Below are 112,158 nucleotides of genomic sequence, written 5' to 3' on the forward strand. Positions count from 1 at the left end.
CACGTGCGCAGCAAGGACGACATCATCGAGCAGCTGTTCGCGCATTACGAAGCGCGCATGGATGCGGCGCTGGTCGTGCCCGAGGCACGCCTGCCGGAACTCGAGGATCTGTGGCTGCAGCTGCATGCGGTCTTCGAATGCGTCTGGGACTACCGCTTCCTCTACCGCGACCTGCTGGAAATCCTCAGCCGCAACCGAAGGTTGCGCGTGCGGTTCTCTCGGATCCTGGGACGCGCCCACCTGCGTGCGCGTGCGTTCGTCACCGGCCTGGCGCGCGCCGGCATCCTGCGCGCGTCGGCCACCGAGATCGACGCCGCGGCCACGAACCTCATCGTCGTCGCCACGTTTTGGCTCAACTACAGCGCGACGCGCGGCGAACGCGACGAGCAGGCCGCGATCCGCGCCGGCATCGTGCAGGTGATGATGCTGCTGTCCCCCGCCCTGCGCGACGCCGAGCGCGTCCATCTGAATTCGCTGGTGCAGGCCTACACCGACTGAGCCGGCGGATCGCGATGCGCGTGTCCGCGTGCCGGACATCGCCCGACGCACGCGTCACCGCACGCCGTTTCAGACGTCCAGCGGATCGCCGGGCGTGCCATCCGCGCGCTTGAGCTCGGGCAAGGCGCCACCGCGCCAGCGCCGCAGCGCACGCTGGAAGAACAGGCTGTTGGGAATCTGCAGCACGGTGCCTGCACCGTCGCCGTCGTCGGTCTCGCGCAACGTGGTGTAGACCAGATTGATGTCGACCACCTTGCCGCGCAGACCCGGCTTCTCGCCGTTCTCCAACAGCTCGACATGGTCGTAGAGCCGGAACGGACGCGTGGTCAGGATCAGCATCGTGCAGAAGATGTTCGACAGCACGCTCCAGGCGGCGAAGAACGCCACCGCTGCGACAGCCGCAAAGCCCGTGAACGCCGTCCACAACACCGTGCCGGACACGCCCAGACGCTCGAGCACCAGCAGGAACGCCGCGGCGTAGATCAGGAACGAGGCGACCCGGCGCGCGCCGACCACCGCCTCGGGCGGCAGCGTGTAGCGGTGCCCGACGCGTTCCACCAGCCGTCGCACCAGCGTGCGCAGCAGCCAGGCGACGAGCAGGATCAGCAGGATCTGGCCGATCGGCACGACGATGTCGAGCCAGTCGTGCAGCCACACGGGCAAGCGGTCGCGATGGAACACGCGGACTCCGGAAAGCAGGGATGGCGCGCATTCTAGACCGGCGTGGTCTGCATCGGCGGGCGACAGGCCGTCCCGACGGGCATCGCGTCATACGACTGCGGTCGCGGCGGATCGAGCAGGTCCGCGCAGGTCGAACGCGCGCGCCTTCAAGACGCACAACGAAAAAGACCACCCGGGCGGGTGGTCGATTCGTTCCGATCCGATGGTGGGCGGTACAGGGATTGAACCTGTGACCCTTGCCGTGTGAAGGCAATGCTCTACCGCTGAGCTAACCGCCCGTTGATGCATCGTCCGGCAGTGCCGGCCCGATCGGGACGCGCATTCTACGAGCGATCGCGCGCGCCGGCAAGCGCGGCGCATGCATCGGGACCGGGCGGGCAACGCAGACGCCGTCCGCCCGCTGCTTCCATGTATCGGTCAGCCCTGCGGGCGTTGCAGATACCGCACCTGTCAGGCCGCCGCGGCCACCACGACGATCTCGATGCGCCAGCCCGGATCGGCCAGCTTCGCCTCGACGGTAGCGCGTGCGGGCGCCTGCCCCGGCGTGACCCAGCGATCCCACTCGACGTTCATGCCATCGAAGTCGGCGATGTCGGCGAGATAGATCTGCGCCGACAGGATGCGCGTGCGATCGGAACCGGCGTCGGCGAGCAGCGCGTCGATCGCGGCCAGCACTTCACGCGTCTGCGTGCCGATGTCGGCGCCGAGGCTTTCGGGCACCTGGCCGGCGCAATAGACCAGTCCGCCGTAGCGGGTGGCCTCGGACATGCGGGGGCCGGCGTCGAAGCGTTCGATCATGGACATGCTCTGCAAGGAGGGGTGGCCACCGTAGGCGGCGCGGCCATCGCGTGCAAACCTGCGGTCGACCTGCGCTCAGCGCAGCTGGCTGTCCTTGCTGCCGCGGCGGTTGAAGCCCGCGCCGGCGACATCCTCGTCGTGCTGCGCCTGGCAGTCCACGCACAGGCGGACGCCCGGCACCGCCTGGCGACGGGCTTCGGGAATCGGGGTGTCGCATTCCTCGCAGTGCGTGAGCCCGGGGCCGCTGCGCAGCTGGCTGCGCGCACGCTTGATCGCGTCCTTGACGGTCGCGTCGATCTGCTCCTGTACGGCGCCTTCGCCTGCCCAGCCGGTGGCCATGACGGACTCCTGCGATGCTCGCGTGGTGAGGAGCGGCGACCCTAGCAAGGCGGGCGTTGGCGCCGGATGAGTGGGCGGCGCCCGGCATAATGGCGCGATGTCATCTGTGCCCCACTCCGCATCGCCCACGTCCTCCCTGTCGCAGCGGCTCGCCATCGTCGGGGGCGGCCCGGCCGGCCTGTTCGCCGCCGAAACCGCCCGCGCTGCGGGGATCGAGGTCGATGTCTTCGATGCCAAGGGCTCGGTGGGCCGCAAATTCCTGATCGCCGGCAAGGGCGGGCTCAACCTCACCCATTCCGAACCGCGGCCTGCGTTCGATGCCCGGTTCCGCACGCGGCAGGGCGAGATCGCCCGCTGGCTCGACATGTTCGACGCGCAGGCGCTGCGCAACTGGGCCGCGGCGCGCGGCGTCGAGACGTTCGTCGGCAGTTCGGGCCGGGTGTTTCCGAACGACCTCAAGGCTGCGCCACTGCTGCGCGGCTGGGTGCGCGGCCTGCGCGATGCCGGCGTGCGTTTCCACATGCAGCACCGCTGGACCGGGTGGAGCGACGACGGACAGCTGCAGTTCGAGACACCCGACGGCCCGCGCCTGCATGCGACCGATGCGACGGTGCTGGCGCTGGGCGGCGCCAGCTGGCCGGAACTCGGCTCCGATGGCGCCTGGGTGCCCCGGCTCGAAGCACGGGCCGTCGACATCGCACCGCTGGTGCCGGCCAATTGCGGGTTCGACGTCGGCTGGAGCGCACACCTGTCCGAACGCCACGCCGGCGCGCCGTTGAAGCCGGTCGTGCTGCACTGGCGCGACGCGCAGGGCGTGCCCCGGGCGCTGCAGGGCGAATGCGTGCTGACCGCCACCGGAATCGAGGGCAGCGCGATCTATGCGATCTCGGCCGACCTGCGCGACACGATCGCCCGCGAGGGCACCGCCCTGCTGGAGCTGGATCTCGCACCGGGACGCGATGCGGCGCGGCTGCAGCACGATCTGGAACGCCCCCGCGGCCGGCGCAGCATCGGCGAACACCTGCGCCGCGCAACCGGCCTCGATGCGGCCAAGACCGCACTGCTGTTCGAAACCCTCGACCGCGACGCGCTTGCGGATGCCGCGCGCGTGGCGGCGGCGATCAAGCGACTGCCGCTCCGGCTGCAGGCGCCACGTCCGATCGCCGAAGCGATCAGCAGCGCCGGCGGTGTGCGTTTCGAAGCGCTGGACAAGGGCTTGATGCTGCGCGCCCTGCCCGGCACCTTCGTCGCCGGCGAAATGCTGGACTGGGAAGCCCCGACCGGCGGCTACCTGCTGACGGCGTGCTTCGCCAGCGGCCGGGTGGCGGCAGACGGTGCACTGGCCTGGCTGCGCGGGCGCGCCGCGTAAGCAGGCATCGACCGGCTCAGCCGGACAGCGCCAGCGTCGACGCGAAGTGGCGCGCTCTACCATCCAGCGGGTCGTCGAACGCCAGCGAACGCGCCAGCAGCTGCAGCGGCGATCCGGGCGGCACGTCCGCGATGTCGGGATACCAGGGGTCGTGCAGGATCGGCGCACCGAGCGCCGCCATGTGGACCCGCAGCTGGTGCTTGCGGCCGGTCACCGGCGTCAGCCCATAGCGCCATGCCGCCGCGCCGCGTTCGATGACCTCGATGCCGGTCTCGCTGTTCGCCGCGCCTTCGGTCTCGTGCATGCGGAAGAATGGCGTGCCGCGCTCGATGCGGCTGCAGCGCCGGTGCGGAAATGCCAGGTCCGGCAAGGGCGGCGCCAGCGCTTCGTAACGCTTGTCGATCCTGCGGTCGCGGAACAGTGCCTGATAGGCGTCGCGCGTACCGGGATCGACCGAGAACAACGCCAGACCGGCCGTCGCCCGGTCGAGCCGGTGCAGCGGCACCAGATGCGGGTTGTCGAACTGGCGGACCAGACGGGTCAGCAGGGTCTGCTCGACGAATCCGCCCGCGGGCATCACCGGCAGGCCGTGCGGCTTGTCGGCCACCAGCAGGTGCGCATCGACATGGACCACGCGCGCCTCGGCGGCGATCACCGGCTCGTCGACCACCTCGCGGTAATAGCCGATCTCCAGACCTACCCGGTAGGGCGCGTCGAGCGGCAGGGCATGGCCTGCCGCATCGAGTATGCGCCCGCGTGCGAAGCGGTCGATCCAGACCGCACGCGGAATACGAGGGAAATGCGCGCACAGCGCATCGAGCACGGTCGTCCAGTCGCCCGGCGGCAGCTGCAGACGACTGGCGGGCACCCCGTCGCGCGGCGGAAGCGCCGTGCGCGTCATCGCAGCGGCACGCGCGGGCTCATCGCGCGGGCACGCCCATTTCCTCCAGCAGCGCCGGCGCCGGATAGACCTTCGCCATCAGCCAGCGCATGTAGCGCATGTCGACGTGGATCGCGCGTTTGGTGCGCGGGTCGAACCACCAGCTGGCGCTGACCGACTCCCAGTTGCTGTCGAAGTTCAGGCCCACCAGCTGCCCGCGCGCATCCAGCACCGGCGAGCCGGAATTGCCGCCGGTGGTGTCGAGATTGGTCAGGAAGTTGACCGGCTGGGTGCCGAGCGCGGGATCCGCGGTGCCGTTGAAATCGCCTGCGGCGATCGCATCGAGCAGCGGCGCGGGCGCGTCGAACGGCACCTGCCCGGTGTGCTTCTCGACGATGCCCGCGACCGTGGTCACCGGCGCGAAGGCGACCGCGTCGCGCGGCGCCAGCGCTTCGACCTGGCCGTAGCTGATGCGCAGCGTGCCGTTGGCATCCGGATAGACGGCGCGCCCCTGCGACGCGCGCCAGGCGAACAGGGCGCGCATGTAGGCCGGCCGCAGGCGCAGCTGCTCGCCGTCCCGCGTCTTGCGCGCGTCTTCCAGCGCCAGTTGCGCCTCGACCAGCGGCCCGGCCAGCGTGAGCAGCGGATCGTCCGCCAGCGCCTGGCCGGTGCGCGCCGCGGCGAAACGCGACAGGCGGGCGTCTTCGTCGCCCAGCGTCGTCGCGGCGTACAGCGTGTCGAGTGCGGTTGCCAGCGCCTCGGGCGTGCGGCCGAAGGCGGCGTCGAAGGCAGGCACACGCTGCGCGTCCGGCAGCTGCTGGTAGCGACCCAGCAGCACGCCCAGCACCGCCTTCTCGGCGGCGGGCGCGTAGCGGCGCTGGACCTGTTTCAGCACGCCTTCGATGAGCGCGTGATCGCGCTGCTGGTAGCCGGTTTCGCGCGTGGCATCCGGCTTGCCGGACTCGATGCGCAGGCGTTCGAGCAGCAACGCCGAGCGCATCAGCTGGGTCTGCGTGGCGATCAGGCCGAGCAGCAGGTCGCGCTCGCCCTGCGCACCCGCGTCCGCCAGGATCGCCTGCAGCTCGGCGATGGCCGCGGCATCGTCGCCGGTGGTCGCGGCCAGCATCGCGGCCTCGTCCTCGCTGCGCTGCTGCACCGCGCGGCTGCGCTGCAGGCCTTCCAGTTCACCGGCGGCACGCTTGCGGTTGTTCTTCAGCGACTGCAGCTGCGAGGCGTAGCGCGTGCGTACGTCGGCATCGGCCGCGCCGGCGGTCTCGACGGCCTGGATCAGCGCATCGAACACCGACACCCGCTGCGGCAGGGTCGCATTGACCTGGGCATCGAACTCGGCCGCGGTGCGATGGCGGAAGGTCGTGCCCGGATAGCCGGCCAGCATGGCGAAATCGCCCGCCTTCAGACCGTCGCGCGCCACCTGCAGGTGCGCCGGCGGCTGGTACGGCACGTTGTCGGCGCTGTAGGCGGCCGGTGTGCCGTCGGGCGCGACATAGGCGCGCAGCAGGGTGAAGTCGCCGGTGTGGCGCGGCCACATGAAATTGTCGATCTCGTCGCCGTAGTTGCCGATCGCGCGCGGCGGCGCGTAGACCAGGCGCACGTCGCGCAGCTCCAGCTGGGTGATCCGGTAGAAATCGGTGCCGTAGTACATGTTGGCCACGCTGCAGCGCACCTGGCCCGCCTGTTCGCACTCGGCGACGATGCGCTTGCTGGCGGCGTCGACGGCATCGAAGTAGGCGCGTCCGGTGGTGCCACGCGCATCGGCCAGCACCGTATCGGTGACCTTGTCGAAGCCGACGGTCACCAGCACGCGGAAATCGGGATTCGATGGACGCTCGTCGCCGCGCCCGTCGGCGATGAAACCGCCGTCGATGATGTCGCGTTCGGCGCTGCTGTTGTACTGGATGACGCCATAGGCGACATGGTGGTTGGTCAGCAGCAGGCCGTCGCCGGAGACGAAGGCGCCGGTGCCGCCGCCGACCTTGACCACCGCGCTGAGCGGCGGCCGGGTCACGTCGGCAAGTGCACGCGGGTCGCCGCGGAAACCCGCCTGGCGCATCGGGGTGGCCAGATCGGTGAGCTGGCCCGGCATCCACATGCCTTCATCGGCGTGGACGGCGGACGTGGACAGGGCAGCGACGAGCGCGGCGACCGGAATGCGGCGAAGGGCCATGGGCGAGGACGAGGGAGCGGGACCGCGACCTTATCCAGCCGCCTGCGCCGCAGCAATGGCCGCGTGCGGTGATGGCGTTAAGACACCGTCAACCAGGCGCCCGTTTGCGGTCACGTCCACATCATTGCGGCGTTGCCAGCATATCCCGCATGCCTGATATGCCCGATCCACGCCGCCCCCACACCGAAACCTTCCTCACCGCCGACACCCCGCCCGCCCTTCGCCTGCGCGAAGACGCCTGGGATCTGACCGTGTCCGACGGCCCGGTGATCACGACCGCGATCCACGACGGCCACACCCTGCGGCCGGCCCTGCGCGAGCGCATCGCGTTGTCCGACGACGCACGCCAGCGCGAGGAAGATCCCCTCACCAGCCTGCTGACCCAGGTCGGCGATGCGCGTCTGCGCGTGCGCAGGTCGCGTTTCGAAGTCGATCTGAATCGCCCGCGCGACACCGCGATCTACACCGATCCCGCCGCCTGCTGGGGGCTGGAGGTCTGGCACCAGCCGCTCGAAGCGGCCGAGCGCGAAGCCTCTCTCGCGCTGTACGACCGGTTCTACGCCACGATGGGCGAGCTCATCGACCGCACCGTCGAACGCTGGGGCTGCGCCCTGCTGATCGACATCCACAGCTACAACCATCGCCGCGACGGACCCGATGCCGCGCCCGCGGCGCAGGCCGACAACCCGGATATCGAGCTGGGCGTGACCACGCTCGACCCTGAGCGCTGGGGCCACACCGCGAAGCGGTTCGCCAATGTCCTGCGCCGGCATCCGGTGCGCGGCGCCCTGCCCGACGTGCGCTGCAACGTGCGCTTCCCCACCGGCGGTCATTTCCCGGAATGGATCTACGCCCACTGGGGCGAGCGCGTGTGCACGATCTCGCCCGAGTACAAGAAGATCTTCATGGACGAGTGGAGCGGCCAGGCCGACATCCCGGCGCTGTACGCGCTGCGCGACGGTCTGCAGCACGCGGTCGACGCAGTGCGTCCGGAGTTCCTGTCGTGAGCGTGGAGGTCACCACGCTCACCGCCCGTCCGACCGTCCGCCCGCTTCCTGCCAACGCCGCCCTGGTCGACGATGCCCTCGCGCGCCTCGATGCGCGGCTCGACTGGCTGCTCGCCCTGTCGCCGCTCGACGGCGATGCGCTGTGGCAGGCCTTCGAAAACGATGGCCGACGCAGCGAACCGCCGCTGCGCTATCTCGATCTGGAACTCGACCTCGCCGAGATCCGCGCCGAACTCGACGCCCTGCCCGTGGCCGCGATCGAATCGCCGGCGCTGCAGTCGCTGCTGGCGGAAAAGCAGCGCGAGCTGGTGCGCATGGTCGATCTGGTCGAACAGCGCGATCTGCCCGGTTTCGTCGATGCCAGCGTGGCCCTGTTCGGCGCCGTCGAGCCCGAGCTGCTGGCGCTGGCCGAGCGCATCCTCGAACGCGTGCCCAACGGCGATCCGCTGGTCGCCGATGCCGGCATCGACGAGATGCGCGCCGCCGTCGAGGCCGAGATCGACTGGTACCGCGCGCAGGCGCCCGATTTCCACATCGACGTGGTGGTCGACACCGACATCAATTCGATGCTGATGGTGTCCCACGGCACCTTCTACATCGACGGCAACATCCGTCTGCCACGCGCGCGCATCGATCCCCTGATCCAGCACGAGATCGGCACCCATGTGGTCACGCGCCACAACGGACGCCGGCAGGCGCTGCGCCAGCTCGAAGTGGGCCTGGCCCAGTACGACCCGATGCAGGAAGGCCTGGGCGTGCTGTCCGAATATCTGGCCGGCTATCTGCCCGGCGAGCGCCTGCGGGTGCTGGCCGCGCGCGTGGTCGCCGCCTCGATGGCGGCATCGGGCGAACGCCTGCCCGAGATCTTCGCCTGCCTGCACGACACCCATGACCTGCCCACCGACGACGCCTTCGACGTCGCGGTGCGCGCGCGGCGCGGCGGCGGCCTGACCAAGGACGCCGTCTACCTGCGTGGCCTGCGCGATCTGCTGGCCTACCTCGAAGCGGGCGGCGATTTCGACGCCCTGTTCCTGGGCAAGTTCGCCCTGCCCCAGTTCGCGGCACTCGATGCACTGCTCGACGAGGGCTGGATCGTGCCGCCCGAACTGCTGCCCCGTTACGCCGCCGCCGAGGATTTCGCCTCGCGGCTCGACGCCTGCCGGCATACGCCGGTCGACCACCTTTTCCAGACGCACCGCCCCCCGGAGCACATTGCATGACCGAGACGCGTACCCCCATGCGCATCGGCTTCGTCGTCAACGACGTCGCCACCGAGCAGGACAACTACACCACCATCCGTCTTGCACGCCGTGCGCTTGCGCGCGGCCACGAGATCGCGCTGATCGGTCTGGCCGATTTCACCTACGACGCCGACGGCACCGTGCGCGCCTGCGCGCACATGCCCTGCGGCAAGGATTACGCCGACGATGCGGCCCTGCTGGTCGACCTGCAGTCCGACGACTGCCCGACCGATCGCATCTCGGTCGACGATCTCGACGTGCTGATGCTGCGCAGCGATCCTGCCGACGAAATGGTCGAACGCCCCTGGGCGCCGGGCAGCGGCCTGCTGTTCGCCCAGCTCAGCGCATTGAAGCGCGCGCTGGTGGTCAACGATCCGACCCACCTGACCGACGCCTCGAACAAGACCTACTTCCAGCATTTCCCCGAGGAAGTGCGGCCGGTCACCTGCATCAGCCGCGACATCGAGGAGATCAAGGCCTTCATCGAAGCGCGCGAAGGCTATGGCGTCATCAAGCCGCTGCAGGGCTCGGGCGGCCAGGGTGTGTTCGTGGTCACGCCGGAAAGCGGCGGCAACCTCAACCAGATGATCGACGCGGTGCTGCGCGACGGCTACGCGATCGCGCAGGAATACCTGCCCAAGGCGAAGGACGGCGACCTGCGCCTGCTGATGCTCAACGGCCGCCCGCTCGAAGTCGACGGCACCTACGCCTGCATTCGTCGCTACAACGACAGCGGCGATGCGCGCAGCAACATCAGCGCCGGCGGCAAGTACGAGATGGCCAAGCCGGATGCCGATGCCCTGCGTCTGGCCGAGCTGGTCGCCCCGAAGCTGATCCGCGACGGCATGTACTTCGTCGGCCTCGACATCGTCGGCGACAAGCTGATGGAAGTGAACGTCGACACGCCCGGCGGCATCAACATGCTCGAGGAACTTACCGGTCTCGATTTCTCCGGCCGCATCCTCGAAGACCTCGAGCGCAAGCTGCGCCTGCGTACGCACTACGGCAAGACGCTCAGCAACGTCGAACTGGCGATGCTGTAAGCGGCGCCCCGCGTCAGAGCCGGTTGGCGATCTCGATGAGGTTGCCGTCCGGATCGCGGACATAGACGGACAGAATCGGGCCGGTCGCCCCCGTACGGGGCACCGGCCCGTCTTCAATGTGGATACCCGCAGCGCGCAGTTCGGTCTGCACCTGGTCCAGCGGCGTCGTCGTCAGCAGGCACAGGTCCGCCGATCCGGGCGTCGGTCGCGTCGCTTTCGGTTCGAACTCCTGACCGGCCTGGTGCAGATTGATCTTCTGCACGCCGAACGCGAGCGCGCGACGGCCTGCGCCGAAGGTCACGACCTGCATGCCGAACGCGCGGCCGTAGAACGCGCAGGTCGCGTCGATGTCGGCGACGGTCAGCACCAGATGGTCGAGGGCGTCGATGTGCATGGCGTCAGTCTCCGGTCGAAGCGATGGACGGATGTCGCGGTGACGGCGTATCCGGCGCGTGGCGCTGTAGATGCCTTGCGGCAACAAACGCGAGCGCCAGCAGCACGAGCGCACCGCCGGCCAGGACCGGCCAGCCGCCGTGCGCCCACAGCCAGCCGCTGGTCGCGCCGATCAGGCTCGAGCCCATGTAGTACGACAGCAGATACAGCGAGGCCGCATGGCTGCGATGCGTGCGTCCGAGCCGGCCGACCCAAGCGCTCGCCGCGGCATGCGCGATGAAGAATCCGATCGTCAGCAGCACCAGGCCCGGCACGATCAACCACAGCGTCGGCGCGAGCGTCAGCAGTACGCCAGCCGCGGCAAGAAGTACACCGGCGACGACGACCGGGCCACGGCCGAATCGATCCGACAGGCCGCCAGCCACCGTCGAACTGACGATGCCGAACACGTAGGCGCTGAAAATCCAACCGATCTCGGCCTGCCCCAGATTGAACGGCGCGGCGCCGAGCCGGAAGCCGAGATAGTTGTAGACGCTGACGAACACGCCCATCACCAGGAACGGGATCGCGAACAGCCACGGCAGCAGCGGATCGCGCAGATGCCCGCCCCAGGCGCGCAGATGGAAACGTAGATTGATCCCGCGCTGGCGCACGAAATGCCGCGATTTCGGCAGCAACCAGACGAAGGCGATCGCGACCAGCAGATCGAATCCACCGAGCAGCGCGAGCGCAGTGTGCCAGTCAAACCAGTCGGTCAGGAAACTCACCGACAGCCGCCCCATCATTCCGCCGAAGGCATTGCCGGCGACATACAGCCCGACCGCTGCGCCCAGCCGGTGCGCGGGCACTTCCTCGGCCAGATAGACCATCGCGACCGCCGGCACACCGCCCAGCGCGATGCCGGCCAATGCACGCACGATCACCAGACTGGGCCAGTGCGGCAGCGCGGCGGCGATCACGGTCAGCACCGCAGCGACCGCCATCGACACGAACATCAGGCCGCGTCGCCCGAGGTTTTCCGACACCGCGCCGGCGCAGAAGATCGACAGCGCCAGCCCCAGCGTGGCCAGCGAAAGCGGCAGCGAACTGCTGGCCGGGCCGACGCCGAACTCGCGCGCGAACTCGGGCAACAACGGCTGCACGCCGTACAGCAGCGAGAACGTGGCGAAGCCGGCGAGGAACAGCGCCAGCCGGATCCGACCCATGGCAGGACGCGCCGCCGGCGGCAGCGCGGTCGATTCAGTCAAGACGAAGGGAGCCGCAACATGGGGGCGCACAGTGTCGCCCCCGCTCCGCGCCTTGCACACCCCGCGCGTGCAACGGGGCGATCCAACGCGGTGCCTCCGGACTCAGTGCGGCGCAGGACCGGCGGGCACGGGCGCGTCGGTGCGGCGCGAGATCCGCACCGGGATCGACTTCGCCGCCGGCACGTGGCTGTCGACCGCGTGGTGCGCCACCGGAATCAGTGGATTGCATTCCGGGTAATAGCTCGCGATGCAGCCACGCGGGATCAGATACGGCACCACCCGCAGCCCGCCGACCATGCGCTCCTCGCCGTCTTCAGCATCGGTGACCAGTGCGATCTCGTCGCCATCCGCCAGGCCGCATTCGGCGATGTCGTCCTCGTGCATCAGGACCACGCGACGCGTGCCCTCGATGCCGCGGAAGCGGTCGCGGTAGCCGTAGATCGTGGTGTTGAACTGGTCGTTGCTGCGGATCGTCAGCAGACGGAAGCGGCCCTCGGCCTCGTCGAAGCCGGTCGCCGACAGACGCTCGGGCGTATGGAATTCGGCCTTGCCGCTGGGTGTCTCCCAGCGCCGCTCGCGCGCGCCGACCGGGCGCGGAAAGCCACCGGGCGTGTGCATGCGCGCATTGAAATCGCGGAACTGCTCGGGATACGTCTGCTCGATCGCATCGCGGATCGTCGTGTAATCGTCCATCCACGCCTGCCACGGCACGCGGGTGTTGCCGGGCACCAGGGCCATGCCGAGCCGGGCGACGATCGCCGGCTCGGACAGCAGATGCGGACCGGCCGGCTCGCTGGTGCCGAAGGACGCGTGGATGCAGGTCGTGCTGTCTTCCACCGTGACGCACTGCTCGCCGCTGCGCTGGACGTCCTTCTCGATCCGCCCCAGGCACGGCAGCAGCAATGCGGTACGGCCGCAGACGAGATGGCTGCGGTTGAGCTTGGTGGCGATCTGCACGGTCAGCGCCAGGCGGCGCCAATGCGCTTCCAGACGCGCGGTCTCGGGCGCGGCGCGCACGAAATTCCCGCCGAGGCCGATGAAGGCACGTACGGAACCATCGAGAACGCCGTCCACCGTCTCGACGGTGTCCAGGCCTTTCTTCCGCGGCGCGCTGAAGTCGTACTGCGCTTCGAGCTTGTCCAGTGGCACGAGTTCGGGCTTCTCGGAAATGCCGACCGTGCGCTGACCCTGCACGTTGGAATGTCCGCGCACCGGGCAAATGCCCGCACCCGGCCGGCCGACGTTGCCGCGCATCAGCGCGAGGTTGCAGATCATGCGGACGTTGTCGACGCCGTAGCGGTGCTGGGTCAGTCCCATGCCGTAGATCAGGATGGTCGACTTCGCCGCCGCATACACCGCCGCCACGCCTTCGATGTCGGCGCGCGACAGGCCCGACTCGAGTTCGATCGCCGGCCATTCGACCGCGCGTACGGCCTGTTCGAAGGCCTCGAAGCCGTTCGTGTGGTGTTCGATGAACCCCACGTCCAGCACACGTTCGCGCGACGGATCCGCCTGCGCGGCATCATCCAGCGCGAACAGCGCCTTGGCGATACCGTGCATCACCGCCAGATCGCTGCCCGCTCTGACCGGGAAGTAGGCATTGCTGATCCGCGTCGAGGCGCCGGTCGCCATCGCCAGCGGTTCCTGCGGATTGGTGAAGCGCTCCCAACCGCGCTCGTACAGCGGATTGAAGGTGATGATCTCGGCGCCGCGGCGGGCGGCGTCCTGCAACGGATGCAGCATGCGCGGACTGTTGACGCCCACGTTCTGGCCGAACGACAGAATGCAGTCGCAGTGTTCGAAGTCCTCCAGCAGCACCGTGCCCACCGGCACGCCGATGCTGCGCGGCAATCCGACCGAGGTGCTCTCGTGACACATGTTGGAGCTGTCGGGCAGGTTGTTGTTGCCGTACAGACGGGCCAGCAGGCCGTACATGTACGAGGTTTCCAGCGACGCACGCCCGGACGCGTAGAAGACGACGCTTTCCGGATCGAGGGGACCGAGTTCCTGCGCGATGGTGGCGAAGGCCTCGTCCCAGCCGATCGGTACGTAGCGGTCGCTGCCGGCGTCGTAGCGCATCGGTTCGGTCAGACGTCCCTGCGCCTCGAGGTCGTGATCGGCCCACTTAAGCAGTTCGGTGACGCTGTGCTCGGCGAAGAACGCGGGGTCGGCCTGCGCCTCGTCGAGTTCCCACATCGTCGCCTTGGCCCCGTTCTCGCAGAACTCGAACCGGTGCGGCGTCGCGGGCTTGGCCCAGGAGCAGCTGACGCAGGCGAAACCGTCGACCTTGTTCTGCCGCTGCAGCTGGCGCATGCCTTCTGCGGTCGGCGCATCGGGGGCGGTGACATGACGCGCCAGCGACGTGGCGGATCCCCAGCCGCCGGAAGGCCCACGATAGGGTCGGATTCGGATGCCGGTCATGAGCGCGCCTCTGCTGAATGGAACAGGCGGCCTACCCTAGAGGCGTGGCGAACATGCATGCGTGAACGCCAGGCCCGTTCGCACGGCTCGACATGGTCATGACTGCCCTGCGTCCATGCTGTCGCCATGTGGGACACGACCACCCTGCGCTGCCCCTGGTGCGGCGAACGTTTCGAAGCGCTGATCGATCCCGGCGGCGGATCGGGCGACTACGTCGAGGACTGCCCGGTCTGCTGCAAGCCGATCGAGATGCATCTCGACCAGGACGGTGACCGCTCGCAGCTTTCGGGCGGGCGCGGCGACTGACTTCAAGGCCGACCGCGCGTCGCCGTGCAGCGCGGCAATGCCAGAGCCTCAGCATGCCGCCGTCATCGCGGTCTCGAGCAGGCGCAAGATGGAGGTTGCCGGAGTGCATCCGGCAGTTGCACGTCGGCATCCGTGTCGACGCGGCTATTTCCTCGACGTTCACACATGCGCGTCGACGCGCGATTCGTCCTGAAAAGCCGCAAAACACGCCGAAAACGGAGGATGGCAGGATGCCGATATGGATCGATCAGCAGACAATCGCGGTTCCCAGTCAGGGACCTGTATGCGCGCTTCCGCACATACGACACCGCATTCAGCCGCGAGAATTCACGGTCGGATTCAACTGTGATGACTCTGCGAACGCATCATGAAGAAAGCGCCTTGGGCCCCTAACAACGGATTGCTTCAGGACCTGCCCGAGGACAGCTGCGGTCGTCTCGGCGACGAGTTGCATCTGGTCGAACTGCCGGCCGGGAAGGTGCTGCATGAAGCAGGCGCGCCCCAGTCGACGCTGTATTTCCCGCGCGAAGGCATCGTGTCGCTGATGTATGCGCTGGAGAACGGCGATACCAGCGAAGTCGCGATGGTCGGCAACGAAGGCGTTGTGGGCATCGGACTGGTCGCTGGCGCGCGCTCCGTGCCGCTGCGGGCAGTCGTGCAGGTCGGCGGCGAAGCGCTGGCCCTGCGCTCCGAAGTCGCGCTCCGCGAGTTCCAGCGCGGCGGCGCGTTCCAGCACATCCTGCTGCGCTACATGCAGGCCCTGCTGACCCAGACCGCGATGACCGGCGTCTGCAACCGCCATCACACGGTCGATCGCCAGCTCTCGCGCTGGCTGCTGCTGGTCAACGACCGCATCGGGTCGACCGAAATCAAGATGACCCAGGAGCAGATCGCGCATCTGCTTGGCGTGCGCCGCGAAGGCATCACCGAAGCGGCGCGCCGGTTGCAGGAAGAAGGCTGCATCCGCTACAGCCGCGGTCTGATCCAGGTGATCGGCCGCGACGGGCTGCTGGCGCGCGCCTGCGAATGCTATGCGGGCATCCGCAGCGAGTACGACCGGCTGTTGCGCCCCGCAGCCGAAGGCTGACGCCATCACCCGGCCTTGGCCGACCGGGCGGCACCCTGACGGCCCGCCCGGATGCCCGTCATGAGCCAGACACCGCCCCGCCTCCACACCAGCCGCGACGATCTCGACCGGATCGAACAGCGCATTGCCCAACTCGATGACGAGGCGCGCGTGCGGGTGACGCTCGACAACGGCGCGCGGATCGACGGCGTGGTCTCCGCGCGGCCGACACTCGAGGTCTTCCGGGACACCGACGGCAGTGAAGGCCACAACGCGCGTTTGCGTCTGGACGATCTGGCGGCGCCCGACGTGCCGCACTTCGTATGGGTCGGCGAGATCGTCGGGATCGAGCGGCTCATCGAGAGCTGATCGTGTTGCCCGGCCCCGCAAGTTGCGGGGCCGATCGCTGCTGATCGTTCGACATCACGCACAGCTGTGAGCCGGCAGATTCGCGACGCAGACGCGCGATGCGTACCCGCCGCATGCGGCATCGCGTTGCGGGAGGACGACTCGATTCCGGACGCTGCGAGCTGGGGAGCCACCGGACGCGAAAAACGCCGTGCCCGTTCAAGACCGTCCGTTGTCTCCAGCCGCTCGCGCAGCGCAGGCTGGGATGCAGCGGCCGGCGCGCAGGACCTCACTCCGCGCAGCGCACCCGGCTCACCCCGTCCTGCTCGGCACCTTCGATGACCAGACGATCGCCACCTTCGGTCAACCGCAGGGTCTGTTCGGTCGACCACTGCTGGCCTTCGCCCTCGTAATCGGCAACGACGCGCACGGCATCCGCGTCCAGCGGTTCGATCACGGTCGGCGTTGCGAGGCTTTCGTGGAAGGTCAAGCGGTCCGCTGCGACCACCAGGCCCATATCGCTGCTGTCTCAGGCTGCGCGCACGCCTCGGCATCGGCATCCCAGCGGCCGACGAACGCGTCCGGTATCCGTCCGGGCGCCTGCGCACCAATCTCTTCGGGCGGCCGGGGCACCGGCATCGATGCAGGCCGCGCGCAGCCGCGGAACGGGCCGCGGCCATCGATCGTCAGCAGGCCGGTCATCGGGAAGCGCGCGCCAGACATGTCGTCCTCGCAGCGCATCCGGCGCACGATCAATACCAACGAGCCCTCCGCATCCGATGCGTCGATACGCCGGCCATCGGCGGTCATCGATGCGCGTGCGCCGGTGAGGCGGCGTTCCGTCGTGTCGATGCCGCGCAGGATCACCGTGTCGCCCTCGACAGTGGCCTGCCAGAACGGTTCGTTGGTCGACACGACCACGTCGTCGTCGCTGCCCGCAGCCGGCGCAGTCGCATCCGGTGCTGGTGTCGCAGGCGCGGTGGCGCTGCCGGGCGCAATGTCGGGTTGGCAGGCGGCCAGCAGCAATGCGGCAGGCAGCAGCAGATGGACCGGGTGGATTCGCATGGCAGGTGTCCTCGGAGCGGCGTCGCGACAGCATCGCCGGACGCGTGTTCATTTTTGGTCATCCGGTTCGGAAACCGCCGCAAGCGCATGATTGCGTTGCGGTTTCCGCTGCAGCGCAACATCGTCGCGCGGCGTCGATACCCGGTGAAAATATCCAGCATATTCAATATGTTATAATTCCGGACCTTCGCTGATCTTGCCGGAGGTCCGTCATTCCAGTCGTCCGTAATCTCGCCGCGCTGTTCGCCGGCGTCGCCCTGCTGCTGATGGGCAGTGGCCTGCTCGGCACCCTGCTGGCGGTGCGCGGCCGGATCGAGAACTTCGACGACCAGACGATGGGCCTGATCATGTCGGGCTACTTCGTCGGCTTCTTTCTCGGCACCTATCTGGCGCCCGGGCTGATCCAGCGGATCGGCCACATCCGCGCCTTCGCGTTCTACTCGGCGCTGGTCGCCGCGGCGATCCTGCTGCATCCGGTGTTCGTGAATCCCTGGGCCTGGGGCGCGCTGCGCGTGCTGACCGGCGTCGGCCTTGTGGGCCTGTACACGGTGATCGAAAGCTGGCTCAACGTGCAGGCGCCGCCGGATAAGCGCAGCCAGGTGTTCGCGGTCTACATGGCAGTGAATCTGCTGGCGCTGGCCGCCGGCCAGTGGTTCATCAGCTTCATGGATCCGTCGACGTTCGTGCTCTTCAGCGTCGTCGCGATCTTCATCTGCGTCGCCGCGTTGCCGGTCGTCGCCAGCCGCATGGTGCAGCCCACGCTGCCGGCCGTCCCGCGGCTCGCACTCGCGGCGCTGTGGCGCGCGGCGCCGGCCGCAGCAACCGGCTCGCTGCTGGCAGGCCTGGCGATGGGCGGCTTCTGGGGCATGGGCGCGGTCTACGCCACCGGGCTCGGTCTCGATCTACAGGGCATCGCCGCGCTGATGAGCGCGACGATCCTCGGCGGCGCACTGCTGCAATGGCCGATTGGTCGCGCCTCGGATCGCGGCGATCGCCGCACCACGCTCGCGATCATCTGCGCGATCGCGGCCGTGATCGGCGTGGCGATGATGTTCGCCGCCGACCGGTCGCATTTCGCGCTGTTCGGCCTGTTCTTTCTGTTCGGCGGCGTGGCGTTCGCGATCTATCCGCTGTGCGTCGCGCATCTGCTCGACCATCTGCCGGTCGAGGACACGCTGTCGGGCTGCTCGAGCCTGCTGCTGCTCAACGGTGTCGGCTCGGCGATCGGCCCGGCGCTCGCAGGTGCGGCGATGGTGCGCTTCGGGCCGTCCGCCCTGCCCGCCTCGTTCGCGATCGTGCTTGGCGCGCTGGCGATCATCGCCGCGGGCCGTCGCCTGATCCGTCAGCGCGACCGCGACCATCCGTCCGTCTTCCACCCGATGCTGCGCACCACCCCGTCCGCACTCGAACTGTTGCCCGAAACCGGCCCCGCACCCGAGGGCCCCGACCTTTCCGATCCACACCACAAGGACCCACGTTGACTCAAGACACCACCACACCCGACCTCACCCCCGCCAATACCCCGTTCGTGCCGCGACTGATGCTCGCGACCGACCTCGACGGCACCTTCCTCGCCGGATCCCCCGCGCATCGCCAGCAGCTCTACCGCCTGGTCGACCGCCATCCCGAGATCCGCCTGACCTTCGTCACCGGCCGCGGCCTCGAAGCCGTCATGCCGCTGCTGTCCGATCCCAGCCTGCCGCGTCCCGACTACGTGATCTGCGATGTCGGCGGCACCGTCGTCGACGGCCACACCCTGCAGCCGATCCAGCCCTTGCAGACGCGCATCGACCGTCGCTGGCCGGGTGAGCGCGCGGTGGCCGATGCGATGGCCGGCTTCACCGGTCTCGTGCGCCAGGACGTGCCGCAGGAGCGTCGCTGTTCCTATTTCTGCGAGCCCGACGCGCTGGCCGGCATCCGTGGCGACATCGAGGCCACCGCACGCAAGCTCGGCTGCTCGGTGCTGTATTCGGCCGACCGCTATCTCGACATCCTGCCGCCCGATACCGACAAGGGCCGCACGCTGGCCGCCCTCGCCGATCATCTGGAGTTGCCGCGCGATCGCGTACTCGTCGCCGGCGACACGCTCAACGATCTGTCGATGTACACCTCCGGATTCCAGGGCGTGTGCGTGGGGGAATCCGAGCCCGCACTCGTCAAGGCCACCGACCAGCTGTCGAACGTGTTCCAGGCGCAGGCGCCGGGCTGCGGCGGCATTCTCGAGGCGATCACGCACTTCGATCTGCTCGAATCCGACGATCCCTATCTGCGCCAGACGATCGAGCGCACCACCGGCCAGTCGGATCTGGTGATGGTCTATCACCGCCTGCCGTACGAGGAATACGTGGAGGACGGCCAGCGCAAGCGCCGGCGCCCGACCTCGCCCAACGGCATCATCCCGAGCCTGCTCGGCTTCTTCGGCGGCGGCCAGAAAGGCTCGTGGGTCGCATGGAGCATCGACGACCCCAAGCTCGGCAAGTTCGAGACGCGCACGCCGGTCGATCCCGATGCGTATCCGGACCTCACCGTCGCCCGCGTGCCGCTGAGCCAGACCGAGGTCGACGCGTTCTACAAGCGGTTTTCGAAAGAAGCCTTCTGGCCGATGCTGCACACGTTCTGGGAGCGCGCGCGCTTCAGCGAGGACGACTGGAACATCTACCTGCGCGTCAACCGCAAGTTCGCCGAGGCCACTGCGGCCGAAGCCGCGCCCGGCGCGACCGTGTGGCTGCACGACTACAACCTGTGGATGGTGCCGGCCTACCTGCGCGAGCTGCGCCCGGACGTGCGCATCGCGTTCTTCCACCACACCTATTTCCCCTCGGCCGACGTGTTCAACGTGGTGCCGTGGCGCCGCGAGATCCTTGGCAGCCTGATGCAGTGCGACTACATCGGCTTCCACATTCCGCGCCAGGTCGAGAACTTCGTCGACGTGGTGCGCGGTGCGATGCCGACCGAAGTGCTGGAACGCGAAGGCTGCGCGCCGCGCTTTCTGACCTACGGGTGTGCGGTCGGCCTGGACGAGACCACGACACGCATCCGCGTCGGCGATCGCGTCGTCGGTCTGGGCGCGCATCCGGTCGGCACCGACATCAAGCGCATCGAAACCGGCCTGGCGCACCCGCGCGTGCGCGTGCGGCTCGAGCAGATCCGTCGCGAGTTCTCCGGTCGCAAGCTGGTGCTGTCGGTCGAACGACTCGACTACACCAAGGGCACGCTGGAGAAACTGCTCGCGTTCGAGCGTCTGCTGACCGAGCAGCCGGATCTGCGCGGCAAGGTCAATCTGCTGATGGTGTGCGTGCCGGCGGCGAAGGAGATGACCGTCTACCGGGAACTGCAGACGCAGATCGAGCAGGCGGTCGGCCGCATCAACGGCCGCTACGCGATGCTCGACTGGACGCCCGTGCGCTTCTTCGCGCGCGGCCTGCCGTTCGAGGAGGTGCTGGCGCACTACGCGGCCGCCGACATCATGTGGATCACGCCGCTGCGCGATGGCCTGAATCTGGTCGCCAAGGAATTCGTCGCCGCGCAGGGCATCGAAGGCTCCTCGGGCACGCTGGTGCTGTCGGAATTCGCCGGCGCCGCCGCCGAACTCAAGGGCGCGGTGCTGACCAATCCGCACGATCTGACCGATCTGGTCGCCGGCTTGCGCCAGGCGCTGTCGATGCCGGAACACGAGGCCGTCGGCCGCCAGCGTCAGCTGTTCGACATCGTCCACTACTACGACGTCGAACGCTGGGGCCGCGATTTCCTCGCCGCCGTCGAGACCGCCGGCAGCGGCGCCGGCCAGCATCGATACGCGGTGCGCGGACTCGCCGCCTGATCGATGCATCTGCAGGGCCGTGACGTGACGGCCCTGCTGCATTCACGGCGTTGCAGATGCGATGCGCCGCAGGCACCTCGCGCCACCCGATGTTCACGGGTGGCCACCTAACGTGTGGCGTCCGGCCTGCCGGACCGATCCGAATTCCAAGACGAGGACACCGCCATGCGCGCAGCCCCCCTTCTGACCGCCCTGTTGACCGCGCTCGCGCTCGGCGCCTGCAGCAACGAACCGCCTGCCGAACCGGCCGCCGCGCCGATCGCACCGGCACCGGCTGCAGTGCCCGTCGAGCCGGAAGAAGCGCCGGTCAGCGGTTCGCTCGCCGCGCGCGAAGCCGCATCCGAGCCCTCGTCCACGCTGGACTTCGACTGCGAAGGCATCCGTATCACCGTCGCCTACGAGAACGACGACACCCTCGCGAAGTTCGTCGTCGACGGCGCCACGCTGTCGCTGGATCGCGAGGACGCCGGATCCGGCGCGATGTACGTCGATGCCGAAGGCAACCGCTTCTGGGCGCATGCCGAAGACGAAGCGCGGCTCACCCTGGTGGGCGACCACGAGCGCAACTGCCACCGCGTCTACTGAGCCCCACCGGGTGGAGGCTGCGCCTCCACGGCGGCCGCTTTAAGCTCGGGCTCCCCGCGTCGATTCCGGTCCCACCAAGGCAAGGAGACGACCCATGCGCTGGCATTCACCCATCCTCGTCGCCGCGATCGGCTGTGCGCTGATCGCATGTTCACCCGCCGAGGCGCCACCCGATGCAACCGCGCCCGACCCTGCGGGCAGTGCAAGCGGCGAAACGCCGCCGGATCCCGAAACGCCCAGCACCGATGCGGCGCCGATGCCGCAGGTGATCCATTACGACTGCGAGGGCACGCCGGTCGACGCCTCGTTCGACGGCCGCAACCAGGCCACCGTGTCGGTCGACGGCGTCACGCTGGTCATGCAGACCGAAGAAGCCGCGTCCGGCGCCAAGTACACCGACGGTGCCGGCAACGTGTTGTGGACCCGGGGCAATTCGGATGCGCTGCTGATGCGTCCAGACCAGCCAGACCGCAGCTGCACGGGATCGCCCGCAGCGCCCCTCTGAAACCTTGATCGCCCTGGCTGCGCGTGACGCGTGGCCAGGGCGTTTCTGCGCGCTGATGTCGTGGCAATGCGGTCCGGAATCCGCAGAATAGTGTTTGAAACCGGGCATCCACCGCATCGACCGACCATCGTCTAGCAGGCATCGCGCGCCGATGCCGTTACGCTGGGCCGCCGTTGCGACCCGGTGTCCTCCATGTTCCAGCGCGCCACGCGCCTGTCCGTTCGACTGGTCGAACGTTATCTGCCCGACGCCTACGTCTTCGTCTTGATCTTCACCGCGCTGGCTTTCATCGCTGCCTTCGCGATCGAACAGACCTCCCCGCTTGAACTGGTGCGTTACTGGGGCACGGGCTTCTGGGAGCTGCTCGGCTTCTCGATGCAGATGCTGCTGGTGCTGGTGACCGGCTTCATTCTGGCCAAGACGCCGCCGGTCAAACGCGGGCTGACCTGGCTCGCGTCCCGCTGCCGGACACCGCGCAACGCGATCGTGGTCGTGACCCTGGTTGCAATGGCAGCGAACTGGATCAACTGGGGATTCGGCCTCGTCATCGGCGCGCTGTTCGCACGCGAGGTCGCGCGCCATGTGCGCGTCGATTACCGCCTGCTGGTCGCCAGCGCGTATTCCGGCTTCATCGTCTGGCACGGCGGCCTGTCGGGTTCGATCCCGCTGACGATTGCGACCGAAGGCCATTTCATGCAGGAGGCGATCGGCCTGATCCCGACCGCCGAGACGCTGTTCGCACCGTTCAACCTGTTGATCATCGCCCTGCTGGTGATCGCGATTCCGCTGATCAACCGGGCGATGACGCCGTCCGAACAGGACACCGTGCTGTTCACGCCGCCGGACGATCCGGAGCCGCCGACACTCGCCGACGACGCCTCGCCTGCCGACCGGATCGAACACGGCTGGGTGCTGTCGGTCGCGGTCGGCGTGGCCGGTCTGGTGTTCCTCGCCGATCACTTCATCGCCGGCGGCGGGCTCAACCTCAACATCGTCAACTACGGCTTCCTGATGCTGGGCATCGTGCTGCATCGCACGCCGGCGCGTCTGCTGGCCGCGCTGCAGGAAGCGATCAAGGGCGGCGCGGGCATCGTGATCCAGTTCCCGTTCTACGCCGGCATCATGGCGATCCTCGTCGGCTCGGGCCTCGCGACGACGATGTCGGAATGGTTCGTGTCCTTCGCCAGCGCCGACAGCCTGCCGTTCTGGACCTTCCTGTCGGCCGGCCTGATCAACATGTTCGTGCCGTCGGGTGGCGGTCAGTGGGCGGTGCAGGCGCCGGTGATGATTCCGGCCGCGCAGGCGCTGGGCGCGGATCTGCCGCGCGTGGCGATGGCGGTGGCCTGGGGCGATGCCTGGACCAGCATGCTGCAACCGTTCTTCGCGCTGCCGCTGCTGGCGATCGCCGGCCTGAAGATCAAGGACATCATGGGCTACTGCCTGATGCTGCTGTTCGCATCGGGCGTGATCATCGGCCTGGTGTTCCTGCTCGTGTGACGCCGCCGCCGTCGCGCCCGGGTGTGGCGCGACGGCGGCAAGTTCCAACGCGATCAGTCCGCGTGGCGCTCGGCGATCGTCTCGAGGCGCGCGTCGAGTTCGGCCCGCGGCCACCAGCGTCCGGCCGCCATCACGCCAACCGGTGTGGCGGCATGGACGAGATCCTCGCGTGGATCACCGGCCAGCAGCACCAGATCCGCGCGCCGGCCCACAGCCACCGTGCCGAAGGCATCCGGCGTACCGAGCGCTGCGGCCGCGTTGCGGGTGCCGGTCACCAGCACCTCGTAAGGGCTCAGTCCGGCGGCCTGCATCATCGCCATCTCGCGATGGATCGAATAGCCCGGCACGTTGAAGAACTGCGGCGCGTCGGAGCCGAGCACGATCGGCGCGCCGCCCTCGTGCAGCGCCTTCAGCAGGTCGCGTCGCAGATCGACCAGCGCCGCCGCGGCGTCGGGCTGGAAGGTCTCGCGCGCGGCGTACTCCTGCTTCGCACGGCGCCAGCGTTCGCGCACCGACGTCGGCATGTAGCGCATCTCGGGCCACTGCAGCATCGTCTCGGCCGGCTCGGGCGAGGCCATGTGCTCGACCAGGGTCAGCGTCGGCACGTTCCAGGTGCCGGCATCGCGCGTACGCGCCACGGCCTCGTCGATCCGCCCACGGTCGACCCGGTGCACCCAGCCGCTGCCGAACCAGCCGGCCTCGCGTCCGCCCATATCGGTACCGGGCGGCACGAGAAATTCGACGTAGCGGTCCAGATGGTCGATCGACGCCTGCTTCGCATCGAGCGCCGTCTCCAGCGGCACGCCTTCGGGAATGTGCCCGGCGAACGGAATCCCGAGCGACTGCGCGGTCGCCACCATGCGCGGATAGGTGTCGGCCGGAATGCTGCCCAGCTTGATCAGGTCGAAACCCGCGGCATGGTGATCGCGCACGTCCTGCGCAACGGCATCGGCATCTTCGCTGCGCAGCCACGGGCTGGCGACCACCAGCGTGGGACCGTCGACCTCGCCCGACGCGATCCGTGCACGTAACGCGGGATGCGAGACATCGCCCGACATGTTGCGCACCAGGGTGACACCGTTGGCGAGATACAGCGCCAGGGTGTCTTCGACATAGACCGGATCGTCACTGCCCGGCACATGACCGTGCATCTCGGCAAGACCGGGCATCAGGACATGCCCTGCACCGTCGATGCGCGTGGCGTCATCGGGCACCTGTGTATCGTCGGCCGCACCCATCGCCACGATGCGGCCGTCGCGCACAACCACCGTCTGCGCCGACAGACGTATATCGCGATCCATCGGCAGCACGTCGACATCGACGAACGCGAATGTCGACGTGGCCTGGGGCGTACTCTGCACTGCGGCATCGCGCGCGCATGCAGGGGCCACGGCGCAGGCCAGAGCCGCGGCGGCGAACAGTGCCCTCATGCGTCCGGCGTCGCGTGCAACGCGACGTTGAGCTGGTCGATCACCACGATCCAGTCGGCATCCTCGATCCGCTCCTCACGCAGCAGCTGGGCCTGGGCATCGGACCAGAACGGCGCTTCTTCCAGCCGCGTGTCCGCGGGCAGCGGCGCGTGGGTGGCGATGAAGGTGCGGATGGACGCTTCGTCGTCGGGCAGGCCCAGCTGGGCGAACAGCTCGGAGAACGGATGCACGGTCTGATCCATGATGTTTCCTTCGGAGTGTGTGGCTCGAGCCTAACGCCCCCGACGTCAACGCAGCCTGGAGACGCGTTGCGCGCTCCGTTCCACACATGAAAACGCCGCCCGCGCAGCGCGCGGACGGCGTCGAAGTACAGCGTGATCCGCGACTAGCGGACGACTTTCTTGGCGACCGTCAGGCCCAGCACGAACAGGATCACGGCGATGATGATCGCGGCCCAGAACAGGAACTGTGCGATGCCCATGGAAGCACCGGCCACGCCGCTGAAGCCGAGCGCGCCGGCAATGAGGCCGATGACGGCGAAAATGATGGCCCACTTGATCATGTTGGTCTCCTGAAAGCGTTCGATGCGGCGCAGGCTGCGGCGCGTCTTCGGCCCGAAGTCTGGAACCGCTGCGGTGCTGCCAGCGTGAATGCAGACGTCAACGCACCGTGGATTCGATGCGTCGCGTGCGTCGCCACAAGGCGATCGACACGCACGCCAGCCACGCCACGATCAGGGCGATCACCGTTTTCTGCGCCAGACCCCGCGGCGCGTCCCGCCAGGCGGCGAGGACCCAGATCGATGCGAAGCACACCGTGGCCCACGGCAGCGCCCACGCAGCCACCACGCGCCACGCGGGATCGACGCGGAAACGCAATGCCTGCAGCACCATGCCCGTCGTGGAGAAGAGAAACGCGCCCTGCGCCGAGATGCCGTGGACCAGTCCTTCGAACGAGCGGTCCACGCCCGGCAGATCCATCCAGGCATAGGCCGTCGTGATCAGGGACACGCCGCCCAGCACGAACAGCAGCAAGGGCGCGGCGCTGCGCGCCTGCGGGTGCAGCGCATGCCGCAGGCCGATGGCCAGCGCGATCATGCCGATCGACAGCATCACGTAGGCAGCCTGCAGCAGGGGCCCCCAAGTGCCGATCAGATACAGGCTCATCTGGCTGTGCACGGGATCGAGCTCGGGCCGGCGCAGATGCAGCACGAACGCACTCGCGACGAATGCGCCCAGCGCGGCGAACGCCGCGGCGGCCCAGCGATGCGAGACACGCCGGTCGTGACTTTCGGTGGAAATCGGAGCGGAGGACATGACGCGGCGGCGCGGACACGAGGGCCCGCCATGCTACCCACGCGGCGCCGTCACGTCGCCCGACGATCCGCCATGCACGATGCGGCCAACGCCACTGCCCGACCGCCCATGACACGTGACGCCCGCGTCCGCCACGCCGCGACCCGACTGCCCGGCGTACGCGTCGACAGCTGCAACCTGCCGCTTCGCGAGCCCGACGGCGAAGGATTCATCGGCGACCGCGCCAGCCAGACCGCGTTCCGGGCCCTGCTGGACGAGCGCAGGCGCCAGCACTTCACCGGCGATCGCGATCCGTTCGGCCGCACGCCGACGCACGCCATCTCCAAGCGCGATCTGGATCTCGTGCTGATCGGCGGCGATGCCGATGCCGCGCATCTGGTGCATGCCGCGATCGAGGACCACGCCGAGCGTCTGGCGGATGTCGTGCGCTGCTTCCTGTCGCAGGACGACTGGGCCGGTGTCAAACGGATCGTCATCGGCGGCGGCTTTCCGGGCAGTCGAGCGGGCGCACTGTCGGTGCGGCGCGCCGCGCGCCTGCTCAAGCTCGGACGCGCCGGTGTCGACCTGTCGTTGCTGCGCCACGATGGCGACGATGCCGGTCTGCTCGGCTGGGTCCCACTGGCACCGGCGCACGCGCTGCGCGCGGACGCCTTTCTGGCCGTCGACATCGGCGGCACCAACATCCGCTGCGGCATCGTCGCGCCCCGCCTCGATCAGCGCGACGACGGCAGTCGCGCCACGGTGCTGGAACGCTCGCAATGGCGCCATGCCGACGACACGCCCGACCGGGATGCGGCGCTGACGCGCATGGCCGCGATGCTCAACGGGCTGATCGCCCACGCCCGCACGCTGGGGCTGCGGCTGGCGCCGTTCGTGGGTATCGCCTGCCCCGGCGAGATCCTGCACGACGGTCGCATCGCGCACGGCGCGCAGAATCTGCCGGGCGACTGGGAGGCGGGTGACTTCCGCGTCGCGGATGCGCTGGGCGCGCGGCTCGATCGCATCGGGCGTCAGATGCCCCGCGTGTGCCTGCACAACGACGCCGTGGTCCAGGGCCTGAGCGAACGTCCGCGCATGCAGTCGGTCCGGCGCTGGGGCGTGCTGACCATCGGCACCGGCCTCGGCAACGCCAGCTACACCAACCTGCCGCGCTGAACCGCTGGAATCGTCCGCTCCGGGGCCTTCGAGTCCCGGTGGTATGCTCGATGCTCGATTGACACCCGAACCGCGCGCCCGCGCGACCTGAGCCGTCGCCGCTTCGCTTCCCTCCATGCGTGACCGCCCGTCAGGGCAACGCTCCCGAAGGAAGTGCCGTGCCCGGTTATTCCACTCTCGTTTCCACCGTCCGTATCGGCGACCGTCCTTATCGCCTGCGGATGCTGGCCGATCTCCAGCAGTACGCCGATCCCGATGGCCTCGGCACGCGCATGGGCATTTCGTCGGCGCAGTGGCCGCTGTTCGGCCATCTGTGGCCGTCGGGTCGCCTGCTGGCCGAAGTCGTCGACGACATCGCCATCGCAGGCCGACGCATTCTCGAGATCGGCTGCGGCATCGGGCTGTCGAGTCTGGTGCTGCAGCGCCGCGGCGCGGACGTCGTCGCATCGGACATGCATCCGCTGGCCGGATCCTTTCTAGCCTACAACTCGGCGCTCAACGCGATGGAAGCGGTGCACTACCGGCATCTGAGCTGGGATGCGCCGCTGGAGTCGCTGGGCACGTTCGATCTGATCATCGCTGCCGACGTGCTGTACGAACGCGGCCACGCGACGCTGCTGGCCGGTGTGGTCGCGCGTCATGCCAGGCCTGCAGCCGAAGTGCTGATCACCGATCCCGGTCGCGGCCATAGCGCGGCCTTCGGACGCCTGCTCGCCACGCAGGGTTTCGACGCCACCGAAACCCGGGCCGCACTGGACGGCGATGGCGATGTCGCCCCGCGCGGACGCGTGCTGCGCTACCGGCGCACGGGTGCCGCCGCGTGAGTGATGGCCCCGACCTCTGCGCACGCTGCGACGCCGTCTGCTGCCGCCTGACCGTCGTCCTGCAAGCGGGCGACAACGTGCCGGCGCGCTTCACCGATGTCACCGACGCGGGCCTGCAGGTGATGGCGCGCGATGACGAGGGCTGGTGCGTGGCGATCGATGCCGCCCGCATGTGCTGCTCGATCTACGAATCACGGCCCGACGTCTGTCGCCGGTTTGCGATGGGCGGTCCGTATTGCCTCGACATACGCGCCGAATACAAAGACCTCGGCGAACGCGGCATCCCACTAACGATGTACTGATGGAGCGCATGGCATGACGAGTCCGAAGAAGCCCACCCAGGGCGGAGGCACCCGGCACCTGTTCGCGGGCGCGCGCACCGCGACCGAACGTGCGTCGTCGATGACCAGCGAACGCATCGCCGAGGACATGGCGCGCTTCCACAGCGGCGGCGGCAACATCGAGGTGCTCGGCACCACGCGCACCCTCACCCGCCTCGACGAGAACGCGCCGGATGTGCCCGCGCCGGCCGGGCCGGGACGCGGCAGCCGCTGACGTTCTGTGGGCACCCGCGCGTCGACGACGGCGCGTGGATGTCGCGCGCCCGACACTGTGCTGCCGCCTGCTGGAGCACTGCCGATGTCATTGACCCCTGCGATCGAAGCGCATGACGCGCTGCCGCTGCGCGACCGCGTGGTGGTGATCACCGGCGGCGCGCAGGGCATCGGCCGCGGCATCGCCCAGGCCGTGCTCGGCGCCGGCGGCCGCGTCGCCATCGGCGATCTCGACCGCGATGCCGGACGCGCCTGCATCGCCGAGTGGCAGGTGGACGACCGCGCATGGTTCGCACCGCTCGACGTCGCGCGTGAGGCATCGGTGCGCAGCTTCATCGACAAGGCCCTCGTTCGGTTCGGACGGCTGGATGGACTGGTCAACAACGCCGGTCCTGCTGCGCCGACGGTCGACGACCTCGCCTCGCTGCCGCTGTCGGAGTGGCGCCGGTTCATCGATGCCCACCTGACCGGCGCCTTCCTGTGCTGCAAGCATGGCCTGCCCGCCCTGCGCGAACGCGGTGGCGCGATCGTCAACATCACGTCCAGCCGCGCCCTGCAATCCGAACCGCACACCGAACCCTATGCCGCGGCCAAGGGCGGTCTGGTCGCGCTGACCCATGCACTCGCGATCAGCGAGGGCCCGGCGGTCCGCGTCAACGCGATCGCGCCCGGCTGGATCGTCACCGACGACTGGCGCAAACCCGCCGCGCGCCGCACGCCTGCGCTCTCGCGGCGCGACCACGCGCAGCATCCCGCCGGGCGCGCAGGACGCCCGGACGACATCGGCGCGCTGGCCGTGCATCTGCTGGGCCCCGCCTCCGGCTTCATCACCGGCCAGACCTTCGTGGTCGACGGCGGCATGGGCCGCAAGATGCAGTACGCCTGAAGCGCGACGACATGGCGCTCACGCTCCGGGCCCGCACCTGAATCGCGGATCTGCCGTCGTCCGGATTTCATGGGCGCTTGCCATCTCCACTGACAGCATCGCCTCCACGTCATCCGCGAGGAGCACTTCCCATGAATTCGATCCGCACACTCGCCTTCGTCGGCGCCTTGGCTACGCTCGCGACCGGCGTCGCGCATGCACAGTCCTATGGCCCGCAGGATGAAGGCCGCCGCTTCAATGACGGCAGCCGCGTGGTCTGCCAGGACGTCGAAGCGCGCCGCAGCGCATCCGATCCCAACCGTGTCGGCGGCACGGCCGCAGGTGCGGTGATCGGGGGTCTCGTCGGCAACCAGATCGGCAGCGGCAGCGGTCGCAAGATCGCCACGGTCGGCGGCGCAGTGGCCGGTGGCGCGATCGGTCGCAACGTCCAGGGCAACCGTCAGGAAGCGCGCGGCGACCGCGTCGTCGAGACGCGTTGCGATCGCGTCTATCGCTGACCTCCCAGCAGCGGTCTCGTAAAACCAGCCGCCGCGGTCATTCGCGGCGGCTTTTTCATGCGCGCCCGGACGCCACGCACGCTGAACAAAAGCATTTGACGCAACGATGCTTCCCGCCAAGCGCCATCGTTCCACGTGCGTCACCAATGCAGAATCACCGCTTCGCCGACCATCGGCCACCACTGGAGCCCCAGATGTCCAACGCATTTCTCGAGACGGCCCGCCGCCGCCGTACCCAGTACAGCCTCGGCCCGACCCTGCCCGCCCCCCAGGACGAGGTGACGGCGCTGATCCAGGAGGCCGTGCGTGAAAGCCCGTCGTCGTTCAATTCGCAGAGCTCGCGCGCGGTGATCCTCTACGGCGCGCAGAGCCGGACGTTCTGGAACTTCGTCAAGGACGCGCTGCGCGAGGTGGTGCCGGCCGATGCCTTCGCCCAGACCGAAACCAAGATCGACGGCTTCGCCGCAGGTGCCGGCACGGTGCTGTTCTACGAAGACCAGGACGTGGTGGCGGACCTGCAGGCGAAGTTCCCGCTGTACGCGGACAACTTCCCGGTATGGTCCGAGCACGCGACCGGCATCGCGCAGTACGCGGTATGGACTGCGCTGGCCGATGCGAACATCGGCGCCAGCCTGCAGCACTACAACCCGCTGCCGGACGCAGCCGTCGCACGCGAATGGGATCTGCCGGCCAGCTGGCGCCTGCGCGCGCAGATGCCGTTCGGCTCGCACGAAGCGCCGATCGGCCCGAAGACCTACATCGACGACGCGACGCGCTTCCGCGTCCACGGCTGAAGCCGGCTCCAGCCGGTGGTGGCGCCTGCGTAGAATCGCAGGCCCTGCCACCGCTCCGGAGTTTCCGTGATCCATCGACCCCGCATCGCCCCGCTCGCCCTCGCGCTTGCCGGCAGCCTGCTGTTCGCCGGCTGCGCCTCGACATCGCCCGCGCACGCGCCGGCCCATGCAGCGAACGCGACGGCGGCGACGCCGGTCTCGGCATTCTTCGATGGATTCACCGACGACTGGATGCGCCGCCAGCCGAGCGCCTCGACCGCGAGCCGCTATTTCGACGGTGCGGTGCAGGTCGAGATGGATCGCCAGCTGACCCCGCAGACCGAGGCGTTCCGTCGCGACACGCTGGCCCTGGCCGAGCGTGGCGTGGCCGAACTCGCGCGGTTCGATCGCGCCTCGATGGGCGATGTCGAGCGTGTCTCGGCCGAGCTGATGGACTGGCAGCTGCGCAGCTTCATCGAAGGCGACCGCTACGACGATTACGGATTCCCGCTGCAGCAGTTCAGCGGCGCCAACGTCGGCCTGCCGAACCTGATGACGGTTGTGCACCCGGTGCGCAGCGCGGACGATGCCCAGAGCTATCTCGCGCGGCTGGGCCAGTTCGAAGCACGCATGGACGAGGCGACCGCACGTGCGCACGCACTGGCGACCCGCGACATCCTGCCGCCGCGTTTCATCCTGACCGCGACCATCGCGCAGATGCGCCAGTTCATCGATGCGCCGGCCGCGCGCAATCCGCTGGTGACCACGTTCGCCGAACGTCTGCAGTCGGTGGACACGCTGGACGCGGCTGCGCGTGAGGCGCTGGTCGCCCAGGCCACGCAGACCGTGCAGGCCGGCGTGTATCCCGCGTGGACGCGCGCGATCGCCGAACTGGAAGCGCAGCAACCGCGCGCCACCGACGACGCCGGCCTGTGGCGCTTCGACGACGGCGCCGAGGCCTACGCCTACCATCTGCGGCGCTTCACCTCGACCCGTCTGGGCGCCGAAGAGATCCACGCGATCGGCCTGCGCGAAGTGGCGCGCATCGAAGCCGAGATGGACACGATCCTGCGTTCGCTCGGTCGCACCGACGGCAGCGTCGAAGTGCGCGCGGCGCAGCTGCGCAAGAATCTGGCCTACAGCAACGACGACACCGGCCGCGCCGCGATCATGGCCGACATCGACACGATGATGCGCGATGCCGAACGCCGCGCCGATGCGCTGTTCGACATCCGCCCGAAGGCGGCGGTGATCGCGCAGCCCTATCCCGAGTACCGCTGGGCCAGCGCCGCTGCCAGCTACACCGCGCCGCCGCTCGACGGTTCGCGTCCCGGCGTCTACCAGATGCCGCTGCGTCCGGACCGGCTGACCCGTTTCGGCCTGCGCACGCTGGTCTACCACGAGACCGTGCCGGGGCATCACTTCCAGGTCGCGCTGTCGGTCGAGAACGACAAGCTGCCGAAGTTCCGCCAGGTGCGTGCGCTGGGCGGCATCTCCGCCTTCAGCGAAGGCTGGGCGCTGTACGCCGAACGCCTGGCGGCCGAGGAAGGCTGGTATGAAGGCGACGCCGAAGGCCGTCTCGGCCAGCTGGACGCCGAACTGTTCCGCGCGCGCCGCCTGGTCGTCGACACCGGCCTGCACGCGATGCGCTGGACGCGCCAGCAGGCGATCGACTACGGCATTCCCGCGTCGGAGGTCGACCGCTATGTCGTCATGCCCGGCCAGGCGACGTCGTACATGATCGGCCAGCTCGAGATCATCCGTCTGCGCGACAAGGCCCGCGATGCGCTCGGCGAGCGTTTCGATCCGCGCGCCTTCCACAACCGCGTGCTGCTGACCGGCGTGGTGCCGCTGGAACTGCTGGAGCGCGAGGTCGACGCCTTCATCGCGCAGGCCTCCGCCAAAGCGGGTTGAGGCTGAGGCGGACGTGCACCGGTGTCGCACCGGGCACGTCCGCCGCGCTTGTTAGACTGGCCGGCCACTCGCAACGGCAGGCACGATGACCCCATCGAAGGCGGCAGGTCCCTCATCCCCTCCTCCGCGCAGCGCGGTCACGCGTCTGCTCAACGTCGTCGAATGGCTCGGCAATCTGCTGCCGCATCCGGTGACGCTGTTCGCATTGCTGTCGGGTCTGATCCTGCTGCTGTCGGGTGTACTGGGGTACTACGGTGTCTCGGTGCCGGATCCACGGCCCGAAGGCACGGCCGGCCGCTCCGCTGACGGGATCATCCACGTCATCAGCCTGCTCGATGCCGAGGGGCTGCGCCGCATCGTCACGGGTCTCGTGACCAACTTCACCGGCTTCGTGCCGCTGGGCACGGTGCTGGTCGCGATGCTCGGCGTCGGCATCGCCGAGCGCTCGGGCCTGCTGACGGCCGCGATCAAACAGCTCGTGCTGGGCGCGCCGAAGAACCTGGTGACCGTGGTCATCGTGTTCGCTGCGGTGCTGTCGAACACCGCGTCCGAAATGGGCTACGTCGTGGTGATTCCGCTGGCCGCGGCGATCTTCCACGCGCTGGGCCGGCATCCACTCGCGGGTCTTGCAGCGGCATTCGCCGGCGTGTCCGGCGGCTACAGCGCGAACCTGCTGATCGGCACGGTCGACCCGCTGCTGGCCGGCATCACCCAGGAAGCGGCGCGCCTGATCGATCCCGGCTACGAGGTGCATGCGGCAGTCAATTGGTACTTCATGATCGTCAGCACATTTGTGGTGACCGGCCTCGGATGGTGGGTCACCACTTACATCGTCGAACCCAAGCTCGGTCCCTACGATGCCACCCAGCTCGATCCGGACGCCGAGCCGGTCAGTATGGCGCCGCTGGATGCGCTCGAGCGCCGTGCACTGGGCTGGGCCGGCCTGAGCGCACTGCTCGTCGCTGCGGTGATCGCGGCGCTGGTCATCCCCAGCGGCGGTCCGCTGCGCATGCCCGGTATCGACGACACGCTGGGCAGCCTGCGTCCGTTCCTGACCGGCATCGTGGTGCTGGTCGCGGTGTTCTTCGCGATTCCCGGCATCATCTACGGCCGCATCGTCGGCACCATGCGCACCGACCGCGACGTCATCGATGCGATGGCGAAATCGATGTCGACGATGGGCCTGTACATCGTGCTGGTGTTTTTCGCCGCGCAGTTCGTCGCGTTCTTCAACTGGAGCCAGCTGGGTCAGGTGATGGCGGTGCTGGGTTCGAATCTGCTCCAGACGATCGGGCTCACCGGGCCGCTGGTGTTCCTGGCCTTCATCGTGATCTGCGCGATCATCAATCTGTCGCTGGGCTCGGCGTCGGCGCAATGGGCGGTGACCGCGCCGATCTTCGTGCCCATGCTGATGCTGATCGGCTACAGCCCGGAAGTGATCCAGGCGGCGTACCGCATCGGCGATTCGGTGACCAACGTGATCACGCCGATGATGAGTTACTTCGGGCTGATCATGGCCTTTGCCGCGCGCTACAAACGCGACCTCGGCGTGGGCACGCTGATCGCGATGATGCTGCCCTACTCGATCGTGTTCTTCGTCGGCTGGACGCTGCTCTTCTTCATCTGGGTGTTCGCACTGGGGCTGCCGGTCGGACCGGGTGCGCCGACCTACTACACCCCCGGTTGATCGACGTCTTCTGAAGGCACGCAGGATCAAGCGCGGCAGCGCCCCTGGTGGCGCTGCCCGCCGGCGGCCTGGTGCGCGGCGTGGCAGGCTGCGGGCATGACGGCCACGGCGGCCGTCCGACAGGAGACCCAATCCATGACCGCACGCGCCCGCCTCACCGCCAGCACCACCAGAGACGATTACCGCGTCGCGCTGGAGGACGGCGCAGGCCATCTCTGGCACGCCGACGAGCCCGCAGCGCTGGGCGGTGGCGATACCGGCCCGACGCCCGACCAGTTGCTGCTCTCGGCCCTCGGCGCCTGCACCGCGATCACGCTGCGCATGTACGCCGCGCGCAAGCAGTGGCCGCTGGAGGGGGTCGAGGTCGAGCTTGCACTAGATCCCGACGGCAAGCCTGCGGCCGGAACCGACATCGCGCGCACGATCACCCTGCGCGGTCCGCTCGATGCAGACCAGCGCGAGCGCCTGCTGCAGATCGCCAATGTCTGCCCGATCCACAAGCTGCTGACCGGCGAGGTGCGGATCGCGAGCGCGTTGACCGCTTGAACCCGCATCCGCGCTTGTCCTTGCGCGTTGTTGCCCACAACAGAAAAGGGCCGGGAAATCCCGGCCCTTTCCGTCGATCAATAACGCGCCGGGATTACCAGATCCGCACGCGGTCTTCCGGTGCCACCCACAGCGCATCCTGCTCGGTCACACCGAACGCGTCGTACCAGGCGTCGATGTTGCGCAGCGGTGCGAACGCGCGGATGTGGCCCGGCGAGTGCGTGCCGTTGACCAGCTGCTGACGCAGCGCGTCGTCGCGCCACAGGGTGCGCCACACCTGGCCCCAGCCCATGAACAGGCGCTGCTCGCCGCTGAAGCCGTCGATCTCGGGTGCCGGCTTGCCGTCGAGCGAGCGGCGGTAGGCTTCGAGCGCGATCGTCAGGCCACCCAGGTCGCCGATGTTCTCGCCCATCGCCACGCGGCCGTTGATGTGCATGCCCGGCAGCTGCGGGAACTCGTAGGCCTCGTACTGGGCGCCGAGCTTGGCGGCCTGGGCTTCGAACTTCGCAGCGTCGTCGGCCGTCCACCAGTCACGCAGCAGACCCTTGCCGTCGGACTTGCGGCCCTGGTCGTCGAAGCCGTGGATGATCTCGTGGCCGATCACGCCGCCGATGGCGCCGTAGTTGACCGCGGGATCCGCATCGGGATCGAAGAACGGCGGCTGCAGGATCGCGGCCGGGAACACGATCTCGTTCTTGACCGGCGAGTAGTAGGCGTTGACGGTCTGCGGGGTCATGCCCCACTCGGCCTTGTCGACCGGCTGGCCGATGCGCGCGCGGCGGAAGTCCCACTCGAACGCCATCGAACGCTCGGCATTGCCGAACACGTCGCCGGCCTGCACGTCGAGGCCGCTGTAATCGCGCCACTCGTCCGGATGACCGATCTTCAGGCCGAAGTTCTCCAGCTTGGCGTGGGCTTCGCGCTTGGTGTCGTCACCCATCCAGTCCAGCTGGTCCAGACGCGCGCCCATCGCCACCTTCACGTTGGCGACCAGCTCGTCCATCTTGGCCTTGGCGTCGGCCGGGAAATACAGCTCGACGTAATCGCGGCCGATCGCCTCGCCCATCGCGTTCTCGGCGAACGAGATGCTGCGCTTCCAGCGCTCACGCTGCTCCGGTTGGCCGGACAGGAACTTGTTGCGGAACTCGAAGTTCGCGTCCTCGAACGCCTTCGACAGCAGCGGCGCCGCGTTGTCGGCGGTGTGGAACGCCTGCCAGGCCTGCAGCGTGGCGACGTCGGTGTCGGCGAAGATCGCCGCCATCTTCGGAATCGCGGTGTCCTGGCGGACGACGGCGCGCGGCGCCTGGGTCACGCCGGCGGCCTCGAAGAACGTGGCCCACGGGAAGCCCGGCGCGGTGGTCTCGAATGCGGACAGTTCGACCGGGTTGTAGGTCTTGTCGCGGTCGCGGCTTTCGGCGCGCGTCCAGTGCGCGTCGGCGATCTTGGTTTCCAGCGCGAGGATGGCTTCGGCGTTCTGCTGCGGGTTGTCCCAGCCGGACAGCTCGAGGATCTGCGCGATGTAGGCCTGGTAACGCTCGCGCTGCGGCGCGAAGTTCTCGCGCAGGTACATCTCGCGATCGCCGAGGCCGAGGCCCGACTGGCTCATGTACAGCGTGTAGCGGTCGGGATCGCGCTGGTCGTCGGAGACGCCGACGCTGAAGAAGCTGCGGCCGAATCCGCCGTGGCTCTCGCCCATCAGCGTCGCCAGCGCGGCATGGTCACCGGCTGCGCGGATCGCGGCGAGCTTCGGCGCCAGCGGCTGCGCGCCGAGCGCTTCGATCGCGGCCTGGTCCATGAAGCCCGCGTGCAGCGTCGCGACCTTGGCGCGGTCGGCGTGCGCGGTGTCGGCAGCGTCGTAGCTTTCGACCAGCTGGCGCACGCGCGCCTCGGACAGGTCGCGCAGGATCAGGAACGCGCCGTAGCTCGACTTGTCCGACGGAATCTCGGTGGTGTCGGCCCAGGTGCCGCTGACGTAGCGGAAGAAGTCCTCGCCCGGGCGGACGCTGGTGTCCATACCGGCGGTGTCGATGCCCCAGCTGCCCATGCGCTGTGCGGCGATCGGCGCGTCGGCGCTGCCGCCGCTGGTGCCGGACTCGGCCTGGAACAGCGTCTGCAGCTGGCACAGGTCATCGAGACAGGCGTGGTCATGGTCGTGGGCAACGGCGGACGAGGCCGCCATCGTCAGCGCGACGGCCGTGGCCGCGGACAGCAGGGTCTTCTTCAAGGTCGATCTCCGGAATGTCGTGTCAGGCCGGTGTCGCAGTTGCACGCGAAACCGGTCGCCCAGCATACCGGGCCGGGTGGACGCATCGCTTCGCCGCACACCCAACCAATGGCACTCGCGGCTGCGGCGATCGCGGGTTCATTGCGGTTTGACACCGGAATTCCGGGGTTTCGCGTTCGCCACACGACCGGTCGTCGTGCGCAGGAACGCCGATGCAGGGGAGATCGCACCGGTGGTGCGTGGTGTGTGGCCACATCCGGCAAGGCGCATGCGGCTGCGGGCGCGATCCTGCTCGCCGATGGGCCCATGCGACCCCTCTGCCTGCGCACGCCGCCCGCAAGCGTCGTCGTGGCCGGTTGTGGTCATGCGTGACGCGCATGCGGCACCGGTCGGGAACCCGGCTTGCGACGCCTCACGGCACTGCGGTGTCGCAGCGACGAACGCCGCATGACGTTCGGGTTCGACCCCACCCGCCCGACACGCAACGCATCCGCGGCTGCGTGGGATCAGTCGCGCGCGAGCACGCGAACGCGCTGGGTCAGAACGTGCGTCTGTCCCGGTGCGAGACGGACGACGTCAGGTCCCGCGTTCGCGGCTTCAAGGCACAGGAAACCGCGCCAGGCGCCGTCGTTCATATCGCTGCTGCGCTCGGCCGAAGCCTCGCCCGGATTCCACACCACGAGAGACCGGCTGCCCGAGGTCACGAGTTCGATGCGCCGGTGGAGACCGGGGTCGTCGAGGCGATAACGGCCACCGGCATCGGCGTAGATGTAGTCGCTGCGCCCGGGATCGCGCGCATCGTCCAGCGTCCAGTCCCCGGTCTGGGTGTGAGGCGCGTAGCCATCGTTCTTGTCGAGAAACTGCAGCCCGTCGACGCCTTCGAGCTGGACGCCGGCCACGTCCGACACGCGGAAATAGCTGTGCAGCGCCTGCGTGAACGCGACCGGGGCGTCACCGGTGTTGGTGGTTTCGAGCGTCTGCTCGAGCGTGCCACCGATGCGCAGATGCATGCGCAGCGCCAGACCGAGATCGGCATAGGTCGGGGGCGCCAGCGTCAGCGCCACGCTGCCGTCGGCCTCGCGCGCGGCGTCGACGAGCTGCCAGCGCACCGTGCGCACGAAGCCGTGCGAGGGCACCTCGTTGCTCTGGCCCTGGCGGCCGAAGAACGGCCAGATCACCGGCACGCCGCCGCGGATCGCGGCCGGTGCATCGGCCAGGCGCGGCGACAGCCACAGCAGGTCTTCGCCGCCGGTCGGCACATAGGACAGCAGATGGCCGCCATGCAATGCGATGGCCGCGCGCGCGTCGGCCGTTTCGACCAGCACCGCCGGATAGCCGGCGAAGCTGCCGATCCGCACGCCGTCCACATCGGGCGCAGCCGTCGCTGCCGCGGGCGCGCCGGCAGCGGTGACTTCTTCGGCGTAGCGCGCAGGCGTGGTGAAACGGGTTTCGGTGATGGCTGCGGATTCGGTCATGGCATCGGTCTTCGGAGGCGTGGTGTTCGGCCGGGCAGCAGCGCAACCAGCGAGCGCGGCGATCAGACAGGGCAGCAGCAGGCGGACGGCACGGTGCATGGCAGGGCTCGTGGGAAACCGGCGCAGGGTAACGCAGGACACGCGGCCGGCATCGCGGATGCGGCAACACGGTGTGCCGGAATCGATGCGTCGCGTCGCCTCCGCGCGATCTAGGCTGCAGGTCCGGTCCCGTCGAGCCACCGCCATGACACTGCGCCCTCTGCTGCTGTTGAGCCTGCTGCTGTCCATCCCTCTGCCCGCTTTCGCGCAGGACGACGCACCGAAGATCACCGTGCTTTACGACGCCTTCGGCGACGACCCCGCGCTCGAGAAGGACTGGGGATTCGCCGCGCTGATCGAGGTCGACGGCCAACGCATCCTGTTCGACACCGGCAACGATGCGGAGACGTTCCGCAGCAACGTCGCGGCGAAGGGCGTGGATCTGGCCGACCTCGATATGGTGGTGATGTCGCATCGCCACGCCGACCACATGGCCGGTATCTCGGTCGTGCTGGAAGCGAATCCTGACGTCGTGATCCACGCGCCGCAGGAAGGTTTCGGCATCTACGGCTCCTCGCTGCCGTCCAGCTTCTATCGCAAGGACGACGCCCTGCCCGCGCGCATGCGCTACTTCGACGGCGCGCCGCCGGAGACGCTGCAGTTCGGCAGCGCCTGGTCCGGCGCCAAGCTTCAACCTGTGGCGCAGACCACGGAAATCGCGCCGGGCGTCTGGGTGATTGCGACGGTGTCCGATGTGCCGGGCACACGTGAACTGCGCGAGCTGTCGCTGGCCGTGCGCACGCCCGAAGGCCTGCTGCTGGTCGTCGGCTGCTCGCATCCGGGGTTGCCGGTGATCGTCGCCGAAGCGGCGAAGCTCGATCCGGACATCCACCTCGTCATCGGCGGCTTCCACTACGTCAATGCCGATGACGCGGCGATCGCCGGCGTCGTCGAGGCGCTGGCCCCGTACGACATCGACTTCATCGCACCCGGGCACTGCACCGGCGAGGCGACATTCGCCGCCCTGCAACGCGCCTATGGCGATCGCTATCTCTACGCAGGTCTGGGCGCGACGCTGGTGCTCGACAGCGCCTCAGGTCCCGACCGTCCACGTGGCGCGGCCGCCGTGTTCGACGATGCGGAGCGAACCGCCTATCGCGCGCTCGCGCTGCACGGCGACCACGTGCACGACCACAGCGCGGGCCGCTGACGCACCAGCGTCATTCGCCCGAGGCCCACGGCGCCTGCACGAGCTTGCGGGCGAGATGGTCGACCAGCGCCTGCACCCGCGCGGGTCGACCGCGCCCCGGTGGCATGACCACATGCACCGCGATCTCCGGCGGCTGCCAGCCGGGTAGTGCGACTTCGAGCGCGCCGCGGCGCAACTCGCGCCAGACCAGAAACTCCGGCTGCAGGGCGAGTCCGGCCCCAGCCAGCAACGCCGGCGTCAGGGCTTCGGCGTTGTTCGCGCGCAGCACCGACGGCACACCCACCGAATAGTCCCCATGCCGCGCATGGTGGAAGCGCCACGCGGCGCCCGAGCGCGCATAGGCGTAGGTCAGCCCGCGATGCGTGCCCAGATCGCGCGGATGCTTCGGTCGACCGAACCGTTCGAAATACGCCGACGCACCGACCAGCAGGATGCGCACGCCACACAGACGTCGCGCGACGAGGCTGGAATCTTCCAGCGTGCCGATGCGCAGCGCGAGATCGAAGCCGCCGCCGACGATGTCCACCGTCTCGTCGCTGAGCGCCAGTTCCAGCGTCACGTCCGGAAACTTCGCCATGAAGGCCGGCAGCAGCGGCGCGACATGGGCGACGCCGAACGACATCGGTGCCGCCACGCGCACGTGGCCACGCGGGCTGACCGCCTGCGCGGTCACGGACGCTTCGACCGCTTCGCCCTCGGCCAGCAGCCGGCTCGCACGCTCGACCGCGTCCTCTCCGGCCGCGGTCAAGGTCATCCGGCGCGAGGTGCGATGCAGCAGCGGCGTACCGATGCGCTTCTCCAGCCGGGCGATGGCTTTCGACACCGTGGGCTGGGTGATGCCCAGCGCTTCGGCGGTCGCCGCGAACGAGCCGAGCTCCGCGACGCGCGCGAAGATCGCCCAGGCTTCGAGATCGGGAAGCTTCATGTCGTCATAAATGGAATGGATGTTCTTCCATTCTTTCCGTTCCCCGCATGGGGCGCAAGGCGTAACGTGGCGCCATTCCCGACACGCACTGGAGAACGACATGATCGAACGCCGCCCCTTCGACACCCTCGGCGCCGCCAATCACGGCTGGCTCGACGCGCACCACCACTTCTCGTTCGCCAGCTACCACGAGCCGGCGCGCATGGGCTGGGGCGCGCTGCGGGTCTGGAACGATGATCTGATCGCGCCGCGCACCGGTTTTCCGCCGCATCCGCATGCCGACATGGAGATCATCACCTACGTCCGCGAAGGTGCGATCAGCCACAAGGACAATCTCGGCAACGCCGGCCGCACCACCGCCGGCGATGTGCAGGTGATGAGCGCGGGCACCGGCATCCAGCACGCCGAATACAACATGGAAGGCGAGCAGACCCGGATCTTCCAGATCTGGATCATTCCCGATGCGCCCGGTGGCGCGCCGGCCTGGGGCACCAAGCCGTTCCCGAAGGACGGGCGCAGTGGTGATTTCATCGCACTCGCCAGCGGCTTCGACGGCGACGACGATGCGCTGCCGATCCGCGCGGCGGCCCGAGTCCTCGGCGCAACGCTCAAGGCCGGCGACACCGCCGAGTACACGTTCGCCGATGGCCGTCTCGGTTATCTGGTGCCCGCGTTGGGCGCGGTGGAGATCAACGGCACGCGCATCGATACACGGGATGGCGCAGCGATCCGCGACGAAGCGGTGATCCGCGTGACCGCGCTGGAAGACGCGGAGCTGGTACTGGTCGACACCGCGCGGTAACCGTCTCGACCCCGCGTCACCGCGACCCCGGAATCAGTGTGGCGCGCGCGCCCGCCGATGCTGCAAGCGCAGCATCGGCGGTTTCTGTATGCGCGACGTTTCACGGTTTCCGAACGGTATTGCGTGACCTCGTGCCCCAAACGGCAGATCGGCACGGAGAAGTTTTGACAGCGTTGTCAGCGACCGGCAGCGTCGATGCCGGTCCAGACCAGGGGATGGACCCGACACCATCACGCAAGGAGCCCACATGGACCGCACACGCCTCATCGCCCTGCCGATCGCCGCCTGCCTTGGCCTCGCCGCACTCGCCACGCCCGCCATCGCGCAGGCACAGACACCGGTCTGGGAAGAGAACTTCAACGGCACCTCGATCGACGGCAACACCTGGACCTTCGACGTCGGCACCGGTTGCCAGATCGGCATCTGCGGCTGGGGCAACAGCGAGCTGCAGTACTACACCAGCCGTCCGGAGAACGCGCGCGTCGAGAACGGCAACCTCGTCATCGAAGCGCGGCGCGAACAGTTCGAAGGCAGTCCCTTCACGTCCGCGCGCCTGAAGACCGAGGGCCGCGTGCACTTCAAGTACGGCACGCTGGAAGCCCGCATCAAGACGCCGGAGGTCGGCAACGGTCTCTGGCCGGCGTACTGGATGCTCGGCGCGATCGGCGTGTGGCCCGACCGCGGCGAGATCGACATCATGGAGATCGGTCACGTCGACGGCATCGCCGCAGGCGTGGCCAACCGCCGGGTCGGCGGCGCCGTGCACTGGAACTACGGCGGCGGTCACGCCAGCCACGGCGACTTCGCAGACTTCCCGAGCAATCTGCATGACGACTACCGCACCTACCGCATGACCTGGGACCCGGACTTCATCCGCGTCACCGTCGACGGCCTGCAGTACTTCGAAATGGCGATCTCCGACATCGAAGGCGCCTCGCTGCATGAATTCCACGCGCCGCATTTCCTGCTGCTCAATCTCGCCGTCGGCGGCTCCTACACTGGCATCTTCGATCCGGGCGGCATCACCGCACCGCTGCCCGGGAAGATGCTGGTCGACTGGATCCGCCTCTACCAGGATCACCCCGACAGCGAACTGCACATCGGCGGCGACAGCGCCGTGCCCGCCGGTCGCTTCGGCGTCTATTCCGAACAGGGCGGCCTGGCAGGCGCGCTGGATTTCGGCAGCGACGCGGATCTGTTCCTCTGGAACAACCTCACCCCGATCAGTGCCGCGCCGTTCGAAGGCAACGAGACGATGGCCTTCCGCGCGAATGCCGGCGAGTGGTTCGGCCTCGGCATCATCACCGACTACCGCAACATGAGTGCCTACGCCGGCGGCGCGCTGAAGTTCCACATGCGCACGACGACGCCTTCGACGTTCAAGATCGGCATCAACACGTCATTCGGCGACAGCTGGGTCGATTTCGCTGCAGGCGGGCCGAACTACGGCCTGGTGCGCGACGGGCAGTGGCACCAGGTCACGATCCCCTTCAGCGCGTTCTACAACCTCGACCTGCACGCGGTGAAACAGATGTTCATGGTGGTCGCCGACCCGCCGGCGCAGGACGTCGAACTGTTCATCGACAACGTCGTCTACCAGAGTCCGTGAGCCTCTGCGCCGGGCGTGTCATACCTCGCCCGGCGTTGGACCCCGTCCACGATCTTGCTGCGCTTGCCGGATGATGCGCGCGCGGTGCTCGAAAGAACCGCCTAGCGGTTCTCGACATCGTATTGGCGATGGCCCGCAAGCGTGTCCGCCACGCATTGCGGACACGAATGCGCATGTATCCGCACGTACAGTGCGCGTTCTACGCTCCGCCGCGCGTCATCCAGCTGCGGTCCCGACAGATCGTGAACGGGTTTCTCAGAACACCGACAGCCCGGTCATGCGCGTGAAGCGGTGCAGCGCGTAGCCGCCGAGCAGCGAATTGCCTTTCTCGTCCAGCGCCGGCGACCAGACGCACAGGTTCAGCACGTGCGGCACGACGGCAACGATGCCGCCGCCGACGCCGCTCTTGGCCGGCAGGCCGACATGGAATGCGAATTCGCCGGCAGCGTCGTAGGTGCCGCAGGTCATCATCACCGCATTGATGCGCTTGGCGCGCTCGATGCTGGTCACCTGCTCGCCCGACGACGGGCATTTGCCACGGTCCGAAAGGAACTGCAGGCTGCGCGCGAGGTCGATGCAGTTCATCTTCAGCGCGCACTGGAAGTAATAGAAATCCAGCACCGCCTGCACGTCGTTCTTGATGTTGCCGAAGCTGCGGATGAAATTGGCCAGCGCGACGTTGCGGTAGCCGCTCTTGCGCTCCGACTCCCAGATTTCGTCGTCGCGGCCGATCTCCGGATTGCCGGTGCGTTCGCGCATGAACTGCAGCAGCGCGGCTTCGGGATCGTCGTAATGCGACAGGATCACGTCGGCGACGACGATCGCGCCGGCATTGATGAAGGGATTGCGCGGAATTCCGGCTTCGTGCTCGAGCTGGATCAGCGAATTGAACGGGTCGCCCGAGGGCTCGCGGCCGACGCGCTTCCACAGATCGTCGCCGGCCTTGTCGAGCGCCAGGGTCAGCGTGTGCACCTTGGAGATGCTCTGGATCGAGAACGGCGCATGCGCCTCGCCCACCGTGTAGACATCGCCGTCGAGCGTCGCGACCGCCATGCCGAAGGTGTCGCGCGGCACCGATGCGAGTGCGGGAATGTAGTCGGCGACCTTGCCCTTCTGCCCGTCGAAGCGTTCGCGGACCTCGGCATGGATGGTCTTCAGGATGTCCTGCAGATCGTGGCGGCTGAGGTCGTGCGGGTTCTGGGGCGGGCTGCGCATGGGCACGTCGATCGGGAACGGGTGCCCAGTCTGCGCGAGTCGATGTCAATCTCCGGTCGGGATCGCGCGAAGCGGGCACATGCGGACGACGTGGCGACGCATGCTTGACGCTGCGGCATCCACACTGTCGCCCTGATTTTCCGCAAGGCGAGGCCGAGATGGGCGTAGTGGTCGATGGCACGTGGCGCACAGACGACGATGCACTGGTGGACGACGATGGCCGGCTGCAGCGCCCGTCGTCGGTCTTCCGCAACTGGGTGACGGCCGATGGTGCGCCCGGCCCTACCGGCGAGGGCGGCTTTCGCGCCGAATCCGGGCGCTACCACCTCTACGTCGCCCGGGCCTGTCCCTGGGCGCACCGCGCGACGCTGTTCCGAGAGCTCAAGGGCCTGCAGGACATGATCGGGCTGTCGGTCACGCACTGGCTGATGGCCGACGACGGCTGGACGTTCGCCGACGGCCCCGGCGTGGTGCCGGACCCGGTCGAGCACGTCGACGCACTGTGGCAGCTGTACGTGAAGTCGGATCCGCACTACACCGGCCGCGTCACCGTGCCGGTGCTGTGGGACACCCGCACCGCGCGCATCGTCAGCAACGAATCGGCGGACATCATCCGCATGTTCAACAGCGCGTTCGACGGCGTCGGCGCGACGCCCGGCGACTTCTATCCGCCTGCGCTTCGCGAGGAGATCGATGCGGTCAACGCGCGCATCTACGAAGGCCTGAACAACGGGGTCTACAAGGCGGGCTTCGCCACGCGCCAGTCGGCCTACGACGACGCGGTGGCCGGTGTCTTCGAGACGCTCGACTGGCTGGAGGCGCGGCTGACGGATCAGCGTTATCTGGTAGGCGATGCCCTGACCGAAGCCGACTGGCGGCTGTTCACCACATTGCTGCGCTTCGACGCCGTCTACCACGGCCACTTCAAGTGCAACCTGCGCCGGCTGGTCGACTATCCGGCGCTGTGGACCTATACGCGTCGCCTCTATGCGCACCCCGCGGTCGCGCCGACGGTCGACATGGACCACATCAAGCGCCACTACTACCAGAGCCACCGGCAGATCAATCCGACCGGCATCGTGCCGCGAGGTCCGGCGCTCGACTTCACGATCGACGATGGAGACGCATCGGCCACTGGCTCTGATGCGTAAGCCCGCGCGTCATTCGCCGTCGCTGGCCCCGACGGTCGGCGGCACTTCGTAGAGTTCCAATGGCAGATCGTCGGGATCCGCGAAGAAGGTGAAGCGGCGCCCGGTGTAGGGATCGACCCGGACCGGTTCGACGTCCACTCCCGCCGCGATCAGGCGCGCGCGCCACGCTTCGACGTCGTCGACCGCGAATGCCAGATGGCGCAGGCCGCGCGCCTCCGGTCGCGAGGGTCGCACCGGCGCCTCGGGAAACGAGAAGAGTTCGAGCTGGCTGCCATCCGGCAACGCGAGATCGAGCTTCCACGAGCGCCGCTCGGCGCGGTAATGCTCGGCGACCACAGTCAGGCCGAGCACGCCGGTGTAGAACGCCTTCGAGACCGCGTAGTCGCCGCAGATCAGCGCGACGTGGTGCAGACCGCGCAACATCGCGTCAGCGCTGCGCCAGTGCGAAATCGAGTGCCGCCCGCACGGCGGCGACCTGCGCGGCGTCGCATTCGGCTGGCGTGGTCCGTGGGCTGTCGGGATAGACCTCGGTCGTGGTGACGTAGGGCGCGTCGGTCACGCCTGCGCAGAGGCCCAGCTTGCCCACCGGATATTCGATCAGACCGGGCGCGATCGCCGGCGTGCCGATCAGCGTGCCGTCGGCGTCGGACGGCGCGATGTGGGTGACGGTCGCGACCGCATCCAGTACTGCCTGCTGGAACGCGGGCTGCGGGCGCTCGCTGTCGCCGACCAGATAGAAACCGTCGGGGATGGTGCCAGGCACGTAGGCCACGCCATCGCGCGCGGCAAGTGCCGGCCGGAATTCGCTCTCGTCGCTGTCGGTGGTTTCGTGCAGATCGACATGGACCTGCACGCGGTCGCGCAGCGAGGCGACCAGCGCCATAAGCGCGCTGGATTCGGCAGCCGGACTGTCCGCACGGAACGAACGGTTGGGATCGACCGCATCGCGGTTCCAGCGCTGGATGCGCTCGTAGCCCCAGGGGCTCACGCACGGCACCACCAGCAGCTGGACGCGGCCGGCGTAGTCCGCCGCATGGTGTTCGGCGAAGTCCAGCGCGCCCTGCACGCCACTCGTTTCGTAGCCATGCACACCGCCGGTGACCAGGGCGACCGGCAGCGTGTCGTCGTTCTCTCGGCTGCGCAGGGCGAGCAGCGGAAACGTTTCGCCGTCGTAGGCCAGCGTGCCGTAGTGCACGACATCCCAGCGGTCCCCCATGCCTTCGATGCGCGGTACGACATCGTCGGCATGGCGACGCTGGCGGACCAGACGGCTGCGCCACTGCGCGCGTTCGGGTTCGCCCCAGGGCTGACCCGGCGTGCCGATATCGGCGAACGTGGCGGAATCGGTCATGGCGCAGCTCCTCGAACGGGGCACGGCACTGTACACGGGGCCCCGCGGCGGACGCGACCGGGGCGAACCGCGCCGGGACGCGCGCGTGCGACACACATCCGTGCGAAACCATGAGAGCGGACACACGCCGCAGCGCCCGCGAGGCGGCATGTGCGGCGGTTTCAGGCCAGGTGTGTGCGGAACCAGCCGAGGGTGCGCGTCCACGCCAGTTCGGCCGCGGCCTCGTCGTAGCGCGGCGTCGAATCGTTGTGGAAACCGTGATGGGTGCCGGGATAGACGTGGGCCTCGTAGCGCGTGCCTGCCGCCTTCAGCGCCGCCTCGTAGGCCGGCCAGCCTGCGTTGATGCGCGGATCGTCCTCGGCCAGATGCACCAGCAGCGGCGCACGGATCCGCGGCACGTCGGCGGGATCCGCCTGGCGTCCGTAGAACGGGACCGCCGCCGCCAGTTCGGGATAGGCCACCGCGGCCGCATGCGAGACGCCGCCGCCGTAGCAGAAGCCTGTGATGCCCACCTTGTCGGTGGTCAGTTCGCTGGCCAGCAGAAACTCGATGGCCGCGAAAAAGTCGTTCATCAGCTTTTCGGGATCGACCGTCTGCTGCAGCTCGCGTCCCTTCTCGTCGTTGCCAGGATAGCCGCCGACCGACGACAGCCCGTCCGGCGCCAGCGCCACGAAACCGGCCTTGGCCACACGACGTGCGACATCCTCGATGTAGGGATTGAGGCCGCGGTTCTCGTGCACCACCACGACGCCGGGGACGGTGCCTTCGGTCTTCGCCGGGCGCACCAGATAGCCGCGCACCTCGCCATGGCCGTTCGGCGACGGATAGCGGATGTACTCGGCGACGATCTCCGGATCGGTAAACGGGATCTGCTGCGCCAGCGCGTAGTTCGGGCTGAGCGAGGCCAACAGCGCGGTGGCGGTAAGGCCCCCGACCGCGAACCGCGCAGCGCGATCCAGGAACTCGCGTCGTCCGATGCGGCCGTGCACGTAGCCGTCGTAGAGCGCGAGCAGATCGGGATGGAAATCGCGGGCAGTCAGACGCTTCATCGTGGCTCCTGGTCGGCGGGCACTCCGGATCGTGCCGCCGAGTGTACGGCGGCGCGGCGACCGGCATCGGCATCACCGGGCGGCGTCTCAGGCCACACCGTTGCCGCAGTGCGCGCCATGACGTCCGCAGACGCGCGGGAGGAGATTCATCCGCCCGGGCACCCGGGCGCTGTACGGTGCGCGCTTCCGTTTCGATGACCGGAGTACACGCAATGCGACTGATCCTGGCGGGTGCCACCGGTCTCGTGGGGCGCCATGTGCTGGCGCTGGCGCTGGCCGAGCCGCGGGTCGCGCAGGTGATCGCCCCTACCCGGCGCGCCCTGCCCGCGCATCCGAAACTGCTGGCGCCGGTCGTCGATTTCGAACGGCTTCCGGAAGACGCCGATTGGTGGCAGGCCGATGCCTTCGTCTGTGCGCTCGGCACGACGATGAAGACCGCGGGCTCGCGTGATGCGTTTCGTCGTGTCGACCACGACTATCCGTTGACGATGGCGCGGCGCGCGCACCAGCACGGCACGCCCACCTGCGCCCTCAACTCGGCCATGGGCGCCGATGCCGGCGCCCGCGTGTTCTACAACCGGGTCAAGGGCGAACTGGAAGCGGACCTGCGCGCCGTGGGATTCCGCTCGCTGACCCTGGTCCGCCCCGGACTGATCGGCGGCGATCGCGACGAGCACCGGACCGGCGAGCACATTGCCGGCGTGGTGTTGCGTGCATTGCATCCGGTCCTGCCGCCGCGCTGGCGGATCAACCCCGCCACACACATCGCGCAGGCGCTGCTGGACGCTGCGCTCGAAGCGCCTGAAGGCGTGCACGTCGTGGACGCCGCGGCACTGGCCTAAGGCCTGCTGCATGCGATTCCGGTGCGAAGCGTGCAGGCGTGCATCCGCCGCGCGGGTTCAGATGCGTGCGACACCGCCTGCGGGTGCGCTGGTGCCTCTCCCTGCCGTACGGAGATGGTCCCGGGCGCTCAACAGGCGCGACGGCGCATCCCGCCTACACCTGACGCGTTGCCCTGACGCCGCTGCCGCCGGGCATGCAGCGCCTGCACGCTGCCGTGGACGACACGCGATCCGCGACGCGCGCCATCAGCGCAGCGCGTGCCCGCCACCGGCAGACGATCGCCGGGCTGCAAGAGCGGCGCATCGGCCGTGAACGTATCCGGATACTTGATGCCCGCGCCGGTGTTCAAGGCGACCACACGTTCGCCCACGCGGATCGAGCCGGACTCGCGCAACTGCCTGGCCGCCGCGAACAAAGCGGCGCCTTCGGGGCAGACGAAGCAGCCTTCCAGCGCGGCGGCCTGGCGCTGCGCGGCCAGCAGATCGGCATCGTCGACCGCCACCGCGCAGCCGCCGCTTTCATACAGCGCCTCGAGCACCAGGAAATCCCCCAGCGCCTTCGGCACGTTGATGCCGAAGGCGACGGTGTGCGAGGCCGGCCAGAACGTCGACTCGGACGCACCGCGCGCCCAGGCCTCGACGATCGGCGCGCAGCCGCTGGCCTGCACCGCGACCAGCCTCGGCAGGGGCCGCGCCGGATCGATCCAGCCCAGCGCGCGCAGTTCCTTGAACGCCTTGTGCAGCCCGATCAGGCCGACGCCGCCGCCGGTGGGATACAGGATCACGTCCGGCAGCCCCCAGTCGAACTGCTCGGCCAGCTCCAGCCCCATCGTCTTCTTGCCTTCGATGCGGTACGGCTCCTTGAGCGTCGACGCGTCGTAGAGGCCGCCATCGGCAACGGCCTGGGCGACGATCCGTCCCGCATCGCTGATCAGCCCGTCGACGAGATACAGGTCCGCGCCGGCAATCGCGACTTCGTTGCGGGTGATCGACGGCGCATCCCGCGGCATCACGATCGTCGCGCGGATGCCCGCGCGTGCGGCGTACAGCGCCCAGGCCGCGCCCGCGTTGCCATTGGTCGGCATCGCCAGCGCGGTCACACCCAGCTCCTTCGCGCGCGACACGCCGACCGCCGCGCCGCGCGCCTTGAACGACCCCGTCGGCACGATGTCCTCGTCCTTCATCGTCAGCGCGTCGATCCCCAGCGCGCGGCCCAGACGCGGCATCGGCAACAGCGGGGTCATGCCCTCGCCCAGCGAGACCACGTTGGCCGGATCGCGCACCGGCAGCAGCACATGCCACCGCCACAGCGAGATATCGCGGCCCTGCAGGTCGTCGCGCGTCATCGTGGCCCCCAGCGCTTCGAGGTCGTAGACGGCCAGCAGCGGCGCGCCGGCGTCGGACAGGTTCTGCACCACGTCCGCGTCGTAACGCGTACCGGTGCGCGAGCAGACGAGATGGGACGGCGCGCTGTAATCGGCCATGGGCGACTCGGAGCGAGGGGGTTCCGGCAAGGGTATGTCAGCCAGAGCCGTGGCCGGCGCGTGCGCCCTCGAGGCGTCACTTTAGCGACCTGATCCGCGCAGATGGACGGCTATTCGCTCGCTTCCGAGCCAGTTCTGGCGCCAAGGTGACAGCGGATGTGCCTCGAACACCCCGAAATCGCTCATAGCGCACATCTTCGTTACGAGGTCGTTGCGCGCTGGTTCAATTCTTGTTAATGCTGCTGCGGCGCAGCAAATGGATTTCGAGCTGGCGCGGAACGGGGGGAACCACTAACCGCAGTCCGAGGACGCAACGCATGCACGATCGAAGGATTCCGCAAGTTGCAGTGACGCAGTTGACGCAGGCCGTCAGGACCGCCCTGGCGGTGGCCGTATTGGCAGGAAGCAGCACCGCCTGGGCGCAGACCGCGCCGGCGAGCCAGCAGGAAACGACCTCGCTCGACACCGTATCGGTGCTCGGCACCCGCAGCCAGCCTCGCACGGCGGCCGCATCGTCGGCCCCGATCGACATCATCGGCGGCGATGAATTCCGGGACCAGGGCGCGACCGATGTCCTCGACCAGCTCCGCGTGCTGGTGCCTTCATTCACGGTGAGCACCGTCCCCATCGACGATGCCGCCAGCCTGGTCCGGCCGGCCAACCTGCGGGGTCTGCCGCCCGACAACACGCTGATCCTGGTCAACGGCAAGCGCTTCCACCGCTCCGCCGTGATCACCTTCCTCGGCCACGGCCTGTCTGACGGTGCCCAAGGTGCGGACATCTCGGTGTTTCCGTCGCTCGCGCTGCAGCAGGTCGAAGTCCTGCGCGATGGTGCCGCGGCGCAGTACGGCTCCGATGCGATCGCCGGCGTGATCAATTTCGGCCTCAAGGAATTGCGCGAAGGTGGCACTGCCGAGGTGTTCGCCGGCCAGTTCTACGAGGGCGACGGTTTCACCACGCAGTACAGCGCGCAGATCGGTCTGCCGCTGACCGAGCGCGGTTTCGCGACCCTGACCGCCGAATGGCGCGAAGCCGACGACACCTCGCGCAGCGTGCAGCGCGACGACGCGGCCGAAGCCGCGGCTGCGGGCTATCCCGACATTCCGAATCCGGCGCAGATCTGGGGCTCGCCCAAGGTCAAGGACGACCTGAAGATCGTCGCCAACCTGGGGGTTTCGGCCGAGAACGTGGACCTCTATCTCTTCGGCAACTATGCGAAACGCGAAGTGGACGGCGGTTTCTACTACCGCACCCCGACCTCGCGTTCGGGCGTGTACTCCAATGATGGCGGCGACACGCTGCTGGTCGGCGATCTGACCGGCGCCGGCGGTTGTCCAGTGGTGCCCCTGCGCGATGGTGCGGGTGGTCTCATTCCTTACGACGTGGTCGGCGCCGCAGTGGCGGGCCTGCCGGCCAACTGCTTCACCTTCCTGTCGATGTTCCCCGGCGGATTCACGCCGCGCTTCGGCGGCGAACTCGAGGACAGCTCGGTCGTCGGCGGCATCAAGGGCACCTGGGGCGATTGGCACTGGGACGCCAGCGGCACCTACGGGCGCAACGTGGTGGACTTCACCATCCGCAACACGGTCAATGCCTCGCTGGGCCCGAACCAGCCCGACGGCTACTTCTTCGCGCCCGGCGGCAACGTGCAGACCGAGACCGGCGTCAATTTCGACATCGGTCGCGATATCGAAACGGGCTTCAGCGCCGGACCGCTGAGCCTTGCGCTCGGTGCGGAATGGCGCAAGGAAGAGTTCGAGATCAAGGCCGGCGATGCCGCCTCGACCGGGATCGGTCCACTGACCGAACAGGGCTTTGCGCTCGGTTCCAACGGCTTCAACGGCTTCAGCCCACGCACGGCCGGCGTCTTCGACCGCAGCAACTGGGCGGTCTACGTCGATGCCGAGACGCTGCTCACCGAGCGGTTCCGGCTTGCCGCGGCCCTGCGCTACGAGGACTTCGACGATTTCGGCGATACGACCAACGGCAAGCTCACCGCGCGCTACGAGGTCTCGGACGCGTTCGCCCTGCGCGGCGCCGTCAGCACCGGCTTCCGCGCGCCCACGCCGGGCCAGGCCAACGTCAGCCAGATCACCACCGCGTTCGCGGGCACCGGCCTGGTCGACATCGCCACGCTGCCCCCGACGAATCCGATCGCCGCGCTCAAGGGCGCCCAGCCGCTGACCCCGGAAGAGTCGACCAACTTCTCGGCCGGCCTGGTCTGGAACAGCGGCGACTGGCTGGTGACCGTCGACGGTTACCGGATCGAGGTCGAGGACCGTGTCGCGCTGAGTTCGAGCTTCGTGCTGACCGACGCCGAGCGCGCGGCGCTGGTGGCATCGGGCAACCCCGAGGCCGCATCGCTGACCTCGGTCACCTACTTCGGCAACGCCTTCGACACCACCACCTCCGGCATCGACGTGGTCACGAGTGTGGAAACCGCGCACTTCGGCGGCACCACCACGTACTCGCTGGCGGCCAACTGGAACCGCACCGAGGTCGACCGCTTCAATCCGGACTTCGTCGATGAGGCACGTGTCTACAAGATCGAGGAATCCCTGCCCCGCACCAAGGGCTACTTCAGCGTCAACCACCGCCGCGACGTGTTCCACGCGAACCTGCGGGTGGCGTACTACGGCTCCTGGTACGAGGACCACGTCGACAGCGCCGTGATCCGGGTCGAGGACGGCGGCCTGCCGATCTACGACGACAGCGCGGTGATCGTCGACGCCGAGATCGGCTGGAAGTTCGCATCCGGCCTGTACGTCAACCTCGGCGCGCAGAACCTGTTCGACAAGGTGCCGGTCGACAACCCCTGGGGCGCGTCGGTCGCAGGCGCCGCCTATCCGGTGCATTCGCCCTACGGCTTCAACGGTGGCTTCTATTACGCACGCGTGGGCTGGACGTTCTGATGTGGCTTCCGGCCGACGGCTCAAGCCGTCGGTCGGAACCGGGCGCGGGCTGCGGGCAGGCCGGGACCCGCGTCCCTTGATCGCTGATGCCAGGTGCCTTCTGCCCGAGGTGGCCGCGTTTCACACCCGATGCGACGCCTGATCGCACGCGCCTCTGGCGCCATCCGGATCTCGGAGACATCAGTGCTCGCACCCGGGAATGCGCACGCACAAACCGCCGAGCCGATGTTCGCGTGACGCATCCTCGATAATGGCTGTCCTCCCGCACGCAGCCGGTCCCGCATGTCGACACAGATCTGGGTGGATGCCGACGCCTGTCCGGCGGTGATCCGCGACATCCTGTTCCGGGTCGCGACCCGTGCGCAGGTCCCGGTGACCCTCATCGCCAACCAGTGGATCCGCACGCCCGCCTCGCCGCTGCTGCGCGCCCTGCAGGTCCAGGGCGGCTTCGATGCGGCCGACGATGCGATCGCCGAACGCGCCGGCCCCGGCGATCTGGTCGTCACCCAGGACATCCCGCTGGCCGCACGCGTGCTCGAGCGCGGGGCGCAGGCGGTGACGCCGCGCGGTGAGCGTTTCACCCCGGACACGATCGCCGAGCGCCTGTCGATGCGGAATTTCATGGACGAATTGCGCGGCGCCGGGGTCCAGACCGGCGGTCCGGCGCCGTTCCACGCCCGCGACCGGCAGACCTTCGCGAACACCCTCGATCGCTGGGTCGCCACGCGCGGCTAGGCGCCTCCGGCGGGGTTTGACGCCGCCAGCGTTCAGGCTCGCCAGCGGCCGGCCGGGAAAACGGTTACCATTGGCGGCCCTGGATCGCCGCGCATACGCAACGCGCCGCGACCCGGACGCCCGCCGCGCCTCGATTCGCGCCGTCCGCAACATGCGGCACGCCTCGCCGATACGGCATTCAAGCCCTGTCTCCCGGACGGGCGTCCCGTCACCGTACCGCCCGCGGCCGCCGCGTCCATGTATGTGGCGGCCAATCCATCGTCGCATCCGCCCGGTCCGCCGTTGCGCGACGCGTCATCATCCGCACTGGAACGAACGGAGGCTTCATGCCCAGCACCCCCAAGCCCGCAGCTGTTACCCCCAAGCCGCCGCTGCCGACGGCCGACCGCAAGTCCAAGCAGGCGCCCGCGCTCAGCCACGACCGCATCGCCGCCGACATCGCGGCATTCCGCAAAGCCGGTGGCAAGGTCGAAGTGCTCGGCAATACGCCCATCCAGAGAAGCCTGAAGCCGGCGACCGGCGCTGCCGCCGCCGCGGCCACTCCGGCTGCTGCCGCCCCCACCCGCGCCCGCCGCTGATCAGGAGATAGACGCTTGGCGAAGATCAATTACGGATTCGAGAAGCGCCAGCGCGAGCTGGCCAAGCAGAAGAAGCAGGATGCCAAGGACGCCCGCAAACGCGAAGCCCGCGCTGCGAAGGCCCCGTCCGAGCAGGAGCAGGTGACACAGGCCGACGAAGCGCCTGCGGCGCCCGAAGCAGCCGCTCCGGTCGAAGGTGCGCCCCGCGTGCATCGGCGGACCACCACCGGCGAGTAAGCCGGTACGCCCCGGCGGCGGACTTCGCGTCCGCCCCGGCGGCCTGCCTCAGTAACCCACGGTGATGCGTCCGCGCAGGTGGGTCTTCCGGGCCAGCACGTCGACCAGCGCGATCGCGTAGTCGGCGAACCCGATCCAGCTGCGGCCCGCCGCGTCCGCCAGAAGCTGGTCGCCGCCGATCCGGAATCGACCGGTCCGCGGCCCCTCGACGAACTCGGCCGACGGCGACACGAAGGTCCAGTCGATGTCGTCTACCGCGCGCAACGCATCGAGAAACGCGATGCCGCCCGCCGCTTCCGTCCGGTACGCCTCCGGAAAGCCGGGGCTGTCGAACACGCGCGTGCCGTCGGGAGCGGTCAGGCTGGCCGCACCGCCGACCACCAGATATCGCGGCACACCGGCCGCACGCACCGCACCGATCAAGGCAGCCGGCTCACTGCCTTCGAAGCGCAGCGCGCTGATCACGGCGGCATGTCCGGCAATCGACCGGGACAGCGCGCCCACGTCGCTGGCATCGCCAGCCACGGGCGTCACGCCCGGCAGTCGGGCAATCCGCTCCGGGCGACGCGCGATCGCCGTCACTGCGTAGCCACGCGCACTCAATTCGGCCAGCAGCGCGGAGCCGGCATTACCGCTGGCGCCGATCAGCGCGATGCGTTCCGAAGACAGGTCGCCGCTGGCCTCCGATGATGCAGCGGCGCCGGGCGGCGTCGATCCGGCCGGGTCGACCGCTACGGCGCTGTCGCTGTGCGTCTGGTCAGGTGTTCGGGACATGGGCGGGCGCTCCGAGGGGGGGAAGCCGGAGTCTGCGCCGCTGCCTGCACACCGACGCACGCACGGCTGGAACACTGTTGCCAGCGGGTGGCATTGCCGTCAGACGGCTCCCGGAACAGGCCTCAGGCCGCGTCCTGCCTGCGTCGCAATTGCCACGAGGCGGAGGCCACCGCGACCAGGCCCACGGCCGCGCCCGGCCAGACGCCGAAGGCCAGCGCCGCCCCGAGACCGATGTACAGCGCGACGCCCCCTATCAGCACCCGCGTCCAGCCGTGCACGGCCGGCACGTCGCGCGTGCGCCGCAGCTCGAACCGCACGACCGCAGCAATGACCGGGGCGACCATCGCTAGGCACAGCGCGATCCAGCACGCGCGCCCGATCCAGAACCCCGGTTCGCCGGGCACCCCGGCATCGATCGGCAATCCCAGGCGCAGGCCCAGCCAGGCGGCCGGCACTTCGGCGAGCTTGTGCCACAGGTACAGCGGCATGCCCAGCGCACCGAGCACGGCGATCGCACGCGCGGGCCTGCGTCCGGCAAGCACACGTCGCGCGAGCGGCTCGCACAGCAGCACGGCGCCGACCTGCAGCCACACCACGCCGATCAGCGCCAAGGTCGGCGGCAGCATGTTGTTGCCGGCGAGCTGCACGCCGACCATTGCGACCGGATAGCCACTCGCCAGCGCCAGCATCAGCCACACCACCCCGAGTGCCAGCAGCGCCGCACCCGCGCCCACACCGCGAAACCGCCCGCGCGTCCACGCGATGCCGAGCTGCTGCGGAATCAGCCACACCACCAGCATGTTGAGCCAGGCGACACCCGGTGGACGCTCCGTCACCAGTGCCCCCAGATCGCGCACGTCGGCCGGCGAAGTCGCGCCTGCGCGCGCCAGATCGAGCACCGCGGCGGCCACGACGAAGCCCAGCACCGCGCGCGCACCGAACCGGCGGTCCAGACGCAGGCACCACGGCAGCAGCGCCTGCACCGTCAGCAACATCAGCAGGAACCACAGATGGATCGTCAGCGAGCGGTTGAACACGCCGAACAGGCCATCGCCCAACGCCCAGGCCAACGCGGCCAGCACCACCAGCACCGCGAGATAGGTCACCGTGGGACGCGCCAGTCCCAGCGCGCGCCCCGCCCACCAGTGGGCCTGACCGCCCTGCGCCAATCGCCGCTCGACACCGCCGGCACTGACCGCCGCCGACACGAAAACGAACAGCGGCACCACCTGCACCAGCCAAGTCAGCAGGCCTGCAGTCGGCCAGATCCCGAGCAGATGGTCGGTATCGACCACGATGCCGTCGACCACCCGCGGCAGCGTCGCGATCCAGTGGCCGAACACGACGACCAGCAGCGCACCGGCGCGCAATGCATCGGGATACGGGTCACGGGGCGAAGGCGTCATCGGCGGGGGCGCATTCCTGCGAAAGGTGCGGACAGGATACGGGCCGCATCGGGCATCCCTACACCACTGTCTCCGCGTTCTGCCCGCAGCAGCGACGGCATGAACGATACGAACCGGGCGGCGCAGGTCCTCGCAGCCACCGTGGACGCTCGACTGATGCAGCGGTCTGTCTTCGATTCGTGTCCGCGACTTGTGTGGCGAATCGACTGCACAACGGGATGCAGGCAGCACCCCTAACCGACTCTCCAGGGCAACGCTGATCAAGTCTGTCCTGCTTCGTCATTCCCGCGAAGGCGGGAATCCAGCGTCTTTGTTTTCGATGGTCTGAGAGCCCTGGATTCCCGCCTTCGCGGGAATGAGGACTTTTTCCAGCGTTGCCCTGGACGACAGCGCCGGACCGCCGGCGCCGCACCAACGCTGCGTTTTCCTACAGCCGAGGGCAACGCTGATCGAGTCTGTCCTGGTTCGTCATTCCCGCGAAGGCGGGAATCCAGCGCCTTTGTTCTCGATGGTCTGAGAGCCCTGGATTGCCGCCTTCGCGGGAATGACGACTGTTTCAGCGTTGCCCTGGACGACATCGCCGGACCGCCAGCGCGGCCTCAACGCTGCGTTTTCCGACAGCCGAGGGCAACGCTGATCGAGTCTGTCTGGTTCGTCATTCCCGCGAAGGCGGGAATCCAGCGCCTTTGTTCTCAATGGTCTGAGAGCCCTGGATTGACGCCTTCGCGGGAATGACGACTTTTTCAGCTTCGCCCTGGACAACAGCGCCGGACCGCCAGCGCGGCCTCAACGCTGCGTTTTCCTACAGCCGGCAGCGTCGGACGCTGCGTATGCTCGTCGGCGATCCGGTTCCAGGGAATGGACGATGAAGCTCAGGATGATGCTGTTGCTGACGGGACTGGCCTGCCCCGCCCTCGTTGCCGCACAGGTCGGCACACAGGGCCTGCTGTGGCGCGACGGCGATCCCTTCGTGTTCTGCCGTTACGGGCTCGACCAGACGCCGAGGGCCTGGTTTCCGATGCCCAACTACACCACGTCTTTGCCGGGTGTCACGCCGACCTACTGCCCGATACCCACGCCGTACTGCGGCGGTCAACTGACAGGATGGACCTTCACCGAGATCCAGGCCTACCTCGTCTATCTCAACATCTGCCCGCAGGCGGAGCGCTCCGGCGACTGGAAGGGCCAGGGCGACGGCACCACCGTCCCGCACACGCATTGACCCCGCGGAGGCGTACCGGCTCGCGACTGCGTCGACGATGCAGCCGACGCCGTTACTCCGCTATCGAAGCCGCGCCCTGCGGCGTATCCACCAGCTTGTCGACCGGATAGCCCATCGTGCGGGCGCGTTCGATCAGGTCGGCCTTGATCGCAGGATCCAGCACCGGCGTGCGCGACAGTATCCACAGGTAGTCGGCATCCGGCGAGCCGACCATTGCCCACTGGTAGTCGGCATCCAGCGCGATCACCCAGTAGTCGCCCCAGACCATCGGCGCCCAGGCAAGCCAGCCCGGCGCGAACCGCACTTCCAGTCGCGAACTGCTGCCGTCGACCCGACGCGCAACCCCTTCGGCTTCGTTGAAGCTGCCATCGTCGGTGCGACACCGGTTGACCACGGCGATCGTGCCGTCGTCCTGCGGCGTGTAGTGGGCGGTGGTGTCGGCCACGCATTTGCGCTGGAAGAACATCGGCAGGTGGGCCTGCTCGTACCAGAGCCCGGCATAGCGGGCCAGATCGACCTCGGGCACCGGCTCGTTGGGCACGCTGCCGGCAATCGCGGCGCCGGGCGTGGCACAGGCGGCCAACAGCGTGGCCACCAGGAACATCGACGACGGTCGGGACATCTGCGCGCTTCCTGGCAAGGGATGGCGCGAGTATCTGCAGCCGCTTCGGCAGGCCGCGTGAACGCAACGCGCATCGCGCGCGGCGTCAGGGTGACGAACTGCGGAGATCGCGCGGCCAACGGGCGCAATGCGGATGCCATGGCGCCGCACGGGCCCGACGCTGTCAGCTGCGAACGGTTGCGGCGACCAGCCAGTCAGTGACCAGTTGGCCGCAGGCGTTACATCGAATCCGCGGACAGCGCCGACCTTGGAAGGCCAGCGCTGCCGTGCGGCACTGCGAACACGCAGCGCCGTCTGACTGACTGGATTCAGCCTGCCGGCGTCGCGACGCGACCCGCCGCCTGCTCGTCGGGCGTGGCGTCACGCACGGCGTCGACCCGCACCGCGAAGTGCAGCGTCTTGCCGGCCAGCGGGTGGTTGCCGTCGATGCGCACCTGGGTGTCATCGGCTTCGACCACGGTGACCAGCATCGCGCCCGCCGGACCCTGCGCGCTGAACTGCATGCCGGGCTCGATGGTGTCGACGCCCTGGAAGGCTTCGCGCGGCACCGACTGGATCATCTCTTCGTTGCGCAGGCCATAGGCCTCTTCCGGCTTGACGGTGACGTCCAGCGTGTCGCCGGCCTTGCGACCGGTGAGGGCGTTCTCCAGGCCCGGCACGATGTTGCCCGCGCCGTGCAGGTACGGCAGCGGCTGGCCTTCGGGCGACGCATCGAGTACGGCGCCGGCATCGTCGGTCAGGGTGTAATGGAAGGTGGCGACACGCGCATTGGCGATCTCCATGGAGCATCTCCTTGGATTGGAAAGTGAGGGGGGAATGCAGGACGGGATGCACCGGTGGACTCACGGCGCGAGCGAACTCACTGCTCGGACACTTTAGCGGCTGGGCCGGGGTGGCGCAAACCGGCGGCCCTGCGAAGCGCGCCGGCGGGACCGCATTCGCGCGGTCCGGATCGACGATGGCGCGTCGATCACGACGGGAGATTCACTCCACCGCAGCCCATGATCCGCTGTGGTCGTGGATCCGGCGATAGGCCGGGCGATCGCGCACTCCACCGCATCCCTCGTGAGCCCTGCAGACGCACCGCGAGACGACATCCCGTCCCGATACGGTCGTATTCCGTTGATGCATCGAAGCGCCGGTGACCGTTCGACCTTCCACTCCAGAGAGTCCAATCCGATGGCTTTGATCCACTCGATCCTCATGGGCGCCGTCGCCGGCATGCGCGCGATGACGCCCCTTGCGACCGTCGCCAACGCGGCCTGCAACGGCACCCTGCCAGCGGGCAACGGCGCGCCACGCCTGCTCGCGAATCCACTGGTCTCGGCCGGCGCGAAGGCGCTCGCCGCCGGCGAGCTGGCCGGCGACAAGCTGGAAGACGCGCCCGATCGCATCGTGCCTGCGGGCATGCTGGCGCGCATCGTCACCGGCGCGATTGCCGGCGCCGCGCTCGCGCCGCGTCACCAGCGCGGTCTGGCCGCGGCGCTGGGCGCGGGTGCTGCGGTAGGCGCGGCCTACCTCACCTTCAACCTGCGCGTCCGCGCGATGCAGCGCTACGGCCAGAAGTCCACCGGCATGGTCGAGGACGCGATCACGCTGGGCAGCGCATCGCTGATCGCACGCAGCGCCGCGCGCGAGCGACGCAAGCCCCGTCTGCTCCGCTGATCGCGCCATCGCGCGCCGTCAGGCGCGACGCCCGCAGGGACACTGTCTACAGCGACGGGGCCGGATTCGACTGTCCCTGAGCGGCCTCGCGCTCCGGCGATCACGACTGTCGCCCGCACTCCGCATGACCGCGCCATGGAAGACTTCGAAACGCACCCCGGTCTCGGCATCCGAGAATGCGCGCCCCTACAATGCGCGCCCCCCTCGACTCCCCGGACCGCATGGACATCGTCGTCCTCGAAGACCTCAAGGCCTACATCGACCCCCTGACCACCGACGAGTACGAGGCGCTGGAGCGCAGCCTGCTGGCCGAAGGCTGCCGCGACGCGCTGGTGCTGTGGAACGACATCCTGGTCGATGGCCACAACCGCTACGGCATCTGCCAGAAGCACGGCCTGCCGTTCGAGACCGTGCAGAACACCCGCTTCCAGTCGATGGAAGACGTGCATCTGTGGATGATCGAACAGCATCTCGGCCGCCGCAGTGTGTCCGACTACCAGCGCGGCGTGCTGGCGCTGCGCAAGCGCGCGATCCTCGGTGCGCGCCAGCAGGCCCAGCGAGACGCGGAGGCCAAGGCGGCCACGCCCGCGCCCGATGCCGATACCACTGTCGAGGCCGGCACCGAAGACCGGCCGCCGTGGGACGACGTGCCGCAGCCGGTCAGCCGCGCCGAACTGGCGCGCGAGGCCAAGCTCAGCAGCAACCAGGTGCTGATGATCGAGCGCATCCACGCCCAGGGCACACCGGAACTGGTCGATGCGCTGAAAGCCGGCGAGATCTCGATCAGCGCCGCGGCCGCGGTCGCCAGCCTGCCCGAAGACGAGCAGCGCAGCGCTGCGCAGGCCGGCAAGGCCGAACTCAAGCAGGCCGCCAAGCGCGCCCGCGATGCGAAGAAGCGCACGCGGCCCGGCGATGATGCCGACACCGGAGACGAGCCGGCACCCACCGACACCAAGGCGCTGCGTCGCCGCATCGACGAACTGGAGCGCGAGAACGCACAGCTGCGGACGCAGGTGGAAACGCTGCAGAACCAGCTGGTCCGCCTGCGCAGCTGAGCCACCAGGCGTAGGGAGACGGTGACGCGTTCCGGCGTCGTCACCGCGTTCCGAATCGCACGGAATCGATACGTCTTCGCACTCCGTGATCGGTCTTCAACGTAAGTCGATGCCGGATTCTGTGTCGCTTCGCCGCACGATGGCGCAGCAGGCTGCTACCGCAGTCTGTCGCGTCGCGTCTCTAGAGCTGGAAGGCTTCTGGCACCAGCCGATGCGCAGCATCGCCGCACACCACCAGCGCGCCGTCCTCGGCACGCGCACCGACGGCCTGCACGCGCATACCCACGGCCAGCGCCTCGACATCCACCGGCGGCACGGCGCACAGGTTCCAGCGCGCGGGCAGCTGGACGTCGACACGCCCGGCGTCGACGGTGTCGACCGTGATCACGGCATTGCCGTCGAAGGTCCACGGCTGCAGGTCGATCGATGCGATCGTGCCCGCGATCTCCAACCGGTCCGCGGCACTCCCATCGGTCGAGGGTGTCGTCGCGCACCCGCCTGCCGTTGCGGCGAGGAGCATGCAGAGCCCTGCCCGCTGCCATCCACGCGCCACAGTGACGCACGTGCCATTGGCGGCACTCGCGGCTTCGCGACGACCGGTGCCGCGCACAGCGATGGATGCCCGGCTCGTCGACGCCCTCACGACTGGAACACCGGTTCGAGCAGGCGGAAGCTGCCGGCATCCGCATCCAGTTCGACGCGGGCACCCACCGGCACGATGAACTGACGGCGGATGTGGCCGATCATCGCGCCGCGATACGCGGGAATGCCCAGCGGTTTGATGTAGTCGTCGAGGATCTGCGAAAGCGACAGCGAGCCGTAGCCGTCGCCCGGCGTGCAGTCGGTGCACTCGCCGAACACGAGACCGGCGATGCTGTCCAGCGCGCCCATCAGCCGCAGCGTGCTGAACATGCGGTCGATGCGGTACGGCGCTTCGGACACGTCTTCCAGAAAGAGGATCTTGTCGGTGAAATCCGGCAGATAGGCCGATCCGGCCAGCGCGGTCAGCACCGTGAGATTGCCGCCGACGAGTTCTCCACGGACCTTGCCGCCGGTGATCGTGACGGTGCGGTTCTCGCGCGGAACCAGTTCGTCGTCGGCCTCCGCCTCGTTGCGGTAGTGCATCGCTTCGCGTTCGAAGAACAGGCGTTCGAACTGCGATGCGTTGAAGCGGTTCCAGCTGCCCGATCCATTCGGCCCGTGGAAGGTCACCAGGCCGGTCTGCGCATGGATCGCGCTGTGCAGCGCGGTGATGTCCGAATAGCCCAGCAGCACCTTGGGGTTGCGCCGGATCATCGGGTAATCCAGCAACGGCAGCAGACGCGCCGCGCCCGAACCGCCGCGCACGCAGACGATGCCGTTGACCGCGCGGTCGGCGAACATCGCGTTGAGATCGTCGGCGCGCTCGGCGTCGCTGCCGGCCAGATGACCACGCCGGGCCGCGTAGTGCGCGCCGGTCCGAACCTGGAAGCCCAACGCCTCCATCACTTCCTGCGCCAGCTGCAGGTTCAGCGGCTCGTCGACCGGCGACGACGGACTGACCAGGCCGATCGTGTCGCCGCGATGCAATGGCGGTGGCAGCAGACGCCCGTCCACGGTGGCGCCGCGCGTGGCACCGGTGCCGGCCAGTGGCGCCAGCAGGGCCGCCGATGCAGCGCTGGCGAGGAAGTGGCGTCGATGCATGGCAGCGTCCGGGCGCGGGCGGTCCAGACTACCCAGTGCGCCGCGGACCGACAATGCAAGGGCGGCGTCCGCCCGGGGCACACGTCGGCGCGAGGCTGGCACCGGTGTTCACGTCCCGGTCCACGCAACGCGCCGGCATGTCGATGCGCGCGCGATCGGTTCAACCCCGGTCTCGAAAGGCGCACCGCCATCCGCAGCAGCACACGTCGTGCAGCGCGCGATCCCCTGCCCCTGTCATCCCCGGCGCGGGTCTGCTGCAATGCCGGTCCGCTTCATCGGATCTCCGCCATGCGCCTTCGCTTCCGTGTTTCCGCCTTCGCCGTCCTGCTGCTGGCCTGTGTGCCCGCGCTGGCGCGCGATTACGTGCCCACGCGTCACGACTGGGCGCAGCAAGCGCCGGCCGATGCCGGTTTCGATCCGGACCGGCTCGCGGCCGCGGTGGCCTGGGCGCAGGCGAACGGCGAGCAGGCGCCGGCCGAGCTGCGCGACGCGCTGATGGCGTCCTTCGGCCCGCGCGAGCCGGACTACCGGATTCTCGGCCCGGTGGGCACGCGTGGTCCCGCCAACGGCATGATCCTTCGCGGTGGCCGCATCGTGGCCGAATGGGGCGACACCGCGCGCCCGGAGATGACCTTCAGCGTGGCCAAGAGCACGCTGTCGGTGGTCGCCGGTCTGGCCTACGACGACGGCCTGCTGCCCGATCCCGATCAGCGCGCTGCCGTGCATGTGCCCGGCCCGTGGTTCGAAGGCGCACACAACGGCGCGATCACCTGGACCCATCTGCTGCATCAGACCTCGGACTGGAGCGGTGCGCTGTGGGACATCCACGACTGGGCCGACCGGCCCGAGGGCGAAGACCCGGCCAACCGCCCGCTGCACGCGCCGGGCACGCATTACAAATACAACGATGTCCGCGTGAACATGCTGGCGCTCGCGCTGCTGGAACTACAACGCGAGCCGGCGCCGCAGCTGTTCAAGCGCCGCGTGATGGATCCGATCGGCGCATCTGCGAGCTGGCGCTGGCAGGGCTACGAGAATTCCTGGATCACCCTCGACGGCCTGCGCATGCAGTCGATCTCCGGCGGCGGTCACTTCGGCGGCGGCATGGTGATCAACACGCGCGACCTCGCGCGCTTCGGCCTGCTGATGCAACGCGACGGCGACTGGGACGGACAGCGCCTCCTGTCCTCGGACTGGATCGCACGTTCGCTGGTGCCCTCGCCGGTCAAATCCGATTACGGCTATCTGTGGTGGCTCAACACGGGCCGCACGGCGATTCCCGCCGCGCCCGAGCAGGCGTTCTGGGCGGCCGGCTTCGGCGGCAACCACGTCTATGTCGACCGCGCACACGATCTGGTCATCGTCACCCGCTGGACGCCCGATCTGGCCGGCGTGGTCACGCGCGTACTCGAGGCGCTGGTCGAGCGCCGCTGAGCGCATCGGCTCGACAGGCCATAGGCGCGGCGCCTTATCGCGCGGCAAGCACTGACCCCGCGTCGCGACGCAGTCGCTTGTCGGCCCGATACGGCCTCGCGATACTCCTGCGAGGTGCCGGGGGGCGGCACAGGGAGACACCCATGCGATTTCTGTTGATCGTGGCGCTCGCGGCTGCGGGCTACGGCGGCTACCAGTGGTGGCAGCAACGCGGCGGCGACACGGACGGCGCCGGTGGTGCGCCGGCAACGGCCAGTGCGAACGGCTTCGTGCCGGTGCTGATGCCGAGCGGCGTGCCGCGCAACGTGGTGCTGATCCTCGCACCGCCGAACTGCCCGTCGGACCAGGCCCAGCGCTCGGAGGCGCTGGTCGCGGAACTCGAGCGCTCGGGCATTCCGGTGCGCCGCGGCAGCGGCTTCTCGTTCGATCTCGAGGCACCGACGGCCGAACAACGCGCCGGTGTCGACCGCGCGATCCAGGTCTTCAAACGCGGCGCGCCCGCCGTCTTCGTCAACGGCATGGCGATGTCCAATCCGTCGCCGGCCCAGGCGATCGCCGAGTACCAGCGCACGCGCCGTTAGCGCGAAGACGGTTCGCCGGCGGGCACGACCGTCACCGCGCCACGTGCGGACGTCATGCGGACTGCCCGCCTGCGATCCGCACTCCCCGGCTGACGACGGACCATGCCGCACACTCGCCGTCCCGTCGTCGCCTGCACCCCGCCATGACCGCATCGTCCCTGCCCGCCATCTATCCACCCGGTGGCATCGCGCTCGTCGTCGGCGCGGGTGGCGGCATCGGACAGGCACTCGAACGGGCGCTGCACGCCGATGGCCGCTTCCTGCATGTCGTCGGCACCCGGCGCGACGGTCCGCTCGCACTCGATCTGACCGACGAGGCCAGCATCGCCGCGGCGGTGGCCGAGGTCGCGATGCGCGGCGAGATCCGGCTGGTCCTCGATGCCACCGGCGTGCTGCACGGCGGCGGCTTCATGCCGGAAAAGGGCCTGCGCGAACTCGATCCGGCGCACCTGGCCCATGCCTATGCGATCAATGCGATCGGGCCGGCCCTGCTGATGAAACACATCCTGCCGCGCCTGCCGCGCGCGGGCAGGTCCGTGTTCGCGACGCTCTCGGCGCGTGTGGGCTCGATCGGCGACAACGCACTCGGCGGCTGGTACGCCTATCGCGCCTCCAAGGCCGCGCTGAACCAGCTGGTACACACCGCGGCGATCGAACTGCGCCGCCGCGCGCCGCATGCGGTCTGCGTCGCCCTGCATCCCGGCACTGTCGAGACCGGCCTGTCCGCGCCCTTCGCGAAAGCCGGGCTGACCGTGCACAGCCCCGATGCCGCGGCCGCTTGCCTGCTCGGCGTCATCGACACCCTGGACGCCGGCGACACCGGCGGCTTCTTCGACTGGCGCGGCGCGCCGATCGCCTGGTGATTCAGGCGGGGCGCGTCAGGCGCCGGAGGCTGCGCCCTGGCCGTCCAGCGATATCCACAGCGCGTCGCTGACCGGTCCCAGCCGCTCCAGCGCTGGCCGGCCGAACAGAAAGCCCTGGAACAGATCGATCCCCAGCGCGCGCAGGGCGTGGTATTCGCCTGCGGTTTCCACACCTTCGGCCAGCAGGGTCGATCCGATGCCGCGCGCGATGTCCACGATGCCCGCCACGATCGTCCGGCGCACCGGGTCCCCGTCGATGCCCCGGATCAGGCCCATGTCCAGCTTGAGCAGGTCGGGCTGGAACACCGTCAGCGCGGTCAGGCCGGCGTAGCCGGCGCCGAAATCGTCGATCGCGGTCTGGAAGCCGCGGCTGCGGTAGTCGTTGAAGATGCGCAGCACGTGGGCCTGATCGCGCACTTCCTCCGATTCGGCAGCCTCGAACACCAGCAGTTCGGTCGGAAACCCGGACAGCCTGGCGGCCAGCAGGGTCATGCGGATGCAGGTCGCCGGTTCGTAGACCGCATTCGGGAAAAAGTTCACGAACAGGCGCGCGCGCAGGCCGAGGGCGGCCGCGGTCACGATGGCCTTGACCCGGCAGGTCTGGTCGAACCGGTAGAGCTGCTCCGGACGGACACGGGCGATGACCTCCGCCGCGCCGCCGCCTTCGCCGGTCCGCACCAGCGCCTCGTAACCGTAGATCGAACGGTCGCGCGCATCGACGATCGGCTGGAACGCCATCCGGACCTCGAAGTCCAGACGCTGGTCGCCCTGGCACGCCCCGCACGCGGGTGGGGCCGGGACCTCCTCGAAAAAACGTTGCAGAAACATGCGGGTGTCCTGGAAAGGGCAGTCCGTGTGCCCAGCGCGATCATGGCCGCGTGCCGGTGTGCAGCGCGCGAGCGTGTCGGAACGTGCGCGTACCGGCGCCGGGCGGAGACCGGGTCCTGTATCGGCAGGTCACGCCGCAGATGAAGCCGCCGACGCAGGTGAGCCGCCAGCTGCCTTGCAACGCCGCACCACGCGGCGCCGGGCGCATACTCCGCGGGTCGACCGCATGCCGCGGTCCCACGGTTGCGCCAGGGAGATCGAGATGAGCAAGGGTATGGACCAGAAGAAGGACCAGAAGAAGAAGCCCACCAAGACGGCGAAGGAAAAGAAGGCCGAAAAGCGCGACAAGAAGACCACCAAGGGCTTCGCGCCGGTCTGATCGGCGGCAACACCCGGGACGGACCGGCCCCACGGTCCGTCCCCGCACGACACACGCGTGCCACCTGTTCCCCTCGCGCCTGTCGTCCATCGTGCACACGATCCGGAGACCCGGGATGACCGCCAGGAACACGATCTGCCTCTGGTACGACGGCGCGGCGCTCGACGCAGCGCGGTTCTATGCCGACCTCTTCCCCGACAGCGCGGTCACGGCCGTGCATCGCGCGCCTGCGGATTATCCCTCCGGCAGGCAGGGCGATGTGCTGACGGTGGAATTCACCGTGCTCGGCCTGCCCTGCATCGGCCTCAACGGGGGACCGGCCTTCCGCCACAGCGAGGCGTTCTCGTTCCAGGTCGCGACCGCCGACCAGGCCGAGACCGACCGCTACTGGAACGCCCTCATCGACAACGGCGGACAGGCCAGTGCCTGCGGCTGGTGTCGTGACCGCTGGGGCCTGTCGTGGCAGATCACGCCGCGTGCGCTGACCGATGCGATCACCGATCCCGATCCTGCTGCGGCCAAGCGCGCGTTCGAGGCGATGATGGAGATGGGCCGGATCGACATCGCCGCGATCGAGGCGGCACGTCGCGGCTGACGCCGTTCTGATCCGCGACTCGGCCCGCCCGGCGCTGTTCGATGGCTGCGCACAGACACAATGGGCGACTTGCATCTGCCGCGCTCGAGGCACATCGATACAGGGCGCCGCCGGCCGCGCGGCACGGATCGCTACACTGCCTGCCCTGATGCTCCCCGGTTCCGCCCCATGTCCGATCCCGTTCGACTCGCGAAGCGCGTCTCCGAGCTTGCCCGATGCTCACGCAGCGAAGCCGAGCAGTACATCCAGGGCGGCTGGGTCACGGTCGATGGACGCGTGATCGACCAGCCGCAGCACCCGGTGACCACCGAAGCCGTCGAACTCGATCCCGACGCACGCCTGCAGGCGGCCGAGCCGGCCACGATGCTGCTGCACAAGCCGGTCGGTTTCCACACCATCAGCGACGAGAATCCCGCGGCCGCGCTGGTCAAGCCGGACACGCGCTGGGACGAGGATGCCTCGGGCGTGCGCCTGCTCGATCGCCACTTCCATCGCCTGACGCCGCTGGTACCGCTCGACAGCGATGCCAGCGGCCTGATCGTGCTGACCCAGGATGGCCGCGTGTGGCGCCGCCTGACCGAGGACCGTGACGAGATCGAACAGGAGTTCATCGTCGAGGTGGCGGGCGAGATCAGGCCCTACGGCCTGCGCAAGCTCAACCATGGCCTGCACTACAACGGTCGCCCACTCCCGCCGTGCAAGGTCAGCTGGCAGAACGAGATCCGGTTGCGGTTCGCGATCAAGGGCGTCCAGGGCGGCCAGTTGCGCGACATGTGCGCCCAGGTGGGGCTGGAGGCGGTCGCGATCCGTCGCATCCGTATCGGCAAGGTGCCGCTGGCGAAGATGCCGGTCGGGACCTGGCGTTATCTGCCTGCTGGCGAGCGTTTCTGAGCGAGGCACGCATTGGCCGCCATGCGGGTGTCGCGCCGACCGGCCACATGCGCCGCGGATGATGCGCGCGAGCCGGGGGCGGTGGTGATCTGCGATCGCAAGCGCGGCCGGCAGCGCGGCAATCGATCGCGACCCAGCGATCCCCGCACCAGGCACACCCTGCAGGGATTGCACGCCGCGCGACGCCGGTTTGACCTGCAGCCGCAGCGTCGACGCGCACACTCCGGACATGCCCGAAGGCCCTTCGATCGTGCTCCTGCGTGAAGCCGCGACCCCGTTCGCAGGCCGCCGCGTGCTGCGCGTCGAGGGCAACAGCAGCGAGGACATCGCGCGTCTGCGCAACCGCACGCTGCGCGCCGTGCGCAGCTGGGGCAAGCACTTCCTGCTCCAGTTCGACGGCTTCAGCGTGCGCATCCATTTCCTGCTGTTCGGCAGCTACCGCATCAATGCGTCCAAGGACCGGCCCGTGCGGCTGGGACTGGGTTTCAGCAAGGGCGACGTGCTGAACTTCTACGCGTGCTCGGTGAAGTTCATCGAAGGCGACCTCGACGCCGCATACGACGGGTCCGCGGATGTCATGGGCGACGGCTGGGATGCACGCGCTGCACGGCGGCGGCTCCGCGCCCGACCGCAGACGCTCGTCGCCGATGCCCTGCTCGACCAGGCCGTGTTCGCCGGCGTGGGCAACATCATCAAGAACGAGGTCCTGCACCGGATCCGCGTGCACCCGGAAAGCACGATCGGCGCCCTGCCCCCGCGCAAGCTGGCCGATCTCGTGCAACAGGCGCGGACCTACAGTTTCGACTTCTATGCCTGGAAGCAGGCGTCCGTGCTGAAGCAGCATTTCCAGGTCCACACGCGCCGGGTCTGCCCGCGCGACGGCGCGCCGCTTCGATACAGAAAGCAATTGGGCCTGGCCCAGCGCCGCGCGTTCTGGTGCGATATCTGCCAGCGTCTGTACGCGACGGACGCGCCGCAAACCGAAACCGGCCCGACGTCGAAAGCTGCGACGCCGAAGTCCCGACGCGCGATTACGCCGCGCGCCCGGCCCGCACGACCCTGAAATCGATCGGCTTGTAGCTGAAGTTGTTCGACTGCCCGGCCGAACACGCGGTCATCGCCACCACCATCGGCATTTCCGCGCGCAGGCGGACGAAATCACCGGGCTTGCTCAAGGGCGGCAGCACGGCGACCTCGCCCGAGCTGCCATCGACGGCGACATGCATGAAGATGTTGAACGCGATCGGGATCCGGTCGATGCCGATGCCGTAGGGCGCCAGCGCTGCCGCCAGGTTGCCCTCGCAGCCCGGCCGCCCTTCCTGCTCGCCGTAGAGCATCTCGAACATTTTCTTGGAGCACGGCGTCAGGGTGAAATCGTGACGGCCGCAGGTGTCCTCGACGATGGTGAACATCGGCATGCTGCGGTTCGAATACAGCACGTCGCCGGTGCTGAGCCAGAGTTTCGCGGCGTAATCGATCGAGCGGCCCGAGGACAGGTACTCGGCGCCGTCATGCAGCGAGAAGGCGGTCAGGTCGCTGACCTGCTGGCCCATCGGATCGATGACGATCAGTTCGTCGCCCACATCCAGTTCCACCGCATGCCCGGAGCACGGCGGAATGCGCACGGTGTCGTCCGTCACTTCGGCGTCCTCACGCGGAACGGGCAGGTCCAGTCGGCTTCCGCCTGGCGGCCGCTGTACTGGCGGGTTTCGGCAGCGGCGCCAAAATCGGCGAGATTCGGATTGATCGAACCCTGCAGCTGGATGTCACGCTCGCGCGTGGCCGCCTGCATCTTCTGGTACCGCCCGTCCGCGCGCAGCTGTTCGAACTGGCGATGCGAGTTGAACACCACGGCGGGCCATTCGAAGCGGCGCGCGGTGCGCGATGCGCCCGGATGCAGGCCGATGACGAAGAACGGATGCCCCGCCAGACTCAGGCTGAAGTGCGGATCGGCGGGATCGCGGCTGACATCGGCCGCCCACGGCACGCCGCGCTTCACGTCGAGATCGTGCAGCCGCTGCAGCTGCGACCACAGCAGCGCCTCGAATCGCGGCTCGTCGGTGTCCTGCGGGCCCTCGAACAAGGCGACGAAGGAGTACACCGTGCGGTCCTGCGGATCCACCGCATCGACCCGCTCGGCGAAGCCGGCCAATGCGTCGAGCAGTGCGGCATCGTTGCTGCGGTCGCCGAGGCGGCCGAACTGCTGCGGATGGATCGCGCCCCGCGCCAGCGCCGCCTTGGAGCCGACGCAGGGGAAGGACGGCGCATCCACGAACTCGAGAAAACGACGGGCGATCACGCCGTCGTCGGGCACGTGCGGGACGTCGAGCGCTGCACGGGTATGCGGGCAACGCTGCGGAACAGGGCGGGAATTCATCATCGGACCGGGGCCTCGGAGGGCGGATGGCAGGAGCCGGGAGTGGGACCGCGCAGAGGCTAGGGACCGCGATGGGACGCAGGCGTGTAGTCATGGCCCTGCGCGCAACCTCCGTTCACCCCCGGGTCCGACAGGTGTGGCGACCGTCGTCCAGCGCGTGAGGTGGTCGCTGCGGACGCGCAGATTCTTCATGCGCGTGTCCTGCTCCGCCGCCTTCGCCTTCGCCGGGCGCCGTCGGCGTCGTCCCCCGCCCCGCACCGGAGGCAGCATGTCGCGCCACTTTCGGCGACACTGCACGCCCACGCGCGGCTGGCCGCGCGACCCATCGCCCGGATCCCGTGAAGACTCCTGCAAGCCTGCTGACGCTGATCGAAGAAGGCGTCATCGACGAAGTGATGCGGCCGCTCAAGAGCGGCAAGGAAGCGGCGGTCTACGTCGTGCGCGCTGGCGACGATGTGCGCTGCGCGAAGGTCTACAAGGACATGGCGCAGCGCAGCTTCCAGAAGCGCGCCCAATACCAGGAAGGCCGCAAGTCGCGCGGCAGCCGCGAAGCGCGCGCCGTCGCGACCGGCAGCCGCTACGGCCGCCGGCAGCAGGAAGCCGAGTGGAAGAACGCGGAGGTCGACGCGCTGTACCAGCTGCGTGCGGCCGGCGTGCGCGTGCCGGAGCCCTACGGCTTCTTCCACGGCGTGCTGGTGATGGAACTGGTCACCGACGCCGAAGGCTTCTCTGCGCCGCGGCTGGGCGAGGTCGAACTCACGGACGTCGAAGCGCGCGCGTATCACACGGTGCTGGTGCGTCAGGTCGTGCGGATGCTGTGCTGCGGCCTCATCCACGGCGACCTGTCCGCCTACAACGTGCTGGTCGGGCCCGATGGCCCGGTGGTCATCGACTTCCCGCAGGTGGTCAGCGCCGCCGGCAACAATGCCGCCCGCACGATGCTGCTGCGCGACGTCAACAACCTCACCGCGACCCTCGGCCGCTGGGCGCCGGACCTGCTCGACACCTGGTACGGCGAGGAGATGTGGGCGCTGTTCGAGGTGGGCGACCTGGGGCCGGAAACGGTACTGACCGGGCAGTTCGTCCATGACGAGCGCTCGGTCGATCTCGACGACGTGCGCGACGCGATCAACGATGCACGCGAGCTGGCGCTGATCCGCCAGCAGGGCCGCGAAGAGCAGGACGAGGACTAGGCCCGGCGACGCACGCCGCCACGTTCAGACGCGGCCTGCAGGCGGACTGAAGACCGCCCGCAGCCGGCAGGCGTTGCGCCCGCACCGGCCGGGTTTCGACGCAGCGGTCGCGCCGGCACCACCGTCGCAGCGACAATGGCGTGCGGGCACGCAGCTGCCCGATGGATGCCGCAACCGTCAGGAGCCCCATGCGAACCTTCGTCCTCAGAGCGCGCGCCGCGCCCACCGACAGCCAGGCCCTGATGGCCGGCATCGGCGGCGACGCGCACACCGAGATCCTCGCGCACACGCTGATGAACGCGATGTTCGTCGCCCAATCGCATCGACCCGACGTCACCGTCTACCTCGTGCTCGAAAGCACGCAGGATTTCTCGCGCACGATCCGCTTCGACGTCAATGCGATGCACGACATCGGCGGCTTCGACGAGCGCGCGCTGCTGGGCAAGATCGCCAAGGCGCTGGATGCGTCACGCGGCATGGGCAAGGACGAGACCCGCCCGGTCGAATCCGGTGTCGAAGTACGCACGACCAGCTTCGAGCGGCTGGTGCAGATGCTGTCGGCGGACCACCAGCTGTTCCTGATGGATCGCAAGGGCACACCGATCCGCGAAGAGGTCTTCGAAGGCAATCCCTGCTTCCTGCTGACCGATCACATCCCGATGCCGAAGAAGACCATCCCCGGTCTCGAGCGCATGGGCGCGAAGAAGATCGCGCTCGGCAACCGCATGCTGTTCGCGTCGCAGTGCGTGGTGCTGATCCACTACGAACTCGACCAGCGCTGAGGGCGCGGCGTCACCGCGCGCGCTCAACGCGGCACCGTGGCTTGGCGATCGCGGTGGCACCGGACGGCGCTGCCCGCACTGCGGCGGTTCGATCCCGGCAAGGCCGCGCCCGGCCGTCATGAAGGCCGGCGCGTGCGCCTGACGCGGTCAGGCGTCCCTGGCGCGCGCGCCGTCGCTGCCGCGCACGCGCAGCGTCAGTCCCTTGAGGAAATTGCGCAGCAACTGGTCGCCGCAGGGGCGGAAGTTGCGATGGCCGGCCTGGCGGAACAGCGCCGAGAGTTCCGGCTTGGACACCGGGAAACCGGCCTCGGCGAAGATGCTGTGCATGTCGACATCATTGAGCTCGAAGGCCACGCGCAGCTTCTTCATCACCGCATTGTTGGTGATGCGCGACTCGACCGGCCGCGCAGGCTGGCGCTCGTCCCGGCCGCGACGGTGGACGATCAGTCCATCGAGCACATGCGCGAGCGCGGCGTCGCTGCAGGCGACATAGCCCGGCTCGTCTTCCTTGAGCAGGAACGCGCGTACATCGTCCCGGTCGAGCACGAAAGCGGGATCCGCCAGGCTGGCGATCTCGATCACCTTCTGGTCGCTCAGGTCGAGCATGTAGCGGATGCTGCGCAGGACGTCGTTGTTGATCATCGATCCAACATGCGGCTTGGGGGGCTGCAGTTTACCGGCTGGCCCCCGTTGCCGCCTGACAACCGGATGCATCGGCCGAGCACGCGCCGGATGCAGTCGACGCGCGGACAGGGGGTTGCCCGATCCGCGCATCGCCGTCCGGTCGCCTGCGCGCGACGACGGCGCGCCCCTGGATCAACGCGTTTCGACCGCGCGTTCGAACGTGATGATGCTGCGCGTCTCGCCCTTGTCGGCCCAGTTGGGCATCACGCGCCAGGGCGTGAGGACCTGCAGGCGATCGCCTTCGAGCTTGAACTGGCGACGCTGTTCGGTACCCACCCACGCCGGATTCCAGGCCACGTCCACCGCGGTGATCCAGGTGTCGCCTTCGATCCGGTAGCGGCCGGTGTAGGCGATCACGGTCTCCAGCAGACGCGCTTTCTCGCGCTCGCTCTCGCCGGCCTCGCGGCCCTCGCCGGTCAACATGAACCAGACGCGGCCCTCGGGGGTAAAGATCGTATAGCCGGACGGGGCATTGCCCATCGGCGGGAACATCTCGCCGCTGGCCTTGACCTCCACTTCGTAGGACACCAGACGCCAGGTGCCTTCGACTGCGGCCGGCGCGACCGCGGATTGCGGCGCGGGGGTTTCCTGCGACATCTCCTTGCCTCCATTGGCGGATTGCGAGCCGGCATTGGCACATACCGGCAGCACGACCGCAAACAGGAGCGACGCAACGCGAGCTGTGGGACGCATGTTCGGACTCTCCATGACGGGGACGCGGGGCCGCGTCGTGTCCGGAGTGTGGGCGCCGGCATGCCATGGCCCGTGAACGCGGGGCGCGATGCGGATGCGTCCGGCTGCGGCATGCGCTGGAGGCAGGCTGCGATGTGGATGCGCCGGAGACCGGCGCCTCCCGTCGCCCGATCGCTGTCGCAGGGCCGCCGCCGACGCGCGCGCCGGCGGCGGAATGCACGCGGGCGGTCAGAACCGGGTCGAGCCCGCATTGAACGCACTGCAGGTGCCGTCGAAGGACTCCAGGCCATCCAGCACCATCCGCCCGCTGCGACGGTCGATCGTCAGGCCGGGCTTGTTGAGTCCGTTGATCCGCAACGCCCCCTGGATGCGCTCGGGGCCGATCACGAGATCGTGGATCGGAAACCAGTTGTCCCGTCCACCGCTGTTGAGCGGCGGCAGCAGGCTTTGCGGCAGACGCACCCGCCCTTCCCCGCCATGGATTTCGACCTGCGCGGTCCCGCCGACCTGGGCGCGGCCGAAAGACGTGTGGTCCCGGTACTCGTGATGCTGGCTGTCCCAGTCGTCATCAGTCCGGCTCTCCAGCTTGTCGCCGGTACCGGCGCAGACCAGATCGAAATCCGTGTTGGATGCCGGGCCAGGCTGGGCCCGGGCGACACTGCCTGCACACACCACGACGGCGAGTCCCACACCACACAAGACGCTGCGCTTCATGATCGTGCCTCGATCGAGTGACTGACGGGACCACGGACACGACAACCGCGCGCCGACGATAGCAAGCTGCCCGCCCCGATCCGTGACCTGGGGCACATCGTCGATCGACCGGATATCCGCGCTGCCATCCGCAGCACACGTGTCAGCTCGCTGCCGCCGGACACGCGTGCAGAACCGCATTGCCTGCGCCGGCGGGCACGCCTAGGATTCAGCAGACAGGACCACTGGGGAAAGCCGCATGCGCGTCGCGCCACGCTGGTGGGTGGGCCTGTTGCCCGTTCTGGTCTATGCCGCCTGGGTGCTGGGCGCTGCCCTGTACCAGGGCATCGACTACCACTTCATCGGTGCGCCCGGAAATCTGCTGCCGGGTCTGATCGTGCCGCTGTCGATCGCGGCCATCGCGCTGGTGGGATTTCTGCGCTGGAGCGGCTGGGCGAAGGCCGTGTTCTTCGAGGCCCGACCGGTGCGGCGGCCGGTGTTCCTCGCGATCCTGCTGCTGATGATGGGCGCCTGCACCTGGCTCTATGCCAGCGCCGCGCCGCTGGCCGCGCTCGATCCGCAGTACCTGGCGATGCTGGCGCTGGCGATGCTGCTGGTGGGCTTCTGCGAAGAGGTGCTCAACCGCGGCGTGCTGCTGTTGGGATTGCGCGGTTCGTGCCGGTCGGAAGTGTGGGTGTGGTTCTGGTCGAGTCTGGTCTTCGGATCGCTGCACGCCATGAACGGCCTGCTCGGTGTCGGCGCAGTCGCGCTGCTGCAGGTCGTGCTGGCGTTCTGCGCCGGCAGCTGTCTCTATCTGCTGCGCCGGCTCACCGGCAGCCTGTTCGTGCCCATCGTCGTCCATGCCGCCTGGGATTTTTCGACCTTCATGCCTGCCGCGGGCCAGGTCGCCAGTCCGGTTGCGGGCATGGCGCTGCTGATGGTCACCTACGTCGTCGGGCTGGTGCTGGTCGCGCTGTTCTTCCGGCATCACGGGACCGAAGCATCCCGTTGATCCATCGCGCGCAATGTCCCCCGTACGCCTGACGCATGCGGCCGTGTGGCTGTCGACCTGACGCTGCAGCTGCGATCCGCACTGCCGCATGCGGCTGCAATCCGATCCGCCGCCCTGGCGATTCGATCTGCAACGCCCATCCGGATCCTGCCGGCGAAACCGCCGGTGCCTGCAGCTGCAATCACGCACGCAGCGCGACGCGGCTGCCGGCGCGGGCGACAATAGGCGTCGGGCCGCAGATCAGCAGCGCCCGTATCCGGCATCCGCTGCCATCGCCTGCCGCCCATCGCCTCGAGTTCCGCAATGACGACACCGCCCGTCCGCCCCGCCCGCGCCGCCGCACCACGCCCGACCGCAAGGCCTGCGCTGCATCCGCGCAACCGGCACCAGGGGCACTACGATTTTCCGCGGCTGCTCAAGTCCAGCCCGGCGCTGGGCGCGCATCTGCTGACCACACCGCGTGGCGACACCAGCATCGATTTCGGCAATCCCGCGTCTGTGCGCGAGCTCAACCGGGCCCTGCTGCGCAGCGATTACGGCATCGCCCATTGGGATCTGCCCGATGGCGCGCTGTGTCCACCGATTCCCGGCCGCGCCGACTATCTGCACGGTCTGGCCGACCTGCTCGCCAGCGCCAGCAGCGAAGGCGCGATTCCGCGCGGCCTGCCGGTGCGCGTGCTCGATGTCGGCATCGGCGCGAGCGCCATCTATCCGCTGCTGGGGCACGCCGAGTATGGCTGGCGCTTCGTCGGCAGCGAGTTCGATGCGACGTCACTGCAGGTCGCGGCCGCCATCATCCACTCGAACCGTCTGGACAAGGCGATCACGCTGCGCCGGCAACCGCGGCGCGGCCAGATCTTCCAGGACGTGGTGCAGGAAGACGACCGCTTCGACCTGACGCTGTGCAATCCGCCCTTCCACGCCTCGGCCAGCGAGGCCACCGGCGCGAACCAGCGCAAGCTGCGCCAGCTCGGCAAGACGCCGTCGGCCCGTACACCTGCACCCGCGCCCAACTTCGGTGGCCATGCCCACGAATTGTGGTGCCCGGGCGGGGAAGCGGAATTCCTGCGCCGGATGGTGCGCGAAAGCGCCGACAACCGGCGCCAGGTGTTGTGGTTCACCAGTCTGGTGGCGCGCGCCGAGCACCTGTCGGGGCTGCGCCGGCAGCTGCGCCAGATCAATGCCATGGACGTGCGCGAAGTGCCGATGGCCCAGGGCCACAAGCAGAGCCGCTTCGTGGCCTGGACGTTCCACGACGCGGCCGCGCGCGACGCCTGGGCTCAGCAGCGCAGGTAACCGGCGGCAGGCGCGCCGCGTCCTGACGCCGGCCACCTATCCACCGGCAAGCGTTTGCACGGTCTGATGGCTTGACGCCCACGCCATGCGTCGCCGCCCGTTGGCCTTCCCGGCGACGGAGCGTCCGCATGACGCGCGACCACAAGGCGATCCTCCTGCAGGCCAGTGTCGCGATCGCCAGCGGCGACATCGAAGTTTGTCCCTAGCACTGCACCGACGACATCCGCTGGACGACGGTCGGCGGCGCGACGGCTAGGCGGCGGTGCGGGCGTGGATGGCCGATGCCTGTGCGCAGTCGCCAGCGTTCGAGGTGCATGCATTGATCGCGGACGGCGCCTTCGTCGTGGCCGTGGGCGAGAGCACCTCGTGCGATGCGGACGGCGCGCCGGTCCGTCAGGCGTATCCCGGTGCCTGGCGCTTCCGTGACGGGCGCATGGCCGGTCTGCAGGCCTTCATGATCTGAGGCCATGACGACCGCGGCACGCCCGGAACGGCATGTTGCCCGCAGACGCCGACGCGGTGCATGCCGACCTCATCCTTACACTGGCGCGATGCCCGACGACCGGAACCCGCAGCCACTGGACCGCACCACCGACGCCACGCCGTCGCTGACGGTGACCGACGACCTCCAGCTGCTGCGCGGCGTGCTCGTGCACGACATCCGCCGCGACGTGCGCCGCCACCTGCGCCCGATGCTTGCCTGGTATCTGCTGTTCACCCTGTTCGCCACGGTGGCGACCGCGCCGCTGACCACCTGGTCGCTGGCGGCGCTGCTGCACTGGATCGAGCGGCCACTGGCGGGCGAGTTCGACGGCATCCTCGGTGCGCTGCTGGCACTGGCCTGGCTGATGCTGGCCGGCGCGTTCGCATGGTTCGTGGTGATGCTGCAGCAGACCGGCATGCTGCTGGTGTCGGCCAGCCACGGCTGCCGGTATCGCACCGCGGCAGCGGCGCTGCTGGGCATGCTGCGCCGCGCGGCGCCACTTGCCGCGGTGGCCGCGCTGCAGGTGCTGGCCCACGCTGTCCTCGCGCTGCCGTGGCTGGCGATCGGCGGCGGGCTGTACTGGGCGCTGCTGGGCGGCTTCAATCCCTATTACGTCGTCGCCGCGCGGCCGACCGCACTGTGGTGGTTCCTGGGCGGGTTCGGGCCGGTGCTCGCGGTGGGCCTGTTCCTGCATGCGACTCTCTATTTCCGCTGGCTGCTGGCCACGCCTGCGCTGGTACTGGAAGGCCTGTCGCCGGTGGCGGCGCTGGCCCGCAGCCGCACGCTCACGCGCGGCCGGCATCTGCGGATCGCAATCCTGGTCGTGGGCGTCGCGCTCACGGTCGCCGCCATGCCCTTGCTGGTGACCGAATTCTACGACCGTGCGGCGACGCCGCTCCTGGACTGGCTGCCCGCGAACCGCTGGCTGGTCAGCGCCGGCATGGTGATCTACCTCACCCTCTACGCCGCCACCGTGCTCGGCACGCTGTTCCTTGGCACCACGCTCAACGCCCTGCTGGTGCGTGCCCTGTTCCATCGTCTGGGCGGCAGCCGCAGCAGCGGGCTTGTGGATGCGCCGCCTGCCCGGCCCGGGCGCTATGTGTGGGCGGCCGAGGCGGCATTGCTGGGGATGGCGCTGGTGCAGGCGACCCTAGCGGTGACCAGCATGAACCTGCGCCACGAGGTCACCGTGACCGCGCATCGCGGCGCCTCGACGGTGGCGCCGGAAAATACGCTCGCCGCATTCGAAGCGGCGATCGCGGCCGGTGCCGACGCGATCGAATTCGACGTCCGCCTGAGCGGCGACGGCGCCGTCATCGTGTTCCACGACAGCGACTTCCGCCGCGTCGCCGGCGATCCGCGCGCGGTCGTGGACACGCCCCTGGCCGCGATGCGCGATGTCGACATCGGCAGTCACTTCGACCCGGTGTTCTCGGGCGAACGTATCGCCACGCTGGCCGAGGCCCTGGTCTTCATCGACCGCCGCGCGTTGTCGCTGGTCGAACTCAAGCCCGATCCGGACAACGCGGAGGCGCTGCTTGCAGCGACCCTGCAGGTCGTCGAGGCGGCGGGCTACCAGGACGCGGTGGTGCTGGCCTCGCTGTCGCCGGATCTCGTCCGCGCCGCGCGCGACGCCGCGCCGCAGGCGCAGCTGGCCCTGTTCGCGAACGCCGCATTGCCGGGCACCGCGCGGCGCACCGATTTCGACATGCTGGGGCTCAACCACGTGCAGGTCAGTGCGTCGGTGGTGGGCCATGCGCGGCGCCATGGCTACCGGCTGCAGGCGTGGACGGTCAACGACCCGGCGCGGATGGCGCGCTACATGGACCTCGGCGTGGACGACATCAGCACCGACGTCCCGGCCGAGGCCGTCCGGGTGCGCGCCGAGCGGGCGGCGTTCAACGATGCCGAGCGGCTGCTGGCGCGGCTGCACAGCTGGTTCCGGCGCTGAGCCGCGCCGCCCACCCGGACGCCTGCCTCTCGCACCTGCACTCTGGCACTCTGGCCGCCGCCGCAGTCCCGCCGCCCCGTCTATTTACGATGAACCCGACCCTGCCCTCGCCTGCCGATGTCCTCGATCTCCTGCCCGACGCGGTCTGCGTCGTCGATGCGGACGGCCGCTACCTGTCGGTGAGCGCGGGTTTCGAACGCATCCTCGGCTACAGGGCGCAGGACGTGATCGGCCGTCAGGCGTTCGAGTTCGTCCATCCCGAGGATCGTGACGCCACCGTGCAGCAGGCAGAGCAGGTGATGGAAGGCTGGATCCAGCGTCACTTCCGCAATCGCTATCTGCATCGCGACGGCCACGTGGTGGACATGCAGTGGTCGGCCCGCTGGCACCCCGCGCACCGCGTGCGCATCGGGGTGGGCCGCGAGGTGACCGAGCTGCGCCGCGTCGAACGCGAACTGGAATACCTCGCCAGCCACGATCCCCTGACCGGACTGCCGAACCGGCATCGTCTCGACCAGGTCCTGCAGCGGACGCTCGCGCGTGCGCAGGCCACGGGCGAGACCTTTGCGGTCCTCTACATCGACCTGGACGGCTTCAAGGCCGTCAACGACATCGCCGGGCACGAGGCCGGCGACCGGCTGCTGCAGGACATCGCCAACCGCCTGCAGCAGGGCCTGCGTCATGGCGATACGGCTGCGCGGATGGGCGGCGACGAGTTCGTGATTCTGCTGCCGGGCTGCCGCGACGCCGCCGCGGCGCGCGCGGTCGCCGACACGCTGCGCGCGCAGTTGCGTCCGGTGCATCTGTTGGCCGGCCAGCCGTTTCAACTGGACGCCAGCGTGGGCATCGCCCGCTTTCCGCAGGACGGCACCGATGCCGCCACCCTGCTCGAACACGCCGACCGCGACATGTACGCCGCGAAGCGGCACGGGAACCGCGATACCGCCGCCTGAGTGCGCGCATGTCGGCGCCACTGCGGCGCGCAGGCCGGATCTCCAGCAGCCGCTAGCGCACCCTGACGAATTCCGCGCGTAGCGTGTCGCCGTCCGGCCGCACGAAGGTCTCGTGCATCCGGTCACCTTCGACGGTCAGCTGCAGCGATTGCCGGGTCCGCACTGCGCCCCCAGTTGGGGAACGTGGCGCCTTCGACCCGGTTGCCGCTGAAGCGCCCCTCGGCGTCGACCGTGTAGGTCCCATAGAACCCGATGCCCGAGGCCATCGCGCGGCGGTTCTCGTCGTCGCTGCCACCACCGCGCACATCGGATGCGAAGCGCGGCGTGTCGCCATCGGTCAGCACCTCGACGAAATGCAGGTCGTCGGTGAAGACCAGCATGCCGCGTGGCCGCGGGCCGTAGGGCTGTACGACGCGGCCCCCGGTTTCGAGCGTGGCGGACACCATGCGCCAGGTACCGGCCACTTCGTTCGGCGTGGCGCCCGCCGTGCCATCTCCACTGGCGAGCGCCATCGCGGGCAGCAGCCACAGTCCCACCAGCCACGGCCTCATGGCCGATCCGCCGACAGGCTCAACGCCTTCTGCGCCTGCAGATCCTCCAGGCGCTGCGAGAGTGCACGCTGGATGTTCTCGAACGCGATGCTGCCCAGCGCGATGCGGCGCCGTGGCTGGGCCGCGTCCGCGACCTGGATCATCGCCGTGGCCGTGCGCGCGGCATCACCGCGCAGATCGAACGCACCCGTGGCGATGGCACGGCGGACGTCGCCGGCCGGGGTGTCGTCGTAGACCTCGAGCGGGACCGCGTGATCCAGCCCACGTCCGAAATCGGTCTCGGTCGGCCCCGGCTCGGCGATCACGATGTCGATGCCGAAGGGCGCGACCTCCTGCGCCACCGAGTCGAGAAATCCTTCGATGCCCCATTTGGTGGCGTGGTACAGGCTGAAATTGGGATAGCTGGTCTGCCCGCCTTCGGACGAGACCTGGAGGATGCGGCCGCCGCCCTGGGCCCGCAGATGCGGCAGTACCGCGCGCACCAGCTGGATCGAGCCGGTCAGATTGGTCGCGATCTGGCGCGCGATCTGGGCATCGCTGACTTCTTCCGCAGCGCCGAACAAGCCGTAGCCGGCACTGCTCACCACGGTATCGATCCGTCCGAACGCGGCGAAGGCCGCATCCACTTCGCGCCGCATCGTGTCCGTGTCGGTGACATCGAACCGTGCGACGCGCAGCCGCTCGCCGGCATCCGGCTGCAGGGCCTCGAACGGTGCGGTGCGACGGCCGCAGGCGACCACCCGATCGCCTCGCGCCAGCAGCGATCGGGTCATCTGCAGGCCAAGGCCGGACGAGGCGCCGGTGATCAACCAGGTCTTCATGTGCGTGTGCTCCGTGGACAGAGCAGACACCGTAGGCGCACATCGGACCTGTGATAAGAATCACCAATACGAACGAGCTGGTGTGGATTTTTCAACAATGGCCGATGTCTCGCTGCCTGATCTACGGGCCTTCGCCGAAGTCGCGCGGCACCGCGGTTTCCAGAAAGCCGCCGATGCGCTGGGCGTCTCGCGTTCGTCGCTCAGCCACGCGCTGAAGAATCTCGAACAGCGCATGGGCGTGCGCCTGCTGCACCGGACCACGCGCAGCGTGGCGCTCACGGAAGATGGCGCGCAACTGCTGCAGCGCCTGACGCCGGTTCTGCAGGCGCTGGACGAGGCGCTGGACAGCGTGAGTCATGGCGAGGACGAAGTGGTCGGCACGCTGCGCATCAACAGCAACCGGGCCGGTGCGTACTGGTTGCTGCGGCACGTCGTCCCGACCTTCCAGCAGCGTCACCCGCGGGTCGCCCTGGACCTCGTCACCGAGGGCGCCCTCGTCGATATCGTCGCCGGCGGCTTCGATGCCGGGGTCAGGCTGGCCGAGGCCGTGCCCGGGGACATGATCGCCGTGCCCTTCGGCGGCGATGTCCGCTTCATCGCGGTCGCCGCGCCTGCGTATGTCGAGGCGGCAGGTGTGCCGGACACCCCCGATGCCTTGATGACGTACCGCTGCATCCGCCAACGCCTGCCCAGCGGCAAGCGCTATCGCTGGGAATTCGAACGCAAGGGCCAGGCGCGTGCGGTCGACGTGTCCGGTGCGATGAGTCTCGACGACCAGGAGCTGATGGTGGCCGCCGCGATCGACGGCCTCGGTATCGCCTTCGTGGCGGAGTTCTTCGCCCGCGAGGCGCTGGACGACGGTCGGCTGGTCGCGCTGCTGGAGGACTGGAGTCCACCCGGACCCGGACTCTGCCTTTACTACGCCAGCTACCGCCAGGTGCCGCCGCCGCTGCGTGCCTTCATCGCGGTCCTGCGCGAGGCGGCGGCGGGGTCCTGAGACCGGCATGCGGGTCCGTTGCCGAGGCGGTCCATCGGAACCACGCGTCAGCAAACGCCATTGCGTGCGTGGTCGGAAGCCCGCGGACACGTGCAGCGATGTCCGCCCCGCTTGCTCCGGTGCGCGCCATCGTCCTGCAGACACCTGCTGACAGGATCGTCCCGCATCAGAGAGTCCCGCAACCGGCCTGCCACGACGGCGCGCGCGCAGACGGTCCGCAACCGCCTGCGAACTCAGTCGTCTTTCGCGAACCGGATCACCAGCCCCGCCCGGTCGTCCGTCGCCCAGATCGCACCGTCGCTGGCGACGGCCAGACCCACCGGCGAGCCCTGCGGACGCAGGCCGCGGCTGAGGCCCCAACCGGGTGTGAGTACCACCGGCGTCGCCGCCGGCGACGCGCCGTACGCGCGAACGCCCTGTCCGTACACCGGGAAGCGTGGATTCGCATCCGGCGTCGGCACGCCCCGCGCGTCGACCGCAAAACTCGCGATGCGACCGCCGACGGAGCGATGGCCATGCCAGGTCATCAGCAGACGGCCCTGCAGCGCGGGAAACATCGCACCGTCGTACCACAGCATGTCCAGCGGCGCGGCGTGTGGCGGCAGCAGCAACGCAGGCGCGGTGTGCGCATCGGAGGCGCACCAGGCGGCCTTGTCGCGCCAGGCGGGCGTGGCGTCCGCCGCATCGGCGCAGTACGGCCAACCGTAATGGCGACCGGCTTCGATGACGTTGAGTTCTTCGAACGGCGACCAGCGACTGTGGAAGTCGTAGCTGTTCTCGCCCTGCAGCACCGTGCCCGACGCATGCACCGCCAGTGCCAGCGAGTTCCGCAGGCCCCGGGCGAACACGGTGTAGTCCGGCGCCCAGCGTCCCTCGCCGTCATGGCGATAGCGGCGCAGGCTTGCCGCGTCCTCGTTCCCTTCGCTCTGCGCGCACAGCCCCGCTGCGGTCCGCGCGTCGGCGCCCCTGCACTGGTCGCTCGGCGCACCCACGTTGACCAGCAGGTCGCCCCCGGGCAGGAACACGAACTTCGACAGCGGATGCCGGTGGGTGTGCAGACGGTTGTCCGGCAGTCCGCCGACCACCGTCTCGATCGTGTCGGCCGGCACCTCGGCATCGGGATCGAAGCGGAAGATGCGGCTCATCTCGCCGACATACACCCGACCGTCCGGACCCCGGGCAATCGCATGCGGCAGATGCAGACCGTCGAGCACGCGCGTCACCTCCACGCTGCCATCGGACGTGGTGCGCAACGTCCACACCGCACCGAGCGCACCTTCCCACGCGCCCAGATCGGTAACCAGCCAGGTCCCGGCATCGACCTGCAGCAGCGAACGCGGCAGGCGCAGCGCGCGCGATGCATCCTGCGTCGTCGGCCCCACCACCAGCCCCGCGCACATGCCGCGCATCGTCTCGATCGCAAGCCGTGGATAGCCGCCGCACGGCGCACCCGCCAGCGCATGTCGCTCACGCGCCTCGGACGACAGGGGCGACAAGCAGAACAGGGTCAGCAGGCAGGCAAGCAATCGAACCATGTCATGGCGTCCGCGATCGGGTGCACATGATGCCGCGAGTCGGGCTGTGACGGCGCACTGCAAGCGGGGTCAAGCCTGTGGAGACGACGCACGCATCCGGCTGCTCGAACCTCCAGCGCCAACGCGTTGCCTTGTCGGACTTCCACCGCGATGCGGCGTGACAGGCAATTACACATCCGGCCGGCGGACAAGACGCTGCGATGAAAGCAACCGCGTGTCTGCCGCGGCGGCCCTGTTGCAGAGCCGCGTCAGCCGTAATGCGTCAGCCGTAAAAATCCACGCCGATGATCTTGCAGACTTCTTCTTCGTTGTAACCGTGGAAACGGCGACCGCGTGTGGTGTGCGTGCGCGCGAACAGCTTGCCGTTCGCGTCCGTGCGCTCGCGCTTTTCCTGCAGCAGCCACTTCGCGTAGTCGTGGGACAGGTTCCGCTCCCGGGTCGGGTCGCGCTTCATTCGGGCCATCGTCTGCATCCTCGCGGTGATCTGCGCGCGCCTCAGGCTGGCGCAGCGGGCGCACAGGATACGCGGCCGGGGGGCCGGTTCCGCAGGACGCCCCGAGGTGTTTGCCGGCGAGCCGCCCGCATGGAACGCCACCACTGCCACGCGGCGATCGGCGGGCCTGCGTCCAGCAGCGGTCCTGTGCACATCGGAGAGGATCGGCCAGCGCGATGGCCGGTTCCGGCACAACGGTGTCGGGACGCTTCCGGCGACGGATCGCCAGGGCAAACCGGGACCGGACCGGCTTCCCGGGGTGCGATCTCCGGGCACGTCCCTCGCGTGGAAGGCGATGGCCTTGCACTCGACGGGCCCACGGATCCGGGCCGCGCGCCCTTGTCCGGCGCCGCATGCCGAAGACGTGGCGGGTTCGGGCAGGTTTTCCCGTGTTTCATGACGTCGCACGGATCAACGCCCGTCGGCATCCCACCCCAGCGCTGGAGTCGCCCGTGTCCCCATCCGATCAACTGGCCCTGCCGGGCACCGCGGCGCTGTCCCGACGCCGCAACGTGTTCTTTCCGGCAATGGCGATCCTCCTGCTGGCCGCGGTTCTCGCGGGATTCTGGAATACGTTCTTCTTCCGCCCGGACGCCAGCGGGCCACTCGCCGTCCATCTGCACATCCACGGCCTGTCGGTGACCGCCTGGTTCGTGCTGTTCGCGGTCCAGAGCCTGCTGGTCGCCAATGGCCGCGTTGCGCTGCACCGTCGGCTGGGCGTGTTGGGTGTCGTGATCGCGGCCGACGTCGTCGTGACCTCCCTGGTCACGCTTGCACAGCTCGTCCCGAGCTGGCGCGCGCAAGGCGTCGATGTCGAGGCGCAACGTCCGCTGCTCAGCCTGATCATCTGGGGCGATCTCGGTGCGCTGACCGCCTACGTCGTGTTCCTCGTCCGCGGTCTGCTGCTCCGCCGGCGCGCCGATGCGCACCGGCGCCTGATGCTGCTGGCGTCGCTGGCGATCATCTCCCCCGCCCTGATCCGCCTGGCCGACCTGCCTGCATTTGCAGATGTCGATGGCGTCCTGATCACGATCGGCGGCCTGCTGGCGCTGGTCATCGTGCTGATGCTCTACGACCTGGTGACGCTGCGGCGCATCCATCGCGAGACGCTGTGGGGCGGCCCCTTCTTCCTCATCGTGCATCTGGCGCCGGCGTTCGTGATTCCGGGCACTGCAGTCGACGCCTGGTTGCTAGGCCTGGTCTGGTAGGCGCGACATCGCTTGCCTCAACCCGCATCTCTCCAACACATCGCGCCGACGTCATTCGATTCAGGCGTCCACCAGTGCCCGACTCCGGCAGGTACCGCAGCAGCGTTGTCGAACATCAGGATCCGGACGCCCGCGCCTCATTGCGGTCGTGGCGCCCCGAACACGGGCCAGGACGTCAAGGGCCTGGGCGCTGCCCGGCCTGCCACCGGGCGGACCACCCGTGCTGCCTGCGATCGGCAACCACGCGTGGATCGAGTTCGACGGTTGGTACGCGCTTCCGATCTGGTCCAGTGCATCCGCGGGATGATATGCACGCGTGTTCGATACGCTCACGACGCCTCCGGCTTCCTCACCGCCATTCCCGCGCCCTCTCACCGTCACTTCCTCACCTCCCACACCGTCATTCCCGCGCAAGCGGGAATCCAGGGACTTTCACGACGACGTTGGAACGCCTGATGAGAGCGCCAAGAGCAATGTCTCTGGATTCCTGCGCCTTCTACCCCGTCATTCCTGCACAAGCGGGATCCAGTGACTTTCACGACGAAGCTCGAAGGCGGATCGGAGCGCCAAGAAAGCAAGCCGTGGATTCCCACGCCTCCCACACCGTCATTCCCGCGCAGGCGGGAATCCAGCGACTTTCGCGACGACGCGGGAAAACCGGAGGAAAGCGCTCGAAGCAACGTCCCTGGATTCCCGCCTGCGCGGGAATGACGGGTTCTGCGGGCTGTCTCCATTGGGGGCGACGCGCCTCGGTTCGTCCGATGGCGCATCCCGTGCCTCGCCCTACATCGGGTTCTACGCGCGCAAACGTCATGACGACCAGCACTACCAACCCCTTACGGTCGCGACGCTATGATCCGCCGACATGGCGGGCACCGTGCCCGGCCACGAACTGAAGGGAATTGCCATGGGTCTCGTACAGGCGGTGTCGGGTGCGGTCAGCGGTGTTCTGGCCGACCAGTGGAAGGACTTCCTGACGGTGCCGACCGGACTGCCGTCGACGGCGGCGCTGTTCGCGGCAGTGCCGCAGGGCACGAACGCCGGACGCGGGTCCAACACGCGCGGTTCGTCGAACATCATCAGCAACGGCTCGAAGATCGTCGTGCCCGAAGGCTACGGCCTGCTGCTGTTCCAGGACGGCGCGATCACCGGCTTCGTCGCCGAGCCGGGCGGTTACGAGTGGCGCTCGGACGACATCAATTCGCAGTCGATCTTCGCCGGCGACGGCATCGTCAGCCCGCTCATCAAGCAGAGCTGGGAACGCTTCAAGTTCGGCGGCCAGCCGGGCGGCCAGCAGGCGGCGTTCTTCGTCTCGCTGAAGGAGCTGCCGGACAACCGCTTCGGCACGCAGTCGGAGATCTACTGGGACGACGGCTTCCTCGGCACGCAGGTCGGCGCGCTGACGCGTGGTTCCTACACGCTGAAGATCGTCGACCCGATCCTGTTCGTGAAGAATTTCGTGCCAGCGAGCTACCTCGCAACGGGCCAGGTGTTCGATTTCACCGACATCGACAACGCGGCGGCCAGCCAGCTGTTCAATGAAGTCGTGAGCTCGCTCGCGCCGGCCTTCAGCCTGTACACGAACGATCCGGGCAAGGGCAATCGCATCACCAGGCTGCAGCAGGATTCGCTGGGCTTCGCGCAGAGCCTGTCGGCGGCCGTCGAACAGGGCTACCAGTGGAAGTCCGACCGGGGCCTGGCCATCGTCAAGACGGCCATCGTCTCGATCGAGTACGACGCCAATACCCGCGAACTGCTCAAGACCGTGCAGCGCGCCGACGCGCTCGCCGGCTCGCGCGGCAATTCCAACCTGCAGGCGAGCGTCGCCCAGGGCATGCAGTCGGCCGGCGAACACAGCGGCGCAGCGGGTCTCGTGGGCCTGGGCATGGCGTCCGGCATGGCCGGCGGCATCGGCAGCCTGCAGCAACCGGCCACGCCCGCCGCGCCCGCGGCGGACGATCCGGTGGCCAAGCTCAAGAAGGCCAAGGAGATGCTCGACCTCGGCCTGATCACCCAGGACGACTACGACGCGCTCAAGGCCAAGGCGCTCGGCCTGTAAGCCGCCCGACGCATCGCGCCCATGTCCGACACCAAGTTGCCGCCGCCGTTGCCGGCGCGTCCCGTCGACGGCCCGGGTTCGCCGCGTGACGTGCCGCCGTTGCCGGGCACGTTGCCGGTCGATCCGGCCACGCTGCCCGGCCCGATCCGCGACGAGCTCGAAGCGCCCGATCCGCTGGCGATCGACACGTCCGCAGACGAACTGAAGGACGGCCTCAACCGCTGTCCGAAATGCGGCGCGACCGACATCCGCCAGCGCGCCGGTACCGACATCCTCGTGTGCCTGTACTGCCGCAATGAGTGGCACGGCGAGCGCGTCGAGGAAGCCTTCGGCTTCGGCGAGGGCATCGCCGATCTGCGCGGCACCGTCGTCGCATCCGGCGCACGCGACATCGCCGCCGATGCCGCCAGCCTGATGACCTTCAAATGCGCCGGCTGCGGTGCGGAAGTGACGGTCAACACCGAAAGCACGATGACGGCGCGCTGCCACTGGTGCCGCCACGTGTTCGGCGTCAACGAGCAGATCGCCAACGGCGCCGTGCCCGATGCGGTGCTGCCGTTCCACATCCGCAAGGACGACGCCGTCGCGCGCATCCGCCAGTTTGTCGACAAGCGGCGGCTGTTCGCGCTCAAGGCGTTCAAGGACGAATTCACGCCCGAGAATGTGGTCGGTGTCTACCTGCCCTACATGATCGTCGACGGCAGCGCGAGCGCGTCGGTGGCCGGCAAGGGCGAGATCAAGACGCGCGAGTACACGCGCGGCACGGACAACAACAAGAAGACCTACTACGACGCAGACGTCTACCAGGTCGAGCGCCATGTCGAGTTCACCGTCGACGACCTGCCGCTGGAATCGTCCACCGAGCGCGGCAACCTGGACGTCAAGGTCAACACCAACAACATCATCAATACGATCCTGCCGTTCGACACCAAGAACGCGGTGAAGTGGAACGCGTCCTACCTCCACGGGTTCACGTCCGAGAAGCGCAATACCAACGTCCAGCACCTGCAGCCGCGCCTGGAAGACCAGCTGCTGTCGATCGCGCGCGCGCAGGTCGAAAGTTCGACCCGTCGCTACGACCGCGGTGTGCGCTGGGAACGGGAACAACTGGACGTGCACGGCACGCGCTGGGCCTCGATGTACCTGCCGGTCTGGCTGTATTCGTATCACCAGCCGGGAAAGAACGGCGGGCTGCTGCACTACATCGCGGTCAACGGCCGCACTGGCGAAACCATGGGCAGCGTGCCCGTGCAGCAGTGGAAACTGCTGCTGGCCGCGCTGACCGTCGGCACCGTTCTCGAGGGCATCGCGATCATGATTCTGGTGGGCATGTCATGAGCGACGACAGTGGACTGTGGCTGCTGCTCGCCGGCCCCGCCGGCGCGACCGCGCTGTACTGGGCGCTGTACCGGTTCTACCGCAACACCGACAAGTCGCATGCCTTCGAGCGCGAGACCAGCCTCGATGCCAAGCCGGTGACCGGCAGCGACACGAAGGTCGGCACCATCACCGGCACGCAGGCGACGCGTATCCAGGGCGACAACGTGGGGGCGTATCGCATGCGGGTCCAGCGCGTGGCGGGCAACGCCGCAACAACGCCACTGGAAGCGGACGACGATCGCGACCGATAAGGGGTTCGCGCCGGTGGCGCGAGGCGGACGTCAGGATTGCAGGTTGCTTGCATCGCTTTACGCCGGGACGTGCGATGCCGCTGCGCCGCCGTTGCGGCGCCGGGTTCGCGACGTGTCTGCCGACTCGGCAGCACAACCGTAATCGCCTGTCTTCGCGCCAGCGTTGAAATCCGATCGACCCACCGCGTCTCCACCAGCGGGTTCGAAGGTCAACTTGCGGCTGGCGCCTCTGTTGCGCCCGTTGCAGGCGCTGGACCGGACGGCGTCGATTCGTCCGCATCCGCGGCCACTTCGCCGTCCTCGTCCTTCGCCGCCGCCATCGCTTCGGGCTCGAGTTCTTCCACGCTGCGATTGAGCCGCAGGAACACGCCCCAGCCCACCAGCAGCAGGGCGGCGGTCGCGCCGATCGCCGCGGCATACGGCAGTTGCTCGGGCGCCTCGTGCAGCAGGCGGAACACGGCCACCAGCGTCTCGATCGACAAGGCCACCACCAGCACCACCATGAAGCGCGACAGGAAGCGGCGCACCCGCGTCGGCCCGCTGATCTTGACCTCCCGGCGGACCTCTTCCTCGAAGACCGTCTGCGCCAGCTCGAACGACACCAGTGCGATGGTCACGATGCCGATGGCATCCAGCACGGCGTCGAAGCGCGCGCGGACATCCACCGACTGGCCTGGCGCGAGGCCCTGCCACAACTCCAGACCGGCCAGCCAGACCAGGGCCGTCCCGGCGCAGAAGAACAGGGCGATCACGGCAAGGTAGCCGGCAGCGAAAAGGCGTTCGATCAGGCGCGTCATGGGCGGCCACTCTCGTCGCAGGGCAGCGCGGCCGGTGTGAAGAAGATCCAGGCACTGCGGCGTGCGGCCCCAGGCCAGAGCGGTAGACGCGCGGCGTGCGGAAATCCGACCGGGTCGAGACCGGATGCAGCCCGCGCCCAGACTCGCTTCAGGGCCTCGGAGAGGCCGCGCACATCCTTCGGAAGCACCTGCGAAACCGGCGCACGCGCCTTGCCCGGGCATCGCACCGAGTCGAATCGGTCGTGCAGAAGCGCACTTTCGGTGTCACGCGGACTCCCCCCCGCGCCGCCCGCCCCAGACCTCGGCGCCCGCCTTGCAGTAGCGCTCGATGAAGACCTGCTGCGTCGGCATGCGCGCAACGCTGCGCTCGATCGGCTCGCGGATGCCGCGCAACAGCTGACGCAGATCCTCGTCGCCCAGCGCACGAGTCAGCGGATGGTGCTGCTGCGGTGTGATGCCCTGCCCCAACAGCACGTGCGTCCACGAATCGACGCGGAACAGTTCGTCCGCACCCTGCCAGGCATGCGCGCGGTCGCGCCATGCGCGCAGGCGCAGATCCAGCGAGGGCGGCAATTCCATCTCGCGGCAGGCCACCCACAGCGGTTCGTCGCGTCGGGTGGCGTGGTAGTGCAGGACGATGAAATCCCGCACGTGTTCCATTTCGGCGCGGCTGACGTCGTTGAAGATGTCCACCAGCGCCGGCGAGATGCCCTCGAACGGGAACAGCTGGATCAGGCGCACGACGGCGCTGATCGTCAGATGCAGGCTCGTCGATTCCAACGGCTCGATGAAACCGCTGGCCAGCCCCAGCGACACGACGTTGCCGTTCCACGCCTTGCGTCGGCGACCGGTGCGGAACGGGACCAGCCAGGGATCCTTCAGCGGCGGGGCGCCGACGTCGCGCAGCAACTTCGCATGCGCCTCGTCGTCGGACATGTACCGGCTGGAGAACACCAGACCGCAGCCCACGCGGTGCTGCAGCGGAATGTGCCAGCGCCAGCCCGCCTCGTGCGCGATGGCGCGCGTGTAGGGCACGGGCGGGCCCACCGGCTCGGTCTGCACGGCGACCGCGCGATCGCTCGGCAGCCAGTGGCTCCAGTCCTCATAGCCCGTCTGCAGGGTCTGCTCGATCAGCAGCCCGCGGAAGCCGGTGCAATCGATGAACAGGTCGCCCTCGATACGTTGGCCGTCTTCCAGCACCAGGGCGTCGACATCGCCGCTGTGCGCATGGCGCGTGACCTCGCGGATCTTGCCTTCGACGCGGACCAGGCCATGGCGCTCGGCGATGCGTCGCAGGAATTTCGCGTACAGGCCGGCGTCGAGGTGATAGGCGTAATTGACCGGCGGGTCGGTGCCCAGCGAGAACCGGTCGTCCCGTGACGCGACCGTCTCGAGGCAGAAATCGCCGAGTTCCGACGCCATGCCGCGACGCCGGCTCTCCAGCCAGAAATGATGGAAGCCAGCCGCCAGCGTGCCCTGGCCGGTGAAGCCGAAGGGATGGATGTAGCGATCGCCGGGCCGGCGCCAGTGCTCGAACGAGATCGACAGCTTGAACGTGCCGGCGACTTCCCGCAGGAATTCCTGCTCGTCGATCTGCAGGAAGCGGTGGAAGGTGCGGATCGGCGGCACCGTCGATTCGCCCACGCCGACGGTGCCGATCTGCTCCGACTCCACCAGCGTGATGTCCAGCCGGTCGCGGAACTGGTGCGCCAGCGCGCAGGCGGCCAGCCAGCCCGCCGTGCCGCCGCCGGCGATCACCACCTTGCGGATCCGATCCGGTGTCGCCTGTGCTGTGTCCACGTCGTCTGCTCCCTGCCCGCTCACCGGTTCAACCAGCCGATCAACATCGCGCGGATGCGACGCGCCCGCGTGTCGTCGATCGGTCCCAGCACGTCGCGCGCCTGCTCGGGCACGTGCGCACCGGCGCGCGCCTTCGGGCCGAAGACGTAGTAATCGAACACGTGCGACCAGGCCTGCTTGTCGCGTTCGGGCAGATCCCGCACAGCCCACAGCGCGTGATAGAGCGCCGCGACCGGCGTCGGCAAAAACGCCGGGGCACTGCGCCACCAGTAGTTCACCAGCACGTTGAAGGGTTCGAGGCTGCGCACGTGATGCCACCACATGCCGGGAATGAAGACCGCATCGCCCGGCGCCAACAGTGCGGTCTGCGCGGTTGCCAGTGCATCGCGGAAGCGCGGATAACGCGCGTGGTCCGGCTGGTCGAAATCGACCAGGCTGACGGCCTGCCCGCCGGGTGTTGGATCCAGCGGGCCCGGGTAGAGGTTTCCGATCTGGTCGGGCGGGAACACCGTGAACTGCCGCCGGCCCACGGCGCAGACGGCCAGATTGTCGGGCGCATCGTAGTGGCAGGAGGCAATGACGCGATTGCCGATCCAGATGCTCGGCGGCGCCTGGACCCCGTGATCGGCGAGGCGCAGATCGTTGTCCTGCGCGAAACCCGGCAACGCGCCCGCGATGGGCAACGAGGCGACGTACCAGGTCGGCGGTTGCGCATCGTCGAGGTGTTGTGCGATCGCATCGAGCACCTCGCCCAGGCCGCCGCGCCGGACCTCGAAATTCAGGTCGCTGAAATCGTCGGTGTAGAACGGACGCCCGCCGATCGCCGGCGCGCCATACGAGTACGGCACCGGGCGCCCGGCATCGAAGCCACGCAGGTACGACATTGCCGAAGCGGCGGAGGCGAGACCCGCCTGCACCAGCCCCCAGTTGGCTGCCACGCCCCTGAGCAACGCGGGCTGGCCTTCGGACAGCAGGGCGTCCAGCGGCAAGGCACCTGCCGTGCAGTCCAGCACACGCATCGACGCTGTCATCGGCTCAGCGCCCGTCGGCGGACATCGCCGCATCCTGCTCGCGCAGGCGGCGCTGCTTTTCGGCCATGAGGCGGCGCACGTTGTGCAGCGACGCCAACACGAGATACGCCCCTTCCAGATAGCCCGCGCGGTTCAGACGTTCGAGCGCATCGCCGTCCAGCGCTGCCAGCCGGTCGCGATCGATGCCGTACAGACCGCTGACATCGACGCGATGGCGATCGTCCAGATCCACGGCCAGCGTGACCGGCTGGATCAGGCCGAGTGCATCGAAGGCCGCGAACATGTCCGCGCCGAACGCGCTGCCGTCGCGGATGCCGCGCAGGATGCCGGCGACGTGATCGAGATAGGGACTGTTGCCGCCCTGCGGCAGGAAGACCGGTTCGCCGTCGGTCCCGCGCACGCGCGGATGGTCGAGGTCGACGTGGATCACAGGCTCCTGCCGGAGTTCGCCGTCGATGCGTTGTTCCTGGAAGCCGATGAGGAACGGCCCCTTCGCCGCGGCGCCCGGCAGATAGGTCGCGTTCCAGCGACCATCGCGCAGGAACAGGTTCTCGCGCTGCTCGAATCCCAGCAATGCCACCGTGCCCCACTGCCCGGCCTCGTCCTTGCGGAAGAAGATCGGGTACTCGCGCTGCAGCTCGGCGTACTCGCTGGGAAAGGCCGGCACCATGCCGACGTCATCGCCGAAGTGCGGGCCGAAGCCGGTGGCGACGCGCAGATCCATGTGCGCCACGTTGTTGAGCAGTGCGTAACGGGCCATCGCCTCTCCCAGCTGTGGCGTCGTGATGCGAAATGCGCGTGCAGACCTCCGGATACTAACGCCCGCACGCACCAGCGGGACCGTCGCCGCGCATCGCCTCGAACGCGACCGGCACAGGCCGCTGCGTCTGCAGCGACCCTGCCGGGAAACGCCTCCACATGGAGACCTTGCCTACGTCAGAACCGGTAGCGCGCGCCCAGCATGTAGCGCGGGCTCTGGTCGGCCAGTTTCATGATCTGCTGGTCGGTGCGTGCGTGCCAGCGCACGTCCTCGCCGGTCAGGTTGATCGCCTCCAGGCCGAACGACCAGTGGTCGTTGAGCGCGTAGTTCACGCTGAGATCCCACTGGTCGTAGGCTTCCACGTAATAGGGATTCCGGCTGGTGCCCTGGTTGGCGAGGATCAGATACTCGTCGCGCCAGTTCCAGGCCAGGCGCACCGACCAGCCGTACTTCTCGTACATGAACATGACATTGGCCGTGTCGCTCAGGCCCGTCAGCGAGAACTGGTCGATCCCCGGATCGCCGCCATTGTCGTAGCCGATATCACCCTGCACGACCGTGTAGTTCGCCAGCACGCCGAAGCCGCTTTCGCCGAAGAAGTACTGGCCACCCAGCTCCCAGCCATGCAGCTTGGCCTCGTTCTGGTTGATCGGCCGGTTGACGTTGAACTGGTAGAGCGGATCGTTGGCCTGACCGTACAGGTCGTAGGCCGCTTCGGCCGCCAGCGCCTGTGCGCCGCTGCCATCGAACGCGCCGAGGCCGCCCGGATCATTGCGCAACAGCGCCAGCGCGGTGAACAGCGAGGTGTCGTTGCCGGAACACGCAGCTGCGTTGGCGGGTCCCACCTGCGCCCGGCACGCCGCGCTCTGCAGGAAGGCTAGTGCGGCCTGGGCATCGGGACCCGACGTGGGATCGGTCAAACCGTACAGCGGCTCCTGGGTCACGGTGTTGCCGACGAAATTGCCGACCGACTTGTTCCAGTACGTCACCGACACATAGCTCGCATCCGCGAAATACCATTCGAGCGCGAGGTCGAGGTTGTCCGATTCGAGCGGCTTGAGGCTCGGATTCTGCGAGTTGCCGCTGGCGCGGCTGGACGGATCCAGCAACACCGAACCGAAGGGCTGCTGTGCACCCGGACCCGCATAGAGGTTGCCGTAGGGCACGCGCGCGATGCTCTTGCCGAACGACGCGCGACCTTTCAGCTGCTCGGTGAAGTCAATACTGAAATCCAGGTTCGGCAGGATGTAGCTGTAGCTGGCGCGCTCGCTGAAAGGCTCCAGCTCGTCCGACAGCACGATCCGGAAATCGTTATTGGACTGCCACTCGATCGCTTCCGGAATCGCGATCACCGAGGTCGAGATGACGTCCGTGGTCTCGTAGCGCACGCCGATCCGGGTGTTGGTGCGCATGCCGCCGAGTTCCCCCTCGAGCGACACCTGCATGTACGCCGAGTTGGTCTTTTCCTCGACCCGGTTGTCGGCCGCGTACTGCGGGCTGACGCCCAGACCCACCCCGTACTGGCTGGCCGCCCACTGCGCCAGCACACCGGCATCGCCCCGCCACCCGGTCCACGTGTTGACGCTGTAGTCGTCGAACAGCCCGCCCACATCGATCGGTTGCAGCAGATCCATCAAGCCGCCCGCCACATCGGAATCGACGTTCGCCACGCTCCAGTCGCCGAGTGTGGAATAGGCCTCGGCCGCCTGCAGGCGATGCGTGGTGGATTTATTGCTGTCCACGCCGAACTGGAAGCGCCCCTGATCGAAACTCCATTCACCGTCGATGCGGGCCTGCTTGATCTCGCTGATCTGGGTCTGCGCATTGACACGCAGGACCTGCGAGCCGATCTCGCCGGCGACGAAGCCCGGGTTCACCACACCGTTGGTGCCCGCAACCGCATCGGCGGCCGTGGGGTACCAGGTCTGGGTGCCCACCGGCAGGCTGTTGTTGAAGAATAGTTCCTGCACCCAGGAGCCGCCGCAATGCGGGCCGGTCGTGCAGTTGTTGGTGCCGGCGATGCTCGCGAAGATCGAGCCGCCGCCGGTCAGCGGATCGTTGGGCCTGCTCTCGGTCTTGGAGTTGTGCGCGTCGAAGCTGAGGCGGAGATCGCTGCTCACGTCCCATACCGCATTGAAGCCGAGCGAGCCCAGCTTGTACTCCTGCATGTTGCGCTGCTGCTCCAGACCGAAATCCTTGGTGCCGGCGATCTCGCGGATGTACACCGGTGTGGCCACGGCACCGGACGTGTCGAACTCGACGTTGGTGTAGTCGCTGTTCTGCAGCCACATCGCCCGCTCACCGCGGTTCTCGGTGATTTCGTTGGTCGAATAGGTGTAGTCGAGGGTCAGCGTGACCGCGTCGGTCGGCGCGAACTGCACGACGGCCTGGCCGTTGACGCGTTCGCGCTCGAACTCGGCGAAGGCGTAGCGCAGATCGTTGGGACGCGCGTAGAGCTCGCCCACCGCGGGCGCGTTGATCACGGCCGGATCACCCGGCAACGTGCCCGTCCACGGCTGCACGTTCCAGTAGTTCTCGGTGGCCTGCACCGAACCGCCCTTGCGCTTCTGGTAGCTGGCGCTCAGGCCGACGCCGAAGGTCTTGTCGGGATTGGTGAAGCTGAAAATGCCGGACAGCTCGGGCGTCAGATCGTTGTCGAAGATCTGGCTGCGATCGGAGACGACCTTCGCGCCGGCGCTGGCGACGATGCCCGAATGGTTGAACGGCCGGTCGGTGAGGATGTTGATGGTGGCGCCGATGCCGCCGCTGGGCACATGCGCCTGGCTGGTCTTGTAGACCTCGATCCCGCTGATGGATTCCGCCGCCAGCTGCGCGAAGTTGAACGCGCGCGTGCCGCCGTCCACGCCGCCGATGGCGACCTGTCCCGCCGCGCCGAAGGCATCGGCGCCGGGCACCTGGCGTCCGTTGAGCGTGACCATGTTGAACTGCGGGCCGAAGCCGCGTGCGGTGACCTGCGCGCCTTCGCCGTCGCGGCGTTCGATCGAAATACCGGTGATGCGCTGCAGCGATTCGGCGAGGTTGGTATCCGGAAACTTGCCGATGTCTTCGGCGCTGATCGCGTCGACCACGCCGGCCGCTTCGCGTTTGGTTTCCATCGCCTGGTTGAGGCTGCTGCGGATACCGGTCACGACCACCGCGTCGAGTGTCGTGGCGTCCTCCTGAGCGGACTGTCCAGGGGCGCTCTGCGCGGTCTGCACCGGCGAGCGCAGCTGGGGCTCCTGCGCGAATGCGGGGTTGATGATCAGCACACCCCCGACGAAGGTGAACATTGCGGTCGACCTGAAACGCTTGAACTTCGAATTCATTGACCCGTCCTCAGCACCGAGATTTCGAACGACCGTGAGCAGGCTGCTCCGGCACGTAACTCACGCATCACCCTTCGTCCAGACACCGGTCCGAAGTGGCCAAAACGGAAATCTGTCCCGCACGTGCGTTGTTGAAGCAACGAGTCGTCGTTCGCTGTAGGGCCGGCGCGTCGCGGCGCCCCCTCGTGTACTGACATCGGTCCTGGCGAACGTGCCTTCGTCGCACTGCGCCACGCCCGACGATCCACCGTCACACGCAGCCTGTTCGAGCCCACACATCCCATTGCCGCAGTAGCCGACCTGATAGCGCTACCACCCCCTGCGGCGCACATGTAGTACGGCATGACAGCCTTGTCACCGTGCAGTGCAACAAACATGTAATCCGGCTGCGGACCCGGCTGGGTCGCGCGACAGACGCGCGTACTCGACGCCCGGTGACCGCGTGCGCAAACGCCTTGAAACACGGGCTTTCAGGCGTTCCGGCTGGCCTCCGCACGCAGCTGTGCGCTGCGATGGGCGATGCATTCCGCACGCTGCCCGACCGTTGTCCCATGGACTTATCGTGCAGTGCGGCATCGATTTCCGACAGCGCTGTCGTCGCGATACCGGCGCTCAGCCCGACCGGCCGAATTCGACTGTCGAGGCTATTCAGTCGCCGAGGGTCGCCCGCACGCCACGCGTGGATGCACGCTCCCGAGAGACGAGCAATCGTCTCCGGAGGCGGATCTGTGAGACCAGGAGCCGCGCCCGACAGGCGGGCGCTTGAGTCTTCGAGGCCGCAACAGCCGACGTGCGGCGGCTTCGCGACGTCCGCGAACGCGCGTCAGGCCTCAGCTGTACAGCGCTGCGTATCCGGCGCGATCCACCTGGCTCAGGCCCAGCTGGTCGAACTGTTCCCACATGCCATGCCAGCGTGTGGCGTCGCGCCGCACCGGACCGACCAGCCGCGGGCAGGTGTCGGCAACGATCGCGTCCATCAGCGCGGTGGGCGATGTCCCGCTGTAGCGGTACCAGAGGGCAGAGGCTTCGGCCGGATCGTCGCGGCACAGACGCGCGCCCTGCCCGATCAGGCGGGTCACGGTCTCCACGACGCCGGGGTGTTCGAGCAGGAAGCCCTGCGACGTGAAGAGTTCCAGCGCCGAGAAGTTGTGCAAGCCCACGTCCTGGGTGGCGATGAAGTGCGTGTCCATTCCGGCCAGACGTGCTTCGACACCTTCGAAGTTGGCGAAGCACAACCACGCGCCATCGAACCCGGCACGCAGATTGTCCAGATGCTCGAAACCTGCGCCCTGGATGCGCACCTGGCTGGCATCGAATGCGGCGTCCTGGCACGCGCACCAGCGCGACAGGATCTCGATCGCGATCGCATCGGTCACGCCACCAGCCACCGGCGAGGCCAGGCGCACCGCACCGCCGGCCAGCAGGCGATCGCCGGCCTCGCGCTGCAGCAGGATGCCGCCATCGGTCTCGAAGAAGCAGCCCAGCGCCTTCAACCCCGGCCGGTGCGCGTCGATCATGTGCAGCGGTTCGTTGCAGGCGAACGCGACATCACCGCTGACCGTCGCGGCGAGGCCGTCGTAATGGTCATCGGGGACCAACAGCTCCAGGTCCAGGCCCGCCTCGCGAAACCAGCCCAGATCGATGCCCGCGATCAGCGGCAGGTGATCCGGATTGAGGAACCATTCGAGGGAAAGCTGGAGCTTCATGTCGGAACTCGAAGACGACGGGCGCACAGACTAGTCGATCGGGTGCCGCGCCCCCGGAATCCGCGCGCGATCGCAACGCCGTCGGCACACCTCACGCCCGTGCCAGTCTCAATCCGCGCCCGACAGGCAGGCTTGCATCCAGGGCTGCGCCGACAAGGCCTCCACCTCCGCCGCGACGCCGGTCGCACGCTCGAAATCAGCCACACAGGCGCCACCGTCGTCCGCCCGATCACCGAGCTTGCCGTCGCACAGCTGCAGCGGCTTGTCGATCGCCTCCCAGCCCGCATCGCATTCCGTACGGGTCTCGCTGCCGGGCCGCCCGCAGACGCGGATGCGCCGTGCCGCGTGCGAGGACAGGGCTTCGGCGACGACGCGCCCTTCGTACTCGCGCCCGGACGCGACATAGGACCAAACCCCGCAGATGCGCTCGCCGCGTTGCTGCAGTACATAACGGCTGCAGGTATCGGTCGATGCGACGTCGTCGCAGGCCTGCCAGACGCCCGCAAACGTCGGCCCGGGTGCGGCGGCTTGCGGTTGCGTCACACGCTCGCTCTGCGACGTCGACGCCACACCGGGCACGGCGCCCGTGCCAGACATCGACCCGGCGCCGACGACGAGGCCCATCAGAACCACCACCGCATATCCGCGCATGAGAATTGCCTTCGAGTCCGCGCACGACGTCTCGACGTGCAGCACGGAGTCTAGACGTGAGCCGGCATCAGGCGCACCCGCTGCTCGCCGGCATGCGCGTATTCGCGTCGGACGTCGCGAATGGAAGACCTCCGATCTCCCGAACCGGGACGCGTGGACTGGACCGCTGCAGTGAGCACGCGATGCACCGATATCGAGTCGATCGGTCGGCCCTTTCGGCTCCGATGCGCGCAGCGTTCGTCCGACGCCTCGCGGATCGGCCCGTCCGCATCCACCCGAGCCTCACCATGTGCTTTCCGGCACCATGACCGCGCCGGCATTTCCGATCGCTGCACGACACGCGTACGGCGACCGTTGAAGCAACTGCGGGTTCGTACGACACTCTTGCAGGGAGCACGTTGGTCGACAGGGGGCACCGGATGAAAGTCAGACCTCGCAAAGACGCGACGCGCGCGAGACGCGCTTCAGTGCGCAGCAGGCAGGGTCGCCTCGCCCTCTTGTGCGCGTTGTTGGGGTCTTCGTATGTGGTCAGCGCCCAGGCGCCCGATCCGGATGGCACACCGGTCTTCGACTCGATCCAGTGGCCCGTCGCGGACGCCACACGCTCCATCATCCAGGTGCAGACCGGTGGCGGGATCGACGCCCATTTCGATACGGACCTGCCGGGCGCCTGCGATGGCGACGTGACCCGCAGGCCGGGCGTCCATCTGGACGTCACGGCGCCCGGCGGCATCCTGTTCGCCGCCCGATCGCAATCCCGCACGCGCCCCACCCTGCTCGTCCATGCGCCCGACGGCCGCTGGCACTGCGATCACGGAAACTACGGCAGGCGTCCGCCCGCGGTCCGGATCGATCACACGCTGACCGGGCGCTACGCCATCTGGGTCGGCGCGTATGAATCGCCCGACGGCGATGCGGAACTGGTCATCGAGCAGCTGCCTGCGGGATAGGCGACGGGCATCGCATCGCTTTCGCGCGCGAGGCGTGTGCGTGGCATCCCGCCAGTGCGGGCCAATGACAGCAATCCCGCATAGGCAGACGAAGCCCGGATCCGTCGAGTTTGCGTGCCCGGTGAACCTGCAGACTGCAGGCGGTTCGCCAACCGAACCCGCTGGCTGCACGTGTGTTCGGGAAATCCGGCGCAGACGCGAGCCGAGCTGCCGAGCTGCCGAGATGCCGCCCAGCCAGGAAGCGCGCTGAGATCACGCGGCTCGGACCCGCCGTTCGACCAGAACGCGGCCCAGCACGAGATAAAGCGCCGCCGCGCACGCCGCAATCGGCAGCACGGATATCTTCAGCACGTGCAGCGCGACCGACGCGGTGTCGAACGTGCTCCAAGCGGCCACCCGCACGACAAATTCGTGGGTATTCAGCACCAGCCACCAGGCCACCAGCGACAGGACGACCACCCGCATCCGCGCAGACACGCCCAGGCGTCGCGGCAGCAGGGCGAGCCATGCCAGGGTCATCAGCAGCGAAAACAGGCAGAGCAGCGGCAGGTACGGCAGCGGCGACGCACTGAAGTCGGCGGACGATGGTGCGTCCGGGCTGGCCCACAGCACTTGGACCGCCGTCGCAAGCGCCGCGGCCAATGCAGCCACGAGTCCCCGCGCGTAAGCGCTTGGCGCGAATGAAGTTGAAGTCCGAATGGACATGCGGCGATTCCAGGTTTGGATGTACGGCTGCGTCAGCTGCGCGACGGCGCGCAGCCGACGCCGTCCTGCGGTTCGGGGGACGCAATGATGCGCGAAACGGATGGCAGTGATCGACTCCCGGATGCGCGCGCAGTGCGGACGCAGCGCCACCGAGCGGTCCCCACCGAATCGCCGTGCCTCCTGTCGAACCGAAGCGCGGGATCGCGCCATGCGTGTGAATCGCGGTCGACGCGCACGGGCCTCCGACTTGACGCGCTGCCGGGGCGCCATTTCAATGCGTCCCCTGCCCCATGTTCCGATCCACCGCCGGTTTTCGCACCGCGCCCCTAGGAGACGCCATGCGTACGACCAGCGAGACTGCACATCCCGGCCTGCGTGGCCGGCTGCAGCGCTTCATCGTCCACCCGCGCGTACAGGCGTGCATTCTCGCGCTGATCATCGTCAACGCCGTCCTGCTGGGTCTGGAAACATCGCCTGCCATCATGGCGGCGGCCGGCGATGCGATCCGGATCGTCGACACGATGATCCTGACGGTCTTCGTGATCGAGATTGCGATCCGCCTGTTCGTGCACCGCGGTCAGTTCTTCCGTGATCCGTGGAGTCTGTTCGATTTCGCCGTGGTCGCGATCGCACTCGTGCCGGCGAGCGGTCCATTCGCGGTGCTGCGAGCGCTGCGCGTGTTGCGCGTCCTGCGTGTGCTGACCATCGTACCGTCGATGCGCCGCGTGGTCGGTGCGCTGCTCGGCGCAGTGCCCGGCCTGCTGTCGATCGGCGCGGTGTTGCTGATCATCTATTACGTCTGCGCCGTCATCGCGACCAACCTGTTCGGCGACGCGTATCCGGACCGGTTCGGAACGCTCGGGCGCTCGCTGTATTCGCTGTTCGAGATCATGACGCTGGACAGCTGGTCCACCGGCACGACGCGCCCGATGATGGTCGAGTTCCCCTACGCCTGGGCGTTCTTCATTCCCTTCATCCTCGTCGCCAGCTTCACCATGCTCAACCTTTTCATCGGCGTCATCGTGGATGCGATGCAGACCGTGTCGAAGGCCGAGCACGAAGACACCCTCGATGCGCTCGACCGGACCCAGGACCATATCGAAGCCGACCTCCACACGGAGGTGCGCGCATTACGCGACGAGATCCGTGGCTTGCGCGGACTGCTGGAGACGCGTGCCCCGCGCCCGGAATAAAAGGCGACGCAATGCCCCGGCGATGTTTCGCGTACAGGCTCGGCGCCTGACGCAGCCCGCGCCTGACACGGCAGTGGTGTCAGCGCCCGCCCGCTGGAAACAACACCTGGTCGCGATGTACGCGCGGATGCTCGGGCGGACGCGAAGGGATCCGAGCGCTTACGAATTTGCCCTCCTGGCAACCTGGCTGATGCCGCATGACGAGCCGTCGGCATGCAACCGAATTGCATCCAGCACCTCGATTACAGCGTCTCCGATGTAACGCGGATGACGCCCCAATCCGTTCAAGGCAACAGATAGCCGGTCACGTCCTCTGCCGCCCGCGCGCCGTCGATCGCAAGCAGATCCTTGAGGATCGCCGTATGCCCGGCCCCGGCGATCACCAGCACGCGGCGCCCGGGTGTCGCCGCCTTCTGCACATTCGCATACATGCGGAAGTTGCGATGCCACCAGCTGGCCGATGCGTCGGCGCCGACGAAACTGCCGCCCGCGTCGATGGCGTTGGTGAATAGATACAGATCCTTGTTCTCGCGATCCCGTTCGGGATCATTGGTCAATCGCAGGAGTTCGTGCAGCGGCAGCGTGGTCTGCTCGCGGCTCGTCCGCTCCGACAGTGCTTCGAACACCGCATCCATCGCGATCTTCTGCGCCGGTAAGTGCGCGCCGACGTACTCGAACAGCGGCCCGCCATTCCAGTGCACGTTGCCTTCGTCGAAACAGGTCACCCCGGCGAGGTCTGCTGCCTGTGCCACACGGAAGCCGATCTGCTGCGTCTCATCGACCTCCAGCGCTGCCGTCCCATCGCGCCACGCGGCATACGCGGCGTCCTGCTTCGCCTGTGCCGAAGGCTCGCATTCCACCAGGACATCGGTAGGACGGAACGCGGCGATACGCGTCGCCAATGCCGTCAGATACGCCTGGTTCTCGACCGTGCTCACGTCGACAACCTCCGACTTGACCACGTCGAGTCCCGGATTCGCGAAGTGGAACACGCCCAGCATCATGACTTTCGCAGGCGCTGGCGCCGGGGCCGCCGCGCTGGCGTCGGTCAGGAATGCGGCCAACGCCAACACGAGCGCGGCATACGGCAATGGTCGGGACATCGGGTGAACTCCTTACGGGGAATGAGCGTTCGATCTGCGCGAGAACGGGTCTGGTGCGGCATCCAAGCTACGGCGCGCGGCAGGCCCGCGCACATGCCAGAAGTCGCGAGGTACAAGGGCACGGGATACGGCCGACACTTCGGCAGAGAGTCGCGGCACCGACGCTTCCGGGCGCTGCCGCACCGCTTTTGGGTTTCGCATATCGCTCACGATCGCGGGCGTACACGGACGGTTCCGATGCCGGGCGTTCGCCCTCGGCCACTGGAGAAGCGACATGAGAATCGTCACCAGCCTGAGTTTCCAGGGCCAATGCCGGGAAGCATTCGAGTTCTATGCCAAGGTCCTGGGTGGTCGCATCACCGCCGCATATCCCTACAGCGACGCGCCCGCTGACATGCCGGTCATCGACGAGACGCACGAGAACTGGCTGATGCACTGCTGGCTCGATATCGGGGACCAGGCCCTGATGGGCGCCGACATGGATGTCGCCTGGGCACCGGACATCGGCAAGCCGAAGAACGGCTTCGACGTCACCCTGCATACCGACGACATCAACGAGGCCAGGCGCTGGTACACGCAGCTGGCCGACGGCGGTCGCGAGACCATGCCGTTCTCGGCGACCTTCTGGTCTCCGGGCTATGGCGCGCTCGTCGACCGTTTCGGCGTGCCGTGGATGGTAAACACAATCCCGTCGGCCCGCGAGGCCTAATCGGAATGCGGGCGTTTCGAGCTGAAAGATTCGGCGCTTCGAACGCTACTTCCAACCCGTGGTCTGACGACTTCACCACGACCCATCGACCAGCCTTGCACCTGCAGCCACGAGGAACTCTCATGCTGAAGCACAAGAATTCGAGCGCGATCGTCGCAGTCAACGATCTGGAGCGCGCACGGGATTTCTACAGCAACGTGCTGGGCCTCGAACCGGCAGATTCGAATGCGGACGGCGTCCTGACCTACCGCACCGGGGACACCTGGCTCGTGGTCTACAGGTCCGACGCGGTCCGCCCGGGCACGGGCAATGCCGTGGTCTGGAGCGGTGGCACGGACGTCGACGCGATCGCCGATGCGCTGCGCGCACGGGGCGTGTCGCTCGAGGAATATCCGGAGATGGGGATGGAAATCGACCGCGGTGTGCATCGCTCCGACGGCTTTGCCGCCATCTGGTTCAAGGATCCCGACGGCAATGTGCTGCACGTCAACAGCATGTAGCCGGGCGCCCCGCTTCCAGCCCGTAGACGCCCCGACTCGCGATGGCGGACACACCGCAGCGTTGCGGGTGCAAACCGATCCGCCTGCTCAACCGTCGGCATGGTCCTGCAGATACCGCGCTGCCTCCGCCCCGTACGCGTCGTAGCCGGGGGCCAGATACGGCACCAGCAGACGCAGCCAGGCACGTGTGACCAGATGCATCTCGCGTGCGCAGCCGCGCGCACGGGCCGCAGTGAGATCGCCGGTCGTGACCATATTGGCGAACCCCTCCGGATCGGTGCCGTAGATCAGGCACTGCAGGTTGAAATAGCGCTGCTCGCCCAGCGCATGCTCGTCCGCATAGGCGTCGAGGTCGTAGGCGCCGGTGCTGCGCGACAGCATCCAGTTGGCCGCCATGCGCAGATTGTCGATTACCTCGGCCGGTGTTTCGTCCAGTCCGGCGAAGCGCAACATCAGGATGCCTGCAAGCTGGTCCACCGCATCTTCCTGGCGACCGGTCACCGGCAGATCCAGCAGATGCACCAGCGCGTGACCCGTTTCGTGCAACACGATGAAGCGCACATTCGCCCGCACGTAGCGCAGCGGATGATCGTCGCCCAGTGCCTGCACGCGCTGCTGCTCCTGGCCGCGCTCGTACAGCGTGCGCAGCGTTTCGTAGCACAGCACCACCTCGGACTCGACCGGGCGGTAGAACGCGCCGAACTCGCCGCATTCGGCGGTCACGAACCGCAGCTGGCGCGGCAGCAGAAACATGCCGTCGATCGCCTGCACTTCCGGCAGGCCGCGCAACAGGTCGACCTCGCGCACGCGCATGTAGATCGGCTGCAGATCGGCCGACTGCGGCGCCACATAGGCGTACCCGAACGCAGGCGCCTGACGCTGCGTCCCGGCGTGTGCAGTCGCGCGCCGCTGCCGCACCACGGTGCGCGAGGCCGGCGCCTGCGCCCGCTGCTGTGCAGCGTGGGGTGCGTCCGGGACATCGGCGACGTCAGCCGTGCTGATGCAGCCGGCGATGATCGCCGCCAACGCAAGCACCAGTGCCACCCGGACGTTGAAATACAGGACTCTCATCTTCCTTATGCGCCAGGCCTTCGCCCCGGAGAATGCAGGCGGACGGCAGTCTAGCAACGACCTGCAGTGCGGCATTACCAGTTCCGCGCTCCGATCGATGCCGCGCCACTTGCCTATCAAGGCTGGCCTATCAGGGTTGGGCGAGGCCCGATGCGTTTGCATACTGATGAAGCGCCAGATACAGGGTCCTGGCGACAGGCTCTACATGCATGCCGTCGATGTCGATCGACGGGGCGTGGAACTGCAGAAGCGCCAGTTCGCGCCACCCCTGGCGCGCGGCATCCGCGTCGGGCTCACCGTACTCCAGCCAGAATTTCAGGATGCGCGCGTCGTGCGGGAACTGGGCGTAGGCGCGCGCGAGCAGCATCTTGCCCGTGTCGGACAAGCTGCCCGACTCGATTTCGCTGGAGACCCGGCTCATCGCGAACGCCGGGAGCCCGTACGTCTCCCATCCGAGCATGTCGGTCTCCGCAAGCGCGGGATCTCCTGCCCGCTCCTGGAGTGCGGCCAGGACTTCCAGCGCCTCGCGATCCTGTTGCGCCGCAGCGGCGCGCTGTTTCAGAGCGGGCGCGTGCGCGGCCAGAAGCGTCTCGGGCGACGCGATCTGCATGTTCAATGCGCGCGTCACCAGGAACTTCATCAGACCGGAATTCTCGGGAAGCGGATGGCCTTCGATCAGCAGACGACAGTCCACCAGCTGTCCACGCCAGGCCTCCTGCATCGCGTTGCGATTCGCCAATGCCGCTGTTCCGGCCGCGCTCGCTTCCTGCTCGAACAGGGGCTGCAGGCAGCGCAACGGCTCGGCGAGCGTGCTGTACTGCCCGCGCACGGCGGCATCCGTGATCACCAGCAGCGCCTGCCCCCGATCCGTGCCCGCGTCGAACTGGAGCACGTTGGCCAGCGCAGCATCGAGATCGGCCGGGTCACCCTCCGCATCGAACGCTGCGATCCGCCGGGCATGCTCGATGACGACGTGCGGCCCGCCCCACAGTTCCTCCAGCAGCTTTTCGAAGCCACCGTGCCGCGCACGAGAACGATGGAACATCTCGAAGGCGCGTGCGTCCTGTCCCAGCTGCAGATAGCAGTAGCCCGCCAGCATCGGCATGTGGCTGCCGAGCAGGCCGGCGCTGTCGAGCGTCGTCCAGGCGTCGATCGCCTTGTCGCATTGCTCGTGGCGGGTGTAATGCAGCGCGAGTTCGAAACGCACATAGTGGTCGCCTTCGCTGAGGTCGAACGCACGCTGGTGCCACTCGAACGATTCGGCCGGATACATCGTCCAGACGTTGTTGGCCAGCAGGAACAGTGCCAGCCAGTCGTCCTGATCGACTGCCCCGCGAAGATGCTCGAGTGCCTGCACCGGTTGCCCCTGCAGATTGGCCGCCCACGTGGCGTCACGCACCGGCTTCATGGCCTCGTCCAGTTGCTGGACGCGCGATTCGCTCCAGGCAGGCGTCACGGCGTGCGCCTGCAGCGCACCGAACATCGACGCCACCACCATGACGACGACGCACGCACTCCTTCGCATCTTGCTCTCCTTCACTGGATTCCCCTGAAGCGCGGACGCGCATCGAGCACATCGGCATGTCCACGACAAACTGTAGAGGCTCCCGTCGTTTTCGCAGCCACGCATCCGTTGCGTTGCTCGAATGACGACGGGATCGGTCATACCGGACCAGCGCGTCCGCCCACTGCGTGCGTGATCTCGAAGCCCGGCATGCACCGCCGACGACCTGATGAGTCCGGGACACCGGCGGAACGCAGACTGTCCCCCGACGATCGGTGATCTGTAGGCGTTTGATCGCTAAGACCCCACCGCATCGCGTCTTCAGGCCGGATCATGGATTCCGTCTAGACGGCCACCGGCACGCGTGCATTGTCATTGCGCAGCGAGGCGAAGACCGCATCGACGACGCGCATGTCGCGCAGGCCCTCCTCGCCCGGCACGCGTGGCGGGCGGCCTTCCAGGATGGCGCGGGCATCCTGGTCCATCTGCTCGGCCTGCATGCGGGGACGCTCGCCCAGTTGCGCGGTGAAGCGGGTGCCGTCGCTGGCGCGGCCGACGTTGCCGTCGTAGGACTGGAACGGCGACAGTTCATACCAGCCGCGTTCGCAGTCGATGTGCAGGGTGTTGAGGTTGCGACCGAAACTGGTCACGCATTCGGCGACGATGTCGCCCGGAAACTCCAGCGCGAAGCGCGTGGTTTCGTCGACGCCGCGGAAGATATCGCGGCGTGCGGTCTCGTCCCATGCGCGCACTGCGATGGGCCCCAGTCCGGTGCCGTAGCGCGCGGCGTTCACGCAGTACACGCCCATGTCGTACATGGCGCCACCGCCGCGCGCGGGATCGAGACGCCAGGCATCGTCCGCGCCCTGCCGCCAGCCGAACCAGCCGGCGTCCGCATGCAGCTGCACGATGCGCCCGAACGGCTGCGCCGTCGCCATCTCCATGAAGCGCCGCGTATTGGGCTCGTGCTGCATGCGGTAACCGATGGCGAGCTGCACGCGGTTGTCGCGACACGCCCGGATCATCGCCTCGCCCTCGGCCGCGTCCAGCGCCATCGGCTTCTCGCACCAGACGTGTTTACCGGCGTTGGCCGCGATCAGGGTCTGCGCCTTGTGCAGGTGGTTCGGCGTGGCGATGTAGACAACATCGATGTCGGGGTTGTCGGCGATCCGGTGGAAGTCGTCATAGCTGTAGATACCGGCATCGGGAACGCCGTGTTGCGCCTGCCACCCCGGCACCTTGTCCGGCGAGCCGGTGACCAGACCGGCCAGACGGCAGTGCCGCGTGAACTGCAGAGCCGGCGCGAGCAGATCACGGCTGTAACCGCCCAGACCGACGAGCGCCACGCCGAGGCGGCGCGCAGGTTGAGTGGCGGAGAAACCCTGCGGCAGCGCGGCGGCGGCACCGGCAAGCGCCAGCGACTGCAGCACGCGACGGCGGGACAGCCCGTTCGACAACCGGTTCCGGTCCATGGTGCCTCCGCTGAGATGGAAGGTGTCCGATCCTAGCAGCGGCGGTCCCCAGCCACGCGAGCCACGGACGACACGGATGGCGTGCCGGTTGCCTGGACGCGTGTCGATCGAAACGCCCGTGACGTCCGTAGGCCGGGGCCTGATGATCCTGCCGCGCGATGCAGCGCCGGCACCGCATTCGAAACCATCGGCCGACGACCGGCGCAGCGGCTGCCACGGAACTGGCGTGCGCCGGCGCCCCGGACACCTCGGCCGCCGTCACGCCGACGTATCGCCGTCGCTCGCGATACTGCGCCGCGCTGCGTTCCGCGGCGCCGGTTGCAGCCACTCCTGGAGTTTCCATGTCACGACGCGTGCTCGTCACCGGCGCCAGCATCGCCGGCAACACCACTGCCTGGGCGCTGGCGCGTGCCGGCTTCGATGTGACCGTGGTCGAACAGGCCGAGGCCTTTCGCGACGGCGGGCAGAACGTCGACATTCGCGATGTCGGGCGTGACGTGCTGCAGCGCATGGGACTGGAACAGGACGCGCTGGACGCGGGCACCGGCGAGGAAGGCACGGCCTGGATCGACGAGAACGGCAAGACCGTCGCCGAGATCATGACGGACGACGTCGAAGGCGATGGCCCGACGGCGGAACTGGAAATCCTGCACGGCGATCTCGCACGTTTGCTTTACGAGGCAACGCGGGATCGCGTGGCGTTTCGCTTCGGCGATGCGATCTCACGGATCTCCGAGGACGACACCAGCGTGACGGTGACCTTCGACAGGGGTGCGACCGAGCGCTTCGAACTCGTGGTCGTGGCCGAAGGCGTGGGCTCACGCACGCGTGAGCAGGTGTTTCCCGGCGAGAACGATCCGCGCTGGCTCGATCTCACCCTCGCCTACTTCACCATTCCGCGCACGGCCGACGACGACCGTCGCTGGCGCTGGTATCACGCCACCGAGGGTCGCAGCATCCACCTGCGCCCCGACCGCCACGGCACCACCCGCGCGATGCTGTCGGTGCAGAAGACACAGGGCGGCGAGCAGGACTGGGACGTCGCACGCCAGAAGCAGTACCTGCACGAACGTTTCGTGGATGCCGGTTGGGAAGCGCCGCGCGTGCTCGCGGGCATGGACACCGCCGAGGATTTCTATTTCGACGTCCTGCGCCAGGTGCGCATGCAACGCTGGCACACCGACCGCGTCGTCCTCACCGGCGATGCCGCCTGGTGCGTGACGCCGATGGGCGGCATCGGTGCCACACTCGCGGTCACCGGCGCCTACGTCCTGGCCGGCGAGCTCGCGCTGCATCCGTTACCCCGCGACGCCTTCGCCGCGTACGAGGCCGCGATGCGGCCCATGGTGGACCAGGGCCAGGGCGTGCCGAAAATCGTGCCGCGGCTCATGAACCCGCACAGCGCCACGGCAGTAGGCGTACTGCACGGTGTGCTGAAGCTGGCGACCCGTCCAGCCGTCCTGTCCGCGACGGCGAAGCTGTCGGATCGGGATCTGAAGGGGCCCGACCTGTCGCGGTATGACCGGGTCTCCGCGCCGGGACACTCGGCGCAGTGAGCCCAGGTCACGGGCTGCATGGCCTCGCGACAGCGACGTCCCCTTGGACATGGCAGCAGCGCTGCAGGTACACGACCGACATCACCGTCGCCGGCCTGCGGACGGTGGCTGGACCAGGAATGAGTACGTCAAAGACCACAGCTCTCGCCGCATCGGATGGCTGCCGCGACGCTATCCTGTCGCACCCGTGCAAGGTGACCGTGCCCGTGATCCATTTTCCAGTCCGCTTCACCCTTCTGCTGTCCGCCCTGCTGCTCGCTGCATGCGGCGGCCCGCCGCCCTACACCGGCGGTGATGTGCCCGAACTGCAACGCATCGATGTGAGCGCTGGCGAAGGCCCCGCCGCGGCCGTCGGTGACGAAGTCAGCGTGCATTACACCGGCTGGCTCTACGACGAGCACGCACCGGACAAGCGCGGCGAAAAGTTCGACAGCTCCCATGACCGCGGCCAGCCCTTCGTCTTCCCGCTCGGCGCGGGTCGCGTCATCCGGGGTTGGGACGAAGGCGTCGTGGGCATGCAGCGCGGCGGTACGCGCGAGCTGCACATCCCCGCCTGGCTCGGCTACGGCGCCAATGGTGCCGGCCGGGCGATCCCGCCGGGCGCGTCGCTGGTGTTCGAGGTGGAACTGCTGGACATCCGCAGGTAAACCGCCCCCGGCCGCAACGTAGCGACCGGCGTTAGCGGCCATCCCGACCGCATCACTCGACCGGCGTCACCACGCCGGTCGAGTGCACACGGCATCCCTCGCCATGCTCCGCCTGCCGCAGCCGGGTCATGCCTCGCCTGCCGCCATCGCATCTGCAAGTGTCGGAAACAGCGGGCGGAAGCCCAGATCTTCGCGGATGCGGCGACCGTCGGGACGTGCGTCGAATGCCTTTGCGCGCCCGGGATCGCTGCCATCGGGCGGCGGCTCACCCACCGAGGCGAGCAGCGTGGCGATGTCGGGTGCGTCGTCGTCGACGACGTTGTAGATGCGATGGCTGGGCGACGGCGTGTCCAGCCACCGGATCACGGCTTGCGCCACATCCGCATGGTGGCCGATGGCCATGCGTTGCGTCGGTGGGAAGTGACGCATCAACGGCACCACATCCCGGATATGCGGATCGCCGTCGCCGTAGACGAATGGCAGGCGCAGGATGCCGACCGTGAGACCCGCCATCTCCAGCAGCATGCGCTCGGCCGCCAGCTTGCTCAGCGG

General features: G+C 68.4%; 109 protein-coding genes, 1 tRNA gene and 1 pseudogene (2 of these 111 only partly in view). 59 read left to right on the forward strand and 52 right to left on the reverse strand.

Annotated features, from left to right (window positions below; translation table 11 throughout):
- Positions 1–498 carry the 3' portion of a TetR/AcrR family transcriptional regulator gene (locus AC3A5K_RS03315; RefSeq protein ID WP_487616071.1) on the forward strand. It extends 129 nt beyond the left edge of the window, so only the last 498 of its 627 coding nucleotides appear in the window; its start codon lies off the left edge, out of view; the stop codon is at positions 496–498.
- Between the two features lie 69 nt (positions 499–567).
- Here AC3A5K_RS03315 and AC3A5K_RS03320 read toward each other — a convergent pair whose 3' ends face one another.
- The 4 genes from AC3A5K_RS03320 to AC3A5K_RS03335 all read right to left on the reverse strand — a co-directional run bounded on the left by AC3A5K_RS03320 (position 568) and on the right by AC3A5K_RS03335 (position 2,316).
- Positions 568–1,179 (reverse strand): mechanosensitive ion channel domain-containing protein, encoded by a 612-nt coding sequence (locus AC3A5K_RS03320; protein ID WP_487616072.1) that lies wholly within the window; start codon positions 1,177–1,179, stop codon positions 568–570.
- A gap of 203 nt (positions 1,180–1,382) precedes the next feature.
- Positions 1,383–1,457, reverse strand: a tRNA-Val gene (locus AC3A5K_RS03325).
- Positions 1,458–1,629: 172 nt separating this feature from the next.
- On the reverse strand, positions 1,630–1,977 hold the full coding sequence (locus AC3A5K_RS03330; RefSeq protein ID WP_487616073.1) for a RidA family protein: 348 nt from the start codon (positions 1,975–1,977) through the stop codon (positions 1,630–1,632).
- A gap of 75 nt (positions 1,978–2,052) precedes the next feature.
- On the reverse strand, positions 2,053–2,316 hold the full coding sequence (locus AC3A5K_RS03335; RefSeq protein ID WP_487616074.1) for a DksA/TraR family C4-type zinc finger protein: 264 nt from the start codon (positions 2,314–2,316) through the stop codon (positions 2,053–2,055).
- Positions 2,317–2,413: 97 nt separating this feature from the next.
- Here AC3A5K_RS03335 and AC3A5K_RS03340 point away from each other — a divergent pair, with 97 nt between their 5' ends.
- Positions 2,414–3,685: a TIGR03862 family flavoprotein gene (locus AC3A5K_RS03340; RefSeq protein WP_487616075.1), complete on the forward strand. Its 1,272-nt coding sequence runs from the start codon at positions 2,414–2,416 to the stop codon at positions 3,683–3,685.
- A gap of 16 nt (positions 3,686–3,701) precedes the next feature.
- Here AC3A5K_RS03340 and AC3A5K_RS03345 read toward each other — a convergent pair whose 3' ends face one another.
- Positions 3,702–4,586: a pseudouridine synthase gene (locus AC3A5K_RS03345; protein ID WP_487616076.1), complete on the reverse strand. Its 885-nt coding sequence runs from the start codon at positions 4,584–4,586 to the stop codon at positions 3,702–3,704.
- Positions 4,587–4,605: 19 nt separating this feature from the next.
- A complete protein-coding gene (locus AC3A5K_RS03350; protein WP_487616077.1) occupies positions 4,606–6,750 on the reverse strand; it encodes a S46 family peptidase in 2,145 nt (714 codons plus the stop codon).
- Between the two features lie 149 nt (positions 6,751–6,899).
- On the opposite strand from AC3A5K_RS03350, the gene AC3A5K_RS03355 reads away from it, so the two are divergent.
- From AC3A5K_RS03355 to AC3A5K_RS03365, 3 genes are read left to right on the forward strand one after another with little or no spacing between them, the layout of a single operon-like run.
- Positions 6,900–7,757, forward strand: coding sequence for an N-formylglutamate amidohydrolase (locus tag AC3A5K_RS03355; protein WP_487616078.1), 858 nt, complete (start codon positions 6,900–6,902; stop codon positions 7,755–7,757).
- A complete protein-coding gene (locus tag AC3A5K_RS03360; RefSeq protein ID WP_487616079.1) occupies positions 7,754–8,977 on the forward strand; it encodes a peptidase MATCAP family protein in 1,224 nt (407 codons plus the stop codon). Before AC3A5K_RS03355 ends, AC3A5K_RS03360 begins: the two co-directional genes overlap by 4 nt.
- Complete coding sequence (locus AC3A5K_RS03365; protein WP_487616080.1) at positions 8,974–10,041, forward strand: ATP-grasp domain-containing protein; 1,068 nt, start codon at positions 8,974–8,976, stop codon at positions 10,039–10,041. Before AC3A5K_RS03360 ends, AC3A5K_RS03365 begins: the two co-directional genes overlap by 4 nt.
- Positions 10,042–10,054: 13 nt before the next feature.
- Here the strand turns inward: AC3A5K_RS03365 and AC3A5K_RS03370 are convergent, their stop codons facing one another.
- From AC3A5K_RS03370 to AC3A5K_RS03380, 3 genes are all read right to left on the reverse strand, one after another.
- The gene (locus tag AC3A5K_RS03370; RefSeq protein WP_487616081.1) at positions 10,055–10,435 is read right to left on the reverse strand and encodes a VOC family protein; all 381 of its coding nucleotides are present in this window, start codon (positions 10,433–10,435) and stop codon (positions 10,055–10,057) included.
- Positions 10,436–10,439: 4 nt separating this feature from the next.
- Positions 10,440–11,639, reverse strand: coding sequence for an MFS transporter (locus tag AC3A5K_RS03375; protein WP_487616082.1), 1,200 nt, complete (start codon positions 11,637–11,639; stop codon positions 10,440–10,442).
- Between the two features lie 144 nt (positions 11,640–11,783).
- Positions 11,784–14,102, reverse strand: a complete 2,319-nt coding sequence (locus tag AC3A5K_RS03380; protein ID WP_487616083.1) for an FdhF/YdeP family oxidoreductase — start codon at positions 14,100–14,102, stop codon at positions 11,784–11,786.
- 126 nt (positions 14,103–14,228) lie between these two features.
- Between AC3A5K_RS03380 and AC3A5K_RS03385 the strand changes: the two genes are divergently transcribed.
- The 3 genes from AC3A5K_RS03385 (at position 14,229) to AC3A5K_RS03395 (ending at position 15,843) form a co-directional block, all read left to right on the forward strand.
- A complete protein-coding gene (locus tag AC3A5K_RS03385) occupies positions 14,229–14,408 on the forward strand; it encodes a CPXCG motif-containing cysteine-rich protein (RefSeq protein WP_487616084.1) in 180 nt (59 codons plus the stop codon).
- Between the two features lie 367 nt (positions 14,409–14,775).
- Entirely contained in the window at positions 14,776–15,495 is a 720-nt protein-coding gene (locus AC3A5K_RS03390) for a Crp/Fnr family transcriptional regulator (protein WP_487616085.1), read from the forward strand.
- A 60-nt stretch (positions 15,496–15,555) separates the two neighbouring features.
- The gene (locus AC3A5K_RS03395; RefSeq protein WP_487616086.1) at positions 15,556–15,843 is read left to right on the forward strand and encodes a DUF3247 family protein; all 288 of its coding nucleotides are present in this window, start codon (positions 15,556–15,558) and stop codon (positions 15,841–15,843) included.
- A gap of 268 nt (positions 15,844–16,111) precedes the next feature.
- Here AC3A5K_RS03395 and AC3A5K_RS03400 read toward each other — a convergent pair whose 3' ends face one another.
- Positions 16,112–16,312, reverse strand: a complete 201-nt coding sequence (locus AC3A5K_RS03400; protein ID WP_487616087.1) for a hypothetical protein — start codon at positions 16,310–16,312, stop codon at positions 16,112–16,114.
- Complete coding sequence (locus tag AC3A5K_RS03405; protein WP_487616088.1) at positions 16,309–16,887, reverse strand: hypothetical protein; 579 nt, start codon at positions 16,885–16,887, stop codon at positions 16,309–16,311. The genes AC3A5K_RS03400 and AC3A5K_RS03405 overlap by 4 nt, the downstream gene beginning before the upstream one ends.
- 212 nt (positions 16,888–17,099) lie before the next feature.
- On the opposite strand from AC3A5K_RS03405, the gene AC3A5K_RS03410 reads away from it, so the two are divergent.
- The 5 genes from AC3A5K_RS03410 (at position 17,100) to AC3A5K_RS03430 (ending at position 23,294) form a co-directional block, all read left to right on the forward strand.
- Complete coding sequence (locus AC3A5K_RS03410) at positions 17,100–18,368, forward strand: MFS transporter (protein WP_487616308.1); 1,269 nt, start codon at positions 17,100–17,102, stop codon at positions 18,366–18,368.
- Complete coding sequence (gene ggpS / locus AC3A5K_RS03415) at positions 18,365–20,707, forward strand: glucosylglycerol-phosphate synthase (protein ID WP_487616089.1); 2,343 nt, start codon at positions 18,365–18,367, stop codon at positions 20,705–20,707. The genes AC3A5K_RS03410 and ggpS overlap by 4 nt, the downstream gene beginning before the upstream one ends.
- 165 nt (positions 20,708–20,872) lie before the next feature.
- The gene (locus tag AC3A5K_RS03420) at positions 20,873–21,292 is read left to right on the forward strand and encodes an MliC family protein (RefSeq protein ID WP_487616090.1); all 420 of its coding nucleotides are present in this window, start codon (positions 20,873–20,875) and stop codon (positions 21,290–21,292) included.
- A 94-nt stretch (positions 21,293–21,386) separates the two neighbouring features.
- Positions 21,387–21,797 carry an MliC family protein gene (locus tag AC3A5K_RS03425; protein WP_487616091.1) on the forward strand — a complete coding sequence of 137 codons (411 nt, stop codon included), beginning with the start codon at positions 21,387–21,389 and terminating at the stop codon, positions 21,795–21,797.
- A gap of 192 nt (positions 21,798–21,989) precedes the next feature.
- Positions 21,990–23,294, forward strand: coding sequence for a short-chain fatty acid transporter (locus AC3A5K_RS03430; protein WP_487616092.1), 1,305 nt, complete (start codon positions 21,990–21,992; stop codon positions 23,292–23,294).
- 53 nt (positions 23,295–23,347) lie between these two features.
- On the opposite strand, the gene AC3A5K_RS03435 is transcribed toward AC3A5K_RS03430, so the two are convergent.
- From AC3A5K_RS03435 to AC3A5K_RS03450, 4 genes are all read right to left on the reverse strand, one after another.
- Positions 23,348–24,685: an amidohydrolase family protein gene (locus AC3A5K_RS03435; RefSeq protein ID WP_487616093.1), complete on the reverse strand. Its 1,338-nt coding sequence runs from the start codon at positions 24,683–24,685 to the stop codon at positions 23,348–23,350.
- 35 nt (positions 24,686–24,720) lie between these two features.
- Positions 24,721–24,966 carry a DUF2789 domain-containing protein gene (locus AC3A5K_RS03440; protein WP_487616094.1) on the reverse strand — a complete coding sequence of 82 codons (246 nt, stop codon included), beginning with the start codon at positions 24,964–24,966 and terminating at the stop codon, positions 24,721–24,723.
- Positions 24,967–25,109: 143 nt separating this feature from the next.
- Entirely contained in the window at positions 25,110–25,286 is a 177-nt protein-coding gene (locus AC3A5K_RS03445; protein WP_394000035.1) for a DUF1328 domain-containing protein, read from the reverse strand.
- Between the two features lie 97 nt (positions 25,287–25,383).
- The gene (locus AC3A5K_RS03450) at positions 25,384–26,040 is read right to left on the reverse strand and encodes a DUF998 domain-containing protein (protein WP_487616095.1); all 657 of its coding nucleotides are present in this window, start codon (positions 26,038–26,040) and stop codon (positions 25,384–25,386) included.
- Between the two features lie 108 nt (positions 26,041–26,148).
- Here AC3A5K_RS03450 and AC3A5K_RS03455 point away from each other — a divergent pair, with 108 nt between their 5' ends.
- From AC3A5K_RS03455 to AC3A5K_RS03500, 10 genes are all read left to right on the forward strand, one after another.
- Positions 26,149–27,195: an ROK family protein gene (locus AC3A5K_RS03455; protein ID WP_487616096.1), complete on the forward strand. Its 1,047-nt coding sequence runs from the start codon at positions 26,149–26,151 to the stop codon at positions 27,193–27,195.
- Between the two features lie 158 nt (positions 27,196–27,353).
- Positions 27,354–28,019, forward strand: a complete 666-nt coding sequence (locus AC3A5K_RS03460) for a class I SAM-dependent methyltransferase (protein ID WP_487616097.1) — start codon at positions 27,354–27,356, stop codon at positions 28,017–28,019.
- Positions 28,016–28,321, forward strand: a complete 306-nt coding sequence (locus AC3A5K_RS03465) for a YkgJ family cysteine cluster protein (protein ID WP_487616098.1) — start codon at positions 28,016–28,018, stop codon at positions 28,319–28,321. The genes AC3A5K_RS03460 and AC3A5K_RS03465 overlap by 4 nt, the downstream gene beginning before the upstream one ends.
- Before the next feature lie 13 nt (positions 28,322–28,334).
- Entirely contained in the window at positions 28,335–28,574 is a 240-nt protein-coding gene (locus tag AC3A5K_RS03470) for a hypothetical protein (protein ID WP_487616099.1), read from the forward strand.
- Positions 28,575–28,658: 84 nt separating this feature from the next.
- Positions 28,659–29,459, forward strand: coding sequence for an SDR family oxidoreductase (locus tag AC3A5K_RS03475; protein ID WP_487616100.1), 801 nt, complete (start codon positions 28,659–28,661; stop codon positions 29,457–29,459).
- 131 nt (positions 29,460–29,590) lie between these two features.
- Positions 29,591–29,956, forward strand: coding sequence for a glycine zipper 2TM domain-containing protein (locus AC3A5K_RS03480; protein WP_487616101.1), 366 nt, complete (start codon positions 29,591–29,593; stop codon positions 29,954–29,956).
- 194 nt (positions 29,957–30,150) lie between these two features.
- Positions 30,151–30,750 carry a nitroreductase family protein gene (locus AC3A5K_RS03485; protein ID WP_487616102.1) on the forward strand — a complete coding sequence of 200 codons (600 nt, stop codon included), beginning with the start codon at positions 30,151–30,153 and terminating at the stop codon, positions 30,748–30,750.
- A gap of 66 nt (positions 30,751–30,816) precedes the next feature.
- Positions 30,817–32,643 carry a DUF885 domain-containing protein gene (locus tag AC3A5K_RS03490; RefSeq protein ID WP_487616103.1) on the forward strand — a complete coding sequence of 609 codons (1,827 nt, stop codon included), beginning with the start codon at positions 30,817–30,819 and terminating at the stop codon, positions 32,641–32,643.
- Positions 32,644–32,728: 85 nt separating this feature from the next.
- Positions 32,729–34,330 carry an AbgT family transporter gene (locus tag AC3A5K_RS03495; protein WP_487616104.1) on the forward strand — a complete coding sequence of 534 codons (1,602 nt, stop codon included), beginning with the start codon at positions 32,729–32,731 and terminating at the stop codon, positions 34,328–34,330.
- 135 nt (positions 34,331–34,465) lie between these two features.
- Positions 34,466–34,876 (forward strand): OsmC family protein, encoded by a 411-nt coding sequence (locus AC3A5K_RS03500; protein WP_487616105.1) that lies wholly within the window; start codon positions 34,466–34,468, stop codon positions 34,874–34,876.
- Between the two features lie 94 nt (positions 34,877–34,970).
- Here the strand turns inward: AC3A5K_RS03500 and AC3A5K_RS03505 are convergent, their stop codons facing one another.
- Entirely contained in the window at positions 34,971–37,100 is a 2,130-nt protein-coding gene (locus tag AC3A5K_RS03505; RefSeq protein ID WP_487616106.1) for a M13 family metallopeptidase, read from the reverse strand.
- 506 nt (positions 37,101–37,606) lie between these two features.
- Complete coding sequence (locus AC3A5K_RS03510) at positions 37,607–38,674, reverse strand: D-hexose-6-phosphate mutarotase (RefSeq protein ID WP_487616107.1); 1,068 nt, start codon at positions 38,672–38,674, stop codon at positions 37,607–37,609.
- 145 nt (positions 38,675–38,819) lie between these two features.
- Between AC3A5K_RS03510 and AC3A5K_RS03515 the strand changes: the two genes are divergently transcribed.
- Complete coding sequence (locus AC3A5K_RS03515; RefSeq protein WP_487616108.1) at positions 38,820–39,824, forward strand: MBL fold metallo-hydrolase; 1,005 nt, start codon at positions 38,820–38,822, stop codon at positions 39,822–39,824.
- Between the two features lie 10 nt (positions 39,825–39,834).
- Here AC3A5K_RS03515 and AC3A5K_RS03520 read toward each other — a convergent pair whose 3' ends face one another.
- Positions 39,835–40,749: a LysR family transcriptional regulator gene (locus tag AC3A5K_RS03520; RefSeq protein ID WP_487616109.1), complete on the reverse strand. Its 915-nt coding sequence runs from the start codon at positions 40,747–40,749 to the stop codon at positions 39,835–39,837.
- A gap of 100 nt (positions 40,750–40,849) precedes the next feature.
- Between AC3A5K_RS03520 and AC3A5K_RS03525 the strand changes: the two genes are divergently transcribed.
- Complete coding sequence (locus tag AC3A5K_RS03525; protein WP_487616110.1) at positions 40,850–41,551, forward strand: pirin family protein; 702 nt, start codon at positions 40,850–40,852, stop codon at positions 41,549–41,551.
- A gap of 247 nt (positions 41,552–41,798) precedes the next feature.
- Positions 41,799–43,160, forward strand: coding sequence for a glycoside hydrolase family 16 protein (locus AC3A5K_RS03530; protein ID WP_487616111.1), 1,362 nt, complete (start codon positions 41,799–41,801; stop codon positions 43,158–43,160).
- 255 nt (positions 43,161–43,415) lie between these two features.
- On the opposite strand, the gene AC3A5K_RS03535 is transcribed toward AC3A5K_RS03530, so the two are convergent.
- The gene (locus AC3A5K_RS03535; RefSeq protein WP_487616112.1) at positions 43,416–44,375 is read right to left on the reverse strand and encodes a glutaminase; all 960 of its coding nucleotides are present in this window, start codon (positions 44,373–44,375) and stop codon (positions 43,416–43,418) included.
- A 158-nt stretch (positions 44,376–44,533) separates the two neighbouring features.
- On the opposite strand from AC3A5K_RS03535, the gene AC3A5K_RS03540 reads away from it, so the two are divergent.
- The gene (locus AC3A5K_RS03540) at positions 44,534–45,526 is read left to right on the forward strand and encodes a glutathione S-transferase family protein (protein ID WP_487616113.1); all 993 of its coding nucleotides are present in this window, start codon (positions 44,534–44,536) and stop codon (positions 45,524–45,526) included.
- A gap of 9 nt (positions 45,527–45,535) precedes the next feature.
- Here AC3A5K_RS03540 and gloA2 read toward each other — a convergent pair whose 3' ends face one another.
- From gloA2 to yghX, 3 genes are all read right to left on the reverse strand, one after another.
- The gene (gene gloA2, locus AC3A5K_RS03545; protein WP_487616114.1) at positions 45,536–45,949 is read right to left on the reverse strand and encodes an SMU1112c/YaeR family gloxylase I-like metalloprotein; all 414 of its coding nucleotides are present in this window, start codon (positions 45,947–45,949) and stop codon (positions 45,536–45,538) included.
- A gap of 4 nt (positions 45,950–45,953) precedes the next feature.
- A complete protein-coding gene (locus tag AC3A5K_RS03550; protein WP_487616115.1) occupies positions 45,954–46,877 on the reverse strand; it encodes a M14 family metallopeptidase in 924 nt (307 codons plus the stop codon).
- A gap of 161 nt (positions 46,878–47,038) precedes the next feature.
- Positions 47,039–47,926 (reverse strand): YghX family hydrolase, encoded by an 888-nt coding sequence (gene yghX, locus AC3A5K_RS03555; RefSeq protein WP_487616116.1) that lies wholly within the window; start codon positions 47,924–47,926, stop codon positions 47,039–47,041.
- 212 nt (positions 47,927–48,138) lie between these two features.
- Between yghX and AC3A5K_RS03560 the strand changes: the two genes are divergently transcribed.
- Positions 48,139–48,768, forward strand: a complete 630-nt coding sequence (locus tag AC3A5K_RS03560) for a Rossmann-fold NAD(P)-binding domain-containing protein (RefSeq protein WP_487616117.1) — start codon at positions 48,139–48,141, stop codon at positions 48,766–48,768.
- Positions 48,769–48,896: 128 nt separating this feature from the next.
- Here the strand turns inward: AC3A5K_RS03560 and AC3A5K_RS03565 are convergent, their stop codons facing one another.
- Positions 48,897–50,252, reverse strand: coding sequence for a threonine synthase (locus AC3A5K_RS03565; protein ID WP_487616118.1), 1,356 nt, complete (start codon positions 50,250–50,252; stop codon positions 48,897–48,899).
- A 347-nt stretch (positions 50,253–50,599) separates the two neighbouring features.
- Here AC3A5K_RS03565 and AC3A5K_RS03570 point away from each other — a divergent pair, with 347 nt between their 5' ends.
- The 4 genes from AC3A5K_RS03570 (at position 50,600) to AC3A5K_RS03585 (ending at position 54,714) form a co-directional block, all read left to right on the forward strand.
- A complete protein-coding gene (locus AC3A5K_RS03570) occupies positions 50,600–53,164 on the forward strand; it encodes a TonB-dependent receptor plug domain-containing protein (protein WP_487616119.1) in 2,565 nt (854 codons plus the stop codon).
- A 282-nt stretch (positions 53,165–53,446) separates the two neighbouring features.
- Positions 53,447–53,899, forward strand: a complete 453-nt coding sequence (locus AC3A5K_RS03575) for a YaiI/YqxD family protein (RefSeq protein WP_487616120.1) — start codon at positions 53,447–53,449, stop codon at positions 53,897–53,899.
- A 326-nt stretch (positions 53,900–54,225) separates the two neighbouring features.
- Positions 54,226–54,477 (forward strand): hypothetical protein, encoded by a 252-nt coding sequence (locus tag AC3A5K_RS03580; protein ID WP_487616121.1) that lies wholly within the window; start codon positions 54,226–54,228, stop codon positions 54,475–54,477.
- A 15-nt stretch (positions 54,478–54,492) separates the two neighbouring features.
- Positions 54,493–54,714 carry a hypothetical protein gene (locus AC3A5K_RS03585; RefSeq protein ID WP_487616122.1) on the forward strand — a complete coding sequence of 74 codons (222 nt, stop codon included), beginning with the start codon at positions 54,493–54,495 and terminating at the stop codon, positions 54,712–54,714.
- Between the two features lie 48 nt (positions 54,715–54,762).
- Here AC3A5K_RS03585 and AC3A5K_RS03590 read toward each other — a convergent pair whose 3' ends face one another.
- Both AC3A5K_RS03590 and AC3A5K_RS03595 read right to left on the reverse strand, forming a co-directional pair.
- Positions 54,763–55,488, reverse strand: coding sequence for an NAD(P)-dependent oxidoreductase (locus tag AC3A5K_RS03590; protein ID WP_487616123.1), 726 nt, complete (start codon positions 55,486–55,488; stop codon positions 54,763–54,765).
- A gap of 122 nt (positions 55,489–55,610) precedes the next feature.
- Positions 55,611–56,894, reverse strand: coding sequence for an acyltransferase family protein (locus tag AC3A5K_RS03595; protein WP_487616124.1), 1,284 nt, complete (start codon positions 56,892–56,894; stop codon positions 55,611–55,613).
- Positions 56,895–57,759: 865 nt separating this feature from the next.
- Here AC3A5K_RS03595 and AC3A5K_RS03600 point away from each other — a divergent pair.
- Positions 57,760–58,116, forward strand: a complete 357-nt coding sequence (locus AC3A5K_RS03600; RefSeq protein WP_487616125.1) for a hypothetical protein — start codon at positions 57,760–57,762, stop codon at positions 58,114–58,116.
- Positions 58,117–58,168: 52 nt separating this feature from the next.
- Here the strand turns inward: AC3A5K_RS03600 and AC3A5K_RS03605 are convergent, their stop codons facing one another.
- Both AC3A5K_RS03605 and AC3A5K_RS03610 read right to left on the reverse strand, forming a co-directional pair.
- Positions 58,169–58,720 (reverse strand): lipocalin family protein, encoded by a 552-nt coding sequence (locus tag AC3A5K_RS03605; protein ID WP_487616309.1) that lies wholly within the window; start codon positions 58,718–58,720, stop codon positions 58,169–58,171.
- Between the two features lie 326 nt (positions 58,721–59,046).
- On the reverse strand, positions 59,047–59,520 hold the full coding sequence (locus AC3A5K_RS03610; protein ID WP_487616126.1) for an FKBP-type peptidyl-prolyl cis-trans isomerase: 474 nt from the start codon (positions 59,518–59,520) through the stop codon (positions 59,047–59,049).
- Positions 59,521–59,917: 397 nt separating this feature from the next.
- Here AC3A5K_RS03610 and AC3A5K_RS03615 point away from each other — a divergent pair, with 397 nt between their 5' ends.
- Positions 59,918–60,403, forward strand: coding sequence for a DUF4126 domain-containing protein (locus AC3A5K_RS03615; RefSeq protein ID WP_487616127.1), 486 nt, complete (start codon positions 59,918–59,920; stop codon positions 60,401–60,403).
- 221 nt (positions 60,404–60,624) lie between these two features.
- Positions 60,625–61,458 carry a plasmid replication/partition related protein gene (locus tag AC3A5K_RS03620; RefSeq protein ID WP_487616128.1) on the forward strand — a complete coding sequence of 278 codons (834 nt, stop codon included), beginning with the start codon at positions 60,625–60,627 and terminating at the stop codon, positions 61,456–61,458.
- Between the two features lie 181 nt (positions 61,459–61,639).
- Here AC3A5K_RS03620 and AC3A5K_RS03625 read toward each other — a convergent pair whose 3' ends face one another.
- The gene (locus tag AC3A5K_RS03625) at positions 61,640–61,978 is read right to left on the reverse strand and encodes a hypothetical protein (protein WP_487616129.1); all 339 of its coding nucleotides are present in this window, start codon (positions 61,976–61,978) and stop codon (positions 61,640–61,642) included.
- A gap of 119 nt (positions 61,979–62,097) precedes the next feature.
- Positions 62,098–63,141: a S66 peptidase family protein gene (locus AC3A5K_RS03630; protein ID WP_487616130.1), complete on the reverse strand. Its 1,044-nt coding sequence runs from the start codon at positions 63,139–63,141 to the stop codon at positions 62,098–62,100.
- Positions 63,142–63,429: 288 nt separating this feature from the next.
- On the opposite strand from AC3A5K_RS03630, the gene AC3A5K_RS03635 reads away from it, so the two are divergent.
- From AC3A5K_RS03635 to AC3A5K_RS03645, 3 genes are all read left to right on the forward strand, one after another.
- Positions 63,430–64,575: a serine hydrolase domain-containing protein gene (locus AC3A5K_RS03635; RefSeq protein ID WP_487616131.1), complete on the forward strand. Its 1,146-nt coding sequence runs from the start codon at positions 63,430–63,432 to the stop codon at positions 64,573–64,575.
- A gap of 143 nt (positions 64,576–64,718) precedes the next feature.
- Entirely contained in the window at positions 64,719–65,156 is a 438-nt protein-coding gene (locus tag AC3A5K_RS03640) for a hypothetical protein (protein ID WP_487616132.1), read from the forward strand.
- Positions 65,157–65,299: 143 nt separating this feature from the next.
- Positions 65,300–66,019 carry an SDR family NAD(P)-dependent oxidoreductase gene (locus AC3A5K_RS03645; RefSeq protein WP_487616133.1) on the forward strand — a complete coding sequence of 240 codons (720 nt, stop codon included), beginning with the start codon at positions 65,300–65,302 and terminating at the stop codon, positions 66,017–66,019.
- A 15-nt stretch (positions 66,020–66,034) separates the two neighbouring features.
- Here the strand turns inward: AC3A5K_RS03645 and AC3A5K_RS03650 are convergent, their stop codons facing one another.
- Positions 66,035–66,847 (reverse strand): EAL domain-containing protein, encoded by an 813-nt coding sequence (locus tag AC3A5K_RS03650; protein ID WP_487616134.1) that lies wholly within the window; start codon positions 66,845–66,847, stop codon positions 66,035–66,037.
- A 494-nt stretch (positions 66,848–67,341) separates the two neighbouring features.
- Here AC3A5K_RS03650 and AC3A5K_RS03655 point away from each other — a divergent pair, with 494 nt between their 5' ends.
- The 3 genes from AC3A5K_RS03655 (at position 67,342) to AC3A5K_RS03665 (ending at position 69,775) form a co-directional block, all read left to right on the forward strand.
- Complete coding sequence (locus AC3A5K_RS03655; RefSeq protein ID WP_487616135.1) at positions 67,342–67,821, forward strand: VOC family protein; 480 nt, start codon at positions 67,342–67,344, stop codon at positions 67,819–67,821.
- 168 nt (positions 67,822–67,989) lie between these two features.
- Positions 67,990–68,712 carry an rRNA pseudouridine synthase gene (locus tag AC3A5K_RS03660; RefSeq protein WP_487616136.1) on the forward strand — a complete coding sequence of 241 codons (723 nt, stop codon included), beginning with the start codon at positions 67,990–67,992 and terminating at the stop codon, positions 68,710–68,712.
- Between the two features lie 229 nt (positions 68,713–68,941).
- Entirely contained in the window at positions 68,942–69,775 is an 834-nt protein-coding gene (locus AC3A5K_RS03665; RefSeq protein ID WP_487616137.1) for a DNA-formamidopyrimidine glycosylase family protein, read from the forward strand.
- On the opposite strand, the gene AC3A5K_RS03670 is transcribed toward AC3A5K_RS03665, so the two are convergent.
- Positions 69,744–70,352 carry a DUF1989 domain-containing protein gene (locus AC3A5K_RS03670; protein ID WP_487616138.1) on the reverse strand — a complete coding sequence of 203 codons (609 nt, stop codon included), beginning with the start codon at positions 70,350–70,352 and terminating at the stop codon, positions 69,744–69,746. The two genes, AC3A5K_RS03665 and AC3A5K_RS03670, sit on opposite strands and share 32 nt — an antisense overlap.
- Positions 70,349–71,092 (reverse strand): guanitoxin biosynthesis heme-dependent pre-guanitoxin N-hydroxylase GntA, encoded by a 744-nt coding sequence (gene gntA, locus AC3A5K_RS03675; RefSeq protein WP_487616139.1) that lies wholly within the window; start codon positions 71,090–71,092, stop codon positions 70,349–70,351. Before gntA ends, AC3A5K_RS03670 begins: the two co-directional genes overlap by 4 nt.
- A 335-nt stretch (positions 71,093–71,427) precedes the next feature.
- Between gntA and AC3A5K_RS03680 the strand changes: the two genes are divergently transcribed.
- Together AC3A5K_RS03680 and trmY are read left to right on the forward strand one after the other, a co-directional pair.
- On the forward strand, positions 71,428–72,282 hold the full coding sequence (locus AC3A5K_RS03680) for a PA4780 family RIO1-like protein kinase (RefSeq protein ID WP_487616140.1): 855 nt from the start codon (positions 71,428–71,430) through the stop codon (positions 72,280–72,282).
- 188 nt (positions 72,283–72,470) lie between these two features.
- A complete protein-coding gene (trmY, locus tag AC3A5K_RS03685) occupies positions 72,471–73,064 on the forward strand; it encodes a tRNA (pseudouridine(54)-N(1))-methyltransferase TrmY (protein WP_487616141.1) in 594 nt (197 codons plus the stop codon).
- Between the two features lie 147 nt (positions 73,065–73,211).
- Here trmY and AC3A5K_RS03690 read toward each other — a convergent pair whose 3' ends face one another.
- The 3 genes from AC3A5K_RS03690 to AC3A5K_RS03700 all read right to left on the reverse strand — a co-directional run bounded on the left by AC3A5K_RS03690 (position 73,212) and on the right by AC3A5K_RS03700 (position 75,251).
- Positions 73,212–73,706, reverse strand: a complete 495-nt coding sequence (locus AC3A5K_RS03690) for a YehS family protein (protein WP_487616142.1) — start codon at positions 73,704–73,706, stop codon at positions 73,212–73,214.
- Between the two features lie 174 nt (positions 73,707–73,880).
- On the reverse strand, positions 73,881–74,345 hold the full coding sequence (locus tag AC3A5K_RS03695) for a lipocalin-like domain-containing protein (protein ID WP_487616143.1): 465 nt from the start codon (positions 74,343–74,345) through the stop codon (positions 73,881–73,883).
- Positions 74,346–74,669: 324 nt separating this feature from the next.
- The gene (locus AC3A5K_RS03700; protein ID WP_487616144.1) at positions 74,670–75,251 is read right to left on the reverse strand and encodes a hypothetical protein; all 582 of its coding nucleotides are present in this window, start codon (positions 75,249–75,251) and stop codon (positions 74,670–74,672) included.
- A gap of 142 nt (positions 75,252–75,393) precedes the next feature.
- Here AC3A5K_RS03700 and AC3A5K_RS03705 point away from each other — a divergent pair, with 142 nt between their 5' ends.
- The 5 genes from AC3A5K_RS03705 (at position 75,394) to AC3A5K_RS03725 (ending at position 80,830) form a co-directional block, all read left to right on the forward strand.
- Positions 75,394–76,146, forward strand: a complete 753-nt coding sequence (locus AC3A5K_RS03705; RefSeq protein ID WP_487616145.1) for a CPBP family intramembrane glutamic endopeptidase — start codon at positions 75,394–75,396, stop codon at positions 76,144–76,146.
- Between the two features lie 303 nt (positions 76,147–76,449).
- The gene (gene rlmF / locus AC3A5K_RS03710; RefSeq protein WP_487616146.1) at positions 76,450–77,442 is read left to right on the forward strand and encodes a 23S rRNA (adenine(1618)-N(6))-methyltransferase RlmF; all 993 of its coding nucleotides are present in this window, start codon (positions 76,450–76,452) and stop codon (positions 77,440–77,442) included.
- 262 nt (positions 77,443–77,704) lie between these two features.
- Positions 77,705–77,905, forward strand: coding sequence for a nuclear transport factor 2 family protein (locus tag AC3A5K_RS03715; protein ID WP_487616147.1), 201 nt, complete (start codon positions 77,705–77,707; stop codon positions 77,903–77,905).
- A gap of 88 nt (positions 77,906–77,993) precedes the next feature.
- A complete protein-coding gene (locus AC3A5K_RS03720; RefSeq protein ID WP_487616148.1) occupies positions 77,994–79,877 on the forward strand; it encodes a glycerophosphodiester phosphodiesterase in 1,884 nt (627 codons plus the stop codon).
- A gap of 89 nt (positions 79,878–79,966) precedes the next feature.
- A complete protein-coding gene (locus AC3A5K_RS03725; protein ID WP_487616149.1) occupies positions 79,967–80,830 on the forward strand; it encodes a diguanylate cyclase domain-containing protein in 864 nt (287 codons plus the stop codon).
- 122 nt (positions 80,831–80,952) lie between these two features.
- Here the strand turns inward: AC3A5K_RS03725 and AC3A5K_RS03730 are convergent, their stop codons facing one another.
- Both AC3A5K_RS03730 and AC3A5K_RS03735 read right to left on the reverse strand, forming a co-directional pair.
- Positions 80,953–81,381 carry a lipocalin-like domain-containing protein gene (locus tag AC3A5K_RS03730; protein ID WP_487616150.1) on the reverse strand — a complete coding sequence of 143 codons (429 nt, stop codon included), beginning with the start codon at positions 81,379–81,381 and terminating at the stop codon, positions 80,953–80,955.
- Positions 81,378–82,202, reverse strand: a complete 825-nt coding sequence (locus tag AC3A5K_RS03735; RefSeq protein ID WP_487616151.1) for an SDR family oxidoreductase — start codon at positions 82,200–82,202, stop codon at positions 81,378–81,380. The genes AC3A5K_RS03730 and AC3A5K_RS03735 overlap by 4 nt, the downstream gene beginning before the upstream one ends.
- Positions 82,203–82,299: 97 nt before the next feature.
- Here AC3A5K_RS03735 and AC3A5K_RS03740 point away from each other — a divergent pair, with 97 nt between their 5' ends.
- Positions 82,300–83,199, forward strand: coding sequence for a LysR family transcriptional regulator (locus AC3A5K_RS03740; RefSeq protein WP_487616152.1), 900 nt, complete (start codon positions 82,300–82,302; stop codon positions 83,197–83,199).
- Between the two features lie 233 nt (positions 83,200–83,432).
- Here the strand turns inward: AC3A5K_RS03740 and AC3A5K_RS03745 are convergent, their stop codons facing one another.
- Both AC3A5K_RS03745 and AC3A5K_RS03750 read right to left on the reverse strand, forming a co-directional pair.
- Complete coding sequence (locus AC3A5K_RS03745) at positions 83,433–84,734, reverse strand: PQQ-dependent sugar dehydrogenase (RefSeq protein ID WP_487616153.1); 1,302 nt, start codon at positions 84,732–84,734, stop codon at positions 83,433–83,435.
- Between the two features lie 262 nt (positions 84,735–84,996).
- Positions 84,997–85,338, reverse strand: coding sequence for a hypothetical protein (locus AC3A5K_RS03750; RefSeq protein ID WP_487616154.1), 342 nt, complete (start codon positions 85,336–85,338; stop codon positions 84,997–84,999).
- A 341-nt stretch (positions 85,339–85,679) separates the two neighbouring features.
- Between AC3A5K_RS03750 and AC3A5K_RS03755 the strand changes: the two genes are divergently transcribed.
- The 4 genes from AC3A5K_RS03755 to AC3A5K_RS03770 all read left to right on the forward strand — a co-directional run bounded on the left by AC3A5K_RS03755 (position 85,680) and on the right by AC3A5K_RS03770 (position 90,125).
- Positions 85,680–86,435 carry a hypothetical protein gene (locus AC3A5K_RS03755; protein WP_487616155.1) on the forward strand — a complete coding sequence of 252 codons (756 nt, stop codon included), beginning with the start codon at positions 85,680–85,682 and terminating at the stop codon, positions 86,433–86,435.
- Positions 86,436–87,342: 907 nt separating this feature from the next.
- Positions 87,343–88,494, forward strand: a complete 1,152-nt coding sequence (locus tag AC3A5K_RS03760; protein ID WP_487616156.1) for an SPFH domain-containing protein — start codon at positions 87,343–87,345, stop codon at positions 88,492–88,494.
- Positions 88,495–88,515: 21 nt separating this feature from the next.
- Positions 88,516–89,832: a TFIIB-type zinc ribbon-containing protein gene (locus AC3A5K_RS03765; RefSeq protein ID WP_487616157.1), complete on the forward strand. Its 1,317-nt coding sequence runs from the start codon at positions 88,516–88,518 to the stop codon at positions 89,830–89,832.
- Positions 89,829–90,125, forward strand: a complete 297-nt coding sequence (locus AC3A5K_RS03770; RefSeq protein WP_487616158.1) for a hypothetical protein — start codon at positions 89,829–89,831, stop codon at positions 90,123–90,125. Before AC3A5K_RS03765 ends, AC3A5K_RS03770 begins: the two co-directional genes overlap by 4 nt.
- Positions 90,126–90,412: 287 nt before the next feature.
- Here the strand turns inward: AC3A5K_RS03770 and AC3A5K_RS03775 are convergent.
- The 7 genes and pseudogenes from AC3A5K_RS03775 to AC3A5K_RS03805 form a co-directional block, all read right to left on the reverse strand.
- A pseudogene (locus AC3A5K_RS03775) lies at positions 90,413–90,922 on the reverse strand (hypothetical protein); the annotation flags it as partial.
- 264 nt (positions 90,923–91,186) lie between these two features.
- Positions 91,187–92,722, reverse strand: coding sequence for a tryptophan halogenase family protein (locus AC3A5K_RS03780; protein WP_487616159.1), 1,536 nt, complete (start codon positions 92,720–92,722; stop codon positions 91,187–91,189).
- 20 nt (positions 92,723–92,742) lie between these two features.
- Positions 92,743–93,753, reverse strand: a complete 1,011-nt coding sequence (locus tag AC3A5K_RS03785) for a cupin-like domain-containing protein (protein ID WP_487616160.1) — start codon at positions 93,751–93,753, stop codon at positions 92,743–92,745.
- 4 nt (positions 93,754–93,757) lie between these two features.
- The gene (locus AC3A5K_RS03790; RefSeq protein WP_487616161.1) at positions 93,758–94,513 is read right to left on the reverse strand and encodes a SapC family protein; all 756 of its coding nucleotides are present in this window, start codon (positions 94,511–94,513) and stop codon (positions 93,758–93,760) included.
- Between the two features lie 176 nt (positions 94,514–94,689).
- On the reverse strand, positions 94,690–97,803 hold the full coding sequence (locus tag AC3A5K_RS03795; RefSeq protein WP_487616162.1) for a TonB-dependent receptor: 3,114 nt from the start codon (positions 97,801–97,803) through the stop codon (positions 94,690–94,692).
- A gap of 866 nt (positions 97,804–98,669) precedes the next feature.
- Positions 98,670–99,545, reverse strand: coding sequence for an ABC transporter substrate-binding protein (locus AC3A5K_RS03800; protein WP_487616163.1), 876 nt, complete (start codon positions 99,543–99,545; stop codon positions 98,670–98,672).
- Positions 99,546–99,653: 108 nt separating this feature from the next.
- Positions 99,654–100,241: a hypothetical protein gene (locus AC3A5K_RS03805; RefSeq protein WP_487616164.1), complete on the reverse strand. Its 588-nt coding sequence runs from the start codon at positions 100,239–100,241 to the stop codon at positions 99,654–99,656.
- Between the two features lie 353 nt (positions 100,242–100,594).
- Between AC3A5K_RS03805 and AC3A5K_RS03810 the strand changes: the two genes are divergently transcribed.
- Complete coding sequence (locus AC3A5K_RS03810; protein WP_487616165.1) at positions 100,595–101,146, forward strand: hypothetical protein; 552 nt, start codon at positions 100,595–100,597, stop codon at positions 101,144–101,146.
- 252 nt (positions 101,147–101,398) lie between these two features.
- On the opposite strand, the gene AC3A5K_RS03815 is transcribed toward AC3A5K_RS03810, so the two are convergent.
- On the reverse strand, positions 101,399–102,001 hold the full coding sequence (locus AC3A5K_RS03815) for a hypothetical protein (protein WP_487616166.1): 603 nt from the start codon (positions 101,999–102,001) through the stop codon (positions 101,399–101,401).
- A 188-nt stretch (positions 102,002–102,189) separates the two neighbouring features.
- Here AC3A5K_RS03815 and AC3A5K_RS03820 point away from each other — a divergent pair, with 188 nt between their 5' ends.
- Positions 102,190–103,044 carry an ion transporter gene (locus AC3A5K_RS03820; RefSeq protein ID WP_487616167.1) on the forward strand — a complete coding sequence of 285 codons (855 nt, stop codon included), beginning with the start codon at positions 102,190–102,192 and terminating at the stop codon, positions 103,042–103,044.
- A gap of 284 nt (positions 103,045–103,328) precedes the next feature.
- Here the strand turns inward: AC3A5K_RS03820 and AC3A5K_RS03825 are convergent, their stop codons facing one another.
- Entirely contained in the window at positions 103,329–104,147 is an 819-nt protein-coding gene (locus AC3A5K_RS03825) for a DUF5694 domain-containing protein (RefSeq protein ID WP_487616168.1), read from the reverse strand.
- Positions 104,148–104,421: 274 nt separating this feature from the next.
- On the opposite strand from AC3A5K_RS03825, the gene AC3A5K_RS03830 reads away from it, so the two are divergent.
- Entirely contained in the window at positions 104,422–104,856 is a 435-nt protein-coding gene (locus tag AC3A5K_RS03830; RefSeq protein WP_487616169.1) for a VOC family protein, read from the forward strand.
- A gap of 122 nt (positions 104,857–104,978) precedes the next feature.
- On the forward strand, positions 104,979–105,356 hold the full coding sequence (locus AC3A5K_RS03835; RefSeq protein ID WP_487616170.1) for a VOC family protein: 378 nt from the start codon (positions 104,979–104,981) through the stop codon (positions 105,354–105,356).
- 87 nt (positions 105,357–105,443) lie between these two features.
- On the opposite strand, the gene AC3A5K_RS03840 is transcribed toward AC3A5K_RS03835, so the two are convergent.
- The 3 genes from AC3A5K_RS03840 to AC3A5K_RS03850 all read right to left on the reverse strand — a co-directional run bounded on the left by AC3A5K_RS03840 (position 105,444) and on the right by AC3A5K_RS03850 (position 109,403).
- Positions 105,444–106,427, reverse strand: a complete 984-nt coding sequence (locus tag AC3A5K_RS03840; protein ID WP_487616171.1) for a DUF4344 domain-containing metallopeptidase — start codon at positions 106,425–106,427, stop codon at positions 105,444–105,446.
- 130 nt (positions 106,428–106,557) lie between these two features.
- Complete coding sequence (locus AC3A5K_RS03845) at positions 106,558–108,093, reverse strand: tetratricopeptide repeat protein (RefSeq protein ID WP_487616172.1); 1,536 nt, start codon at positions 108,091–108,093, stop codon at positions 106,558–106,560.
- Positions 108,094–108,275: 182 nt separating this feature from the next.
- Positions 108,276–109,403, reverse strand: a complete 1,128-nt coding sequence (locus tag AC3A5K_RS03850; RefSeq protein ID WP_487616173.1) for a Gfo/Idh/MocA family protein — start codon at positions 109,401–109,403, stop codon at positions 108,276–108,278.
- 341 nt (positions 109,404–109,744) lie between these two features.
- Here AC3A5K_RS03850 and AC3A5K_RS03855 point away from each other — a divergent pair, with 341 nt between their 5' ends.
- Both AC3A5K_RS03855 and AC3A5K_RS03860 read left to right on the forward strand, forming a co-directional pair.
- Positions 109,745–110,959, forward strand: coding sequence for an FAD-dependent monooxygenase (locus AC3A5K_RS03855; protein WP_487616174.1), 1,215 nt, complete (start codon positions 109,745–109,747; stop codon positions 110,957–110,959).
- Between the two features lie 206 nt (positions 110,960–111,165).
- Positions 111,166–111,606: an FKBP-type peptidyl-prolyl cis-trans isomerase gene (locus tag AC3A5K_RS03860; RefSeq protein ID WP_487616175.1), complete on the forward strand. Its 441-nt coding sequence runs from the start codon at positions 111,166–111,168 to the stop codon at positions 111,604–111,606.
- Positions 111,607–111,732: 126 nt separating this feature from the next.
- On the opposite strand, the gene AC3A5K_RS03865 is transcribed toward AC3A5K_RS03860, so the two are convergent.
- Positions 111,733–112,158, reverse strand: partial view of an NAD-dependent epimerase/dehydratase family protein gene (locus AC3A5K_RS03865; RefSeq protein ID WP_487616176.1) — the 3' end only. 456 nt of this gene lie beyond the right edge of the window; only the last 426 of its 882 coding nucleotides appear in the window; its start codon lies beyond the right edge, outside the window; its stop codon occupies positions 111,733–111,735.

The sequence above is a fragment of the Luteimonas sp. Soil_C_5 genome, from assembly GCF_057656615.1.

Bases quoted from the DNA above. Each gene is read 5' to 3' on its own strand.
- AC3A5K_RS03330 (WP_487616073.1), bottom strand. From the start codon at position 1,977: ATGATCGAACGCTTCGACGCCGGCCCCCGCATGTCCGAGGCCACCCGC.
- AC3A5K_RS03335 (WP_487616074.1), bottom strand. From the start codon at position 2,316: ATGGCCACCGGCTGGGCAGGCGAAGGCGCCGTACAGGAGCAGATCGAC.
- AC3A5K_RS03340 (WP_487616075.1), top strand. From the start codon at position 2,414: ATGTCATCTGTGCCCCACTCCGCATCGCCCACGTCCTCCCTGTCGCAG.
- AC3A5K_RS03345 (WP_487616076.1), bottom strand. From the start codon at position 4,586: ATGACGCGCACGGCGCTTCCGCCGCGCGACGGGGTGCCCGCCAGTCGT.
- AC3A5K_RS03350 (WP_487616077.1), bottom strand. From the start codon at position 6,750: ATGGCCCTTCGCCGCATTCCGGTCGCCGCGCTCGTCGCTGCCCTGTCC.
- AC3A5K_RS03355 (WP_487616078.1), top strand. From the start codon at position 6,900: ATGCCTGATATGCCCGATCCACGCCGCCCCCACACCGAAACCTTCCTC.
- AC3A5K_RS03365 (WP_487616080.1), top strand. From the start codon at position 8,974: ATGACCGAGACGCGTACCCCCATGCGCATCGGCTTCGTCGTCAACGAC.
- AC3A5K_RS03370 (WP_487616081.1), bottom strand. From the start codon at position 10,435: ATGCACATCGACGCCCTCGACCATCTGGTGCTGACCGTCGCCGACATC.
- AC3A5K_RS03375 (WP_487616082.1), bottom strand. From the start codon at position 11,639: ATGGGTCGGATCCGGCTGGCGCTGTTCCTCGCCGGCTTCGCCACGTTC.
- AC3A5K_RS03380 (WP_487616083.1), bottom strand. From the start codon at position 14,102: ATGACCGGCATCCGAATCCGACCCTATCGTGGGCCTTCCGGCGGCTGG.
- AC3A5K_RS03385 (WP_487616084.1), top strand. From the start codon at position 14,229: ATGTGGGACACGACCACCCTGCGCTGCCCCTGGTGCGGCGAACGTTTC.
- AC3A5K_RS03390 (WP_487616085.1), top strand. From the start codon at position 14,776: ATGAAGAAAGCGCCTTGGGCCCCTAACAACGGATTGCTTCAGGACCTG.
- AC3A5K_RS03395 (WP_487616086.1), top strand. From the start codon at position 15,556: ATGAGCCAGACACCGCCCCGCCTCCACACCAGCCGCGACGATCTCGAC.
- AC3A5K_RS03405 (WP_487616088.1), bottom strand. From the start codon at position 16,887: ATGCGAATCCACCCGGTCCATCTGCTGCTGCCTGCCGCATTGCTGCTG.
- AC3A5K_RS03420 (WP_487616090.1), top strand. From the start codon at position 20,873: ATGCGCGCAGCCCCCCTTCTGACCGCCCTGTTGACCGCGCTCGCGCTC.
- AC3A5K_RS03425 (WP_487616091.1), top strand. From the start codon at position 21,387: ATGCGCTGGCATTCACCCATCCTCGTCGCCGCGATCGGCTGTGCGCTG.
- AC3A5K_RS03430 (WP_487616092.1), top strand. From the start codon at position 21,990: ATGTTCCAGCGCGCCACGCGCCTGTCCGTTCGACTGGTCGAACGTTAT.
- AC3A5K_RS03440 (WP_487616094.1), bottom strand. From the start codon at position 24,966: ATGGATCAGACCGTGCATCCGTTCTCCGAGCTGTTCGCCCAGCTGGGC.
- AC3A5K_RS03445 (WP_394000035.1), bottom strand. From the start codon at position 25,286: ATGATCAAGTGGGCCATCATTTTCGCCGTCATCGGCCTCATTGCCGGC.
- AC3A5K_RS03450 (WP_487616095.1), bottom strand. From the start codon at position 26,040: ATGTCCTCCGCTCCGATTTCCACCGAAAGTCACGACCGGCGTGTCTCG.
- AC3A5K_RS03455 (WP_487616096.1), top strand. From the start codon at position 26,149: ATGACACGTGACGCCCGCGTCCGCCACGCCGCGACCCGACTGCCCGGC.
- AC3A5K_RS03470 (WP_487616099.1), top strand. From the start codon at position 28,335: ATGACGAGTCCGAAGAAGCCCACCCAGGGCGGAGGCACCCGGCACCTG.
- AC3A5K_RS03475 (WP_487616100.1), top strand. From the start codon at position 28,659: ATGTCATTGACCCCTGCGATCGAAGCGCATGACGCGCTGCCGCTGCGC.
- AC3A5K_RS03480 (WP_487616101.1), top strand. From the start codon at position 29,591: ATGAATTCGATCCGCACACTCGCCTTCGTCGGCGCCTTGGCTACGCTC.
- AC3A5K_RS03485 (WP_487616102.1), top strand. From the start codon at position 30,151: ATGTCCAACGCATTTCTCGAGACGGCCCGCCGCCGCCGTACCCAGTAC.
- AC3A5K_RS03495 (WP_487616104.1), top strand. From the start codon at position 32,729: ATGACCCCATCGAAGGCGGCAGGTCCCTCATCCCCTCCTCCGCGCAGC.
- AC3A5K_RS03500 (WP_487616105.1), top strand. From the start codon at position 34,466: ATGACCGCACGCGCCCGCCTCACCGCCAGCACCACCAGAGACGATTAC.
- AC3A5K_RS03510 (WP_487616107.1), bottom strand. From the start codon at position 38,674: ATGCACCGTGCCGTCCGCCTGCTGCTGCCCTGTCTGATCGCCGCGCTC.
- AC3A5K_RS03515 (WP_487616108.1), top strand. From the start codon at position 38,820: ATGACACTGCGCCCTCTGCTGCTGTTGAGCCTGCTGCTGTCCATCCCT.
- AC3A5K_RS03520 (WP_487616109.1), bottom strand. From the start codon at position 40,749: ATGAAGCTTCCCGATCTCGAAGCCTGGGCGATCTTCGCGCGCGTCGCG.
- AC3A5K_RS03525 (WP_487616110.1), top strand. From the start codon at position 40,850: ATGATCGAACGCCGCCCCTTCGACACCCTCGGCGCCGCCAATCACGGC.
- AC3A5K_RS03530 (WP_487616111.1), top strand. From the start codon at position 41,799: ATGGACCGCACACGCCTCATCGCCCTGCCGATCGCCGCCTGCCTTGGC.
- AC3A5K_RS03535 (WP_487616112.1), bottom strand. From the start codon at position 44,375: ATGCGCAGCCCGCCCCAGAACCCGCACGACCTCAGCCGCCACGATCTG.
- AC3A5K_RS03540 (WP_487616113.1), top strand. From the start codon at position 44,534: ATGGGCGTAGTGGTCGATGGCACGTGGCGCACAGACGACGATGCACTG.
- gloA2 (WP_487616114.1), bottom strand. From the start codon at position 45,949: ATGTTGCGCGGTCTGCACCACGTCGCGCTGATCTGCGGCGACTACGCG.
- AC3A5K_RS03550 (WP_487616115.1), bottom strand. From the start codon at position 46,877: ATGACCGATTCCGCCACGTTCGCCGATATCGGCACGCCGGGTCAGCCC.
- yghX (WP_487616116.1), bottom strand. From the start codon at position 47,926: ATGAAGCGTCTGACTGCCCGCGATTTCCATCCCGATCTGCTCGCGCTC.
- AC3A5K_RS03560 (WP_487616117.1), top strand. From the start codon at position 48,139: ATGCGACTGATCCTGGCGGGTGCCACCGGTCTCGTGGGGCGCCATGTG.
- AC3A5K_RS03565 (WP_487616118.1), bottom strand. From the start codon at position 50,252: ATGGCCGATTACAGCGCGCCGTCCCATCTCGTCTGCTCGCGCACCGGT.
- AC3A5K_RS03575 (WP_487616120.1), top strand. From the start codon at position 53,447: ATGTCGACACAGATCTGGGTGGATGCCGACGCCTGTCCGGCGGTGATC.
- AC3A5K_RS03580 (WP_487616121.1), top strand. From the start codon at position 54,226: ATGCCCAGCACCCCCAAGCCCGCAGCTGTTACCCCCAAGCCGCCGCTG.
- AC3A5K_RS03590 (WP_487616123.1), bottom strand. From the start codon at position 55,488: ATGTCCCGAACACCTGACCAGACGCACAGCGACAGCGCCGTAGCGGTC.
- AC3A5K_RS03595 (WP_487616124.1), bottom strand. From the start codon at position 56,894: ATGACGCCTTCGCCCCGTGACCCGTATCCCGATGCATTGCGCGCCGGT.
- AC3A5K_RS03600 (WP_487616125.1), top strand. From the start codon at position 57,760: ATGAAGCTCAGGATGATGCTGTTGCTGACGGGACTGGCCTGCCCCGCC.
- AC3A5K_RS03605 (WP_487616309.1), bottom strand. From the start codon at position 58,720: ATGTTCCTGGTGGCCACGCTGTTGGCCGCCTGTGCCACGCCCGGCGCC.
- AC3A5K_RS03610 (WP_487616126.1), bottom strand. From the start codon at position 59,520: ATGGAGATCGCCAATGCGCGTGTCGCCACCTTCCATTACACCCTGACC.
- AC3A5K_RS03615 (WP_487616127.1), top strand. From the start codon at position 59,918: ATGGCTTTGATCCACTCGATCCTCATGGGCGCCGTCGCCGGCATGCGC.
- AC3A5K_RS03620 (WP_487616128.1), top strand. From the start codon at position 60,625: ATGGACATCGTCGTCCTCGAAGACCTCAAGGCCTACATCGACCCCCTG.
- AC3A5K_RS03625 (WP_487616129.1), bottom strand. From the start codon at position 61,978: ATGCTCCTCGCCGCAACGGCAGGCGGGTGCGCGACGACACCCTCGACC.
- AC3A5K_RS03630 (WP_487616130.1), bottom strand. From the start codon at position 63,141: ATGCATCGACGCCACTTCCTCGCCAGCGCTGCATCGGCGGCCCTGCTG.
- AC3A5K_RS03635 (WP_487616131.1), top strand. From the start codon at position 63,430: ATGCGCCTTCGCTTCCGTGTTTCCGCCTTCGCCGTCCTGCTGCTGGCC.
- AC3A5K_RS03640 (WP_487616132.1), top strand. From the start codon at position 64,719: ATGCGATTTCTGTTGATCGTGGCGCTCGCGGCTGCGGGCTACGGCGGC.
- AC3A5K_RS03645 (WP_487616133.1), top strand. From the start codon at position 65,300: ATGACCGCATCGTCCCTGCCCGCCATCTATCCACCCGGTGGCATCGCG.
- AC3A5K_RS03650 (WP_487616134.1), bottom strand. From the start codon at position 66,847: ATGTTTCTGCAACGTTTTTTCGAGGAGGTCCCGGCCCCACCCGCGTGC.
- AC3A5K_RS03655 (WP_487616135.1), top strand. From the start codon at position 67,342: ATGACCGCCAGGAACACGATCTGCCTCTGGTACGACGGCGCGGCGCTC.
- AC3A5K_RS03660 (WP_487616136.1), top strand. From the start codon at position 67,990: ATGTCCGATCCCGTTCGACTCGCGAAGCGCGTCTCCGAGCTTGCCCGA.
- AC3A5K_RS03665 (WP_487616137.1), top strand. From the start codon at position 68,942: ATGCCCGAAGGCCCTTCGATCGTGCTCCTGCGTGAAGCCGCGACCCCG.
- gntA (WP_487616139.1), bottom strand. From the start codon at position 71,092: ATGATGAATTCCCGCCCTGTTCCGCAGCGTTGCCCGCATACCCGTGCA.
- trmY (WP_487616141.1), top strand. From the start codon at position 72,471: ATGCGAACCTTCGTCCTCAGAGCGCGCGCCGCGCCCACCGACAGCCAG.
- AC3A5K_RS03690 (WP_487616142.1), bottom strand. From the start codon at position 73,706: ATGATCAACAACGACGTCCTGCGCAGCATCCGCTACATGCTCGACCTG.
- AC3A5K_RS03695 (WP_487616143.1), bottom strand. From the start codon at position 74,345: ATGTCGCAGGAAACCCCCGCGCCGCAATCCGCGGTCGCGCCGGCCGCA.
- AC3A5K_RS03705 (WP_487616145.1), top strand. From the start codon at position 75,394: ATGCGCGTCGCGCCACGCTGGTGGGTGGGCCTGTTGCCCGTTCTGGTC.
- rlmF (WP_487616146.1), top strand. From the start codon at position 76,450: ATGACGACACCGCCCGTCCGCCCCGCCCGCGCCGCCGCACCACGCCCG.
- AC3A5K_RS03720 (WP_487616148.1), top strand. From the start codon at position 77,994: ATGCCCGACGACCGGAACCCGCAGCCACTGGACCGCACCACCGACGCC.
- AC3A5K_RS03725 (WP_487616149.1), top strand. From the start codon at position 79,967: ATGAACCCGACCCTGCCCTCGCCTGCCGATGTCCTCGATCTCCTGCCC.
- AC3A5K_RS03730 (WP_487616150.1), bottom strand. From the start codon at position 81,381: ATGAGGCCGTGGCTGGTGGGACTGTGGCTGCTGCCCGCGATGGCGCTC.
- AC3A5K_RS03735 (WP_487616151.1), bottom strand. From the start codon at position 82,202: ATGAAGACCTGGTTGATCACCGGCGCCTCGTCCGGCCTTGGCCTGCAG.
- AC3A5K_RS03740 (WP_487616152.1), top strand. From the start codon at position 82,300: ATGGCCGATGTCTCGCTGCCTGATCTACGGGCCTTCGCCGAAGTCGCG.
- AC3A5K_RS03745 (WP_487616153.1), bottom strand. From the start codon at position 84,734: ATGGTTCGATTGCTTGCCTGCCTGCTGACCCTGTTCTGCTTGTCGCCC.
- AC3A5K_RS03760 (WP_487616156.1), top strand. From the start codon at position 87,343: ATGGGTCTCGTACAGGCGGTGTCGGGTGCGGTCAGCGGTGTTCTGGCC.
- AC3A5K_RS03765 (WP_487616157.1), top strand. From the start codon at position 88,516: ATGTCCGACACCAAGTTGCCGCCGCCGTTGCCGGCGCGTCCCGTCGAC.
- AC3A5K_RS03770 (WP_487616158.1), top strand. From the start codon at position 89,829: ATGAGCGACGACAGTGGACTGTGGCTGCTGCTCGCCGGCCCCGCCGGC.
- AC3A5K_RS03785 (WP_487616160.1), bottom strand. From the start codon at position 93,753: ATGACAGCGTCGATGCGTGTGCTGGACTGCACGGCAGGTGCCTTGCCG.
- AC3A5K_RS03790 (WP_487616161.1), bottom strand. From the start codon at position 94,513: ATGGCCCGTTACGCACTGCTCAACAACGTGGCGCACATGGATCTGCGC.
- AC3A5K_RS03795 (WP_487616162.1), bottom strand. From the start codon at position 97,803: ATGTTCACCTTCGTCGGGGGTGTGCTGATCATCAACCCCGCATTCGCG.
- AC3A5K_RS03800 (WP_487616163.1), bottom strand. From the start codon at position 99,545: ATGAAGCTCCAGCTTTCCCTCGAATGGTTCCTCAATCCGGATCACCTG.
- AC3A5K_RS03820 (WP_487616167.1), top strand. From the start codon at position 102,190: ATGCGTACGACCAGCGAGACTGCACATCCCGGCCTGCGTGGCCGGCTG.
- AC3A5K_RS03825 (WP_487616168.1), bottom strand. From the start codon at position 104,147: ATGTCCCGACCATTGCCGTATGCCGCGCTCGTGTTGGCGTTGGCCGCA.
- AC3A5K_RS03830 (WP_487616169.1), top strand. From the start codon at position 104,422: ATGAGAATCGTCACCAGCCTGAGTTTCCAGGGCCAATGCCGGGAAGCA.
- AC3A5K_RS03835 (WP_487616170.1), top strand. From the start codon at position 104,979: ATGCTGAAGCACAAGAATTCGAGCGCGATCGTCGCAGTCAACGATCTG.
- AC3A5K_RS03840 (WP_487616171.1), bottom strand. From the start codon at position 106,427: ATGAGAGTCCTGTATTTCAACGTCCGGGTGGCACTGGTGCTTGCGTTG.
- AC3A5K_RS03845 (WP_487616172.1), bottom strand. From the start codon at position 108,093: ATGACCGATCCCGTCGTCATTCGAGCAACGCAACGGATGCGTGGCTGC.
- AC3A5K_RS03850 (WP_487616173.1), bottom strand. From the start codon at position 109,403: ATGGACCGGAACCGGTTGTCGAACGGGCTGTCCCGCCGTCGCGTGCTG.
- AC3A5K_RS03855 (WP_487616174.1), top strand. From the start codon at position 109,745: ATGTCACGACGCGTGCTCGTCACCGGCGCCAGCATCGCCGGCAACACC.